Annotated in this window: 110 protein-coding genes and 2 tRNA genes (1 of these 112 only partly in view); 47 read left to right on the forward strand and 65 right to left on the reverse strand. The window is 68.5% G+C overall.

Going from position 1 to position 112,055, the window contains the following annotated elements; all coding sequences use genetic code 11:
* Positions 1-71: 71 nt before the first annotated feature.
* Both ACIRCZ_RS04110 and ACIRCZ_RS04115 read right to left on the reverse strand, forming a co-directional pair.
* Positions 72-305: a hypothetical protein gene (locus ACIRCZ_RS04110; RefSeq protein ID WP_055893862.1), complete on the reverse strand. Its 234-nt coding sequence runs from the start codon at positions 303-305 to the stop codon at positions 72-74.
* 241 nt (positions 306-546) lie between these two features.
* A complete protein-coding gene (locus ACIRCZ_RS04115) occupies positions 547-1,266 on the reverse strand; it encodes an MBL fold metallo-hydrolase (protein ID WP_402849923.1) in 720 nt (239 codons plus the stop codon).
* A gap of 39 nt (positions 1,267-1,305) precedes the next feature.
* On the opposite strand from ACIRCZ_RS04115, the gene ACIRCZ_RS04120 reads away from it, so the two are divergent.
* Complete coding sequence (locus ACIRCZ_RS04120) at positions 1,306-1,869, forward strand: TetR/AcrR family transcriptional regulator (RefSeq protein WP_402849926.1); 564 nt, start codon at positions 1,306-1,308, stop codon at positions 1,867-1,869.
* Positions 1,870-2,051: 182 nt separating this feature from the next.
* Positions 2,052-2,681 (forward strand): HdeD family acid-resistance protein, encoded by a 630-nt coding sequence (locus ACIRCZ_RS04125; protein WP_402849929.1) that lies wholly within the window; start codon positions 2,052-2,054, stop codon positions 2,679-2,681.
* Positions 2,682-2,780: 99 nt separating this feature from the next.
* Here ACIRCZ_RS04125 and ACIRCZ_RS04130 read toward each other — a convergent pair whose 3' ends face one another.
* Both ACIRCZ_RS04130 and ACIRCZ_RS04135 read right to left on the reverse strand, forming a co-directional pair.
* Positions 2,781-4,790, reverse strand: coding sequence for a S9 family peptidase (locus ACIRCZ_RS04130; RefSeq protein WP_402849932.1), 2,010 nt, complete (start codon positions 4,788-4,790; stop codon positions 2,781-2,783).
* Positions 4,787-5,557, reverse strand: a complete 771-nt coding sequence (locus tag ACIRCZ_RS04135) for an SDR family oxidoreductase (RefSeq protein WP_055893872.1) — start codon at positions 5,555-5,557, stop codon at positions 4,787-4,789. The genes ACIRCZ_RS04130 and ACIRCZ_RS04135 overlap by 4 nt, the downstream gene beginning before the upstream one ends.
* A 108-nt stretch (positions 5,558-5,665) precedes the next feature.
* Between ACIRCZ_RS04135 and ACIRCZ_RS04140 the strand changes: the two genes are divergently transcribed.
* The 4 genes from ACIRCZ_RS04140 (at position 5,666) to ACIRCZ_RS04155 (ending at position 8,572) form a co-directional block, all read left to right on the forward strand.
* A complete protein-coding gene (locus ACIRCZ_RS04140; RefSeq protein WP_055893874.1) occupies positions 5,666-6,169 on the forward strand; it encodes an NfeD family protein in 504 nt (167 codons plus the stop codon).
* Positions 6,170-6,201: 32 nt separating this feature from the next.
* Positions 6,202-7,356: an SPFH domain-containing protein gene (locus tag ACIRCZ_RS04145; RefSeq protein ID WP_402851649.1), complete on the forward strand. Its 1,155-nt coding sequence runs from the start codon at positions 6,202-6,204 to the stop codon at positions 7,354-7,356.
* The gene (locus ACIRCZ_RS04150; protein WP_402849936.1) at positions 7,353-8,102 is read left to right on the forward strand and encodes a glycerophosphodiester phosphodiesterase family protein; all 750 of its coding nucleotides are present in this window, start codon (positions 7,353-7,355) and stop codon (positions 8,100-8,102) included. The genes ACIRCZ_RS04145 and ACIRCZ_RS04150 overlap by 4 nt, the downstream gene beginning before the upstream one ends.
* A gap of 98 nt (positions 8,103-8,200) precedes the next feature.
* Positions 8,201-8,572, forward strand: a complete 372-nt coding sequence (locus ACIRCZ_RS04155) for an RNA polymerase-binding protein RbpA (RefSeq protein WP_055894472.1) — start codon at positions 8,201-8,203, stop codon at positions 8,570-8,572.
* A gap of 29 nt (positions 8,573-8,601) precedes the next feature.
* Here ACIRCZ_RS04155 and lnt read toward each other — a convergent pair whose 3' ends face one another.
* The 10 genes from lnt to ACIRCZ_RS04205 form a co-directional block, all read right to left on the reverse strand.
* Positions 8,602-10,128, reverse strand: a complete 1,527-nt coding sequence (lnt, locus tag ACIRCZ_RS04160) for an apolipoprotein N-acyltransferase (protein WP_402849941.1) — start codon at positions 10,126-10,128, stop codon at positions 8,602-8,604.
* A 46-nt stretch (positions 10,129-10,174) separates the two neighbouring features.
* Positions 10,175-12,604, reverse strand: coding sequence for an RNA helicase (locus tag ACIRCZ_RS04165; RefSeq protein ID WP_055893879.1), 2,430 nt, complete (start codon positions 12,602-12,604; stop codon positions 10,175-10,177).
* Between the two features lie 28 nt (positions 12,605-12,632).
* Entirely contained in the window at positions 12,633-13,385 is a 753-nt protein-coding gene (gene tatC / locus ACIRCZ_RS04170) for a twin-arginine translocase subunit TatC (RefSeq protein ID WP_055894475.1), read from the reverse strand.
* A 42-nt stretch (positions 13,386-13,427) separates the two neighbouring features.
* Positions 13,428-13,658: a Sec-independent protein translocase subunit TatA gene (gene tatA, locus ACIRCZ_RS04175; protein WP_055893882.1), complete on the reverse strand. Its 231-nt coding sequence runs from the start codon at positions 13,656-13,658 to the stop codon at positions 13,428-13,430.
* A 3-nt stretch (positions 13,659-13,661) separates the two neighbouring features.
* Entirely contained in the window at positions 13,662-14,012 is a 351-nt protein-coding gene (locus tag ACIRCZ_RS04180; protein ID WP_055893883.1) for a hypothetical protein, read from the reverse strand.
* 13 nt (positions 14,013-14,025) lie between these two features.
* Positions 14,026-15,018, reverse strand: coding sequence for a helix-turn-helix transcriptional regulator (locus ACIRCZ_RS04185; protein ID WP_402849948.1), 993 nt, complete (start codon positions 15,016-15,018; stop codon positions 14,026-14,028).
* The gene (locus ACIRCZ_RS04190; protein WP_402849951.1) at positions 15,011-16,039 is read right to left on the reverse strand and encodes a helix-turn-helix transcriptional regulator; all 1,029 of its coding nucleotides are present in this window, start codon (positions 16,037-16,039) and stop codon (positions 15,011-15,013) included. Before ACIRCZ_RS04190 ends, ACIRCZ_RS04185 begins: the two co-directional genes overlap by 8 nt.
* Positions 16,040-16,056: 17 nt before the next feature.
* Positions 16,057-16,962: an FKBP-type peptidyl-prolyl cis-trans isomerase gene (locus ACIRCZ_RS04195; RefSeq protein ID WP_402849954.1), complete on the reverse strand. Its 906-nt coding sequence runs from the start codon at positions 16,960-16,962 to the stop codon at positions 16,057-16,059.
* A gap of 63 nt (positions 16,963-17,025) precedes the next feature.
* The gene (locus tag ACIRCZ_RS04200; RefSeq protein WP_402849957.1) at positions 17,026-18,093 is read right to left on the reverse strand and encodes a tRNA (adenine-N1)-methyltransferase; all 1,068 of its coding nucleotides are present in this window, start codon (positions 18,091-18,093) and stop codon (positions 17,026-17,028) included.
* Positions 18,090-18,773, reverse strand: a complete 684-nt coding sequence (locus ACIRCZ_RS04205; RefSeq protein ID WP_268765802.1) for an HAD family phosphatase — start codon at positions 18,771-18,773, stop codon at positions 18,090-18,092. Before ACIRCZ_RS04205 ends, ACIRCZ_RS04200 begins: the two co-directional genes overlap by 4 nt.
* Positions 18,774-18,861: 88 nt before the next feature.
* Between ACIRCZ_RS04205 and ACIRCZ_RS04210 the strand changes: the two genes are divergently transcribed.
* Positions 18,862-19,803, forward strand: a complete 942-nt coding sequence (locus ACIRCZ_RS04210; protein WP_055893892.1) for a proteasome assembly chaperone family protein — start codon at positions 18,862-18,864, stop codon at positions 19,801-19,803.
* Between the two features lie 109 nt (positions 19,804-19,912).
* On the opposite strand, the gene ACIRCZ_RS04215 is transcribed toward ACIRCZ_RS04210, so the two are convergent.
* Together ACIRCZ_RS04215 and ACIRCZ_RS04220 are read right to left on the reverse strand one after the other, a co-directional pair.
* Positions 19,913-20,776 (reverse strand): undecaprenyl-diphosphate phosphatase, encoded by an 864-nt coding sequence (locus tag ACIRCZ_RS04215; protein ID WP_055893893.1) that lies wholly within the window; start codon positions 20,774-20,776, stop codon positions 19,913-19,915.
* Positions 20,777-20,830: 54 nt separating this feature from the next.
* A complete protein-coding gene (locus ACIRCZ_RS04220) occupies positions 20,831-22,144 on the reverse strand; it encodes a M20/M25/M40 family metallo-hydrolase (RefSeq protein WP_402849964.1) in 1,314 nt (437 codons plus the stop codon).
* A 144-nt stretch (positions 22,145-22,288) separates the two neighbouring features.
* Here ACIRCZ_RS04220 and ACIRCZ_RS04225 point away from each other — a divergent pair.
* The 4 genes from ACIRCZ_RS04225 (at position 22,289) to ACIRCZ_RS04240 (ending at position 25,700) form a co-directional block, all read left to right on the forward strand.
* Positions 22,289-22,373 (forward strand) — tRNA-Leu (locus tag ACIRCZ_RS04225).
* 81 nt (positions 22,374-22,454) lie between these two features.
* On the forward strand, positions 22,455-23,405 hold the full coding sequence (locus tag ACIRCZ_RS04230; RefSeq protein ID WP_055893897.1) for a cation diffusion facilitator family transporter: 951 nt from the start codon (positions 22,455-22,457) through the stop codon (positions 23,403-23,405).
* 121 nt (positions 23,406-23,526) lie between these two features.
* Complete coding sequence (locus tag ACIRCZ_RS04235) at positions 23,527-24,573, forward strand: helix-turn-helix transcriptional regulator (protein WP_402849967.1); 1,047 nt, start codon at positions 23,527-23,529, stop codon at positions 24,571-24,573.
* A 14-nt stretch (positions 24,574-24,587) separates the two neighbouring features.
* Positions 24,588-25,700, forward strand: a complete 1,113-nt coding sequence (locus ACIRCZ_RS04240; protein ID WP_402849970.1) for a VIT1/CCC1 transporter family protein — start codon at positions 24,588-24,590, stop codon at positions 25,698-25,700.
* A gap of 27 nt (positions 25,701-25,727) precedes the next feature.
* Here ACIRCZ_RS04240 and ACIRCZ_RS04245 read toward each other — a convergent pair whose 3' ends face one another.
* A complete protein-coding gene (locus tag ACIRCZ_RS04245; protein ID WP_402849973.1) occupies positions 25,728-26,243 on the reverse strand; it encodes a DUF1707 domain-containing protein in 516 nt (171 codons plus the stop codon).
* Positions 26,244-26,329: 86 nt separating this feature from the next.
* On the opposite strand from ACIRCZ_RS04245, the gene ACIRCZ_RS04250 reads away from it, so the two are divergent.
* From ACIRCZ_RS04250 to ACIRCZ_RS04275, 6 genes are all read left to right on the forward strand, one after another.
* On the forward strand, positions 26,330-26,620 hold the full coding sequence (locus tag ACIRCZ_RS04250; protein ID WP_055893905.1) for a DUF6504 family protein: 291 nt from the start codon (positions 26,330-26,332) through the stop codon (positions 26,618-26,620).
* Positions 26,621-26,667: 47 nt separating this feature from the next.
* Complete coding sequence (locus ACIRCZ_RS04255) at positions 26,668-27,504, forward strand: DUF3097 domain-containing protein (protein ID WP_402849977.1); 837 nt, start codon at positions 26,668-26,670, stop codon at positions 27,502-27,504.
* A gap of 184 nt (positions 27,505-27,688) precedes the next feature.
* The gene (locus tag ACIRCZ_RS04260; RefSeq protein ID WP_055893908.1) at positions 27,689-27,892 is read left to right on the forward strand and encodes a cold-shock protein; all 204 of its coding nucleotides are present in this window, start codon (positions 27,689-27,691) and stop codon (positions 27,890-27,892) included.
* A 161-nt stretch (positions 27,893-28,053) separates the two neighbouring features.
* Positions 28,054-28,749 (forward strand): hypothetical protein, encoded by a 696-nt coding sequence (locus tag ACIRCZ_RS04265; RefSeq protein ID WP_055893910.1) that lies wholly within the window; start codon positions 28,054-28,056, stop codon positions 28,747-28,749.
* 1 nt (position 28,750) lies between these two features.
* Positions 28,751-30,301, forward strand: a complete 1,551-nt coding sequence (locus tag ACIRCZ_RS04270; protein ID WP_402849982.1) for a DNA polymerase Y family protein — start codon at positions 28,751-28,753, stop codon at positions 30,299-30,301.
* Positions 30,301-33,699, forward strand: a complete 3,399-nt coding sequence (locus ACIRCZ_RS04275; RefSeq protein WP_402849985.1) for an error-prone DNA polymerase — start codon at positions 30,301-30,303, stop codon at positions 33,697-33,699. Before ACIRCZ_RS04270 ends, ACIRCZ_RS04275 begins: the two co-directional genes overlap by 1 nt.
* An 8-nt stretch (positions 33,700-33,707) precedes the next feature.
* Here the strand turns inward: ACIRCZ_RS04275 and ACIRCZ_RS04280 are convergent, their stop codons facing one another.
* A complete protein-coding gene (locus ACIRCZ_RS04280) occupies positions 33,708-34,523 on the reverse strand; it encodes an AMP nucleosidase (protein WP_402849988.1) in 816 nt (271 codons plus the stop codon).
* Between the two features lie 54 nt (positions 34,524-34,577).
* Positions 34,578-35,306: a VIT family protein gene (locus ACIRCZ_RS04285; RefSeq protein ID WP_402849991.1), complete on the reverse strand. Its 729-nt coding sequence runs from the start codon at positions 35,304-35,306 to the stop codon at positions 34,578-34,580.
* Positions 35,307-35,485: 179 nt separating this feature from the next.
* Between ACIRCZ_RS04285 and gdhA the strand changes: the two genes are divergently transcribed.
* On the forward strand, positions 35,486-36,838 hold the full coding sequence (gdhA, locus tag ACIRCZ_RS04290; RefSeq protein WP_402849994.1) for an NADP-specific glutamate dehydrogenase: 1,353 nt from the start codon (positions 35,486-35,488) through the stop codon (positions 36,836-36,838).
* A 247-nt stretch (positions 36,839-37,085) separates the two neighbouring features.
* Here the strand turns inward: gdhA and ACIRCZ_RS04295 are convergent, their stop codons facing one another.
* Positions 37,086-38,903 carry a DEAD/DEAH box helicase gene (locus ACIRCZ_RS04295; RefSeq protein WP_402849997.1) on the reverse strand — a complete coding sequence of 606 codons (1,818 nt, stop codon included), beginning with the start codon at positions 38,901-38,903 and terminating at the stop codon, positions 37,086-37,088.
* Positions 38,904-39,039: 136 nt separating this feature from the next.
* Here ACIRCZ_RS04295 and ACIRCZ_RS04300 point away from each other — a divergent pair, with 136 nt between their 5' ends.
* Entirely contained in the window at positions 39,040-39,828 is a 789-nt protein-coding gene (locus ACIRCZ_RS04300) for an SGNH/GDSL hydrolase family protein (RefSeq protein ID WP_055893925.1), read from the forward strand.
* 39 nt (positions 39,829-39,867) lie between these two features.
* On the opposite strand, the gene ACIRCZ_RS04305 is transcribed toward ACIRCZ_RS04300, so the two are convergent.
* Positions 39,868-41,109, reverse strand: coding sequence for a D-alanyl-D-alanine carboxypeptidase family protein (locus tag ACIRCZ_RS04305; RefSeq protein ID WP_402850000.1), 1,242 nt, complete (start codon positions 41,107-41,109; stop codon positions 39,868-39,870).
* A gap of 87 nt (positions 41,110-41,196) precedes the next feature.
* Entirely contained in the window at positions 41,197-42,000 is an 804-nt protein-coding gene (locus ACIRCZ_RS04310; RefSeq protein WP_055893930.1) for an RNA methyltransferase, read from the reverse strand.
* A gap of 120 nt (positions 42,001-42,120) precedes the next feature.
* Between ACIRCZ_RS04310 and ACIRCZ_RS04315 the strand changes: the two genes are divergently transcribed.
* Entirely contained in the window at positions 42,121-42,966 is an 846-nt protein-coding gene (locus ACIRCZ_RS04315) for a Sir2 family NAD-dependent protein deacetylase (RefSeq protein WP_402850003.1), read from the forward strand.
* A 38-nt stretch (positions 42,967-43,004) separates the two neighbouring features.
* Positions 43,005-43,604 carry a histidine phosphatase family protein gene (locus ACIRCZ_RS04320; RefSeq protein WP_055893934.1) on the forward strand — a complete coding sequence of 200 codons (600 nt, stop codon included), beginning with the start codon at positions 43,005-43,007 and terminating at the stop codon, positions 43,602-43,604.
* Positions 43,605-43,649: 45 nt separating this feature from the next.
* Here the strand turns inward: ACIRCZ_RS04320 and ACIRCZ_RS04325 are convergent, their stop codons facing one another.
* The 3 genes from ACIRCZ_RS04325 to ACIRCZ_RS04335 are packed head-to-tail and all read right to left on the reverse strand — an operon-like array spanning position 43,650 to position 47,755.
* The gene (locus ACIRCZ_RS04325; protein ID WP_402850006.1) at positions 43,650-45,698 is read right to left on the reverse strand and encodes a cell wall-binding repeat-containing protein; all 2,049 of its coding nucleotides are present in this window, start codon (positions 45,696-45,698) and stop codon (positions 43,650-43,652) included.
* Positions 45,699-45,752: 54 nt separating this feature from the next.
* On the reverse strand, positions 45,753-46,844 hold the full coding sequence (locus tag ACIRCZ_RS04330) for a glycosyltransferase family 4 protein (RefSeq protein ID WP_402850009.1): 1,092 nt from the start codon (positions 46,842-46,844) through the stop codon (positions 45,753-45,755).
* Positions 46,841-47,755, reverse strand: a complete 915-nt coding sequence (locus ACIRCZ_RS04335; RefSeq protein WP_055893942.1) for an alpha/beta fold hydrolase — start codon at positions 47,753-47,755, stop codon at positions 46,841-46,843. The genes ACIRCZ_RS04330 and ACIRCZ_RS04335 overlap by 4 nt, the downstream gene beginning before the upstream one ends.
* 133 nt (positions 47,756-47,888) lie before the next feature.
* Between ACIRCZ_RS04335 and treS the strand changes: the two genes are divergently transcribed.
* The 3 genes from treS (at position 47,889) to ACIRCZ_RS04350 (ending at position 50,762) form a co-directional block, all read left to right on the forward strand.
* Positions 47,889-49,598 carry a maltose alpha-D-glucosyltransferase gene (gene treS, locus ACIRCZ_RS04340; protein ID WP_055893944.1) on the forward strand — a complete coding sequence of 570 codons (1,710 nt, stop codon included), beginning with the start codon at positions 47,889-47,891 and terminating at the stop codon, positions 49,596-49,598.
* 90 nt (positions 49,599-49,688) lie between these two features.
* On the forward strand, positions 49,689-50,375 hold the full coding sequence (locus ACIRCZ_RS04345) for a 3'-5' exonuclease (RefSeq protein WP_402850014.1): 687 nt from the start codon (positions 49,689-49,691) through the stop codon (positions 50,373-50,375).
* Positions 50,376-50,441: 66 nt separating this feature from the next.
* Positions 50,442-50,762 carry a DUF4190 domain-containing protein gene (locus ACIRCZ_RS04350; RefSeq protein WP_055893948.1) on the forward strand — a complete coding sequence of 107 codons (321 nt, stop codon included), beginning with the start codon at positions 50,442-50,444 and terminating at the stop codon, positions 50,760-50,762.
* An 80-nt stretch (positions 50,763-50,842) separates the two neighbouring features.
* Here ACIRCZ_RS04350 and ACIRCZ_RS04355 read toward each other — a convergent pair whose 3' ends face one another.
* The 3 genes from ACIRCZ_RS04355 to glgA all read right to left on the reverse strand — a co-directional run bounded on the left by ACIRCZ_RS04355 (position 50,843) and on the right by glgA (position 53,204).
* The gene (locus ACIRCZ_RS04355; RefSeq protein ID WP_055893950.1) at positions 50,843-51,094 is read right to left on the reverse strand and encodes a type B 50S ribosomal protein L31; all 252 of its coding nucleotides are present in this window, start codon (positions 51,092-51,094) and stop codon (positions 50,843-50,845) included.
* Positions 51,095-51,199: 105 nt separating this feature from the next.
* Positions 51,200-51,997, reverse strand: a complete 798-nt coding sequence (locus tag ACIRCZ_RS04360) for an ABC transporter ATP-binding protein (RefSeq protein WP_055893952.1) — start codon at positions 51,995-51,997, stop codon at positions 51,200-51,202.
* Between the two features lie 22 nt (positions 51,998-52,019).
* Positions 52,020-53,204 (reverse strand): glycogen synthase, encoded by a 1,185-nt coding sequence (gene glgA, locus ACIRCZ_RS04365; protein ID WP_402850019.1) that lies wholly within the window; start codon positions 53,202-53,204, stop codon positions 52,020-52,022.
* A gap of 46 nt (positions 53,205-53,250) precedes the next feature.
* On the opposite strand from glgA, the gene glgC reads away from it, so the two are divergent.
* Entirely contained in the window at positions 53,251-54,492 is a 1,242-nt protein-coding gene (gene glgC, locus ACIRCZ_RS04370) for a glucose-1-phosphate adenylyltransferase (protein ID WP_055893958.1), read from the forward strand.
* Positions 54,489-55,178 (forward strand): phosphoserine phosphatase SerB, encoded by a 690-nt coding sequence (gene serB / locus ACIRCZ_RS04375; RefSeq protein WP_402850023.1) that lies wholly within the window; start codon positions 54,489-54,491, stop codon positions 55,176-55,178. Before glgC ends, serB begins: the two co-directional genes overlap by 4 nt.
* 11 nt (positions 55,179-55,189) lie before the next feature.
* Here serB and fabG read toward each other — a convergent pair whose 3' ends face one another.
* The gene (gene fabG, locus ACIRCZ_RS04380) at positions 55,190-55,900 is read right to left on the reverse strand and encodes a 3-oxoacyl-ACP reductase FabG (RefSeq protein WP_402850026.1); all 711 of its coding nucleotides are present in this window, start codon (positions 55,898-55,900) and stop codon (positions 55,190-55,192) included.
* Positions 55,901-55,960: 60 nt separating this feature from the next.
* Between fabG and ACIRCZ_RS04385 the strand changes: the two genes are divergently transcribed.
* Genes ACIRCZ_RS04385 through ACIRCZ_RS04395 form a run of 3 tightly spaced genes read left to right on the forward strand, consistent with a single transcriptional unit; the run spans position 55,961 to position 57,386 of the window.
* Complete coding sequence (locus ACIRCZ_RS04385) at positions 55,961-56,272, forward strand: DUF3099 domain-containing protein (RefSeq protein WP_082581325.1); 312 nt, start codon at positions 55,961-55,963, stop codon at positions 56,270-56,272.
* Positions 56,269-56,490, forward strand: coding sequence for a hypothetical protein (locus ACIRCZ_RS04390; protein WP_055893966.1), 222 nt, complete (start codon positions 56,269-56,271; stop codon positions 56,488-56,490). The genes ACIRCZ_RS04385 and ACIRCZ_RS04390 overlap by 4 nt, the downstream gene beginning before the upstream one ends.
* Complete coding sequence (locus tag ACIRCZ_RS04395; protein ID WP_402850031.1) at positions 56,487-57,386, forward strand: SURF1 family protein; 900 nt, start codon at positions 56,487-56,489, stop codon at positions 57,384-57,386. Before ACIRCZ_RS04390 ends, ACIRCZ_RS04395 begins: the two co-directional genes overlap by 4 nt.
* 43 nt (positions 57,387-57,429) lie before the next feature.
* Here ACIRCZ_RS04395 and ACIRCZ_RS04400 read toward each other — a convergent pair whose 3' ends face one another.
* The 6 genes from ACIRCZ_RS04400 to sufB all read right to left on the reverse strand — a co-directional run bounded on the left by ACIRCZ_RS04400 (position 57,430) and on the right by sufB (position 63,200).
* Positions 57,430-59,028, reverse strand: a complete 1,599-nt coding sequence (locus ACIRCZ_RS04400; protein ID WP_055893972.1) for an ABC-F family ATP-binding cassette domain-containing protein — start codon at positions 59,026-59,028, stop codon at positions 57,430-57,432.
* Positions 59,029-59,133: 105 nt separating this feature from the next.
* The gene (locus ACIRCZ_RS04405) at positions 59,134-59,463 is read right to left on the reverse strand and encodes a metal-sulfur cluster assembly factor (RefSeq protein ID WP_055893974.1); all 330 of its coding nucleotides are present in this window, start codon (positions 59,461-59,463) and stop codon (positions 59,134-59,136) included.
* Positions 59,464-59,472: 9 nt separating this feature from the next.
* Entirely contained in the window at positions 59,473-60,267 is a 795-nt protein-coding gene (gene sufC, locus ACIRCZ_RS04410; RefSeq protein ID WP_055893976.1) for a Fe-S cluster assembly ATPase SufC, read from the reverse strand.
* A 3-nt stretch (positions 60,268-60,270) separates the two neighbouring features.
* Positions 60,271-60,594 carry a non-heme iron oxygenase ferredoxin subunit gene (locus ACIRCZ_RS04415; RefSeq protein ID WP_402850037.1) on the reverse strand — a complete coding sequence of 108 codons (324 nt, stop codon included), beginning with the start codon at positions 60,592-60,594 and terminating at the stop codon, positions 60,271-60,273.
* Entirely contained in the window at positions 60,594-61,781 is a 1,188-nt protein-coding gene (gene sufD, locus ACIRCZ_RS04420) for a Fe-S cluster assembly protein SufD (protein WP_402850040.1), read from the reverse strand. Before sufD ends, ACIRCZ_RS04415 begins: the two co-directional genes overlap by 1 nt.
* Positions 61,782-63,200, reverse strand: a complete 1,419-nt coding sequence (gene sufB / locus ACIRCZ_RS04425) for a Fe-S cluster assembly protein SufB (RefSeq protein ID WP_055893981.1) — start codon at positions 63,198-63,200, stop codon at positions 61,782-61,784.
* A gap of 289 nt (positions 63,201-63,489) precedes the next feature.
* Between sufB and ACIRCZ_RS04430 the strand changes: the two genes are divergently transcribed.
* The 6 genes from ACIRCZ_RS04430 to ACIRCZ_RS04455 all read left to right on the forward strand — a co-directional run bounded on the left by ACIRCZ_RS04430 (position 63,490) and on the right by ACIRCZ_RS04455 (position 67,442).
* Positions 63,490-64,434, forward strand: a complete 945-nt coding sequence (locus ACIRCZ_RS04430) for a heme A synthase (protein WP_402850043.1) — start codon at positions 63,490-63,492, stop codon at positions 64,432-64,434.
* A 331-nt stretch (positions 64,435-64,765) separates the two neighbouring features.
* Complete coding sequence (locus ACIRCZ_RS04435; RefSeq protein ID WP_402850046.1) at positions 64,766-65,050, forward strand: hypothetical protein; 285 nt, start codon at positions 64,766-64,768, stop codon at positions 65,048-65,050.
* A complete protein-coding gene (locus ACIRCZ_RS04440) occupies positions 65,047-65,520 on the forward strand; it encodes a hypothetical protein (RefSeq protein ID WP_402850049.1) in 474 nt (157 codons plus the stop codon). The genes ACIRCZ_RS04435 and ACIRCZ_RS04440 overlap by 4 nt, the downstream gene beginning before the upstream one ends.
* Positions 65,517-66,749 (forward strand): hypothetical protein, encoded by a 1,233-nt coding sequence (locus ACIRCZ_RS04445; protein WP_402850052.1) that lies wholly within the window; start codon positions 65,517-65,519, stop codon positions 66,747-66,749. The genes ACIRCZ_RS04440 and ACIRCZ_RS04445 overlap by 4 nt, the downstream gene beginning before the upstream one ends.
* Positions 66,750-66,762: 13 nt before the next feature.
* A complete protein-coding gene (locus ACIRCZ_RS04450; protein WP_402850055.1) occupies positions 66,763-67,110 on the forward strand; it encodes a hypothetical protein in 348 nt (115 codons plus the stop codon).
* A complete protein-coding gene (locus tag ACIRCZ_RS04455) occupies positions 67,107-67,442 on the forward strand; it encodes a hypothetical protein (protein ID WP_402850058.1) in 336 nt (111 codons plus the stop codon). The genes ACIRCZ_RS04450 and ACIRCZ_RS04455 overlap by 4 nt, the downstream gene beginning before the upstream one ends.
* Before the next feature lie 17 nt (positions 67,443-67,459).
* On the opposite strand, the gene ACIRCZ_RS04460 is transcribed toward ACIRCZ_RS04455, so the two are convergent.
* Together ACIRCZ_RS04460 and ACIRCZ_RS04465 are read right to left on the reverse strand one after the other, a co-directional pair.
* A complete protein-coding gene (locus ACIRCZ_RS04460; RefSeq protein WP_402850061.1) occupies positions 67,460-68,017 on the reverse strand; it encodes a GNAT family N-acetyltransferase in 558 nt (185 codons plus the stop codon).
* A 2-nt stretch (positions 68,018-68,019) separates the two neighbouring features.
* A complete protein-coding gene (locus tag ACIRCZ_RS04465) occupies positions 68,020-68,940 on the reverse strand; it encodes a heme o synthase (protein WP_402850064.1) in 921 nt (306 codons plus the stop codon).
* A gap of 296 nt (positions 68,941-69,236) precedes the next feature.
* Here ACIRCZ_RS04465 and tkt point away from each other — a divergent pair, with 296 nt between their 5' ends.
* From tkt to pgl, 6 genes are read left to right on the forward strand one after another with little or no spacing between them, the layout of a single operon-like run.
* On the forward strand, positions 69,237-71,330 hold the full coding sequence (tkt, locus tag ACIRCZ_RS04470) for a transketolase (protein ID WP_402850067.1): 2,094 nt from the start codon (positions 69,237-69,239) through the stop codon (positions 71,328-71,330).
* Positions 71,331-71,358: 28 nt separating this feature from the next.
* Entirely contained in the window at positions 71,359-72,471 is a 1,113-nt protein-coding gene (gene tal, locus ACIRCZ_RS04475; protein WP_402850070.1) for a transaldolase, read from the forward strand.
* On the forward strand, positions 72,468-74,078 hold the full coding sequence (locus ACIRCZ_RS04480) for a glucose-6-phosphate isomerase (protein WP_402850073.1): 1,611 nt from the start codon (positions 72,468-72,470) through the stop codon (positions 74,076-74,078). Before tal ends, ACIRCZ_RS04480 begins: the two co-directional genes overlap by 4 nt.
* Before the next feature lie 29 nt (positions 74,079-74,107).
* Positions 74,108-75,649: a glucose-6-phosphate dehydrogenase gene (gene zwf / locus ACIRCZ_RS04485; protein ID WP_055894007.1), complete on the forward strand. Its 1,542-nt coding sequence runs from the start codon at positions 74,108-74,110 to the stop codon at positions 75,647-75,649.
* Positions 75,646-76,608 carry a glucose-6-phosphate dehydrogenase assembly protein OpcA gene (locus tag ACIRCZ_RS04490; protein ID WP_055894009.1) on the forward strand — a complete coding sequence of 321 codons (963 nt, stop codon included), beginning with the start codon at positions 75,646-75,648 and terminating at the stop codon, positions 76,606-76,608. The genes zwf and ACIRCZ_RS04490 overlap by 4 nt, the downstream gene beginning before the upstream one ends.
* On the forward strand, positions 76,605-77,375 hold the full coding sequence (gene pgl, locus ACIRCZ_RS04495; protein WP_055894012.1) for a 6-phosphogluconolactonase: 771 nt from the start codon (positions 76,605-76,607) through the stop codon (positions 77,373-77,375). Before ACIRCZ_RS04490 ends, pgl begins: the two co-directional genes overlap by 4 nt.
* 72 nt (positions 77,376-77,447) lie before the next feature.
* Here the strand turns inward: pgl and ACIRCZ_RS04500 are convergent, their stop codons facing one another.
* From ACIRCZ_RS04500 to polA, 22 genes are all read right to left on the reverse strand, one after another.
* A complete protein-coding gene (locus ACIRCZ_RS04500) occupies positions 77,448-77,816 on the reverse strand; it encodes an RNA polymerase-binding protein RbpA (protein WP_055894014.1) in 369 nt (122 codons plus the stop codon).
* A 27-nt stretch (positions 77,817-77,843) separates the two neighbouring features.
* Positions 77,844-78,095, reverse strand: a complete 252-nt coding sequence (gene secG / locus ACIRCZ_RS04505; RefSeq protein ID WP_055894015.1) for a preprotein translocase subunit SecG — start codon at positions 78,093-78,095, stop codon at positions 77,844-77,846.
* 68 nt (positions 78,096-78,163) lie between these two features.
* Positions 78,164-78,967: a triose-phosphate isomerase gene (gene tpiA / locus ACIRCZ_RS04510; RefSeq protein WP_402850080.1), complete on the reverse strand. Its 804-nt coding sequence runs from the start codon at positions 78,965-78,967 to the stop codon at positions 78,164-78,166.
* Positions 78,955-80,172, reverse strand: coding sequence for a phosphoglycerate kinase (locus tag ACIRCZ_RS04515; RefSeq protein WP_402850083.1), 1,218 nt, complete (start codon positions 80,170-80,172; stop codon positions 78,955-78,957). The genes tpiA and ACIRCZ_RS04515 overlap by 13 nt, the downstream gene beginning before the upstream one ends.
* A gap of 15 nt (positions 80,173-80,187) precedes the next feature.
* Entirely contained in the window at positions 80,188-81,198 is a 1,011-nt protein-coding gene (gene gap, locus ACIRCZ_RS04520; RefSeq protein WP_402850086.1) for a type I glyceraldehyde-3-phosphate dehydrogenase, read from the reverse strand.
* 102 nt (positions 81,199-81,300) lie between these two features.
* Positions 81,301-81,927, reverse strand: coding sequence for a superoxide dismutase (locus ACIRCZ_RS04525; RefSeq protein ID WP_055894023.1), 627 nt, complete (start codon positions 81,925-81,927; stop codon positions 81,301-81,303).
* Positions 81,928-82,043: 116 nt separating this feature from the next.
* Positions 82,044-83,024 carry a DNA-binding protein WhiA gene (gene whiA / locus ACIRCZ_RS04530; protein ID WP_055894025.1) on the reverse strand — a complete coding sequence of 327 codons (981 nt, stop codon included), beginning with the start codon at positions 83,022-83,024 and terminating at the stop codon, positions 82,044-82,046.
* 57 nt (positions 83,025-83,081) lie between these two features.
* Positions 83,082-83,957 carry an RNase adapter RapZ gene (rapZ, locus tag ACIRCZ_RS04535; RefSeq protein ID WP_055894028.1) on the reverse strand — a complete coding sequence of 292 codons (876 nt, stop codon included), beginning with the start codon at positions 83,955-83,957 and terminating at the stop codon, positions 83,082-83,084.
* 36 nt (positions 83,958-83,993) lie between these two features.
* Positions 83,994-85,991 (reverse strand): excinuclease ABC subunit UvrC, encoded by a 1,998-nt coding sequence (uvrC, locus tag ACIRCZ_RS04540; RefSeq protein WP_055894030.1) that lies wholly within the window; start codon positions 85,989-85,991, stop codon positions 83,994-83,996.
* 8 nt (positions 85,992-85,999) lie between these two features.
* On the reverse strand, positions 86,000-88,876 hold the full coding sequence (gene uvrA, locus ACIRCZ_RS04545; protein WP_402851653.1) for an excinuclease ABC subunit UvrA: 2,877 nt from the start codon (positions 88,874-88,876) through the stop codon (positions 86,000-86,002).
* Positions 88,877-89,077: 201 nt separating this feature from the next.
* Positions 89,078-89,608 (reverse strand): hypothetical protein, encoded by a 531-nt coding sequence (locus ACIRCZ_RS04550; RefSeq protein WP_157480235.1) that lies wholly within the window; start codon positions 89,606-89,608, stop codon positions 89,078-89,080.
* Entirely contained in the window at positions 89,605-91,029 is a 1,425-nt protein-coding gene (locus tag ACIRCZ_RS04555; RefSeq protein WP_402850093.1) for a DUF58 domain-containing protein, read from the reverse strand. The genes ACIRCZ_RS04550 and ACIRCZ_RS04555 overlap by 4 nt, the downstream gene beginning before the upstream one ends.
* Complete coding sequence (locus ACIRCZ_RS04560; RefSeq protein ID WP_402850096.1) at positions 91,026-92,102, reverse strand: AAA family ATPase; 1,077 nt, start codon at positions 92,100-92,102, stop codon at positions 91,026-91,028. The genes ACIRCZ_RS04555 and ACIRCZ_RS04560 overlap by 4 nt, the downstream gene beginning before the upstream one ends.
* Positions 92,099-92,770, reverse strand: coding sequence for a hypothetical protein (locus ACIRCZ_RS04565; protein ID WP_402850099.1), 672 nt, complete (start codon positions 92,768-92,770; stop codon positions 92,099-92,101). Before ACIRCZ_RS04565 ends, ACIRCZ_RS04560 begins: the two co-directional genes overlap by 4 nt.
* Positions 92,767-93,498: a DUF4129 domain-containing protein gene (locus ACIRCZ_RS04570; RefSeq protein ID WP_402850102.1), complete on the reverse strand. Its 732-nt coding sequence runs from the start codon at positions 93,496-93,498 to the stop codon at positions 92,767-92,769. The genes ACIRCZ_RS04565 and ACIRCZ_RS04570 overlap by 4 nt, the downstream gene beginning before the upstream one ends.
* Before the next feature lie 49 nt (positions 93,499-93,547).
* Positions 93,548-95,614: an excinuclease ABC subunit UvrB gene (gene uvrB, locus ACIRCZ_RS04575; protein ID WP_055894041.1), complete on the reverse strand. Its 2,067-nt coding sequence runs from the start codon at positions 95,612-95,614 to the stop codon at positions 93,548-93,550.
* Between the two features lie 71 nt (positions 95,615-95,685).
* Positions 95,686-96,282, reverse strand: coding sequence for a dephospho-CoA kinase (coaE, locus tag ACIRCZ_RS04580; protein ID WP_402850105.1), 597 nt, complete (start codon positions 96,280-96,282; stop codon positions 95,686-95,688).
* An 82-nt stretch (positions 96,283-96,364) separates the two neighbouring features.
* Positions 96,365-97,819, reverse strand: a complete 1,455-nt coding sequence (gene rpsA, locus ACIRCZ_RS04585; RefSeq protein WP_055894045.1) for a 30S ribosomal protein S1 — start codon at positions 97,817-97,819, stop codon at positions 96,365-96,367.
* Between the two features lie 108 nt (positions 97,820-97,927).
* Positions 97,928-98,911 (reverse strand): epimerase, encoded by a 984-nt coding sequence (locus tag ACIRCZ_RS04590; RefSeq protein ID WP_402850108.1) that lies wholly within the window; start codon positions 98,909-98,911, stop codon positions 97,928-97,930.
* Entirely contained in the window at positions 98,908-99,537 is a 630-nt protein-coding gene (locus ACIRCZ_RS04595) for a DUF4166 domain-containing protein (protein WP_402850111.1), read from the reverse strand. The genes ACIRCZ_RS04590 and ACIRCZ_RS04595 overlap by 4 nt, the downstream gene beginning before the upstream one ends.
* A gap of 7 nt (positions 99,538-99,544) precedes the next feature.
* Positions 99,545-101,215: a DUF885 domain-containing protein gene (locus ACIRCZ_RS04600; RefSeq protein ID WP_402850114.1), complete on the reverse strand. Its 1,671-nt coding sequence runs from the start codon at positions 101,213-101,215 to the stop codon at positions 99,545-99,547.
* A gap of 60 nt (positions 101,216-101,275) precedes the next feature.
* Complete coding sequence (gene polA / locus ACIRCZ_RS04605) at positions 101,276-103,948, reverse strand: DNA polymerase I (protein ID WP_402850116.1); 2,673 nt, start codon at positions 103,946-103,948, stop codon at positions 101,276-101,278.
* Between the two features lie 67 nt (positions 103,949-104,015).
* On the opposite strand from polA, the gene ACIRCZ_RS04610 reads away from it, so the two are divergent.
* Positions 104,016-104,420, forward strand: a complete 405-nt coding sequence (locus ACIRCZ_RS04610) for a hotdog fold thioesterase (protein WP_055894057.1) — start codon at positions 104,016-104,018, stop codon at positions 104,418-104,420.
* A gap of 73 nt (positions 104,421-104,493) precedes the next feature.
* Here ACIRCZ_RS04610 and ACIRCZ_RS04615 read toward each other — a convergent pair whose 3' ends face one another.
* Positions 104,494-105,099, reverse strand: coding sequence for an ANTAR domain-containing response regulator (locus ACIRCZ_RS04615; protein ID WP_055894059.1), 606 nt, complete (start codon positions 105,097-105,099; stop codon positions 104,494-104,496).
* A gap of 38 nt (positions 105,100-105,137) precedes the next feature.
* On the opposite strand from ACIRCZ_RS04615, the gene ACIRCZ_RS04620 reads away from it, so the two are divergent.
* Positions 105,138-105,220, forward strand: a tRNA-Leu gene (locus ACIRCZ_RS04620).
* A 127-nt stretch (positions 105,221-105,347) separates the two neighbouring features.
* The gene (locus tag ACIRCZ_RS04625; RefSeq protein ID WP_082581327.1) at positions 105,348-107,339 is read left to right on the forward strand and encodes a cell wall-binding repeat-containing protein; all 1,992 of its coding nucleotides are present in this window, start codon (positions 105,348-105,350) and stop codon (positions 107,337-107,339) included.
* Positions 107,340-107,354: 15 nt separating this feature from the next.
* Here ACIRCZ_RS04625 and ACIRCZ_RS04630 read toward each other — a convergent pair whose 3' ends face one another.
* Both ACIRCZ_RS04630 and ACIRCZ_RS04635 read right to left on the reverse strand, forming a co-directional pair.
* Positions 107,355-107,756, reverse strand: a complete 402-nt coding sequence (locus tag ACIRCZ_RS04630; RefSeq protein WP_402850121.1) for a DUF6855 family protein — start codon at positions 107,754-107,756, stop codon at positions 107,355-107,357.
* 35 nt (positions 107,757-107,791) lie between these two features.
* A complete protein-coding gene (locus ACIRCZ_RS04635) occupies positions 107,792-108,292 on the reverse strand; it encodes an FBP domain-containing protein (RefSeq protein WP_055894062.1) in 501 nt (166 codons plus the stop codon).
* Positions 108,293-108,360: 68 nt separating this feature from the next.
* On the opposite strand from ACIRCZ_RS04635, the gene ACIRCZ_RS04640 reads away from it, so the two are divergent.
* Entirely contained in the window at positions 108,361-108,687 is a 327-nt protein-coding gene (locus tag ACIRCZ_RS04640) for a co-chaperone YbbN (protein ID WP_055894064.1), read from the forward strand.
* A 26-nt stretch (positions 108,688-108,713) separates the two neighbouring features.
* Here the strand turns inward: ACIRCZ_RS04640 and ACIRCZ_RS04645 are convergent, their stop codons facing one another.
* Positions 108,714-109,493, reverse strand: coding sequence for a hydrolase (locus tag ACIRCZ_RS04645; protein WP_402850126.1), 780 nt, complete (start codon positions 109,491-109,493; stop codon positions 108,714-108,716).
* Positions 109,494-109,605: 112 nt separating this feature from the next.
* On the opposite strand from ACIRCZ_RS04645, the gene ACIRCZ_RS04650 reads away from it, so the two are divergent.
* Both ACIRCZ_RS04650 and ACIRCZ_RS04655 read left to right on the forward strand, forming a co-directional pair.
* Positions 109,606-110,625, forward strand: a complete 1,020-nt coding sequence (locus tag ACIRCZ_RS04650) for an LLM class flavin-dependent oxidoreductase (protein ID WP_402850129.1) — start codon at positions 109,606-109,608, stop codon at positions 110,623-110,625.
* 25 nt (positions 110,626-110,650) lie between these two features.
* Entirely contained in the window at positions 110,651-111,196 is a 546-nt protein-coding gene (locus tag ACIRCZ_RS04655) for a sugar O-acetyltransferase (RefSeq protein WP_402850132.1), read from the forward strand.
* A 7-nt stretch (positions 111,197-111,203) separates the two neighbouring features.
* On the opposite strand, the gene ACIRCZ_RS04660 is transcribed toward ACIRCZ_RS04655, so the two are convergent.
* Both ACIRCZ_RS04660 and ACIRCZ_RS04665 read right to left on the reverse strand, forming a co-directional pair.
* Positions 111,204-111,968: an ABC transporter permease gene (locus ACIRCZ_RS04660; protein WP_402850135.1), complete on the reverse strand. Its 765-nt coding sequence runs from the start codon at positions 111,966-111,968 to the stop codon at positions 111,204-111,206.
* Positions 111,968-112,055, reverse strand: the final stretch of a protein-coding gene (locus ACIRCZ_RS04665) for an ATP-binding cassette domain-containing protein (protein WP_402850138.1). The gene runs 845 nt beyond the window's last position; 88 of the gene's 933 nt are visible here — the last part of the coding sequence; its start codon lies beyond the right edge, outside the window; the stop codon is at positions 111,968-111,970. The genes ACIRCZ_RS04660 and ACIRCZ_RS04665 overlap by 1 nt, the downstream gene beginning before the upstream one ends.

A 112,055-nucleotide genomic window follows, 5' to 3' on the forward strand; every position in this document is an offset into this window, starting at 1 on the left:
TGGGGTTCCTCGCGAGCGAGATCGTCGACCGGCTGCCGTACGAGCTGGATGCGGTGGCGGGCGCGTAGCCTTCAGTCAGCCGTCCCACTCGAGAAGCGCGGGTTCCCTGGACCGTGGAGGCGGCGGGTCGCTGGGTCGACCCAGTTGCCGGAGCCGGTGGCCCGGTGCCAGCGCTTGTGGAACGCGAGATCGGTTCCCTCGGCTTCGACGACGGCGGCACCGCACAGATCGCAGATGCGCAGGATGACGATGTCACCGTTCGCGGTCGTAATCGAGACGGTGTCCGCCGGGAATGCGACGCCCATCGAGTTTCTCCTCGCTCTGCAACCGATCGTCGCGGTCAGGTTCCGAGACTGCCATCAGAGTAAACGATGCGCGCTGTTCAGGGGACCGGTGACGTGACGCTCGCTCCTGCGGCGGGGCGAATCGAGAGGACGCCACACAAAACGTGTTCTGACATAATGTGCATTATCAGCTGTAAGACGCGAGGCTTTCAAGCGCCGGTCCGGCCAGTCGACCGGAGTGCTTTCCGTCGACCTGGTCCGCCTAGCCTCGCTTCTCGGCCTCTCGATACGCCGTGACCAATGCCGGTGCGCCTTTCGTCCACGCTGGTCCGTGGCCGGGGATCACGAAGTCGACGTCGAGGGTGGCGAGCTTCTCGAGCGAGACGGACGATTCCGCCTGGTCGTCGGTGAACGGCGCAGGCTGCGGTCCCGCCTCGCCGGTCAGCACGCTCCGTGTCGTGAGCTCGTCACCCACGAACACCGCCCGCACCGCAGGAACGTGGATCGCGACGCTCCCGGGCGAATGACCGGGCATCGCAATGATCACCGGCGCACCCGGCAGCTCGAGAACCTCGCCGTCCGAGACCGGCACGACCTCCTTGACGGCGGGCATACGCACACCGCCCTTGCGAATCGCGTACGCGAAGAAGCCGAGCACCGGGCCGAGCCTGCGGCGATCCTTCGGCGGCGAAGGAGGCTTCTCCCCCATCGCCCGTGCCGCATCGCCCGCACCGACATAGACCGGGATGCCGAGCTCCTCACGCAGGCGCTCGGCGAAGCCGGTGTGGTCGCTGTCCCCGTGCGTCAGGACGATGCCCTTGATGTCGGACAGCGGACGCCCCATGCCGGCGAGCTCCTTCTTCAGGTCGTTGTAGTGGCCGGGAAGCCCCGTGTCGACGAGGGTCATTCCGTCGTCGGTCACGATGAGATGGACGGCGATGATGTCGTTGCCGATACGGCGAAGACCGGGTGCGAGTTCCATGATGGCTATGCTAGTTAGCTATGGAGAGGAGATGCAAGCATGCCGACCCCCGAGAAGACCTCGCTCGCTGCGATCGTGGCCGCGGGGCGTGAACTCATCGAGCGCAGCGGTCTGGACGGTCTCACCATGCAGGCGGTCGCCCAGCGCGTCGGAGTGCGCGCCCCATCCCTGTACAAGCGGGTTCGCGATCGGCGCGAGCTGCTGGCGCTCGTCGTCGCGGCCACCCTCGACGACCTGACCGATCGCATCGCCGCGACGGGCGACGAGCCGCATCCCACCCGACGGCTCATGGCGCAGGCGGATGCTCTTCGCCTGTTCGCGCACGAGCATCCCGTGGGCTTCGGCCTCGTCTTCGCCGCCCACGGCACGCCGCGGCCGGAGCCGACGGCCGTGGCGCGCAGCGCAGCCCCGCTGCTCGACGCCGTGGCTGCGCTCACCGGGCCGGAAAACGCCCTGGAGGGTGCGCGTCTCGTCACGGCGTGGGCGAACGGGTTCATCACCATGGAGCTCGGCGGGATGTTCGGCCTCGGCGGCGACGTCGAGCGCGCCTGGCGATGGGGGCTCGCCCGGATCGTCGCGTCGCTCACCGCCGTCGACCCGTGATCGGCGCCGGAACGTCGATCGTTCGGGCCGGCCGCACCGCCCGCGTTCCGTCGATCCCCCGTTCGCCGCGGCAGCTGCGGCACAGAAACGCCGTCATACACCCCTGGGCGCCGCCGCCGGAGCGATAGGGTCAGCAGCAGAGCCGCAGCATGACGCGGCACCGAAGGATCAAGGGGATCATCATGTCGACACCAGGCTCCACCTCAGCTCCGTTCCAGGAGTTCGCACTCAACGCTGCGGACCTCACCCGCGGCGCCATCAACGGCGTGCGCGCCGCCCTCGGCATCAGCGGCGCTGTAGCGGTCATCCTCGGCGTCGTTCTGCTGTTCTGGCCGGTGAAGACGCTCGCCGTGGTCGCGTTCTTCCTCGGGATCTACTTCATCGTCGCCGGCGTCATGCGGCTGGCCATCGGCATCTTCAGCAAGGAGATCACCGGCGGCATCCGTGCGATGCACATCGTGTTCGGCGCACTGCTCGTCTTCGCCGGCATCATCGCCCTCAAGAACGTGACCGTCGCCGCCGCGACGCTCGTGATCCTCGCCATCGCGTTCGTCGGCGTCGCGTGGATCATCGAGGGCATCATGTCCATCGCGGAGGCAGGCCGGGCCGCGTCGTCCGGCTGGGCGATCACCTTCGGCGTCATCAGCATCCTGGCCGGCATCGTTGTGCTGTTCCTCCCGGCGTCGTCAGCTCTGTTCCTGCTGATCTTCGCCGCGATCGCGCTGATCGTGCTCGGCATAATCGGCATCGTCCGCGCCTTCACGTTCGGCAAGGACGTGCTCGCGGCCACGTCGGCGCCCGCCGCCGCCTGATCGGTTCACCCACAGCGAAGGGCCCCGCGCGAGCGGGGCCCTTCGTCGTTCCGTTCCGTACCGGACGGCTCCGTACCGGACGGCTCCGTACCGGTCGGCTCAGCCGCGATTCTGCGCGCTCGGCAGGTGCCGCGCCCACCAGTCGAGGATCGCATCGAAGCGCTGGGCGCGGTGGCGAGGACGCCCTCCGCGGCTCAGCTCGTGGTCCTCTCCTGGGAAGATGAGCAGCTCCGCATCCACCCCGTTGCGCTTGAGCGCAGCGTAGTAGCGCTCCGCCTGGCCGAGCGGGCAGCGCAGGTCGTTGGCCGAGTGCAGCACCAGCGTCGGGGTGCGGACGTCGCCGACCACCGCCTGCGGGCTCTGCGACCGCATCAGCTCCGGATCGGTGCCGACGTACTCGTCGCCGAAGAAGCTGCCGATGTCGCTCGTGCCGACGAACCCCTCCGGATCGAGGAAACCGCGCTCCACGATGGCTGCCGCGAAACGGTGCTCGTGCGCAATGGTCCACGCCGTGAGGTAGCCGCCGTACGACCCGCCCATGATGCCGACCCTGGAGGCGTCGAAGCTCGCGTTCTCCGCGAGCGCCCCGTCGAGGAAGTCGAGCACATCGGTCAGGTCCACGGTGCCCATCGCCTGGCGGATCACGCGCCCGTGCTCCTGGCCGTACCCGGCCGAGCCGCGCGGGTTGCACATCACGACCGCGTAGCCGGCGGCCGCGTACACCTGAGCCTCGTCGAACAGGCTGCCGGTGTACGCCGCGAACGGCCCTCCGTGGATGTTCAGCAGCACGGGATGCAGTCCATCCCCCTCCGGCGCGACCACCCAGCCGTGCACGGGATAGCCGTCCCGCGCCGTCACGGTCAGCTCCCGGATCGGGAGCACCCCGGCCGAACGCAGCTCAGCCGAGAAGTCGGTGAGCTTACGCAGTGCTCCGTCCCCGCCTGCGTCCCCAACGATGGCGACCTCGCCAGCCGTCTCCGCGTCCGCCACCGACGCCACGACCACGTCTCCGGCCACGGCGACTCCCCCGACCACGGTCGCCGGATCGGTCAGGCGGCGCAGCTCACCGCTCGACGTCACGGCCGTGAGCACGAGCGCTCCCCTGCTGCGGTCGGTCACCAGTACGGAGTCGTCCTGGTATGCCACGATGGCACTCTCGGTGAGGTCGACCGTCTCCGGGTCGGTGAGGCGCCTCGGCGCATCGCCCTGCTGGTCGATGGCGTAGAGCGCGGTGTTGCGGCCGACGAAGTCCCTGCCGCTCTCCCCCACGTCCTGCGCAGAGAAGTAGAGCACGCCGTTCAGGCCGTACACCAGGTCGACGATGGAGAAGCTGCCGTGCTCCGACGTGACGTCGCGCGGGTCGCCCGATCCGTCAGCAGCGAGCAGGAACACGCTGGAGCGCAGGTCGTCGTCGCGGCTGTCGTGGCGGGCGGAGACGAACGCGATCGTCGCGCCGTCCGGCGAGAACGCGATGGAGCCGTCGTCCCAGTCCCCCGTCGTCACCTGCCGGGGCTCCTCGACCAGCGGGGTGGATGCGGTGGTCCCGTCGGTCTCCGGCGCCGCCTTCGGCGCCGGCTCGCCCCACACGTCCGGCACAGGGACGCTGAACACGTGTGCGCGACGGTCGTTCGTGTATCCGAGGCCGTTTGCCTGATATTTCAGAGTGCGGATGTGGCGAGGCGGCTCGGCGTTCGCCTCCAGCCCGTCCACGGTGCCGTAGCGACCCTGCTCCGGCTCGCGGCTGACGAACGCCAGCGAGCGCGCATCCGGAGCCCAGGCGAACTCGGACACGCCGAGCTTCCTGTCCGTGACCTGCACGGGCTCTCCTCCCGCCGCATCCACCACGTAGAGCTGCGGGGCGGCCTTCGGAGCGGAACGCAGGAACGCGATCAGCCGTCCGTCCGGCGAGAACCGCGGAGCGGTGTCGCGGAAGCCGCGGGTGAACCGCTTGGGAGCTGCGTGCCCGGTGAGCGGCACGGTCCAGAGCTGACCGACCGTCGCGTCGGCCTCCAGCGACGGATGCGTGACCGACACAACGGCGCGCGTTCCGCCCGGATGCACGGTGGGCGTCGAGACGCCCGTCAGCAGCCCGAGGTCGGCGGCCTTCATTCGGCGACCGGCACGAAGTCGGAGACGTCGCCGACCAGGCGCGTGTGATCGGCCGGGATGGGGTCGACCACCGCCTGCGCGATCTCGGCAGCGAACTCGCTCACGTTGTAGAGCTTGCCTGCCGCCTCCTTGCGCGCGTCGATCGCGCCGGGGTTCAGCCGGTTGAGCAGGGTCGCCGTGATGGTGCCCTCGATCATGTCGCCGGAAACGACGACGAACTCGACGCCCTTCTCGGTCAGCGCCGGGATGAGCGCGCGCAGGGCGTCCTCTCCGGCGCGCTTGCTGATGGCGACGGCCTCGTACTCCGGCATCGTCGGCGTGGTGTTGATGAAGTGTGCCTGGTGGCTCGTCACGAACACGACGCGCGACCCGGCGTCGAGCAGCGGAAGCGCGGCGGTCAGCGTGTTGACCTGCGCGTCGCGGTTCAGCTGCATCGCGTAGTCCTCCGCCATGCCGGACTCCATGCCGCCTGAGGCGTTCAGCACCAGGATGTCGAGGCCGCCCCACTCGGAGCGGACGGTGTCGAACATCCCGGCGACGGACGCGGGATCGGTGAGGTCGGCGCCGACCGTGATCGCCGTGCCTCCCGCCTCCCTGATGCTGTCCGCGAGCTTGACGGCGCGGGCCTCCTTGTTGCGGAAGTTGATGACGACACTGGCACCGGCGGCGGCGAGGTACTGGGCAGTGTCTGCACCGATTCCGCGAGACGAACCGGTGATGAGCGCGCGCTTCCCTGCGAGGGAACCAGCTGCGAGAGGGTTGGACACGAAGACTCCTAGAAAGATGGGTTTCTCGTCCCTGAGACTACCAAGTGGGTTCCGCGCCGCCGGTTCGCCACCTGCTACGGTCGGAGTACGACAGTGAAGGGAGTCGCCGTGGACATCGCATCCTTCGCCTGGATCGTCTGGCTCGTCCTCATCCTCGTGTTCATCATCATCGAGATGCTGACGCTCGACTTCGTCTTCCTGATGATCGCCGTCGGAAGCGTCGGCGGTCTCGTCTCCGGCCTGGTCGGCGCGCCGTGGTGGCTGCAGCTCCTCATCGCCGCCGCACTCTCGGTCATCCTCATCTTCTTCATCCGGCCCCCTCTCCTGCACGCGCTCAAACGCGGCGGCGATCCGGCGAAGAGCAATGTGGATGCGCTGATCGGCATGTCCGGCACCGTCGTCGACACCGTCTCGCGCACGACCGGCCAGGTCAAGCTGGCGGTCGGAGAGACCTGGACGGCGCGCCTCGCGACCGGCCTCACGTCAGGACCGCCGCAGCTGGTCCCCGGCGAGCACGTCGTCGTCGTCTCGATCGAGGGGGCGACCGCCGTCGTGGCGCCCGCCCCTGTCTCGGCGGGCGCTGACGACTTCACAGAAAGGAGCGCGTCGTGACAGACGCCAGCCAATTGGTCGTGGGAATCGTGGTGACGGTCATCATCGTCATCATCGTGGTCTTCGTCCTGGTCACACTGTTCCGGGCGATCCGCATCATCCCGCAGGCACGCGCCGGTGTGGTGGAGCGCCTGGGCAAGTACCACAAGACCCTGAACCCAGGACTCAACGTGGTGGTGCCGTTCGTCGACAAGGTGCGGCCGCTCCTCGACATGCGGGAGCAGGTGGTGTCGTTTCCGCCGCAGCCGGTCATCACCGAGGACAATCTGGTCGTGTCGATCGACACGGTCGTCTACTTCCAGGTGACGGATGCGCGGGCCGCCACCTACGAGATCGCCAACTACCTCGGCGCGGTCGAGCAGCTCACCACCACGACGCTCCGTAACGTGGTCGGCGGCCTCAACCTCGAAGAGGCGCTCACCAGCCGAGACAACATCAACGGCCAGCTCCGCATCGTGCTCGACGAAGCCACCGGCAAGTGGGGCATCCGAGTGTCGCGCGTCGAGCTGAAGGCGATCGACCCGCCCCTCTCCATCCAGGACTCGATGGAGAAGCAGATGCGCGCAGAGCGTGACCGCCGAGCGGTCATCCTCACCGCAGAGGGCACGAAGCAGTCCGAGATCCTCAACGCGGAGGGAATGCGGCAGGCCGCCATCCTCAAGGCCGAGGGTGACGCGAAGGCCGCGGTGCTCCGAGCGGAGGGCGAGGCGAAGGCGATCACGACGGTCTTCGGCGCCATCCATCAGGGGAACCCGGACAACATGCTGCTGGCGTACCAGTACCTGCAGACGCTGCCGAAGCTGGCGGAGGGTCCGGCGAACAAGCTGTGGATCATCCCGAGCGAGCTCACGCAGGCGCTGCAGGGCATCGGGAAGGCGTTCGGAGACAAGGGGATCCCCGGCGTGCCCGGCTCCCCTGCGATCCCCGATCCCGCCGTCGCCGAAGCAGCGGAGGCCGCCCAGGCCGAAGCTGCAGCGGCCGCCGAGGACGCACATGCCGAGGTCGCCGCTGCGCTGGAGGCGGCAGCCGCCGCCGCAGCCCAGGCAGCGCCGGGCGCACCGGGCGTCGGCATCCCCGACGCCGGGATCCCCGAGGTGGACATCCCCGAGGTGGACATTCCCGACGTGCGGGACGACAGCGCTCCGACCGCAGAGGAGCCGCCCGGAGAGCAGACTCCACCGGCGTGACGTACCTGAGCGGTCCTCTCCCCCGGATCATCGCCCACCGGGGCCTCGCCATCGAGGCCCCGGAGAACACCCTCCTCGCGTTCCTGCGCGCACTGAACGCCGGAGCGACGCACCTCGAGACGGATGTGCACGCGAGCGCGGACGGCGTCGCCGTGATCAGCCACGACCCGGATCTGACGCGGGTAGCAGGGCGTTCCGTGCGCGTCGATCAGCTGACGATGGCCGAGCTGCGGCGCATCCAGCTGGGCGACGGCCAGACGTTCTGCTCGCTCACGGAGGCGCTCGACGCCTTCCCTCAGGCGCGGTTCAACATCGACATCAAGGACACGGCGTCCGCTGCCCCGGCGGCGGCTGCGATCCTCAAGGCCAGGGCGACCGATCGCGTGCTCATCACGAGCTTCGACGAGAAGCGCAGGAGGGCAGCTGTGGATGCACTCCCCGGCGTCGCCAGCTCCGCCTCTGTCAGCCGGTTCCTCCCCGCCATCGCGGCGGCGAAGGCCGGTTCCGTCTCCGCCGTGCGCCGCGCGCTCCGCGGTCTCGTGGCCGTGCAGGTCCCAGAGCGGCAGAGCGGCGTGCGACTCGTTTCGCGGCGCACCGTGCGCATCCTGCACGCCGCCGGGGTGGAGGTGCACGTCTGGACGGTGAACGATCCGGCGGACATGACACGCCTACTGGATCTCGGAGTCGACGGGCTGGTCACGGACCGCTGCGATGCACTGAAAGCGCTGGTCGACGCACGAATCTGACCTGAGAGGGCCCTGAGAGTACGTCCTCGACGGAAAGAGAACCCCCAGCTTGTGGGTTTATAACTGTGCAGTACGCGCGCACAGAGGAGAACCACACAATGGCAGATCGCAGTTTGCGCGGAATGAGGCTTGGCGCCCAGAGCTTACAGAGCGAAGAAGGCGTCGTGTACTCCCCGCGTTCCCGTTACATTTACCTTTGCCCCGAATGCGGTAAGGAGACCGACATGGTCTTCTCCGCCGAGGCCGATGCACCCCAGACCTGGGAGTGCAAGCACTGCGGCCACGAGGCCACCCTGCTGGTCGGCGACACCCCCGTCGAGGTCGACCGCTCGGACGTGAAGGTGCCCCGCAGCCACTGGGACATGCTGCTCGAACGTCGCACCCGCGACGAACTCGAGGAGCTCCTGGAGGAGCGGCTCACCTACCTGCGCTCTCGCCGCGGCACGGGCGAGCACAAGATCGGCGCCTGACCGCCACGTCACGCCAGGCCGTTCTCACCTCACCGGTGAGGGCGGCCTTTTCTCTGCGCTCCGAAGGCGACGAGGAGGCCGAAGAGGCCGAGCCCGGCGACGAGGAACTCGATGCCCCGGCTGAGCAGCGTCGCGGGCGTGGTGGTCGTGCCGAGCGGCACGTCCGCGACCATGTGGCCCGGCTTGAACGGCGGGATCTCCGCGATCGTGCGCCCGCTCGGGCCGATGATCTGGCTGCTCCCGACCGTGGAGATGTTCACCAGTGAGCGGCCGGACTCGATCGCCCGCAGTCTGGCGATGGCGAGCTGCTGCTCGTTCTCGTCCGTCTGCCCGAAGTCGGCGTTGTTCGTCTGGGCGAGGATGACCTGTGCGCCGCCCTGCATCATGTCGGTGAGCAGCTGGTCGTCGACGATGTCGAAGCAGATCGAGATGCCGGCGCGCACGCCGTTCACGTCGAACACGTTGTCTCTGGTGCCCGGCGTGTAGTCGCGGCCGATCAGGTCGATCAGGTCGGGCGCGAACGGCCGCCAGAACGCCCGGTCCGGCACATACTCGCCGAACGGCACCGGATGCTTCTTGTCGTAGTAGTCGACCGCACCCTGGCCGCTCTTCCAGAGCAGCGAGGTGTTGAAGAACTTGCCGTCGCGGGCGGTGATCGTGCCGACGATGAACGGGGCGTCCATCCGCTTGCTGAGCGCATCCAGGATGGCCGCCGTCTGCGGATCGCGCGTCGGGTCCGGCTGGGCAGCTCCCTCCGGCCAGACGACCATGTCGGCCTTCTCGTCCTCGATCTTCTCCGTCTCGGCGATCTGCGAGTTGAGCACCGCATCCGGTGGCGCGTTGTCGAAGTAGCCGGCAGGGCCGTTGCCCTGCACGGCAGCGATCCTGGTCGTTCCGTGCGTCGTCGCCGGCCAGGCAGGAACGACGAGCACGACGGCGATCGCGCCCACCGCGATGGATGCACGCCACGCGCCGCGCAGGTCCACCTCCACGCACACCTGGATCAGCAGCGCGACCAGCCACACCATCACGAAGCTCAGCCCGGAGATGCCCAGCCACGCCGCCAGCGGCGCGAGCGGGCTCTCCGACTGCGACTCGGCGACCCTTCCCCAGGAGAACCCGCCATACGGCCAGTTGCCGGACACGTACTCGCGCAGCGTCCACAGGCCGCCGACGATCACCGGCAGCAGCCCGAGGCGGCCGAGTCTGGTCGGCCAGGCGCGCGGCACCCAGCGATACGCGAGAGCGATGAGCATCCCGCCCAGGCCGTAGAAGATCGCCTCCAGAGTGGACAGCGCCACCCACGGCAGCGGCCCAAGGTACAGCGCCGTCCAGGCCACGTGGAACAGAAAGAACGACTCTCCAGCCAGCCAGGCGACCAGGAAGGCGGACCCGGCGCGTCGTCCGCGCACCGCGAGCAGCACCATCGCGATGCCGACGAAAGTGAGCGGCCACCAGCTGCGGTCTGGGAATCCCGCATCCAGCACGGGCCCAGCCCCCGCCGCGAGGAGGAGTGCGAGCCAGAGGGGCAGCACGGCGCGCGGGGTGGGGGTCACGAGTGGAGAGCTTAGAGGACGCCGTTCGGCGTTCGCCGCAGAAATGCTAGGCGACGGATGAGTAAGCAACGATGCCGCGCCTGATCGAGTCGAGTGCCTGCCGTGCCGTGCGCCCGACCGGCCCCTGGGCCACGAGAGAGAGCTGGTCGAGCAAGTCGATGGTCTGCTTCGTCCAGCGCACGAAGTCGCCGGCTGCCATGTCCGCCTCCTGCAGCACCGTGTTCAAGCTGGTGCCCTTCGCCCAGGCGTGCATCGCCATCGCGAGACTGGTCGACGGCGGCTCGCTGCCCGCCAGCCGGTTCTCCCTCTCCAGGTCGTCGAGACGGCTCCAGATGTCGATGGTCTTGTCCAGCGCGGGCCGGAACGCACCGCGCGGGAGGGAGCGCTCGTGCGCGAGCCCTTCGTCGCGGCGCGGCTCGAACACCAGCGCGCACGCCATCGCGGCGAGGCTCGGCGCATCCAGCTGGTTCCAGATGTTCCTGCGCAGGCACTCGGCCACGAGCAGGTCGCGTTCGCCGTAGATGCGCTTCAGGGTCCGGCCGTGCACGGTGAGGGCCGTGACGTCGTCCTCGCGGGTCAGGTAGCCGAGCTCCAGGAGCACGTCGGAGACGCGGTCGAACACCTTGGCCACAGCTCCGGTCCTCGACCGGATCTGCGCGCTCAGCGCGTCCGTCTCGCGCTTCAGCTTCCACCAGCGCTCCGCCCAGCGCGCGTGCTTCTCCCTGTCAGGGCAGCGGTGACAGGGGTGCTCCTTCATCCGCTTGCGCAGCGCGGTGAGCCTGCGCTGCCGCTTGTCGCGGTCGGCGCGGGAGGCGTGCTCCATCGACGCGCCCTTGCGCTCCAGGTCGCTCAGCTCCCGCCGGATGCCGGAGTACTCGCGGAAGTCGCCCAGGTGGCAGGTCATCGCCTTCTCGTACCCGGCGAGCGACTCCTCCTGCTGTCGCACCTTGCGCGCCAGGTCGACCACGGCACGGTCGGCCTGGAACTGCGCGAAGGACGACTCCAGGATCTCCCTGGTGCGCTCGCGTCCGAACTGGTCGATGAGATTGACGGCCATGTTGTACGTCGGCCGGAAGCTGGAGTTGAGGGGGTAGCTGCGCCGGGAGGCGAGCGAAGCGACGGCCTGCGGGTCGAGGCCGTCCTGCCACTGGATGACCGAGTGCCCCTCCACATCGATGCCGCGGCGGCCGGCGCGGCCGGTGAGCTGGGTGTACTCCCCCGGCGTGATCGGCACGCGCGCCTCGCCGTTGAACTTCTCCAGCTTCTCCAAGACCACCGTTCGGGCCGGCATGTTGATGCCGAGCGCGAGGGTCTCCGTGGCGAACACGACCTTGACCAGCTTGCGCCGGAACAGCTCCTCCACGACCTCCTTGAATGCGGGAAGCATCCCGGCGTGGTGCGCTGCGACGCCGCGCTCCAGCCCCTCCAGCCACTCCCAGTAGCCGAGAACGGCCAGATCCTCGTCCAGCAGGGTCCTGCAGCGCTCCTCGACGATCGCCCGGATCTCGTCGCGCTCGTGCGCCTCTGTGAGCTTCACGCCGGAGCGGAGGGTCTGGCGCACGGCCTGATCGCATCCGTTGCGGCTGAAGATGAAGAAGATGGCAGGGAGCAGGTTGTGCTCGCCGAGCAGCTTGACCAGGTCGGCCCTGTCCATCCGGTAGGTGTCAGGGCGGCCGCCGCGGGAGTGGTAGCGGCCGACGTCGCGCATCTGCCTGCTGCTCAGCACCCGTCCGCCGTAGCGCGCCATCTGCACCAGCTCGGGGTTCACCCGGTTGGTCGCGGCGAGGCCGGACGAGTCGAACAGGTCGATCAGCTTCGACCGCATCAGGATGTGCTGCTCCAGGGGAACGGGACGCTCCTCAGACACGATCACGTCCGTGTCGCCGCGCACCGCCTGCAGCCAGTCGCCGAACTCCTCCGCGTTCGACACCGTGGCGCTCAGCGAGACCATCCGCACCGCCTGGGGCAGGTGGATGATGACCTCCTCCCACACGGCGCCGCGGAACCGGTCGGCGAGGTAGTGCACCTCGTCCATCACCACGTATGCGAGGTCGGCGAGCAGGTCGGAGTCCGCGTAGAGCATGTTGCGCAGCACCTCGGTCGTCATCACGACGATGCGGGCGTGCGAGTTGATGTTGGTGTCTCCGGTCAGCAGGCCGACGGACTCCGGACCGTACTCCTCGACCAGCTCCTGGAACTTCTGGTTGCTGAGCGCCTTCATCGGCGCGGTGTAGAAGACCTTGGCGTTCGCCTCGCGCATCGCCAGGAACACGGCGAACTCGGCCACGATCGTCTTGCCTGCTCCGGTCGGGGCGGCCACGAGCACGCTTCTGCCAGCCTCCAGGCTCGCACACGCCTCACGCTGGAACGGGTCGAGGTCGAACCTGAGCCGTTCGCGGAATGCTTCGACGAGCGGTTGACGCGTGCGCGTGCGCGACGCCGCATAGCGTTCGGCCGGGGACAGCTGATCGGTCACACGCCCAAGCCTATGCCGCGCGCCCCCGCTATGCGGCCAGTTCCGCCTCCAGGCGCGACGCGACCTTGGCCGCCCGGCGATCGTGCAGCCAGGCCACGCCCCAGGCCGCCAGATACAGCACCACCATGGGCACGGCGAGCAGGAACATCGAGAGCACATCCGCCGCGGGAGTGGCGATGGCCGTGAACAGGGCGATGAGGATGATCGCCCAGCGCCACGACTTGATGATCGAGGATGCGCTCAGCACCCCGACGAAGTTCAGGAGCACCAGGAACACCGGGAGTACGAACGCCACCCCGACCGCCAGCGACAGCTTCAGGATGAAGTCGAAGTAGGTCTTCGCGGAGATGATCGCGGAGTCGTCCGACGGCGCGAAGCTCGTGAGCAACGAGACGATGTGCGGAACGAGCAGCCAGCCGACGTAGGCGCCGATGAGGAACAGCGGCACGGCGGTGAAGAAGAAGCCAAGACCGTACTTGAGCTCTTTGCGGCTCAGAGCGGGGACGAAGAACGACCAGATCTGGTAGAGCCAGACCGGGCTGGAGATGATCACGCCGATCGTGATCGCGATCTGCATCTTCAGGTCGAACGCGCCGGTGATGCTGTCGTAGTTCAGCGTCGCGACGCGGCCCTGCTGGGTGGCGATCTGCGTGATCGGGACACGCATCGCATCCAGCAGGTAGCCGGACAGGAACCAGCCGGCGACGGCGCCGACGAGCAGCGCGATGGCAGAGCGGTAGAGGCGTTTGCGAAGCTCGACGAAATGCTCGGCGAGCGTCATCCGTCCTTCGCGGTTCTTGCCTCGCTTGGTGGAGGCCACCGACTACGGTTTCGTGTGCGTCTCAGGCGAGGCGGTGGTGCCGCCGTCAGCCGGCGTCTGCGACGAAGCGTCCGGCTTGTCGCCGTCCTTCTTCATCTCGTTGACCTCGCCCTTGAAGATGCGCATCGACTGGCCGATGCTCTTGGCGAGGGCAGGAAGCTTCGGCGCGCCGAAGAGCAGCAGGATCACTGCGAGGATGATGAGCAGGTGCCATCCGGTCAGGCCGCCGAGCATGAGTCAATCCCTTTTGATCAAGTATGTGTACCGACGTGGATCGGCATTGACCAGTAGTTTACCGCGTCTCACCCTCGCATCCCTGCGAAGTTGCCTCGCAACCGCCTTGTCCGCCCTCGCCTGCTCGCGTTCGTCGCGTAACACGGAGACATCGGCGAGCACCGCGGGGTGGAAGACGGCCTCGTTCAGGTCGTCGACGCGACGGCTCAGCACCTCGGTCTTCTCGATCAGCGCAGACGCCTCCCTGCCGGCGGCCATGAGCTTGCGGAACAGGTGGACGGCGAAGAACGCGAGCATCCCGAGCAGGCCGAGCACCAGCACGACCCAGATCACCACCCACGACCACCACGGCATGACCCCAGCCTACCTACCGGTTGCCATCCGCCCGGTAGCGATCCGCTCCGGCGGTGGCCCAGGCCGCGACGACCGCGCGGGCCTCGGGAGGGTCGAGGACGGTGAGGACGCCGGACAGGCCGGCGACCAGCCGCTTCAGCCCGTGGAAGTGGGCCACGCGCACGCTCGTGCGCACGACGCCGTCGTGTTCCTGCCTGGGCGCCCCGTCCGGGATGTAGTCCTCGACCAGCGGAACGGCGGACGCGGACACCTCGATGGTCACCAGCAGATCGTCCGGTGTTCCCTCGAACAGCGTCTCCGGCAGGGTGACGTCACCCGGGCGGTAGGTGATCGGCTCGTCCGTCGCGCGGAGGTCGTCGATGCGGTCGAGGCGGAAGGTGCGGATGGCGGTGCGCAGGTGATCCCAGCCGCGCAGATACCAGTCCTGGTCGATCGACTCGATGCGCAGCGGGTCGACGCGGCGCCGTTCCCGCTCACCGCGCGAGTTGAGGTAGTCGAAGTCGAGCTGCGTGCCGCTCGCCACCGCATCCCTGATCGTGGCGAGGGTGGCGTCGGTCGCTGAGCCGGCGACCGCGACCTGGCTCGGCGCGGCGGACGCGCCGCGCGCGAGCTTCGCCATCAGGGAGCCGATCACGTCGCGATCGGCGTTCTCCGGGAGCGCCGACAGGTACTGCAGTCCCGCGATGAGCGCGGCCGCCTCCCTGGCCGAGAAGCGCGGCGAGTCGTCGATGGCGACCTGGTGGGTGAGGACGATCTGATCGTTGTCCTCGAAGTCGTCCCAGGCGATGTCGAACAGGTCGCCCGGCTGGTACTGGTTGGTTTCGCCGGGGATGCCGGAGACGGCGATCAGTCGCACCGCATCCCGCAGCTGGGAAGCGTCGACGCCGAAGTGCTCCGCCGCCTCTGCGACGCTGACCCTGTCCCTGTCCATCAGGTACGGCACGAGCGCCAGGAGGAAGGCGAGCTTATCCTGCGCCTGCATCGGCTGCTTGCGGCGCTCAGCCACGATCGCTCCCCTCGTGGGCGGCCGCCGTGGCCGCCAGGCGGTCGCGGACCGCCTGGCGCAGCACCTCGGGCGCCAGCACGAGCACCTCGGGACCGAAGCTCGCCAGCTGGTCGGCGACGATGTTGATGTCGGAGTAGTTGACCGTGAGCCGGAACGACTCTCCGTCGCCTGCGACAGGCACCGCGTCTCCGTAGCGCTTGCCGAGACGCGTCGCCGCGTCCGTGCCGGCCGTCACCTCGATGGTCGCCACGTTGTCCGCCCAGATCCGTTCGAGGTCGGCGAGGGCTTTCGCCGCGAAGTCGGAGCCGTCCGGCACGAATGTGCGCGCCGTGACCTTGACGGGGCCGACCATCCGCGACAGCAGGAACGTGCGAGAGCCGTGCGCGTCCTGGTCGATGCCCTGCAGGTGCCAGCGGCCCTGGTGCTGCACGATGGCGAGTGGCGCGACCGTCCTGATCCTGGACGCGCTCTCCCCCGGCTTGAGGTAGGGGAACTGAACGATGGCGTTGCGTTCGAGCGCCTGGTTCAGCGGCTCGAACGCGCTCTCTCGCGCGCGCAGCCGCGGCGCGTAACCGACGATCGGGTCATTGGCCTCGACGCCGAGCGAGCGCAGCTTCATCAGGGCCCTGCGGGACTCGCCGGAGAGCGATCCCTCCTTCCAGACCGTGGCGGCCAGACCGAGCAGCGTGATCTCCTCCGGGGAGAACACCACGTCGGCAGGAAGGTCGTATGCCCCTTTGGGAATGCGATAGCGCAGGAGCTGATTGTTGCCGGAATCGCCGGGAGACTCGACCGTCTCCAGCGGCACGCCGAGTTCGCGGATATCGTCTTTGTCGCGCTCGAACTGCCGCTCGAGACTGCTGTTGTCTCCATGACCGACGTAGCGCTGACGATAGCCCTGGACCGTGGACAGGATCTCGTTCTTGGTCAGGCCCGTCTCAGTCGCGAGCAGCGCGAGCACCAGGCTGAACAGGCGCTCTTCGACCGGCACACGGGAAGGCGAGGACGAGGACGGAGGCACCCGTCCATCCTAATCGGCTACAGGACCCCGAGAACGTCGACGACCCACGCTCCGGCGGGAACGCTGGAGTCCGCCGGCGTCTCGATCACGAGCTGCGAACCGACCTTCGCGCCGACCAGCTCCTTGAGCATCGCCTGCGGCAGCACCTGGTTGGCGTTGCTCTGGCCGGTCTTCATCAGCACGAGGTCCGGCGCGCCGGAGTTCCAGGTGCTGTAGACGAGGTTCTTGTTCTCCCAGCCGACCATCGTGTAGTGCAGCACGACAGAGCTGTCGCTCTTGACCGTTGCCCCGTCGCCCGCCTTGAGCGTCTCACTGCGGACCTTCGTCGGGGCCCCACCGGACGGGATGGTGATGCCGGACTGCCCGGTCGGGGCGAGCACGACGGTCGGGAAACCGGAGACGGACGGACGCACAGCGCCGTTCGCCCTCGGCAGGAAGGAGCCGACGACGTCGATGACGGCGACGCCCGAGCTGGTGGTGCCGTCCTGCCCGCTGTCCTTCGGCGCGATGGCGATCGCCACGCGGGAGCCGACGGTGGCGCACTGCAGGCCCTTGTCGATGCCAGGGACGCCGCTCTTCCCGACCGGAATGAGGGTCGGCTGGCTCTTCGCGAAAGAGCTCTGCCCGATCGTCGAACCGGACTCGCCGTCCAGCAGCGTGTACTGGATCTCGACCATCTGGCCCTTCTGGACCTTGTCGCCCTTGCCGGTGACGAGCGTCGTCGCCTGCGAGGTCGTGGTGTCGATCGGCGTCGGGAAGCTGATCTTCGGCTTCGAACCGACCGCCCCCGTCGCCGTGATGAGGTTCGATGCTGTGCCCGACTTCAGCGCGGTGTCGCAGTTCGCGTTCGGGTCTGACGAGCATCCCGTCAGCGTGACGGCCAGCAGTCCTGCTGCTACGACGAGTGCGGTAGCTCTGCGCACGAGTCCTCTTTCGGTGCGATCGGTGGGGTTGTCGGATGACACGGAGGTCTCCGGCTCCCCATGCTAGTTGATGGTGGGGTCGTCCTCGTGCGCCGCGTCGTCCGCCGCTGCGGCCTCGGCGGTCCGCGCCTTCGACAGCTCGGCGCTCGCTGCCGCCGCCCGCACCCGCTTGCGCAGGCTCTTCGGGCTGGACTGCCGCTCGCCGAGCGCGCCTGGCGTCCAGGCCTCGACGTCGTCGTCGCTGTAGTCGCTCTTCGACGGCCGGCGCTTCAGTTCGGGCAGCACGGAACCCGGCGCAAGGCGGCGGGCGGTGATGAGGAATCCGGTGTGACCGATCATCCGGTGGTCTGGACGAACGGCGAGACCCTCGACGTGCCAGCCGCGGACCATCGTCTCGCTCGACTGCGGGTGGGTGTAGTCGCCGGAGGCGCGGATCGCTTCCGCGACCCGCGAGAGCTGCGTCACCGTGGCGATGTAGCAGAGCAGCACGCCGCCGGGCTTGAGCGCGGCCGTGACCTCGTCGAGGCACTCCCACGGCGCGAGCATGTCGAGCACGACGCGGTCGACGCTCTGCTCCTCGACGGCCTCGGGGAGCGCATCCTGCAGGTCGCCGACCGTGACGGTCCAGTTCTCCGGGTCGTGACCGAGGAAGGTCGCGGCGTTCGCTCGCGCAACGTCGGCGAACTCGTCCCTGCGCTCGAACGAGCGCAGCGTGCCTGCCGGACCGATGGCGCGCAGCAGCCAGAGCGAGAGCGCTCCGGAGCCGACGCCGGCCTCGACCACGTTCGCTCCGGGGAAGATGTCGGCGAGCGACAGGATCTGCGCCGCGTCCTTCGGGTAGATGATCGCGGCGCCGCGCGGCATCGACATCACGAAGTCGCTGAGCAGCGGGCGGAGCGCCAGGTGCTCGACGCCCACGTTGTTCGAGACGACGGACCCGTCTGGGAGGCCGATGATCGCGTCGTGCTCCAGGATGCCGCGATGGGTGTGGAACACCTTGCCAGGCTCGAGCGTGATGGTGTTCAGCTTGCCCTTCGGGCCGGTGAGCTGCACGCGGTCGCCTGCGCGGAACGGGCCGCTGTTCTGAGGCTGCGGCGTGTAGGGCTGCTGTCCAGCCTGCTGGTCGCTCACAGGAGCGCTCCCTTCGCTGCGACGGCGGCGATGTCGTCCGCTGTCTTGCCGGAGAGAGACTCCCACAACGTGTGCTCTGCGCTCTCCGGGAGCGCGACGATGTGCGGAACGCCGATGGTGGCCGCTCCGGAGGCGACCGCGGAGGCGAGGCCGACCAGCGAGTCCTCGATGGCGACAGCATCCACAGGGTCGACGCCCAGCAGTTCCGCAGCGCGAAGGTACGGCTCCGGATGCGGCTTGGCCTCCGTCACCTCGTCGCCGCTGACGATCACGTCGAACGCATCGAACGGGATCTTCGCGACGATCTGCTCCGCCATCCTGCGCACCGACATGGTGACCAAGGCGGTCGGGATACCGCGCTCACGCAGGTCGGCGAGCAGCTCGCGCGCCCCTGGCCGCCACGGAACGCCGTCCGTGTCGAGCTTCTGCTGCACCCGGTTCGTGAGCCACTGCACGATCTCGTCCGCGCTGAGGTCGACGCCGTGCGCACGGAGGATCTCTGCGGAGTTCCAGAGCCCGAGGCCGACGAGCTGGAGGCCGTCCTCGTGGGTCCAGACGCCGCCGAAGGAGGAGACGAGCTCCACTTCGGAGGCCATCCAGTACGGTTCGGTGTCGACGAGGGTGCCGTCCATGTCCCAGAAAACGGCGGCCGGCGGGCTCGGAGGAGTCAGTGAGGTCACGGGCCACAAGTCTAACGGTGACCGGCGGGCCTATCCTGGATGGATGGCGTCCGCACGGTCGTCTGGAGAGGACAGAGGTACATCCACTGTGACTGACGGAAACGACTTCCTCGGCGGCCGCATCCTGGTCGTCGCCTTCGAGGGCTGGAACGACGCAGGCGAGGCAGCGAGCGGCGCCGTCAAGACCCTCAAGGACGTTCTCGACGTCGTGCCCGTCTCCGAGGTCGACCCCGAGCTGTACTTCGACTTCCAGTTCAACCGGCCGGTGGTCGCGGACGACGACGGGCACCGCCACCTCATCTGGCCGTCCGCGGTGATGTACGGCCCTGCGAACCCCGGCGCTGCAGCGGAGGATCTGGCGGGCGACCTCGCCGGAGACGCTGTGCGGGTCAGTGGCGACAACGTCGGCAACATCTACCTGCTGCTCGGCACGGAGCCGTCCCGCAGCTGGAAGAGCTTCACGGCCGAGATCCTGGATGCGGCACTCGCCGCCGACATCGGCGTGATCGTCTTCCTCGGCGCGATGCTCGCCGACGTTCCGCACACCAGGCCGATCTCCATCTTCGCGTCGAGCGAGAACGCGGCTGTGCGCGCCGAGCTGTCGATCGAGCGCTCCACCTACGAGGGCCCCGTCGGCATCCTGAGCGCCATCGCGGAGGGCGCGGAGGGCGTCGGTATCCCGACCGTCACGATCTGGGCGTCCGTCCCGCACTACGTGCACAACGCTCCGAGCCCGAAGGCGATGCTCGCGCTCATCGACAAGCTGGAAGAGCTGGTGGATGTGACCATTCCGCGCGGGACACTGGTCGACGAGGCCGCCGCCTGGGAGGCGGGGATCGACGCGCTCGCCGCAGACGACGACGAGATGGCCGCGTACATCGAGCAGCTCGAGCAGGCGCGCGACACCGTCGACTCCCCCGAGGCGAGCGGCGAGGCGATCGCGCAGGAGTTCGAGCGCTACCTCCGCCGCCGCGGAGACGGCAGAGACGGCCAGGCCGGCGGCCGCCCAGATGAGCCCTGGCGCTCCTGACGAGCCCTGGCGGTCCTGACCCTGCCGGCTCCCTCACCCACACCATCGAGTCCGGATTTGTTCAGCTCCACGCCCGGCGTGTCGGCTGAACAAGTTCGGACTCGATTCTTTAGGCGGCGAGCACCCCGGTGGAGAGCAGGACGATGAGGAGCGCTCCGAGGGCGATGCGGTAGATCACGAACGGCAGGAAGCTGCGACGCGAGATGTAGCCCATGAAGAAGGCGATCACGACGAGCCCGACCACGAACGCGACGACGGTCGCCGCCGCGGTCTCCAGCGGGCCGAAGACCTCGACGGTGCAGGTGTTGGCCGCGGCGAGAGCCTGCGTGCACGGCTCCTTGATCGACTTGTACAGCTGGTAGAAGCCGCTGCCGAACACGGCGGGGAGCGCGAGCAGGAACGAGTACCGCGCCGCTGCCCTGCGCTGGTAGCCCATGAACAGTCCGGCCGTGATGGTGCCGCCGGAACGCGAGACGCCGGGGATGAGCGCGAGCGCCTGGGCCAGGCCGAAGATGATGCCGTGGCCCCAGGTGAGCTCCTTGAGCCTCCTGGTCTTGCTGCCGACGTAGTCGGCCACGCCGAGCAGGATGCCGAACACGATCAGCGTCGCCGCGACGATCCAGAGCGAGCGGAAGGTGGTCTCGATCGCGTCCTGGAAGAACAAGCCGAGGACGACGATCGGCACGCTGCCGATGATGACCAGCCAGCCCATCCGCGCATCCGGATCGTTGCGGGGAACCTTGCCGAACAGCGAACGGAACCACTGCCCGACGATCCGGACGATGTCCTTCCAGAAGTACAGCAGCACGGCGGCCTCTGTGCCGAGCTGGATGATCGCGGTGAACCGAGCCCCGGGGTCGCCTCCCGTGCCGAGCAGCTCCCCGACGATGCGGATGTGCGCGCTCGACGAGATCGGGAGGAACTCGGTGAGCCCCTGGACGAGACCCAGGATGAGGGCGTTGATGAATTCCATGCGGTGCTTTCGGAAGTGATGCTGAACGGCTGGCTGCGGCGGAGGCCGCGAAGGTCAGTAGCTGCGGAGGAGGTCGCGCAGGACGGACCTGCCAAACACTAGCGCGTCGAGCGGAACGCGCTCGTCGACGCCGTGGAACATCCCGGGGAAGTCCAGCTCCTTCGGAAGCTGGAGCGGCGCGAAGCCGTAGCCGGTGATGCCGAGCTTGCTGAGCGCCTTGTTGTCCGTGCCGCCGGAGAGCAGATAGGGCAGCACGGGCGCGCCAGGGTCGTGCTCGCCGATGGTGGAGACGATAGCGTCGATCAGCGGGCCGCCGAACGCCACCTCCAGGCCGACGTCGCGGTGCATGATCCTGATCTCGATGTCGTCGCCGACGATCTCCTGCACCTGCGCGAGCACGGCGTCCTCCTCGCCGGGCAGCGTGCGGATGTCGATGAGCGCTTCCGCGGTATCCGGAATGACGTTGTGCTTGTACCCGGCGTCCAGAAGCGTCGGGTTGGTGGTGGTGCGCAGCGTGGCCAGGATGAAGCCGGCCGCCGTCCCCGTGCGCAGCACGACCTCGTCAGGACCGACCTGCTCCGGATCGATGTCCAGGATGCGCGAGACCTCCGCGAGGAGCTGCGTGGTGGTGTCGGTGAGCTGGATCGGCCACTCGCGGCGGCCGATCGCCACGACAGCCTCGGCGAGTCTGGTGATCGCGTTCTCCCGCACCAGCCGGGAGCCGTGTGCAGCGCGGCCGCGGGCTATCAGCTTGATCCAGACGAGCGACTTCTCGCCCGTCTGCATCAGGTATGCGCGCTGGCCGTCGAGGTCGATCGAGTATCCGCCGACCTCGCTGATCGCCTCAGTGGCGCCGGCGAACAGCTCTGGATGGTTGTCGACCAGGAAGTGCGAGCCGCGGCGGCCGCCGTCCTCCTCGTCGGCGAAGAACGCGACGACGAGGTCACGCTCCGGCTGCTCCCCCGCCGCCAGCAGGTCGCCGACCGCGGTGAGGATCATCGCATCCATGTTCTTCATGTCGACGGCGCCGCGACCCCAGAGCAGGCCGTCCTTGATGACGCCGCCGAACGGGTCGACGGTCCAGTTGCGCGGGTCGGCTGGGACGACGTCCAGGTGGCCGTGCACGACGAGTGCCGGCTTGGCGGCGTTCCGGCCGGGAACACGAGCGACGACGCTGGTGCGGCCGGGGTCGGAGTCGAACATCCGCGGTTCGAGGCCCATCGCCCGCAGGCGCGCCTCGACATACTCCGCCGCGTCGGCCTCTCCGTTCGACTTCCCCTCACCGAAGTTGGTGGTGTCGAAGCGGATCAGATCGCGGGCGATGACCGCCGTTTCGTCCAGCTGCTCGTCGCTCAAGGCATCCGTCATGCGCTCAACGCTACCGGCGAGACGGGACGGTGCCAACGCAGCGAACGCGCCACGCCCGGGATGCTCGGCCGAGTCAAAGCCGCAGGTGTTTTCGTGCTAATGTCTTTCTTCGGCGGCCGGTTCGGTCGCTGGAATGAAACACCTGTCCGGGTGGCGGAAATGGCAGACGCGCTAGCTTGAGGTGCTAGTGCCCGTATAGGGCGTGGGGGTTCAAGTCCCCCCTCGGACACAGAATGAAACCCCGGTCGAAAGACCGGGGTTTCGTCGTTTGCGGCTCCGCGATTCCTCGGGGCGGTTTACTGTTGCGGCTATGCCTGACACCCCGAAATCGTCGAGCCTCCTCACCGTCGTCATCGCGTTCGGCGCGAATGTGGTCGTCGCCGTGGCGAAGACCATCGCTGCGGTGCTCACCGGGTCGGCGTCGATGGTGGCAGAAGCCGCGCACTCCTGGGCGGATGCGGGCAACGAGATCTTCCTGCTGCAGGCCGAACGCTCCTCTGTGCGCCCGCGCGACGCCGCGCATCCCGGCGGGTACGGGCGCGAAGCGTACGTGTGGTCGCTGTTCGCGGCGGTGGGGCTGTTCACCGCTGGCGCGGTGGTGTCGATCACGCACGGCGTGTCCGAACTGGGAAACGAGGAGAAGGGCGCCGACTACGGGATCGCCTACCTCGTGCTCGCCGTCTCGTTCGTCTTCGAGGGTTTCTCGTTCATCCAGTCGTACCGGCAGGCCAGGCGCGGTGCGGACGAGCGAGGCACCGGAACGCTGGCGCACGTGTTCAATACGTCGAACCCGACGCTGCGCGCGGTCTTCTTCGAGGACTCCGCTGCCCTGATCGGCCTGGTGATCGCCTTCCTCGGCCTGCTGCTGCACGAGCTGACCGGCAACGCGGTGTACGACGCGATCGGCTCGATCCTGGTCGGCGTGCTGCTGGCGGTGGTAGCGCTGGTGCTGATCGACAGGAACAGGCGATTCCTCCTCGGCGAGCAGGCGCCGGAGCGCGTGACGCAGGCGGTGCTGTCCGCTCTGCTCGCGCATCCGGAGGTCGAGACGGTCACGTACCTGCACCTGGAGTTCGTCGGCCCGGAGCGGATCTACGTGGTGGCGGCGGTCGATCTGGTCGGCAACGACCGCGAGTCCGACGTCGCCGCCGACCTCGTGGCGATCGGCGGCGCCCTCGAGGCCGACCCGCACGTCGCGGAGGCCATCCTCACCCTCTCCCGCCCCGGCGCCGCTCCCCTTCTCCTCTCCCCCGCCCCCTGATCATCGAGCCGGGATTAATGCACGCGACACGCCGGGATCGGGCGTGCACACGTCCCGGCTCGACGATCAGGGGGCCGGGATTGGGGACGGGAAGTGGCCGGAATCGGAGGAGGATGGGGGCATGAGCACGACGGGATCGCGGACGCTGCAACTGCTTGCGCTCCTGCAGACACACCGCTACTGGCCGGGGCCGGAACTCGCAGAGCGGCTGGAGGTGTCCGTGCGCACGCTGCGCCGCGACGTGGACCGGCTGCGCGAGCTCGGCTACCCGGTGGATGCGAGCCGCGGGGTCGACGGCGGGTACCAGCTCGCCGCAGGCGCCTCGCTCCCGCCGCTCGTCGTCGACGACGAGGAGGCAGTCGCCCTCGCCGTCGGCCTCCGCACGGCCGCGCAGTCCGGCATCGCAGGAATCGAGGACGCCTCGGTGCGCGCCCTCGCCAAGGTCGTCCAGGTCATGCCGTCGAGGCTGCGCCGCCGCGTGGATGCGCTCCGCTCCGCCACCGTCGCCGGCGCCATCCGCCAGGGCCCGACGGTCGATGCCGAAGTGCTCACCGTGATCGCGCAGGCCTGCCGCGACGAGGAACGTATCGGCTTCGTGTACACCGCGCGGGACGGCGAGCGCACCGAGCGCAGCGTCGAACCGCACCGGCTGGTGTCGGTCGAGCGCCGCTGGTACCTGGTCGCATACGACCTCGGCCGGTTCGACTGGCGCAGCTTCCGGCTCGACCGGCTCGCAGAACCGCATCCGACCGGCCAGCGGTTCCGCCCGCGCGAGCTCCCGGCGGAGGACGCTGCTGCCTTCGTCACCGCGTCGCTGGGCGCCTCGGCGGAGACGCTCGCCATCGAAGCGATCGTGCACGCGCCCGTCGAGCTGGTCGAAAGCAGGATCGGCCGGTGGGCGACGACCGAGGCGGTGGATGCGGCGACCACGCGCATCCGGATGGCGGCGGACAGCGCGGAGTGGGCGCTGTTCGGGCTGGCAGCGGTGGATGCACGGTTCGAGATCCTCGCTCCGGCGGAGGTCGCGGAGCTGGCCAGGGTGTGGGGCGAGCGGTTCGCCGGCGCGAGCGGCGCAGCCGCCACCTCCGGCGCAGCCGCCACCTCCGGCGCAGCCGGCACCTCCGGCACAGCCAGCACCACCGGCGCCTCCGGACAGCCCGTCACATAGACTGTCGAATCGTTATGACGACTGCCCCTTCCCCCGCCTCCCCGCCGCGCGAGCCGAGCCAGGCCGACATCCGGCGCTGGCGCCGCTACCTCGCGGACGAGCGCGCTGAGGCCGCCGTCTACCGCGACCTCGCCGGCCGCCGCACGGGCGAGGAGCGCGAGATCCTGCTCGCCCTCGCCGACGCGGAAGGCCGGCACGAGCAGCACTGGCTCACCCTCCTCGGCGACGACGTCGGCCGCCCGCTGCGCGGTGACATCCGCACCCGCGTGCTCGGCTTCCTCGCCAGGCGCTTCGGCTCCGTGTTCGTCCTCGCGCTCGCGCAGCGCGCAGAGGCGCGCTCCCCCTACAGCGACGATGCGGATGCGACGCCCCAGATGGCAGCGGACGAGCAGATCCACGAGGAGGTCGTTCGCGCACTCGCGGCGCGAGGCAGGCAGCGGCTGTCCGGCACCTTCCGCGCAGCGGTGTTCGGGGCGAACGACGGACTCGTCAGCAACCTCGCGCTCGTGCTCGGCATCAGCGCGAGCGGCGTCGCGAACCACGTCGTGCTGCTGACCGGCATCTCCGGCCTGCTCGCAGGGGCGCTGTCGATGGGCGCAGGCGAGTACGTGTCCGTGCGCTCGCAGCGCGAATTGCTGCAGGCATCCAGCCCCAACCCGGAGACCAGTTCAGCGCTCCCGAACCTCGATGTCGACGCCAACGAGCTCACCCTGGTCTACCGGGCGCGCGGGATGGCCCCCGACGAGGCGAAGGCGCACGCAGACACGGTGCTGGCTCGCCTCCACGCGCACGCGGTGGAGACGGCCCCCATCCCGGTGGTCGGCGAGGTCGTCGACGAGCACGAAGCGGTCGGCAAGGGCTGGAACGCCGCGGTGTCGAGCTTCTGCTTCTTCGCCTCCGGCGCGCTCATCCCGATCCTGCCGTACCTGTTCGGGCTGCAGGGGACGACGGCCGTGATCGTCGCCTCCGTGCTGGTCGGCATCGTCCTGCTCGGGACGGGCGCGATCGTCGGGCTGCTGTCCGGCGCTTCGCCGCTCAAGCGGGCGCTGCGGCAGCTCGCGATCGGCTACGGCGCAGCGGCAGCGACCTACCTGCTCGGTCTGCTGTTCGGCGCCACCATCGGCTAGCGCCGGTCAGGGCCGGGCCGGCTTGCGTCAGCGGCGATCCCGGTCGCGACCGCCGTCCGCGCCGTAGACGATGGCGCCGGTGATCGGGACGAGCAGGAACCAGAGCCAGCTGTACGCATAGCCCCACACCGTACTGGTCACGAAGAAGAGGATGAGGGCGACGAACGGCGCCACCGACACGATGGCGAGCCCCCAGCGGCGGTTGGCCGGCCGGGAGTACGGCTCGGAGGGCGTCGCGTACGGGTCGCGCGCCGGCTGGGCAGCGGCGGCCGGCGCCGCATACGCCGCCCCTGCTCCCCCGCCCGCCCCTGCGCCCGCGCCCGCTCCAGGGCCGTCGAGGTCTACACCACCCGGCAGGTCTGCGAACAGCGGGGCGAGGTCGCCGCGGGTCACAGCCGCCCGCGCAGACTGCACGCGCGACTGCACCTCTGCCTCGCTCAGTCGCCCCTGCGCAGCGTGCGCCTGGATCGCGGAGATGGCGCGTTCGCGCTCGTCGTTGCTGAGCCGAAGGGATGCGCCGGAAGGGTCGGTCAGGTCGGTCATGCAGCCAGTATGGCGCAGGTGCGTTCGTCGGTCGATGGTCTTACACTCGTTAATCGAACATACGTTCGAGCAGGGAGGTGAGAGAGATGACCGACATCGGCGAGGCCGTCGCGGTCTGGACGACGGACGATGGCATCCCGACCAGGCTGGTGTGGCGGGCGACCAGGTACCGCGTCACCGACACGCCGACGGTCTGGGCTGAGGTGTGCGCCTGGTGGCGTCCGTTCGGCGAGCACCGCTACGGCGTCGGCAGCCTGCCCAGGGAGATCGGCGGCTGGCGCTTCCAGGCCACGGACGAGACGGGATGCGCGCACGTGTTCGACGTGCGCCACGACGACGCCAGCCGCAGCTGGCACCTGGTGAGGATCTTCGACTGATGGCGTGCCTCCCCTCCCACCGCCCCCTCACCGCTTAGTCTCGCCGGGTGAACGACGACCGCTATGGAACCGATGTGCTGGCGAGCGACTGGAAGAACGCAGGACGCAAGACCGTCCCCCAGGTCGAAGCCGTGCGCGACCTTGTGGTCGAGGATGCGGCGAGCGGCTTCTGCGGCGCCGTCACCCGTCTCGAGGGCCAGTTCGTCGAGCTGGAGGACTATTTCGGCAAGAAACGCGTCTTCCCGATCACCGGATCGTTTCTGATCGACGGAGAGCCCGTCGCGCTGGTGCACGCCAAGAAAGACGGAGGCGGACGGGCGAGGACGGCGTCCGGTTCGTTCGCGGTCGACGATCAGAAAGCCAGGATCGCTCGCGCCAGCCGCATCTTCGTCGAGGGACGGCACGACGCCGAGCTGGTCGAGAAGGTCTGGGGCGACGACCTGCGGGTCGAAGGCGTCGTGGTCGAATACCTGGAGGGCGTCGACGATCTGGATGCGATCGTCCGCGAGTTCGCGCCGGATCGCTCCCGCCGCATCGGCGTTCTGGTCGACCACCTCGTGCCTGGCTCCAAGGAGAGCAGGATCGCCGACGCGGTCAAGCGCGGACCGTACGGAGCGCACGTCCTGGTGGTCGGGCACCCGTACATCGACGTCTGGCAGGCCGTGAAACCGGCGAGGGTCGGGCTCGAGGCGTGGCCGAGCATCCCGCGCTCGATCGAGTGGAAGAAGGGGATCTGCGCCGCGCTCGGACTCCCCCACGAGACGCAGGCAGACACCGCACGCGCCTGGAAGCGCATCCTCGGAACGGTGCGATCGTTCGCCGATCTTGAGCCGGAGCTGCTCGGCAGAGTCGAGCAGCTGATCGACTTCGTCACCGAACCGTGAGGTTGATTCGGCGTCACTGGTGTGTTTTTCGCGGGTTGGCGGCTAGGCTAACCCCAGTCGTGTGTTTTGCATGTGTTGGATAGGTGCGTCCCAAACCCGGAGCGTTGCCAGCTTTACAGGAGCAGGAGAACACGCGACGAGGCCCCGACAGTCGGGGTCGAGGAATATCGCTCCTGGAGGAGATATGGCTACTGGTACGGTCAAATGGTTCAACGCGGAAAAGGGCTTCGGCTTCATCGCGCCCGACGACGGCGGCGCTGACGTGTTCGCTCACTACTCTGCAATCGCTTCGAGCGGCTACCGCTCGCTCGAGGAGAACCAGAAGGTCGAGTTCGAGGTGACGCAGGGCCCCAAGGGCCTGCAGGCGGAGAACATCCGCCCGCTCTGACCTGAGCTTCCAACGGGGTCGCGCTTCGGCGCGGCCCCGTTTTTTCGTTTTCCGGACGGCTGCACGACACCCTGCCGCCGCTGCGGCTGACACGCCGATGACACGCCGATGTGCGCGAAAATGCATTTGCCATCGTCGAACATATGTTCGAAAATGTTGGTATGCAATCCTCAGCAGCCGCCATCGCCGAACCGGTCGTCGACCGGGCGCAGGTGCACGAGCTGCAGTCGCGCATCCGGCAGATGCAGGCCACCACGCTGGAGAGCAGGCGGCTGGAGACGCATCCGGCACTCGCCCCTCTGCTGCCTGGCGGTGCGCTGAAGGCGGGAGCTGCGTACGCGGTCCGCGGGTCGACGACGCTCGTCATGGCCATGCTGGCCGGCCCCAGCGCCGCAGGAGCCTGGTGCGGGGTGGTCGGGATGCCCGACTTCGGCGCAGAGGCGGCAGGCCGGTTCGGAGTCGACCTCGACCGGCTGGTGCTCGTCCCGCACCCAGGCGACCAGTGGCTGACCGTCACGGCAGCGGTGGTGGATGTGCTGAGCGTAGTCGTCGTCTCCCCCACCAGCCGCGCCCGCGACGGTGACATCGCCAGGCTCTCCGCCCGGCTGCGGCAGCGCGAGGCCACCCTGATCGTGGTGGGCGACTGGCCGCAGGTCGAGGCGACGCTCACGGTCTCCCGCAGCGGCTGGGACGGGCTCGGCGGAGGAACGGGCTACCTGTCGTCGCGCAGGGTGACCGTCGAATCCGCTCCGCGCGGCGGCACCGGCCAGCGCCGCCGCGCTGAGCTCTGGCTGCCCGGACTCGACGAGAGCTTCCGAGCAGCAGCGGGCACCACCCGCCTGGAGGCGGTGAGCTGACATGCCGGCCGTCACCCGCGCGATCGTGGTGTGGTGCCCGGACTGGCCGGTGACCGCCGCTCTGCACGCCGGCGACCTGCCTGCGGACACCCCGCTGGCGCTCGTCGACCGCAACCTCGTGTTCGCCTGCTCCTCCTCCGCCCGCGCCGATGGCGTGAAGCGGGGACTGCGCATCCGGGAGGCCCAGTCCAGGTGCACCCAGCTGCAGGTGCTGCCGTACGACCCCGTGCTGGATGCGCGTGCCTTCGACCCTGTGCTCGCGGCGATCGAGGAGATCACCCCCGGCGTCCAGCCGGTACGTCCAGGCACCTGCGTGCTGCGCGCCCGCGGTCCAGCCCGCTACTACGGCGGAGAGGAGCAGGCGGCCGCCGAGCTGCTGCGCTGCCTGGAGGGGCTGGGCATCCCGGATGCGCGGGTCGGCATCGCCGACGGGCCGTTCGCCGCAGAGCAGGCCGCCCGCACGACCGGGGCGGAGCGGATCAGAGTGATCCCGGCCGGCGACTCCCCCGCCTTCCTCTCGCCGTTGCCGATCGCGCAGCTCGGGCAGGACGAGCTGACGCCGCTGTTCAGGAGGCTCGGCATCCACACCCTCGGCCACCTGGCCGCCCTCGGGGCGACGGATGTGCGGGAGCGGTTCGGGGAGCGCGGCGCCTGGTGCCACACCATCGCGAGCGGCCTCGACAGCACGGCGGTGGTGCCGCGCACGCCGCCGAAGCAGTTGGAGAGGGCGATCGAGTTCGAGCCGCCGCTGGACAGGGTGGATCAGGTGACGTTCGCGTTCCGCGGCACGGCGGAGACGTTCATCGGCGGGCTGACCAAGGCAGGGCTGGTGTGCACAGCGCTGCGGATCGAGGTGACGGACGAGTCCGGCCGGGTGAGCGAGCGGACCTGGTTACACCCTCGCCTGTTCTCCGCGGCGGACGTGGTGGACAGGGTGCGCTGGCAGTTGCAGGGCTCAGGCAGCATCGAGAGCGGGCTGGGCTCGCCGATCGCGCGCGTGCTGGTGGAGCCGGAGGCGGTGGACGACATCGGGCACCACGAGGAGGGGCTGTGGGGCGGCGGGGCCGACGAGCGCATCCATCACGGGCTGTCGCGGGTGCAGAGCATCCTGGGGCACGACGCCGTGCTCACGGCCACCATCGGCGGAGGACGGGGACTGGCCGAACGGCAGGTGCTCGTGCCGTGGGGCGACAGGGCGGTGGGGGTGGCGCGCGCAGACCAGCCGTGGCCTGGCAGCCTGCCTGCGCCCGCACCGTCGACGGTGTTCGAGTCTCCGCGCGCTGTGGCCGTGCTGGGCGGCGACGGCGAGCCTGTCGGGGTGACGGGACGCGGGGTGGTGACGGCGCCGATCGCCCTGTACTCGTCGACCGGTGCCGCACGGGATGCGCGCCCCATCGACTCCTGGGCAGGCCCGTGGCCGGTGCGGGAGCGCTGGTGGGATGCGGCGGCCGCGCGCACCGCGCACCGGTTCCAGGTGGTCGACGCCGACGGCAACGCCTGGCTGCTGGTGCTGGCGGACGGCGCCTGGCTGGCGGAAGCGAGATACGACTGATGGGCTGGAACAACCCGCCCATCCCGTGGTCGGAGTTCGAGCGGCGGCTCTCCGGCAGGCGCACCAGCGAGCAGGCCGACGAGCGGCCGTCGTCGCGCAAGCGCCCCGCGTACGTCCCCGCCCCGATCCAGGAGGCGGCGGAGGAGCAGGACGGCGGCCACGTCCCGTACGCGGAGCTGCACGCGCACACCAATTTCAGCTTCCTCGACGGCGCCAGCTCGCCGGAGGAACTACTGGAGGAGGCCACCAGGCTGCGCCTGCACGGCCTCGCCGTCACCGACCACGACGGCCTGTACGGCGTCGTGCACCTGGCCGAGGCCGCCGAGGCGTACGAGCGCGTCAAGACCGTGTTCGGCGCAGAGCTGTCGCTGGAGCTGAGTCGTCCGCAGAACGGCGAGGCCGACCCGGAGGGCAGTCATCTCGTCGTGCTCGCCAGGCGGCAGGATGGCTACCACCGGCTCGCCGCCGCCATCACGGACGGCCAGCTCGCCGGTGAGGAGAAGGGACGGCCGGTCTACGACATCGAGGGGCTGGCGGCACGCGCATCCGGAGAGTGGATGGTGCTCACCGGCTGCCGCAAGGGCGACGTGCGGCTCGCCCTCGCCTCCGACGGCGAGCGGGCGGCGGAGCGGGAGGTCGCTCGGCTCGGCGAGCTGTTCGGCCGCGACAACGTCCTGGTCGAGCTGATCGACCACGGCAACCCCCGCGACACCACGGACAACGACGCGCTCGCCCGCATCGCCGCCAGGCTCGGGATGCCCGTGGTCGCCACCAACAACGTGCACTACGCATCGCCCGCCCAGTACCCGCTCGCGTCAGCGCTCTCCGCGGTGCGCGCCCGCAGAAGCCTCGACGAGATGGACGGCTGGCTGCCGGCCTCCGATGCCGCCCACCTGCGCAGCGGCAGGGAGATGGCGGCCAGGTTCGCCCGGTATCCCGGCGCGGTGGAGCGCACCGTCGAGGTCGCGGACGACCTCGAGTTCCGGCTGCGCAGCGCCCGCCCCAAACTGCCGAAGCAGGAGGTGCCGGACGGGCACACGCCGATGAGCTGGCTGCGCGAGCTCACCTGGTGCGGCGCGGAGGAGCGCTATCCCGATCTCGCGAGCAACCAGGCCAAACGGGAGCGCATCGCCCGCGAGCTGGACGTGATCGAGGCGAAGGACTTCCCCGGCTACTTCCTCATCGTCTACGACATCGTGCGGTACGCCCGCAGCCAGGGCATCCTCTGCCAGGGCAGGGGGTCCGCCGCGAACTCCGCCGTCTGCTACCTGCTCGGGATCACCGCGGTCGACTCGATCAAGTACGCCCTGCCGTTCGAGCGGTTCCTGTCGAGCATGCGGGAGGAGGAGCCGGACATCGACGTCGACTTCGACTCCGACCGGCGCGAGGAGGTCATCCAGTACGTCTACCGGAAGTACGGCAGGCACAACGCCGCCCAGGTGGCGAACGTCATCACCTACCGGCCGAAGAACGCCGTGCGCGACATGGCGAAGGCGCTCGGGTACTCCACCGGCCAGCAGGACGGCTGGTCGAAGCAGATCGACTCCTGGGGCTCCATCCAGCCGACGGCCGACCACGACATCCCGGATGCGGTGGTCGACCTGGCGACGCAGGTGCTGAAGTTCCCGAGGCACCTGGGCATCCACTCCGGCGGCATGGTGCTCACCGACCGCCCCGTCGGCGAGGTCTGCCCGATCGAGCACGCCCGCATGGAGAACCGCACCGTGCTGCAGTGGGACAAGGACGACTGCGCTTGGATGGGCCTGGTCAAGTTCGACCTGCTGGGGCTCGGGATGCTGAGCGCCATCGACTACGCCATGAAGACCATCGCGGAGTCGCTCGGTGAGCAGTGGACGCTCGACAGCATCCCGAAGGAGGAGCAGGGCGTGTACGACATGCTCTGCGTCGCCGACTCGATCGGCGTGTTCCAGGTGGAGAGCCGCGCGCAGATCGGCACACTGCCCCGCCTGCAGCCGCGCACGTTCTACGACCTGGTGATCGAGATCGCGCTCATCCGGCCAGGCCCCATCCAGGGCGGCGCCGTGCACCCGTACATCCGCAGAAAGCTCGGCCAGGAGGAGGTGACCTACCTGCATCCTGCGCTGGAGCCCGTGCTGGAACGCACGATGGGGGTGCCGCTGTTCCAGGAGCAGTTGATGCAGATGGCCGTGGCGGTCGGCGACTGCACGGCGGAGGACGCCGACCTGCTGCGCAGGGCGATGGGCTCCAAGCGCGGGCAGGAGAAGATCGGCTCGCTGCGCGACAAGCTGTACGCGGGGATGGCCGGCAACGGCATCGTCGGCGACGACGCGGACGCCATCTACGCCAAGATCGAGGCGTTCGCGAACTTCGGCTTCGCGGAGAGCCACGCGATCAGTTTCGCGCTGCTCGTCTACGTGAGCTCGTGGCTCAAGCTGCACTATCCAGGTGCGTTCCTCGCCGCCCTGCTGCGGGCGCAGCCGATGGGCTTCTACTCACCGCGCACGCTCACCGCCGACGCCCGCAGGCACGGCGTGGTGGTGGAGCGGCCGGACATCGAGCGCTCGCAGGTGTTCCCCGTGCTCGAGCCGATGGATGCGGCAGCGGCAGGGCCGACCGGAACCGACCCGTGCCTCGCGCACGACCAGCCGGAGATCGCACCGTTCGATCGCAGCGTCCCGCTCGACCACACGCTGCACCGCAGAGACGCCGGCCACGTGGTGCGGCTGGGACTCGCCGGGGTGACGACCATCGGCGAGAAGCTGGCGGAGCGCATCGTCGCCGAACGCGCATCCGGTGGCCGATACCTGAGCCTCGGCGACCTGTCCAGGAGGGTTGGGCTGAACGTGGCGCAACTGGAAGCGCTCGCCGCGGCCGGTGCGTTCGAGAGCTTCGGGCTGAGCCGCCGCCAGGCGATCTGGGAGGCCGGTAACGCCGCACAGGAGAAGCCGGAGTACCTGGCGGGAACGTCGATCAGCGTGCAGCCCCCTCTGCTGCCGATGCTGAGCCCGGCGGAACAGCTCGCGAGCGACCTGTGGGCCACCGGTATCTCCACCGACGACCACCCGATCGGCTACCTCCGCCCGCAGTTGCGCGCCCGCGGGGTGTACGCGGCCGACGCCCTGGCGACGGCGGAGTCCGGCCGCCGCATCGAGGTCGGCGGCGTCGTCACGCACAGGCAGCGCCCCGCGACGGCGGCGGGCGTCACGTTCCTCAACCTGGAGGACGAGACCGGCCTCATCAACGTGATCTGCCCTGTCGGCGTCTGGAACCGCTACCGCCGCGTTGCCCGCGAAGCTCCCGCCATGGTGATCCGCGGGATGCTCGAACGCAGCGAGGAGGGCGTGGTCAACGTGATCGCCGACCGCCTCGAACCGCTGGACGCCGGGATGCGCACGATGTCGCGCGACTTCCGGTGACGGGTGGCCTACTCGTCCTCGAACCGCAGGTGCCGCACGCTGCGGCCGTTGCGCCGCACCAGCCGCAGCGCCTCCACGCCGATGCGGATGTGCCGCTCCACGAACTGGCCCGTCACGCTGCGATCGCTGTCCGCCGTCTTCACGCCCTCGGGGATCATCGGCTGGTCGGACACCAGCAGCAGCGCACCGCACGGGATGCGGTTGGCGAAGCCTGCGGCGAAGATCGTCGCCGTCTCCATGTCCACCGCCATCACGCGCGTCTCCCGCAGCCTGGCCTTGAACGTCTCATCGTGCTCCCAGACGCGGCGGTTGGTCGTGTACACCGTGCCCGTCCAGTAGTCGTGGCCGAAGTCGCGGATCGTCGTGGACACACCGCGCTGCAACTGGAACGCCGGGAGGGCTGGTACCTCGGGCGGCAGGTAGTCGTTCGACGTGCCCTCGCCGCGGATCGCCGCGATCGGGAGCACGAGGTCGCCGAGCTGGTTCTTGCGCTTCACGCCGCCGCACTTGCCGAGGAAGAGGGCTGCCTTCGGCGTCACCGCGCTGAGCAGGTCCATCACCGTCGCGGCGTTGGGGCTGCCCATCCCGAAGTTGATGATCGTGATCCCGTCCGCCGTCGCGTTCGGCATCGGCCGGTCCGCGCCGCGCACCTCAGTGCCGTACCACTCGGCGAACCGCTGCACGTAGTCGCCGAAGTTGGTGAGCAGGATGTGCTCGCCGAAATCCTCCAGGGCCGTACCCGTGTAGCGGGGCAGCCAGTTGGCGACGATGTCGCGCTTGTCCCTCAGCCCTGTCACGCCGGTCAACACGGTCTCGCTGCTCATCGCCGCCGCCCCTTCATCGCCCTGGTCATCGGTGCGCCTCTTCCGTCATGCCCATCAGACCACGCCCGATGTGCCGAGCAGCGCGCCGATCGCGAACGTCACGATCAGGGCCAGCGCTCCCCCGACCACCACGCGCACCGTCGCCTTCCCGCGCGGGCTGCCACCGATGTACGCAGCGACGTATCCCGTGATCGCCAACGCCACCAGCACCACCACGAACGTGATGGGGATGCGGATGGCTGCGGGCAGCAGCAGGATCGTCAGCAGCGGCAGCAGCCCGCCGATCGTGAACGCCACCGCCGACGCGAGGGCCGCGTGCCACGGACTGACCACGTCGTCCTGGTCGATCCCGAGCTCGGCGGACAGATGGGCAGCGAGCACGTCGTGCTCGGTGAGTTCGAGAGCGACCTGCCTGGCCGTCTCCGGCTTCAGGCCCTTCGCCTCGTACAATCCGGCCAGCTCGGCGAGTTCCTGCTCCGGAATCTCGGCGAGCTCCCTGCGTTCCTTGGCGATGAGCGCGTGCTCGCTGTCTCGCTGGCTGCTGACAGAGACGTACTCGCCGAGCGCCATCGAGATCGCCCCGCCGACGAGCGCTGCGATCCCCGCCGTGAGGATCGGCGCGATGTCGCCCGTCGCCCCAGCGACACCGACCACCACCGCGGCCACGGATACGATCCCGTCATTGGCGCCGAGCACTCCGGCCCTCAGCCAGTTGAGGCGCTGGGCGAGCCCTTCCCTGTGCGGCTCGCCCGCGTGCTGTCCGTCGACCTGTTGCTCGCTCATGGGCTCAGCCTAGGAAGTCGAGGGCCGCCCTGCCAGCATGCGCAGGCTCACCTCACCCGCGCATCCACCGGGTGGGCATCCGCACATCCAGGCGCGCATCCAGCCGTCGTCACACGGCGAAGAGCCTCAGGTGTCTGAGAGTAGACTCAGAAATCTTGTGCACCATCGAAAGGCCGCGAGTGACTACTGACCTCACCACCCTCCTCGACGACGTCCTCAAGCGGAACGCCGGAGAGCCAGAATTCCACCAGGCAGCGAGGGAGGTCTTCGACTCCCTCGGCCCCGTGATCGCCAGGAACCCGCGCTACGCCGAGGCCGCCGTCCTCGAGCGGCTGTGCGAGCCGGAACGCCAGATCATCTTCCGGGTGCCGTGGACGGACGACAGCGGCCGTGTGCAGATCAACCGCGGCTTCCGCGTCGAATTCAACTCGGCGCTCGGGCCGTTCAAGGGCGGCCTGCGGTTCCACCCGACCGTCACGCTCGGCACGGTGAAGTTCCTCGGCTTCGAGCAGATCTTCAAGAACGCACTCACCGGACTCCCGATCGGCGGAGGCAAAGGCGGAAGCGATTTCGACCCCAAGGGCAAGTCGGACGCCGAGGTGATGCGGTTCTGCCAGTCCTTCATGACCGAGCTGTACCGCCACCTGGGCGAGTACACGGATGTCCCCGCCGGTGACATCGGCGTCGGCGGCCGGGAGATCGGCTACCTGTTCGGCCAGTACAAGCGGATCACCAACCGCTACGAGTCCGGCGTCCTCACCGGCAAGGGCATCGGCTGGGGCGGCTCGCTCGTGCGCACGGAGGCCACCGGGTTCGGCGCCGTCGTGTTCGCCGACCGGATGCTGTCCACCCGCGGTCGCTCGTTCGACGGCACGCGCGTGCTCGTCTCCGGCTCGGGGAACGTCGCCATCTACGCCATCCAGAAGGTGCAGCAGCTCGGCGGCACCGTCGTCGCGTGCTCAGACTCGACCGGCGTCGTCTACGACCGCGACGGACTCGACCTCGACCTCCTGCGCGAGATCAAGGAGCAGCGCCGTGGACGCCTCAGCGACTACGCGGATGCGCGCGGCAGCGCATCCGAGTACCGCGCAGGCGGCGACATCTGGGCGCTGGCGGCGGAGACGACGATCGACGTCGCGATCCCGTGCGCCACGCAGAACGAGCTCGGCGGCGACGCGGCGAAGATCCTCGCCGACAACGGCGTCGCTGCCGTGGTCGAGGGCGCGAACATGCCGTGCACGCCGGAGGCGGTGCGCGTGCTGACGGCCGCCGGCGTGCTGTTCGCGCCCGGCAAGGCGGCGAACGCGGGCGGCGTGGCGACCTCTGCCCTCGAGATGCAGCAGAACGCCTCCAGGGATGCGTGGAGCTTCGAGTACGCGGAAGGCCGCCTCGCCGAGATCATGGTCGGCATCCACGACCGCTGCGCGGAGACCGCCGACGAGTACGGCGCCCCCGGCGACTATGTGCTCGGCGCCAACATCGCCGGCTTCACCCGCGTCGCCGACGCGATGATCGCGATGGGCGTCATCTAGCCGCGTGCTTCGCCGCACGGGCGGTCGCGCGCTGCGCGGCCGCCCGTCCGCGTTTCAGGATGCGCCGCGCACGGTCCGGCGCCGTTCGCTCGTGCGAAGCGTGCGGTCACCGCGCCCGCGACCGCACGTTCCGCACGACTCGTGCGGCACCGGATCGCGCGCGGCGCCGTCAGCTCGTGCGAAGCGTGCGGTCACCGCGCCCGTGACCGCACGTTCCGCACGACTCGTGCAGCCGCAAGCGCCCGTGTCAGCCGCGGCCGAGGCGGCGGCGCAGGTAGTCGATTCGGGACTGGAGCTGCGTCACCGACGCCTGCGCGACCGCGGGGCCGCCGCACGCGCGGCGCAGCTCGGCGTGGATGAGGCCGTGCGGCTCCCCCGTGTTCTTCGAGTACAGCCCGACCAGGCTGTTCAGCAGGCTGCGCTGCTCCTTGAGGTTGCGGTACAGCGGCGCGGGCGGATGCCCATCCGCCGCCGGCGGACGGGAGCTGGTGCGACGCGCCTGCCGCTGCTGCCGCTGCGTCAGCAGCTCGTGCACCTGCTCCGGTTCCAGGATGCCGGGCAGCCCGATGAAGTCGTGCTCCTCGTCGCTGCCGGGCACCGCGAAGCTGCCGAACTCCTGGCCGTCGTATAGGACCCTGTCGAAGTTCGCCTCTGAGCCGAGCGCCTCGAACGAGAACTCGTCCATCAACCCCTCTGATGCGCGCTCCTGCCGGTTCGCTTCCGCCATCATGGCGTCTTCCGGGTTGAAGAAGTCGCCTTCGGCGTTCTCTTCCGTCGGCCGGTCGAGGGCGTGGTCGCGCTCCAGTTCGAGCGCGTTGGCGAGAGCCATCAGCGTCGGTACGTTCGGCAGGAACACCGACGCCGTCTCCCCGCGTCGCCTCGCACGCACGAAACGTCCGATCGCCTGCGCGAAGAACAGCGGCGTGGATGCGCTGGTCGCGTACACCCCGACCGCCAGCCGGGGAACGTCCACCCCCTCCGACACCATGCGCACCGCGACCATCCAGCGGGAGGTGCCCGCTGCGAACTCGGCGATCCTGTCGCTCGCCTCCTTCTCGTCGGAGAGCACCACTGTGACCGGCTCGCCGGAGATCTGCTGCAGCAGGTCGGCGTACGCGCGGGCGGCGTAGTGGTCGGTCGCGATGACCAGGCCGCCCGCATCCGGGATGGCGTTGCGCACCTCGGTGAGGCGGCGGTCAGCGGCGTTCAGGACCGCGGGGATCCATTCGCCGCGCGGATCGAGCGCCGTGCGCCAGGCCTGCGACGTGATGTCTTTGGTGTTGCCCTCGCCGAGCCGCGCCTCCATCTCGTCGCCTGTTTTGGTGCGCCAGCGCATGTGCCCGGCGTAGACCAGGAAGATCACCGGTCGCACGACGCCGTCTGCGAGGGCGCGGCCGTAGCCGTAGTTGTAGTCGGTGAGCGACGTGCGGATGCCCGCCTTGTCCGGCAGGTACGTCACGAACGGGATGGGAGCGGTATCGGAGCGGAACGGCGTCCCGGTGAGCGAGAGGCGCCGGGTGGCACGCTCGAACGCCTCGCGGATGCCGTCGCCCCAGCTCAGAGCGTCGCCGCCGTGGTGCACCTCGTCGAGGATCACGAGCGTGCGGTAGTTCTCCGTGATGTCTTTGTGCAGGCTCGGGCGCATCGCGACCTGCGCGTATGTGACAGCCACGCCCTTGAAGTGGCGGGCGTATCGGCCGTCCGAGTTCTTGAACTCCGGGTCGAGGTGCAGTCCGACGCGTTCTGCCGCTTCGGCCCACTGCCGCTTCAGGTGCTCGGTCGGGGCGACGACGGTGATGCGCTCGACAACTCGCCGTGCGAGCAGCTCGGTGGCGAGTCGCAGCGCGAACGTCGTCTTTCCCGCGCCGGGCGTCGCGGCGGCGAGGAAGTCGCGCGGCTCATGCTCGAAGTATGCGTCGAGCGCCTCGGCCTGCCAGGCACGCAGTTTGCCTGCTGTACCCCAGGCCGCTCTCTCCGGGAAGGAGGGCGACAGGTGTTCAGCGGCGAACGTTCCGGCGTGCGCACCAGGGCGAAGCGAGGTATCGGGTTCTGTCGGCTGTTCCACTTGGATCAAATCTACCGGCTCCCGCCGACACTCGCCCACGCGTCCCCCACCCCCGGGCGTGCCGCATCACCGGTGGCGGCGCGTTCGAGAGCGACGCTCGGCGGGAGGGCAGAATGGCTGGGTGCAGAATGAAGGTATGGCAGTCGCTCAGCATCCGTGGTCCCGCTATGTCGCACTCGGCGACTCGTTCACGGAAGGCATCGGCGATCCAGAGCCCGGCAGCCCCGGCGGTCACCGCGGCTGGGCCGATCGGGTCGCCGAGGTGCTCAGCCAGCAGACCGACGACTTCGCGTACGCCAACCTCGCTGTGCGCGGCAAGCTGATCAAGCAGATCCTGGATGAGCAGGTCGAGCCGGCTGTCGCGCTGCGGCCCGACCTCGTCACCATCTCCGCGGGCGGCAACGACGTCATCCGCCCCGGCACCGACCCGGACGCCATCGCCGCCCTGTTCGACGACGCGGTCTCACGGCTGAGCGTCGACGGGGCGACCATCGTCGTCTTCACCGGCGTCGACGTCGGCTTCTCCCCCGTGTTCCGCGGTATCCGCGGCAAGGTGGCGATCTACAACGAGAACGTGCGCGCCGTCGCCGCCAAGTACGACTGCATCGTGGCCGACCAGTGGGCGCTCACCGAGATCCAGGACCAGCGGATGTGGGCGCCGGACCGCCTGCACCTGGCGCCGCTCGGCCACCACACGGTCGCGCGCATGGTGCTCGCCGCCCTCAACGTCGAGAACGACCTGCAGCCGCTGCAGCCCGAGCCGCTGCCGGAGCGCACCTGGCGCCAGGCGCGCGCGGAGGACCTGTCCTGGGCGCGCGAGTACCTCGTCCCGTGGGTGCTCCGGCGCGTCCGCCACCAGTCCTCCGGCGACCACGTCCTCCCCAAGCGCCCGGACGCGGGCCCCTTCCGCCTCCCCGAGCTCTGACCCGCCTCCCCAAGCAATTGAGGCTGGGCGAGGCGTCGGTCAGGCGCCGAGGCCGCCGGGGTGGGCGAGGCGCCAGCCGAAGCCGGGGTCCGGCACGTCGCGGGCCAGCGCGAGCTCGGCGGTCTGGGTCTTGCCGTTCAGGGTGAAGGTGACCTGACCGACCACGTCCCCCTTGCGTCCCGACTGGATGGTGCGCGTCTGCAGGTCGACCTGGATGGGCGTGTCCGACCACACGACGAAGCTCTTCGTCGAGGTGGAGACGAGGGCGGATCGCGCTCCCCAGGGGGTCGAGTACGTGCCGTACGACTGGCCGACGCTGGACGCATCCACCTGGTGGAAGCCGCCCTTCATGCTCACCAGCAGCGCCTTGACGGCTGCCCACAGGTCGTCGTGAGTCGGCGCGCCGAGCACGGCGCCGACCACGCGCACCTTGTTGCTGCCGACGCCGATCTCCGCGGAGAACAGCAGGCAGTTGCCCGCCTCGTCCGTGTTGCCCGTCTTGATGCCGTCGATGCCCTCGAATCCGAGCAGTGTGTTCGTGTTGTCCTGCGCCCCTGCGCCCGGAAGAGTCGCCGACTTCTGCGAGACGATCGCGGACAGCACGGGGTCGGCGAGCACGAGCTTGCCGATGCCGATCAGATCCTTGGTGGTGCTGACGCTGCCAGGGTCGAGTCCGTCCGGGCTGGTGAGGTGCGTCCCGGTGAACTTCTTGCTGTCGAGCCAGGTATTCGCGGCCTTCACGAACGCGTCGGAGGAGCCGTACGCCCAGTTGGCGAGCGAAATGGCGTAGTTGTTCGCGGACGGGAGCAGCATCGCGGTGAGCGCCTGCTTCTCGGTCATCGACGTTCCTGCGACGACGGGCGCCCACGATCCGCCCTCGCTGATGACCTCGTTCCAGATGTCGACGTCCTTCTGGGTGAAGTCGATCGTCGGCCCGTCCGATCCTCCGGTGATGGGCTTCTTGTCGAGCACGACCAGCGCGGTGATCGTCTTCGTCACGCTGGCGATCGGCAGGCTCTTGTCGCTGCCGTGGTATTCGGTCGCACCGTCCACATCCGGAGCGGAGATGGCGCTCGCACCCCAGCCAGGCCAGGCGAGCTGCGCAGCGGGCTGCACGATGCTCTTCTCGTGCTGCACGACCGCCGCTGTGGCCGGCACGGGACCGAACAGCGACCCGGACAGGTACATCAGGCTCGCGAGGACGACCCCGACGAGGCTGAAGACGACGATCCGGCGACGGCGGTACACCTGGGGGGACACTCGGCGGGACTGGTCTTGCACCCGAGAATTCTATGCGGGGCTACCGAGGCGTCCCCTGAGAACGCGCCATAAGCGCGGAGAGCGCCGAGCGAGCCGAGCGCGCAACGGTCACCGCATCAGTGCCCAGAGCGCCACCGCACTCGCCGACGCGACGTTCAGCGAGTCCACTCCGTGCAGCATCGGGATGGTCACCACCGTGTCGGCGGCCGCCAGCGCCCTGCGGCTCAGTCCGTCGCCCTCCGACCCGAGCACCAGCGCCACCCGTTCCGGAGCGGCTGCGGCGTACGCGCCGAGCTCCATCGCGTCGTCCGCCAGCGCCAGCGCGGCGATCTCGAACCCGGCGTCGTGCAGGATCGGCGCCGCCTCGTCCCACTCAGGGATGCGCGTCCACGGCACCTGCAGCACCGTGCCCATGCTCACCCGCACGCTCCTGCGGTACAGCGGGTCTGCGCAACGCGGGCTCACCAGGACCGCGTCTGCGCCGAGCCCGGCGACCGAGCGGAAGATCGCCCCGACGTTGGTGTGGTCGACGATGTCCTCCAGCACCACCACGCGCCGCGCATCCCGCAGCAGCGACGCGGGCTGCGGCAGCTCTGGCCTGTGCATCGCCGCGAGGGCTCCACGGTGCAGGTGGTAGCCGGTGAGCTCCTCCAGCACGCCGCTCTCCCCCACGAACACGGGCACGTCGGGGTAGTCGGCGAGCAGCGGCTCCAGGTCGGCCAGCCACTGCTCCTGCAGCAGCACGGAACGCGGCCGGTGTCCGGCAGCCAGCGCGCGCGTGATGACCTTCGACGACTCCGCGATGTACAGCCCGCCCTCCGGCTCGCTGACGCGCCGCAAGGCGACGTCGGTGAGCCGCGAATAGTCTGCGAGCCCGTCTGCTGTCAGGTCGGTGATGCGATGGATGCGCACGGCGGAAGCCTCTCGTCATGCACCGGAGGATCGCGGTGCAGCTTACAGATTGCCAGTCGTCGGAAACATTCCGGAAAACTCGCGTGTTTAGACTGCAAGAAGCATCGACAGGAGGCGCACGTGGCAACAGTGACGACGGAGCTCTCTGCCGAGCTGGCACGCGACCTCGACAGGACGGTCGAGCTGCTGGCAGGACGCCGGTTCGCCCTGCTCACCGGCGCAGGCGTCTCGACCGACTCCGGCATCCCCGACTACCGAGGCGAGGGCGCGCCGAAGCGCACGCCGATGACGTTCCAGCAGTTCCTCGCCGACGACACGTACCGCAAGCGCTACTGGGCAGGCAGCCATCTCGGTTACCGCCGGTTCGCCGCCGCCGCCCCGAACGACGGGCATCGCGCCATCGCAGCGCTCGAACTCGGAGGCGCTGCCAACGGCGTCGTCACGCAGAACGTCGACGGCCTGCACAAGCAGGCAGGTTCCCGCAAGGTCGTCGATCTGCACGGCGCGATGGACAGGGTGCTCTGCCTGGTCTGCGGCCAGATCTTCGCCCGCGAGGCCATCGCGGCCCGCATCGAGCAGGCCAACCCGTGGCTGGATGCGGATGGCGCGGTCGAGATCGCCCCGGACGGCGACGCGATCGTCACCGATGTGGATGCGTTCCAGGTTCCGGACTGCACCGTCTGCGGCGGCCACCTCAAGCCGGACGTGGTGTTCTTCGGCGAGTTCATCCCCGCGGAGAAGTACCGCGAGGCGAGCGCACTGGTCCGCAGCTCGGACGCGCTGCTGATCGCAGGGTCGTCCCTGGCGGTCAACTCGGGCATCCGGTTGCTGGAGGAGGCCAGGCGCCGCAAGCTCCCCATCGTGATCGTGAACAGGGGCGAGACGAAGGGCGACGGCCGCGCGACCATTAAGCTGAACGCAGGGACGACGGAGACACTCGTCGAACTCGCCGCCAGACTCACCTAGCTCCAGGCGGCCTCCGCGTCCGCGATGAAAGGACGCGTGTGACCAGAATCTCCCTCGTTCGCCACGGTCAGACCGACTGGAACCTCGCCAAACGCATCCAGGGGTCGAGCGACATCCCGCTGAACAGCACAGGCCGCGAACAGGCCGATGCCACGGGCCGCGCGCTCGCCGGAGGACGCTACGACGCCATCTACGCCAGCCCGCTGAGCCGAGCGACCGAGACGGCGAGCATCATCGCGTCGCACACCGGTCTGGATGCGCCCCTCCCCCTCCCCGAGGTCGCCGAGCGCCGCTACGGAGACGCGGAGGGCCTCACCGGAGCCGAGATCCTGGCCCGCTGGCCGGAGGGAACGCCGGTGCCAGGCCGCGAGTCGCGCGACGAGGTCGTGGAGCGCGCGCTGCCCGCCCTGCTTGCGCTGGGCGAGCAGCACCCGGGAGAGTCCGTCATCGTCGTCAGTCACGGCGGCGTGATCGGATCGCTGGTGCGCCACGTCACAGGCCACGCGCTTCCCGGCCCGGGTGAGGTCATCCCGAACGGCTCCGTGCACGAGTTCGTCTACGAAGACGGAACTCTCACCCTCGACCGCTTCAACCTGCACCCGGAAGACCGGGACCTGTTCACCGCGTCCGTGCTCTGACCCCTCTGTTCTCTGACTCCCCGTGTTCTCAGTCAGACGCGCGGACTACAGCCCATCGCACGGCGTGAGGAATTCGACCCCGGCGTTCAACACGGTCGGACCGCCGACCAGGGTGACGGTCCGGACACCGAGTCGTCCCATATCGGCCAGCACGCCGCTCGGCACGCAGCTCCCCGGCGCGAGGTACAGCGGCGACGAGGTCTTTCCCGCCCAACTGCTCGCCGCGAGCGCATCGGCATAGCCGAATCCGGTGGCGATGACAGCGGTGGATGCGGTGGGATACGTGCTCACATTGACCGCTTCCGCGGTGGCGTACCGATCCTGTCCGGCGAGGCGGTCGACGGTGTAGCCGCTCTGGGTCAGAGACAACTCCACGCCTGACGACATGACAGCCGACCCTCCGACCAACTCGACCTTCTTCGTGCCGAGGGATTTCAGCAGCGCCGCCGTGGCGGAGTCGACAGAGCTCGCCGCCCCATCGACGAGGAGCACCGGCGCGCCCTTCGATCCGGCTGCCCCACCCGCCGACAGCGCGTCCGGGAAGTTCGCGCCGGAGGCGAGGTAGACCGTGTTCGCCGTGGAGAACGCGCCCTTCGCCACCGAGCGCGACGTGGCGAACCTGTCGTCTCCCGCTGCCCGGTTCACCGTCGCCGACGGCGCGGCCGTTCGCAGCTGGCTGAGAACGTGATCCGACACGGAGGCCGGGCCTCCGGCGACCACGATCGTCGTCGGCTTGAGGCGGGAGACCTCAGCGGCGACATCCGCTGTGAGGCCGGTCGGCGGCGTGAGCAGGAGCGGTCCGCCTCGCTTCGTGGCGGCGGGACCGGCGGCGAGGGCATCCGGGTAGTTCAGCCCGGACGCCACGTAGACCACCGGGGCCGTGCCGGGGAACGCCTTCTTCGAGACGGCAACAGAGGTCGCGAAGCGGTCGCTGCCCGCCACCCGGTCGGTGGTGAGCTTCCGGAGGACGGAGATCAGGGTGTCCCCGGAGCGTGCACCCGAGACATAGGCCGTGCCCGTGGCCGGGTTCACCGCGACGTCGGCCGGGGTCGTGACGGGCAGACCGGCGACGACCTCCTTCGAGGCGGTGTCGATCGCGAACACCTCGTTGATCGTCCCGCCCTCGAACGGCTGGGAGACGGCGGCGTAGAGCGTGCCTGCGGTCGGATCGACCTCGAGCGATTCCGCCTGCGCGGGAAGCTCGATGGTCGACGATACGGCGGATGCGCCGCGCGGCACGAGAGCCAGCTCGTACGTGGTCGCCGACGGCGCCGTGCGGCGAGAGACGTACACGGTGCCCGTCGCAGGGTCGACCGTCGCCACGTCCGCGACTCCGGTCAGCGGAACCGTCTTCGTCAGCGCGTTCGTCGCCGTGCTGAACGCGTACAGCGTGGAGGCGGTCGGCGACATCGTCACGGCGTACACGATGCCCGCTGCCGCATCGACAGTGACAGCGGACGGGCCCTGCGTCGTCGACGGCAGCGGCACGGCCGTCGGTGTCACGCCTGTGCCGCCGACGGCGGAGGCGATCTGCGCCGCCGTCAGCACCAGGATGGACGGCGTCGGCGTCCCGCCGACGGATCGTGTACCGACGAGGTAAACCGAGCCCGTCGCTGTGTCGACGGCCATCCCACTGTTGCCGCTGCTGCCCACGAGGTTCACGCTGCCGAGCGGGATGGTCGCCACCTGGGTCTTCGACGTCGTCGAGAACACGGCCAGTGAAGCCGTGCCGGCGGTGGTGTCCGCAATCGTGACGTACACGAGGCCGCGCCCTGCGTCGATGTCGACGCCGTTCGGGATGTGCGGAAGCGGAAGCGTCTTGCTCACCGAGCCAGCGGCGAGGTCGAGCACCGTCAGGCTGCTGGCGGTGCTGCTCGACACCAGGGCGAACATCGTGTTCGTCGCCGGGTCGATGGCCATCGTCGGGACGGTCGCCCACGGATCGGTGCCCGGCGCAGCTGGCAGCGTGTTGACGATCCGATACATCGACTGGGCGGCGTTGGCCGGCATCGCCCCGAGCATTGTCCCTGCGATCGCGGTCGCCGCCGCGATTCCGACGGACGCGGCCGTCCTGATCCACCGTTTACCCAGCATCAAATTCTCCCCCCATTCGAAAAGTGCACCTGTGCACGCCTCGCGATTATGACATCAATCCAGCTTCCGTTTCGCCCTCGCCGCGGCAGCGGTCAGCACCGTGAGAAGATGTTCAGCCGACGCATCCCAGGTGAACCGGGCCGCCTCGCGCTTCGACGCCTCCGAGCGCGCCGCCCACACGCCGTCCTCCTCCAGGTGCCGGATGCGCGCGGCCGCCTCCTCTGCGGAGTTCGGCGCGAAGAACAGGGCGGCCTCTCCCCCGATCTCGCGGAAGATCGGGATGTCGCTGACCACCGCGGGCGTGCCGAGCGTCATCGACTCCACCAGGGGGATGCCGAAGCCTTCGTCGTGCGACGCCGTCACCAGTGCCGTGGCCGCGGCGATCGTCTCCGCGTACTCCTCGTCGCTCGCCCCGTTGTGGAACACGATCCGCGCATCCGGCGCAACGGCCGTCAGGCGCTCCCGCTCTGCGTCGGACACCCTGCTCATCAGGTGCAGTTCGTAGTCGGGAAGCAAGGCAGCGGCGCGCACCAGCGTCTCGACGTTCTTGTACGGCATGAACGAGCCCATGTAGACGAGCGACTTCGACTCCGGGCTCGTCCTGGCCATCCGTACCGGATCGAGCTCCGGCATGTCTGCCGCGTTCGGCACGACGTGCACCGGACGGCGGGTGAGCCTGTGCTCGGCGATGAGCTGCTTGGTGGTCTGCGACACGGTCACCACCGCATCCGACCGGTTGAGCAGCATCCGCTGCGGCCACCAGGCCAGGTGGTAGAGCCGCCACAGCAACCGGATGGGGGCAGGCAGGTCGCGCGGTGGGGTGCGGTTGCGGTAGTAGATGAGGTCGTGCACGGTGAGCACGAGCCGGTACCGGCGGCCCCAGCCGCCCATGGTCTGCATCGGCGTGAACACCACGTCCGGCTTGAGCCTGTTGACCTGCCTGGCCACCCACGGCTCGCCGGCGCTGGTCGGCGAGCCGATCAGCTCCCACGGCAGGTGCGGCAGCATCTCGAGCTGACGGTGGTCGCTGATGAGCATGGTGACGGCGTGACGTTTCGCCAGCGCGGCGACGAGGCCCGCCGTGTACCGGCTGATCCCGTCGTGGCGGCCGATCCTGGTGTAGCGGCAGTCGAAGACGATCCTCATGCCAGGAAGTCCTCGATCGCCCGCGCCGCTTCGGTCGGCGTCTCGTAGTGGATCAGGTGGCCGACGTCCGGGATCACGACGAGGCGCGCATCAGGGAACAGGGTCTGCAGGCGGTACTGCGCCGACAGCGGCGTGATGTCGTCCTTCTGAGCAGCAACCAGCAAGGTGCGCTCCTGGATGCGCGCCGCGTACTCGCTGACGTCGTGCGACACGGAGGCGCGGAAGGCGTCGAGCACCACCTCGCGGTCGCTGAACGCGCTGAAGTAGCGGTCGTGCTGGTCGTGGATCCAGCGCCGGAGCGCCTTGTCCTTGGTCTTCGCCATCGTCACGCTCATCACGCGCACGATCGCACGGTTGCGCAGCAGACCGAAGCCGAGCGTTCGCGGAAGCGCTGCAGCCAGCCAGTAGTAGAAGATCGCAAGCCGCGTCATGATGCCGCGCGGTCCCTCCAGCGCCGGCTGCCCGATCGGGTTCACCAGCACCACGTCGTTCGGGTGCAGCGCATCCGGAGCCGTCGCATCGGCCAGAGCCGCCGAGACCACGATCGACCCGAAGGAGTGACCGAGCAGCACGAACCTGCCGTCGATGCCGAGCTCGCGCACGAACGCCCTGAGCCAGCGCGCGTAGCCGTCGATGTCGTGCTTCGCCTCCGTCAATGGAGTGGATGCGCCGAAGCCGGGAAGATCGGGCGAGATCATCCTCACCCCGCCGAGCTGTGCGACGACAGGCTCGAGGCCGTGATGGTCGCCGCGGAACCCGTGCACGAGCACGAGCGTCGTCTGCGCGGCGGGGTCGCCGTAGTCCCAGTAGCGGGTGGTGCCACCGAGGACGGGCACGTCTGCTGTGCGCACCGGGAGACGGCCGAGCGCGTCGGCGTACGGTGAAGCTGCGTATGGCGAGGAAGCGGTCATCGCAGACCAGTCTAGGCAGCGCGGATCACCGCATCCGGCAATGTGCTGCCAGGACTGGACAGAGCACCAGCGCGTGCACCTAGACTCGACTGGTTGTAATCGCTTGCATCGGCTTCGCGCCGGAAGGAGAACCGTGAGTTTCACTGCGCCCATCACGCTGCCCGGGCTCACCCTGGATCCGCAGTGGTATCGCCGGTCCGTCTTCTACGAAGTGATGGTGCGATCGTTCGTCGACAGCAACGGCGACGGCTCCGGCGACCTCGCCGGGCTCACCTCCAAGCTCGACTACCTGCAGTGGCTCGGGATCGACGCGCTCTGGCTCCCTCCGTTCTTCCAGTCCCCGTTGCGCGACGGCGGATACGACGTGTCCGACTTCCGCGCGATCCTGCCGGAGTTCGGCACGATCGACGAGTTCCGCGACCTCGTGACCAAGGCGCACGAGCGCAACATGCGCATCATCATCGACCTGCCGATGAACCACACGTCCGACCAGCACGAGTGGTTCCAGCAGTCCCGCTCCGACCCGGAGGGGCCGTACGGCGACTTCTACGTCTGGAACGACACCGACGAAAAGTGGCCGGACATCCGCATCATCTTCGTCGACACGGAGGACTCCAACTGGGCCTTCGACGAGGCGCGCCGCCAGTACTACTTCCACCGCTTCTTCTCGCACCAGCCCGACCTCAACTTCGAGAACCCGGCCGTGCACGATGCGATGTTCGAGATCGTGCGGTTCTGGCTCGACCTCGGCGTCGACGGCTTCCGGCTGGATGCGATCCCATACCTCTACGAGTCCGACGAGGGCAACGGAGAGGGCGAGCCGAAGACGCACGAGTTCATCAAGAAGCTCCGCGAGATGGTCGACCGCGAATACCCCGGACGCATGATGGTCGCCGAGGCGAACCAGTGGCCGCGCGAGGTCGCCGCGTTCTTCGGCACGGAGGACGAGCCGGAGTGCCACATGGCCTTCGACTTCCCCGTCATGCCGCGCATCTTCTACGCGCTGCGCTCGCAGCAGTCCGCCGAGCTCGTGCGGGTGCTGTCCGAGACCCTGGACGTTCCGGACGGCTCCGCCTGGGGCGTGTTCCTGCGCAACCACGACGAGCTCACGCTCGAGATGGTGAGCGAGGAGTATCGCCAGGCGATGTACGGCTGGTACGCATACGACCCACGGATGCGCGCCAACATCGGCATCCGCCGCCGCCTCGCGCCGCTGCTCGACAACTCGCGTGCGGAGCTCGAACTCGCGCACGCACTCCTGTTCTCCCTACCGGGAAGCCCGTTCCTCTACTACGGCGACGAGATCGGGATGGGCGACAACATCTGGCTCCCCGACCGCGACAGCTCGCGTACGCCCATGCAGTGGACGCCTGACCGCAACGCCGGGTTCTCCACCGCCGACCCCGGCAAGCTGTTCCTGCCCGTGGTCCAGTCGCTGGTCTACCACTACAACCAGGTCAACGTGGAGGCGCAGCTCGCCCAGTCGCGCTCGCTGCTGCACTGGATCCGCAACGTCATCCACGTGCGCAAGGCGCATCCGGTGTTCGGCCTCGGCACGATCCGCGTGCTGCAGACCAACCACGAGTCGGTGCTCGCGTTCGTTCGCTCCTACGAGGGCAGCGGCACGCACTTCGGAGACCAGCCGGAAGACGTCCTGTGCGTGTTCTCGTTCGCGCACAACCCGGTCTCCGTCTCGCTGGAGGCGCCTGAGTTCGCCGGCGCGACCCTCTACGACCTGTTCGGCGGTGCGGAGTTCCCGACCGTCGCCGAGGACGGCCGCTTCACGCTGACCCTGGGGACGCAGAACTTCTACTGGCTGCACATCGAGCCTCGGCACAACTGACGCGCTCGCCCGGCTGGGAGCCGGCAGGGCGCATCCGTGGTTCGCCGTGTCGGTCCCCGGGCTGACAGTGGTCGCTCATACGCTGATTCCATGAGTGAGTGGCATCAGGAACTGGGCGTCTTCGATCTGGAGACCACCGGCATCGACGTGGAGTCGGCGCGCATCGTCACGGCGCATGTCGGCCTTCTCGACCACACCGGCACGATCGTGCAGCGACAGGACTGGCTCGTCGACCCCGGCGTCGAGATTCCCGCCGGCGCCACAGCGGTGCACGGCATCACCACCGAACACGCGCGCAGCAACGGGATGCACGCCTCAGCAGCCACCGCGCAGATCGTAGAGGCGCTCCGCGACCTGTTCAGCCGCGGCATCCCGGTCGTGGCGTACAACGCGCCGTACGACTTCACACTGCTCGACCGCGAAGCGCGTCGCCACAGCGTCGCCCCGCTCGTCTCCCCCGGCCCCGTAGTCGACCCTCTCGTCATCGACAAGGCCGTGGACAAGTACCGCAGAGGCAAGCGCACGCTCGAGGTCACGGCGACCTACTACGGCGTCGACCTCACGGACGCGCACGATGCGGGCGCGGACGCCATCGCGGCCGGCCGGGTGGCGCAGGCGCTCGCCAGGGTGCACACCGAAGCCCTCGCCTTCGAGGCGGCGGAGCTGCACAGGATGCAGGTGGACTGGTGCCGAGAGCAGGCCGCCGACTTCCAGGAGTACATGCGCCGCGTGCGCGACCCGCACTTCACGACGTCCGGCGACTGGCCGCTGCGCTGAAATCCATGCATAAGTGTGTATTTCTGTCGGTTGGCTTAGAATCTGCTGACCGGTAACATAACGGGTATGAGCGATTCAGACCTCAACCCACAGCCCCTTCCGCCCCAGCAGCAGCCGCAGTACCAGCAGCCGTACCAGGGCGCCCCTGCAGCTCGCGGCTACAACACCATGGCCATTGTGGCCTTCATCCTGGCGTTCTTCGTGAACATCGTCGGCATCATCCTGGGCTTCGTCGCCCTCTCCCAGATCAAGAAGACCGGCGAGCAGGGCCGCGGCCTCGCCATCGCCGCCGTCATCATCGGCTTCGCCGAGATCGTGATCGGCATCATCTTCACGATCGCGATCGTCGCGATCATCGCCGCGAACCCGTCCACGTACACGTACTGATCCGCGTTGGCGCCGCCCGGATGCGGCGCCAACGACGAAGGCCCCGACCAGAACGGTCGGGGCCTTTGACGTTGGCAGTCTTACTTGCCGAAGTTCTTGTAGCGCGAGTTGAACTTCTCGACGCGACCGGCCGAGTCCATGATGCGCTGCTTGCCCGTGTAGAACGGGTGCGACTCCGAGGAGATCTCAACGTCGATCACCGGGTAGACGGTGCCGTCTTCCCACTCGATCGTCTTCTCGCTCGTCACGGTCGAGCGCGTGAGGAACGTCGCACCCGAGGCCAGGTCGCGGAAAACCACCGGAGCGTAGTCGGGGTGGATGTCAGTCTTCATCAGGACTTCCTTGTTGCGTAGTGATTTGTCGGTCGTGCCCGTGCGTGGAAGCACAGGGCGGAAAGTATGTCGGCTGGTGGGCCAGCTATCGAGTTTAGCAGATGTTCAGTCCGCGGTGCCGCGACGCGCCCGGACGGCGTAGCGGCCGTCCTGCTCGGTGAGGTCGACATCCACACCGAACGTCTCGCTGAGGCGCTCCGCGGTGATGACCTCGTCGAGGGTGCCCTGGGCGGCGACAGCGCCGTTCGCGAGCAGCAGGGCCCTGTTGAAGCCGAGGGGGATCTCCTCGACGTGATGCGTGACCATGACGATGGCGGGCGAGTCGGCGTCGCTGGCGTATCCGCCGAGCAGCTGCAACAGCTCCTCGCGGCCGCCGAGGTCGAGGCTCGCCGCCGGCTCGTCGAGCAGCAGGATCTCCGGGTCCGTCATCACCGAGCGGGCGATCTGGACGCGCTTCTGCTCGCCGTCGCTCAGGCTGCCGAAGGAGCGCTCGGCCAGGTGGTCGAGGTTCCACTCGCCGAGCACGCGGCGGGCGCGACGCTCGTCGATCTCCTCATACTCCTCGTTCCACCGGCCCGTGACCGCGTACGCCGCCGTCATCACGACGTCGAGCACTGTCTCGTTGCGCGGGATGCGCCTGGCGAGGGCGCTCGACGCAAAGCCAAGCCGCGGGCGCAGCTCGGACAGGTCGCTGTGGCCGATGGGCTCGCCGAGCACTTCCGCCTCACCGGAGGTGGGGTGCAGCGCAGCGGCGGCGATCTGCAGGAGCGTGGTCTTGCCTGCGCCGTTCGGTCCGAGGACCACCCAGCGTTCGTCTGGCTCCACCGTCCAGTTCACCGAGTCGAGAACCGTATTCCCGTCGCGGACAACGGACACATCGTGAAGCTGGAGAACGCTGGACATACCCTCTAGCCTAGCGGCGGCGTCAGGCTGTGACGGACCGGTACAGCTCCCGTGTCTGCTCCGCGATCGACTCCCAGCTGAACGCCGTCTCCGCCCGCAACCGGCCGGCGCTGCCCATCAGCGCAGCACGCTCCCCGTCGCCGACCACCTCGGTCAGCGCGGCGGCCAGGTCGGCGACGAACGCATCCGGATCGGTCGGCGTTCCTGTGCCGTCCGTCGCCTGGGCGATGGGCACGAGCCTGCCGGTGACGCCGTCCACGATCACCTCGGGGATGCCTCCTGTCGCCGTGCCGACGACGGGCAGCCCGCAGGCCATCGCCTCCAGGTTCACGATCCCGAGCGGCTCGTAGATGGACGGGCAGACGAAGACAGTGGATGCGGTCAGCGCCACCCGCAGCTCCTCCTGCGACAGCAGCCTGTCGATCCACACCACGCCGTCGCGCTCCTCCTGGAGCTGCTCGACGCCACGCGTCACCTCCGCCATGATCTCCGGCGTGTCCGGAGCCCCCGCGCAGAGGATGACCTGGACCTCTTGCGGCAGGAGCCTGGCAGCGCGCAGCAGGTACGGCAGACCCTTCTGCCTGGTGATCCTGCCGACGAAGATCACGGCAGGTCGGTCGGGGTCGATGCCGAGCGCCCGCGCGCGCTCCTGGTCGTCGAGTGGGCGCCAGCGCTCCAGGTCGATGCCGTTGTAGATCACGGTCACCTTCTCTGGGTCGAGGGCGGGGTACGCGGCGAGGATGTCGCGACGCATCCCCTCGCTCACCGCGATGACGCGTTCCGCGCCCTCGAACGCCGTCTTCTCCGCCCAGCTCGACACGCGGTATCCGCCGCCGAGCTGCTCGGCCTTCCACGGGCGCAGCGGCTCCAGGCTGTGCGCGGTGACGACGTGCGGGATGCCGTGCAGCAGTTTCGCGATGTGGCCGGCGCCGTTCGCGTACCAGGTGTGCGAGTGCACCAGGTCGGCTCCCCCGCAGTCCTGCGCCATCTGCAGGTCGACCCCGAGTGTGCTGATCGCGGCATTCGCTCCAGCGAGTTCATGCGGCACGCGGTATGCGTGCACGTCCGCCTCGTCGCGCGGCTCGCCGAAACAGCGCACCTGCACCTCGGTGTCCGCGCGCAGCGCGCGCACCAGCTCGGTCACGTGGACACCGGCTCCGCCATAGATGTCCGGCGGGTATTCCCGGGTCAGAAGATCAACGCGCATGTCGTGAACGCTAGTACAGGTCGCATGTTGCCTCTACTGTGGTGGCATGGCAGGCAAGAAGATCTTCGGCATAGTTCTCGCGGGTGGCGAAGGGAAGCGGTTGATGCCGTTGACGGCCGACCGCGCGAAGCCGGCCGTTCCGTTCGGCGGACAGTACCGCCTCATCGACTTCGCGCTCTCGAACCTCATCAATTCGCAGTTGCGCCAGATCGTCGTGCTGACGCAGTACAAGTCGCACAGCCTCGACCGTCACGTCTCGCAGACCTGGCGCCTCGACGGCATGCTCAACTCGTACATCGCGTCCGTGCCTGCGCAACAGCGCCTGGGCAAGCGCTGGTTCAGTGGATCGGCCGACGCCATCCTGCAAAGCCTCAACCTGCTGCGCGACGAGAAGCCCGACATCGTGGTCGTCGTCGGAGCAGACCACGTATACCGGATGGACTTCGGCCAGATGATCGAGGCCCACATCGCCTCCGGCGCACCGGCGACCGTGGCTGCGATCCGGCAGCCGATCGGTCTCGCCGACCAGTTCGGCGTGATCGAGGTCGACCCGGAACGGGCAGACCGCATCAGCGCGTTCAGAGAAAAGCCGAGTGACCCGATCGGGCTGCCTGACTCGCCGGACGAGGTGCTCGCATCCATGGGCAACTACGTCTTCGACGCCGACGCCCTGATCGACGCCGTCGTGCGCGACGGCGACCGCCCTGACTCCAACCACGACATGGGCGGCGACATCATTCCGGACTTCGTGTCGCGCGACGAGGCCGCTGTTTACGACTTCAACCGCAACGACGTGCCGGGCTCGACCGACCGCGATCGGTACTACTGGCGGGATGTGGGAACGATCGACTCGTTCTTCGAAGCCCACCAGGACCTCATCTCCGCCCTTCCGGTGTTCAACCTGTACAACCGCGAGTGGCCGATCTTCAGCCAGGTGCTGAACTCTCCCCCGGCGAAGATCGTCCGCGACGGCCGCGGAGCGCTCGGCACGACCATCGACTCGATCGTGTCGCTCGGCTCCGTGATCTCCGGCGCACACCTCGAGCGCAGCGTCCTCGGACCGTGGGCGAAGGTGGACTCCGGCGCCAAGGTCGTCGACTCCGTCGTGTTCGAGCGCGCGGTGATCGGCGCCAACGCGTTCGTCGGCCGCGCGATCCTGGACAAGGACGTGGTGGTGGCGGAGGGCGCATCCATCGGCGTCGACCCCGAGCGCGACCGCGCACGAGGCTTCACCGTCACCGACTCCGGTCTCACCGTGGTCGGCAAGGGAGTGCACGTCGTTCCATGACCGGCAGTGATCACCCAACAGCATCCCCTTCCACCGCACCACGCAGCGCCCCGCGCTTCCTTGTCGTCCTCGACGCCGACTCGACCCTCATCCACGACGAGGTGATCGAGCTTCTGGCAGAGGAGGCAGGCGCGCGCCAGGAGGTGGCGGAGGTCACCGAGCGTGCGATGCGCGGAGAGCTCGACTTCGAGCAGAGCCTGCGCGCACGGGTCAAGACCCTCGCCGGACTCCCCTCGTCCGTGTTCTCACGCGTCGGAGAGCGCATCACGGTCACCGATGGCGTGCCAGAACTGATCGCGGGCGTACACGCCGCGGGCGGCGTCGTCGGCGTCGTCTCCGGCGGCTTCCACGAAACCCTCGACCCGCTCGGCGAACGCCTCGGCCTCGACCACTGGCGCGCCAACCGGCTCGAGGTCGTCGACGGCGTCCTCACCGGAGCCGTGACAGGCGGGGTCGTGGATGCGGAGGCCAAGGCCGCCGCACTGCGCGCCTGGGCGGATCAGGCGGACATCCCGCTGGCTCGGACGGTCGCGATCGGCGACGGCGCGAACGACCTGCGGATGATGGCGGTCGCCGGCCTGGCGATCGCGTTCAACGCTAAGCCGAAGGTGCGCGCCGAGGCCGACGTGGTGATCGACCGCCAGGACCTCTCCCAGGTGCTTCCCCTGCTGGGGCTGCGCGGCTGACCGCGGCGGGCTCAGTGCCCCATGCCGAGGCCGCCGTCGACGGGGATGACGGCGCCGGAGATGTAGCCGGCGTCATCGCCGGCGACCCACGCCACGACCTTCGCGACCTCGTTCGCCGTTGCGAAGCGCGCTGCGGGGATGTTGCGCTTGTACTCGGCCTGCTGGGTCTCCGGCAGGGCGGCCGTCATGTCGGTCTCGATGAAGCCGGGCGACACCACGTTCGCAGTGATCCCTCGCCCTCCGAGCTCGCGGGTGATCGAGCGGGCCATGCCGACCAGCCCGGCCTTGGAGGCTGCGTAGTTGACCTGGCCGGCGCTGCCGTAGAGGCCGACAACGCTGGAGATGAACACGATGCGGCCGAACCTGGCCTTGAGCATCCCCTTGGATGCGCGCTTCACGACACGGAACGAGCCGCCGAGGTTCGTGTCGACCACCGTGTCGAAGTCCTCGTCCGTCATGCGCATCAGGAGGGTGTCGCGGGTGATCCCCGCGTTGGCGACGACCACCTCGACAGGGCCGAGCTTCTCCTCGATCTCCGTGAACGCCGCGTCCACCGCCGCGGCGTCTGTGACGTCGGCGCGCACGGTGAGCGCACCGTCAGGGCCTTCGCCCGAGCGCGCCGTGACGGCGACCCTGTGGCCCTGGGCCAGGAACTCCTCCGCGATGGCGTAGCCGATTCCGCGGTTTCCTCCTGTGACGAGCACGGTGCGCTGGGTAGTCATGCATTTTCCTCTCAATAGAAACGATCACCAGTTTATGGACGTAGTCTTGGACCAACGCACATGAAGCAGCCACACCAGTCGATCACGAATCTTCCGCTCTCACCCGACGAAGAGCGACGACACCGGATGATCAAGTATTCGGTCGCCATGGGAATCCGTGTGCTCTGCATCTTCGCGATCCTGTTCGTGCCGGGCTGGTGGGCGATCATCCCCCTCATCGGCGCCATCTTCCTCCCGTACTTCGCCGTCGTCGTCGCTAACGTCTCCACCGACCCTCGTCGAGCGGAAGTTCAGCGTCCGGGGAATATCCTTCCCATGACCCCTCCGCCACCGGCGGGACCCCGCGACGACACGAAGGACACGGACGAGTGATCGGCTTCGGTGAACCGGAACCACTGACCTGCTCGCGAGCGAACTGTCGCGAGCAGGCGTCCTGGCGCATCGAGTGGCGCAACCCGAAGATCCACACGGAGGACCGCGTGAAAGTCTGGCTCGCCTGCGACGAGCACGTCGACTTCCTGAGAGAGTTCTTGGGCGCCCGCGACTTCCCACTGAGCGTGCATCCCGTGTCCGAGAGGACGACGGCGTGAGCGGCGGCGGCGCCGGCAGGGACACCGCCACAGACGCGGGCAGAAACGACGGCAGCTGGCGATTCGCGTTCTCCCGGCGCTGGCTCGGCTACCTGGCGTTCGCCGTCGCCTTCGCGATCGCCTGCGGCTGCCTGTCCGCATGGCAGCTCGCCCGCAGTAAAGAGGCCGCGGCCGCGAACGCGCTCATCTCGGACAACTTCTACTCGAAGCCCGTCCCGCTCACCGACGAACTCTCCGACCTCACCGCGTACCAGCCCGGCCAGGAATGGACGCGCGTTCAGGTCACCGGCACCTACGAGAAGGACCAGGAACTCCTGGTGCGCAACCGGCCGTTCAACGGCAGCCCAGGCTTCGAAGTGCTCACCCCGCTGCGCACGGCGGACGGCGCGCTGTTCATCGTCGACCGCGGGTGGGTGCCGACGGGCAACACCACGGATGCGCCCGACCACGTTCCCGCCGCCCCGTCCGGCACGGTCACCGTCGTCGCCCGTCTCAAGGCCAGCGAGCCGTCCATCCCGGGCCGCACCGCGGTCGGCCGTCAGGTCGGCACCATCCAGCTCTCCGTGGTGAAGTCGAAGCTCGACACGGACGACGTGTACACCGGCGCGTACGGCCTGCTCGACTCGCAGAAGCCGTCTCCGGCCTCCACGCCGACGCCCACCGTGACCGACCCTCCCACCCAGGATGAGGGCCTCCACTGGTCGTACATGATCCAGTGGATCATCTTCGCCCTGATCGGGTTCTTCGGCCTCGGCTACGCGCTGCTCACGGAGTACCGCAAGCGCAACGAGCACACCCCCGAAGAGCAGGCCAAGGCCGCGGAGCGGCAGCGGAAGCGCGCGCTGAAGCGCACGGACTCCGACGTGGAGGACGAGCTGATCGACGCCGCGCGCTGAGCGCGGGAGAACCCGCACTCAGCACGCAGAGCGCACGCGGCCGCTAGGCCAGCGAGATCAGTTCCAGGTAGTCCTTGTTCCAGTGGTCCTCGACGCCGTCGGGCAGGATGAGGACGCGCTCCGGGTTCAGAGCCTCGACTGCGCCCTCGTCGTGGCTGACCAGGACGACGGCACCCTCGTAGTGCGCCAGCGCATCCAGGATCTCCTCACGGCTCGCGGGGTCCAGGTTGTTGGTCGGCTCGTCGAGCAGCAGCACGTTGGCGCCGGAGACCACGATCATCGCCAGGGCGAGACGCGTCTTCTCGCCGCCGGAGAGGACCCCGGCAGGCTTGTGCGAGTCGTCGCCGGTGAACAGGAACGAGCCGAGCACGCGGCGAGCCTCGGTCTCTGCCAGGTTCGGTGACGCCGACATCATGTTCTGCAGCACGGAGCGCTCGACGTCGATCGTCTCGTGCTCCTGCGCGTAGTAGCCGATGCGGAGGCCGTGGCCGGGCTCCACCTGGCCGGTGTCCGGCTTGTCGACCCCGGCGAGCATCCGGAGCAGCGTGGTCTTGCCCGCACCGTTGAGGCCGAGCACGACCACCTTGGAGCCGCGGTCGATCGCGAGGTCGACGGCGGTGAAGATCTCCAGCGAGCCGTAGCTCTTGGACAGGTCGCTCGCCTGCAGCGGCGTGCGGCCGCAGGGCGCTGGGGTCGGGAAACGCAGCTTGGCGACGCGGTCGACGGCGCGCACGTCCTCGAGGCCGGCCAGCAGCTTCTCCGCGCGGGCCACCATCTGGTGGGCCGCGGCCGCCTTGCTCGCCTTCGCACCGAACTTGGCCGCCTGCAACTGCAGCACGCCCGCCTTCTTCTCGGCGTTGGCGCGCTCCTTCTTGCGGCGCTCCTCGTCGGCGGCGCGCTGGCGCTGGTAGTGCTTCCAGCCCATGTTGTAGATGTCGATGACCTGGCGGTTCGCATCCAGATAGAAGACGCGGTTGACGGTCTCCCCGACCAGCTCCACGTCGTGCGAGATCACGATGAAGCCGCCGGTGTAATTCTTGAGGAACTCCCGCAGCCAGATCACCGAGTCGGCGTCGAGGTGGTTGGTGGGCTCGTCGAGGATCATCGTGCGCGCGTCGGAGAACAGGATGCGCGCGAGCTCGATGCGGCGGCGCTGACCACCGGAGAGCGTCTTCAGCGGCTGGTCGAGGATGCGATCGGGCAGGTTGAGGTTGCTCGCGATGGATGCGGCCTCCGCCTCGGCCGCGTAGCCGCCCAGCATGTGGAAGCGCTCCTCCAACGTGCCGTACTTCTTCATGGCGGCGGCGGAGACCTTCTCGTCCGTGCTCGCCATGTCGACGGTCGCCTGCTGCATGCCGAGGACGATCGAGCCGAGGCCACGAGCATCCAGAATGCGGGTGCGAGCCAGGTCTTCCAGGTTGCCGGAGCGCGGGTCCTGCGGCAGATAGCCGAGCTCCTCCGTGCGGTCCACCTTGCCGCCGTTGGGCAGCAGGTCGCCGGCCAGCACCTTGGTGAGGGTGGTCTTCCCTGCTCCGTTTCGGCCGACGAGACCGATCTTGTCGCCGGGCGCGACACGGAAGCTCACGTTCTCCATGAGCAACCGGGCTCCGACTCGGAGCTCGAGGTCTTGCACGGCAAGCACAGTCAATCCATTCGTTCGTAAAGTGTCGTGTTCACGCCAGTGGTCCCGGACCGCGCACGAGCCGGGGCTCGCGGCGGTCCGGGACCACTCGCACAGTGTGTGTCGCTAGATGGCGAAGCCGAGAGCGCGCATCATGTCGCGCCCGTCGTCGGTGATCCGCTCCGGACCCCACGGCGGCATCCACACCCAGTTGATGCGGAACGCCTCGACGATGCCGTCCAGGCTCTCAGCCGTCTGCTCTTCGAGCACATCGGTGAGTGGGCAGCCGGCGCTCGTCAGCGTCATCGAGATGATGAGGGCGTTGTTCTCGTCGTCCCAGGCCAGGTCGTAGATGAGGCCGAGGTCGACGACGTTGATCCCGAGTTCGGGGTCCATGACGTTCTTCAGCGCCTCTTCGACCTGGTCGAAGAGCGCGGGGCTCAGCGTGGCGGGCATACCGGAAGCCTACGCCTCTGTCAGCTCAGCGGCGTCGGCCTTGGCCGGCTCCGGAGCGTCCACGAAGCGGTCGTAGCCCTCTTCCTCGAGCCGGTCAGCCAGCTCTGGGCCGCCCTGCTCCGCCACGCGGCCGGCGACGAAGACGTGCACGAAGTCCGGCTTGATGTAGCGCAGGATGCGCGTGTAGTGCGTGATGAGCAGGATGCCGAGTCCGGTGTTCTCCTTGGCACGGTTGACGCCCTCGGAGACGACCTTCAGCGCATCGACGTCGAGGCCGGAGTCGGTCTCGTCGAGCACCGCGAATTTCGGCTTGAGGAGCTCGAGCTGGAGGATCTCGTTGCGCTTCTTCTCTCCACCGGAGAAGCCCTCGTTGACGTTGCGCTCTGCGAAGGACGAGTCCATGCGGAGCTTGCCCATCGACTCGCGGACATCCTTGACCCAGGAACGGATCGAGGGCGCCTCGCCGTCGATGGCGGTCTTCGCGGTGCGCAGGAAGTTGGTGTTGGTCACCCCGGGGATCTCCACCGGGTACTGCATGGCGAGGAACAGGCCGGCGCGGGCGCGCTCGTCCACGGTCATCGCGAGGACGTCCTCGCCGTCGAGCGTGATGGTGCCACCGGTGACGGTGTACTTCGGGTGCCCGGCGATCGTGTACGCGAGGGTGGACTTGCCAGAGCCGTTCGGGCCCATGATCGCGTGGATCTCGCCCTCGCGGATGGTCAGGTCGACGCCGTTCAGGATGGGCTTGACGCCCTGCTCCGTCTCGACGGTGACGTGCAGGTCGCGGATCTCAAGGACTGACATGGACTAAATCTCTTTCGTTGCGTTCGGGTCGATGTAGACGTCACCGTCGATGAGCTCGACCTGGTAGACGGGGACCGGCTCGTACGCCGGTAGGTTCATGGGCTTTCCGGTGAGGAGGGAGAATTGCGAGCCGTGCGCCCAGCACTCGAGCGTCTCGCCCTCGACGAAACCCTCGGATAGCGAGATCTCGCCGTGCGTGCAGGTGTCGCCGATGGCGTGGATCGCTCCTGCCGAGTCTTTGACGACGGCGATGGGGGTGCCTTCGACGACGACGCGGGTGGCCTGGTCGACCACCAGCTCGTCGGCGGAGCAGACGCGCGTGCCCATCAGCTCCCCACCGTGACGACGGACTCGAGCTCGGCCTCGATGGCCGCGTGCAGGCGCTCCTGCAGTGCAGGCGAGCCGATCTGCTGCACGATCTCCGCGAGGAAGCCGCGGACGACCAGGCGGCGCGCCTCGTCCTCCGTGATCCCGCGGGACTGCAGGTAGAAGAGCTGCTCGTCGTCGAATCGGCCTGTCGCGCTCGCGTGGCCTGCCCCGACGATGTCGCCTGTCTCGATCTCCAGGTTGGGCACGGAGTCGGCGCGGGCGCCGTCCGTGAGCACCAGGTTGCGGTTCTGCTCGTAGGTGTCCGTGCCGACGGCCTTCGGGCCGATCAGCACGTCGCCGATCCACACCGTGCGCGCTCCGACGCCCTGTAGTGCGCCCTTGTATGTGACGCGGCTGCGGGTGGCCGGGGCGTCGTGGAAGACGTACACCTGCTGCTCGAGGTGCTGGCCTGCGTCGGCGAAGTACGCGCCGTAGAGCTCGGCGTCCGCGCGCTCGCCCGCGAGGTGCGCGGACGGGTTGAGCCGGACGACCCCGCCGCCGAGCGTGACTGCGACGTGCTTGAGAAGCGCGTCCTTGCCGATGCTGGCGAAGTGGGTCGCGACGTGGAGTGCGTCGTCGTCCCACTCCTGCACGGTCACGACCGTGAGGTGCGCGCCGTCGCCGAGGACGAACTCGACGTTCTCGGTGAGGTGCGCCGCCCCGCTGTTCTGCAGGATGAGCGTCGCACGGCTGTTCGGCGCGGCCACGACGACGGTGTGCGCCGCACGGGGACCGCTGCCGAGCGCGGAGCGGGTGAGGGTGAGCTCCTTGTCGTCGTCCCCGGTGACGGAGATGACGAGCGCCTGCTGGAAGGCGGTCCAGGCGTTCGCGGACGCCCGGTCCTCCGGCGTGCCCGCACTGCCGATGCGCGCGTCGTCACGGTCGACCCATTCGGTGCTGACACCGGATGCGACGGTCGCGTCGAAGACGTACGGCGCGCCGTCCAGCTCGCCGGAGATGAGCTCGGCGAGGCGGGCGACCGGCGTGTACTTCCAGACGGCCTCGCGGCCGGTGACATCCGGGAACTCGGAGACGACGGTGGACTTGAAACGGTCGGAGCGGGTCTGAACGGGCACAGCGCTGCGCATGTGCTTCGGCGCTGCCGTTCCCGCGGTTTCGATGGTCTTCGGGGTGGCGGTGGTCATTTAGCCGACAGAGCCTTCCATGCCCATCTCGATGAGCTTGTTGAGTTCGAGTGCGTATTCCATCGGGAGCTCCCTGGCGATCGGTTCGATGAAGCCGCGCACGATCATCGCCATGGCTTCGTCCTCAGGGAGACCGCGGGACATCAGGTAGAACAGCTGCTCCTCGCTCACGCGCGACACGGTCGCCTCGTGCCCGAGCTGCACGTCGTCGACACGGATGTCGATCGCCGGGTATGTGTCGGAGCGGGAGATCGAGTCGACCAGGAGAGCGTCGCAGCGCACCGTGTTGGCCGCGTGATGCGCGTTCGCATCCACGCGCACTTCACCGCGGTAGCCTGCGCGGCCACCGCCGCGCGCGATCGACTTGGAGACGATCGACGACTGCGTGTACGGCGCCATGTGGATCATCTTCGCGCCGGCGTCCTGGTGCTGGCCCGGGCCGGCGAACGCGACGGACAGGGTCTCGCCCTTGGCGTGCTCCCCCATCAGGTAGATCGACGGGTACTTCATCGTGACCTTGGAGCCGATGTTGCCGTCGATCCACTCCATGGTCGCGCCCTCGGCCGCCGTCGCGCGCTTGGTGACGAGGTTGTACACGTTGTTCGACCAGTTCTGGATGGTCGTGTAGCGCACGCGGGCGTTCTTCTTGACGATGATCTCGACCACGGCGGAGTGTAGAGAGTCGGACTTGTAGATCGGAGCCGTGCAGCCCTCGATGTAGTGCACGTAGCTGTCCTCGTCCGCGATGATCAGCGTGCGCTCGAACTGCCCCATGTTCTCCGTGTTGATGCGGAAGTATGCCTGCAGCGGGATCTCGACGTGCACGCCCTTCGGGACGTAGACGAACGAGCCGCCGGACCACACGGCGGTGTTCAGCGCGGCGAACTTGTTGTCGCCTGCCGGGATCACCGTTCCGAAGTACTCCTGGAAGATCTCGGGGTACTGCTTGAGCGCGGTGTCGGTGTCGAGGAAGATGACGCCCTGCTGCTCCAGGTCCTCGCGGATCTGGTGGTAGACGACCTCCGACTCGTACTGAGCAGCCACGCCGGCGACGAGGCGCTGACGCTCCGCCTCGGGGATGCCGAGCTTCTCGTACGTGTTGCGGATGTCCTCCGGCAGGTCTTCCCAGGTCTGGGCCTGCTTCTCCGTGGACCGCACGAAGTACTTGATGTTGTCGAAGTCGATCTCGGAGAGATCGGCACCCCAGGTGGGCATCGGCTTGCGCTCGAAGAGCTGCAGCGCCTTGAGGCGACGCTCGCGCATCCAGTCCGGCTCGTTCTTGAGCGCGGAGATATCGGTCACCACCTCAGGCGAGATCCCTCGACGCGCGGACTGCCCCGCCGTGTCGGAGTCCGCCCAGCCGAACTCGTATTGCCCAAGGCTCTCGAGTTCGGGGCGGTCGATCAGGATGTCTGACATATCTACCTCGTTTCCTTCCACTCGTAACCGGCTATCATTCCGGCTCATTCCCTCGGACAGGTCGAATACACGACCTGCACAAGCGTCGTGATTGTGCGGGTGGCTGGTGTGCGTACCTAAACTGTTCGGAGACTCGGGCTTCGTCGCCCCGGCTGCAAGAAGCTGCAGGCACGCGCATCGGGCGCGTTTCTCGAACCCACCAATTCTACAGGTGCGGACCGGTAATAGTAGAGACGCGCCTGCGCGTTGCCCGAGTATCCGACCAAGAAGCAAGGAAAACAGACCCAGAATGAAGCGCATCATCGCCTGGCTGCCCGACCGCGTGGACATTCGCCTGAAGGTCATCGCGTGGATCTACCTCGTCGGGCAGATCGTTCTGGTCGGCACAGGCGGCCTCGTCCGCCTCACGTCGAGCGGTCTCGGCTGCCCCACCTGGCCCAAGTGCACGGCCGATTCGCTGGTGAACACGCCGGAGATGGGCATCCACGGCGTCATCGAGTTCGGCAACCGGCTGCTGGGCGTTCTGCTCGGGATCGTGGCGATCGTGGCGTTCGTCGCCATTCTTCGCCTCCGCAAGGAGCGCAAGGACCTCTTCTGGCTCACCCTGCTCGCCGGACTCGGCATCCCCGCCCAGGCGGTCATCGGCGGCCTGAGCGTGCTCACCGAGCTGAACCCGTACGTCGTCGGCCTGCACTTCGTGGTCTCGATCGTGCTCGTCGCGCTGTGCACCACGTTCCTGTTCCGCCTGTACACGACCCCTGGGCCCCGGATGCGCGCCGTGCCGGCGTGGTTCGCCGTCGTCGCGCACATCACCAGCTTCGTCGTCGCCGTGACGATCATCGTGGGCATCCTGACCACGGGCTCGGGACCGCACGCCGGAGACGCGAACGCGCCCAGGAACGATCTCAACCCGGAGATCCTGCAGCACGTGCACGCCATCCCCGCCTATGTGACGTTCGCTCTGACGCTCGTGCTGGTCGTGGCGTCCCTCCGCATCCGCGGCACGCGCGTGCACCGCTACACGATGTACCTGCTCGCGGTCGAGGTCCTGCAGATCGCGGTCGGCCTGATCCAGGCGAACACAGGGCTACCCGGCGTCCTGGTCGGCATCCACATGATGCTCGCTGCCATGCTCGCCGCAGCCATGACCGCCGTCGTGCTGTCACTGAAGGCGCCGGTCGCCGCCGGCCAGGCGGACGCGGCGTCAATGGAGCGCGGGGCTGCCGTCGCCTGACGGCTGAGTCACGACGCCGAGCGCCGCATGCGCGGCTCGGCGATTTCTCCCCTGCGCTGCGCCCGGCCCCTCGGTCGCGCCCGCTCGGGGCTGGATCGGGAGCGTTCGCTCTGGTATGGTCACGTCTAATATGTCGCTGCATCATTCCAGCGGTCGAGTCGCGAGCACTTCGTCGCGGACTCACGTGCACCGATCGACGTCGCGCAAGCGCGGAGACAGGCGAAGAACACGACGAGCGGTGGGCGCGGCGCTGCTAGGCGTCACTCTGATCGTTGGCCTGACTGCGTGCTCGTTGGTACGAGATCGCCTCATGACACCGGACCCTCCTGTGTTGGAACAGCAGCGAGCGTCCGCGCTCTACTTCCGCGACGAGTACCAACCGAACGTCGAAAAGGTCAAGTTCACCCAAGATGGGAGCCGCGGGGGGCTCGGCGCGCCATGGCGAGCGAATGCGATCGCAACAGTCGCGGGCGACGACTACTTCGTGATCATCGGGCCGGACACAGGTCCAGCGTTCGTAGGCGGCACCGGCAGGCCTCCCGAACCGCTGCCACCTGCCCCGAACCTCCCGCTGACGGTGGTCTACAGCGACGGAACGTCGGAGGTGGTCGAGTGACGACCGGCAACAACCCCGCGGTTATCGCGGCTCGCTCGCACGGTTGGAACCTCAACGTCCAGAGCCCTCTGCCTGTACGTGTGTTTCGAATGGTGAGCGCCGCTCTGCTCGCCGTCGGGCTGATCGTCGGCCTGTCGGCCTGTTCACTGATTGGAGATCGCCTCATGACGCCAGACCCTCCCGTGCGCGAAATGCAGCGAGACGCCGCGCTCTACTTTCGCAGCGAGTACCAACCCAACGTCGAAACCGTCCGGTTCACCCGTGACGGCAGCAGGCCGGGCGTTGGCGTCCCGTGGTGTGTGAACGCCGTGGCCACGGTAGACGGTGTGGACTATCAGGTCATCATCGGTCCAGCCACCGGCCCGGGTTTTGTCGGAGATAACGGCATGCCCCCGCCCGCGCCCACGCCCTCCGGTCATCTTCCTCTGACAGTTGTCTATAGTGACGGGACGTCGGAGGTCATCGAGTGACGACTGCCGAAGAATACATGGGCATCTCGGAACATGCCTACCGAGTGGACCGTCTCATAGAAGATCCTCCATATGCGGCGGGCAGGGCATTCACCGTGAGTGCAGGCGACCACACCCAGGCCTTCCAGGTGATCGACACCGAGGATCACCCTGCGAACGGCTTCCAGGCGATGGCTGTCGTGCCCGTCGTGGATGGCGTGCCGGACCTGTCGCAGATCGTCGTGTCGTACGCGGGCACCAATCCGGAGCACCGAGCTGACCTGTTGGAGGATGTCGAGACGGTCGTCGGGGGCACGCAGGGCCCGCTGAGTCAGGTGGCGGATGCTCGGCGATTCGCAGACCGGGTGAACAAGGCGCATCCCGACTCGTCTATCGAGGCTGCGGGGCATTCGCTCGGTGGGTTCCTCGCGTTGCTGGTGGCCGCGGAGAACAACTGGAGCGCGACGACCTTCAACGGGCCAGACCCGTGGGAGTGGTTGTCCTCCGAGGCGAAGACGCGACTGGAGGCCGATCAGAAGTCGGGCAGGTTGCGGCTGCACAACTACGTGAACGAGTGGGACCCCATCGGCAATCTGTACGTCAACCGGACCGGCGCTGCCGACTTCGTGACCGATGAGCGTGGCCGCTCGGCGTTGGATTATCACAACATCGGAAAGGGCGGCGCGTTCTCGTTCGAGCCGGATGGGTCGGTCACAGCCGCCGGGACGAAAGGCCATCGCCTTGACGACATTCTCGCCAACGTCGTCGATTCTCTCCTTCCCGGGGCGTCCGCAGCCCTGTCCCCCGCCCTGCTGGCGGTCGCCGGCATCGCCAGGAACCCGGCATCGATGAAGTCGCTGGCCTCGAACGCGTCCGGGGCGATGGTGGCGGTCAACTCGGTCGCCGCGCTGAGCCTCGCGGCGAGCATCGGCAATACCGCGACCGCGCTTACCGAGATCAAGCAGGCCAATGGCCGCATCATCCCCCGGATGGAGGAGGGCCTGCTGGAGGCTAAGAACTCAGCCGCCGTTCTGCCCACGATCACCGCCTACGACATCGAGCACTGCATCGAGATGCACCGCTTGCATGTACACCAGAACGTCGATGAGGACGCCGTGTGGGCCGTCAGTGCCCGGGTCGAACGCCACATCGAACGGGTGGGCCAGCTCAGTGAGGGTATCGCCCAGTCCGTGCGTCACACCCTGGAGCAGGATGCGCAGTGGGCTGTCACTTTCGGACTCGGCAGATAGGAGAAGTCTCATCATGGATCCCGCAGAATTCGTGCAGGAACTCTTCGACGGAATCGACCGTGAGATGCGGACCGGCGTCCACGACGTCCAGGACTGGATCGAAGCCCAGATCCACGGTGCAGCGGTTCAGCTTCTGAACGCCCTGATGCCGCCGATCGTCCACGCGAACAACGCCGCCGTGAAGATCAGCGAGTCCACCGTCGTTGCTTCAGCGAGCACGGGCATCGGAGTCACCATCGGCAGCGCTGATCTCGGCAATTCGGTCCTCGCCGGCGCCGTGGCAGACACCGTGGAGCGCGGGCTCGGCGAACTGAGGTCTGAGAGCGACTACGCCCAGGGGGTGAACAGCATCGCATGGTGACCTACGGATCGCTCTCGGAGCTGGAGGACGCCCACGACCAGGAGCGCAGTGCCGCACGAATGCGAATAGATTCGGCCGAACAGTACATCGGCCACTACCGCTCCCGAATCAACCAGGTCGCAGAGGAGCTCTACGGTCTGGGCGCTCACAAGGGCGTGGTCGACGACCCTGGCTTCCGCGCGGAACTCCGTCGCGTCACGGATACCGCCAGCGAGAATGTCGCGTACACGGGCCGCAGGATCGGCGAGCTGGAAGACGAGTACGACGCGATGCTCAGGGGGCAGGACGAGCAGCGCGAGCGCTTTCTCGCAGAACGACACGACGCGGACTGACGACCCTCGAGACCGGGTCAGCCAGCGGACCGTGCTGGCGCAGGGGCCGCTGGGCCGGTCAGGACGCCGACGACCGCACCCCGCGACTCACCACGAAAGTCGACAGTGTGCGCGCTCGCCTGGTCGAAGACGAAACCGACGTCCATCGCGAGCCGTTTGCTCCGCTCGTTGCCGACCAGGTACTCCCAGCGCAACCGGGAGAACCCCATCCCGTCCGGGTCGAGCGCGTGCGCGACCACGCGGGAGAGCGCCTCGCGCATGTAGCCGTGTCCCCGCGCATCCGGAACCTGCCAGCAGCCGACGGATGCGGACCCGGCCGCCTCGTCCTTGCGCACCTCGATCACACCGAGCAGCCCGCCGTCGCCGATGCGGTACGCCCAGACCGTGAACCGCCCGCTCGCCGCGCCGTGGGGCACGTAGCTGCGGACGAAGAACTCCGCGTTCTTGTGCGTGTACGGAGAGGCCAACGGGATCCACTGCTGGATCACCTGGTCTTGGCACGCCGCATACACGGCGTCGATGTCCGACTCGCGCGGCGCATCCAGAACCAGACGTTCTGTGCGCAGCACGGTCATGGTCAGAACGGCAGCAGCGGGTCGATCGCGACAGCGAGGAAGATCAGCGTCAGGTAGGCGATGGAACCGTGGAACACGCGCATCGGCGACACCGCGGCGTGGCGGATCGCCAGGTTGTAGAGGCGGTGCGACTCGTACAGGAACCAGCCGCCGACGACCACGGAGATCGTGGTGTAGACGAGCCCCATGTGGGCGACGGGGATGAGCAGCAGCGAGCAGGCGACCATCGCCCACGCGTACAGGATGACCTGCAGGCCGACGACGGCGCGACCGCGGACGACCGCGAGCATCGGAACCCCTGCCTCCTTGTAGTCGTCGCGGTACTTCATCGACAGCGGCCAGTAGTGCGGGGGCGTCCAGAGGAAGATGACGCCGAACAGGATGAACGCCGGCCAGGCGAGCGAACCGGTGACGGCCGCCCAGCCGATCAGCACGGGCATGCATCCGGCGATGCCGCCCCAGACGATGTTCTGCGGGGTGCGGCGCTTCAGGATCAGCGTGTAGAAGACCACGTAGAGCAGGATCGCGACGAGGGAGAGCCCTGCCGCGAGCCAGTTGGTGAAGAAGCCGAGCACGAGCACGGATGCGACGCCGAGGGCGTACGCGAAGACCAGCGCCTCGCGGTCGGTCAGCTCGCCGGTGACCAGCGGGCGGTTCTTGGTGCGCTTCATCACGCGGTCGATGTCGCGATCGATGTAGCAGTTGAACGCGCCTGCCGAGCCGGCGGACATGTATCCGCCGATCACGGTGGCGAGCACCAGCCACAGGTTCGGGATGGCGTTGGCCGCGAGGATCATCGTCGGCACGGTCGTAACGAGAAGCAACTCGACGACACGCGGCTTCGTCAGAGAGAAGTAGGCCTTGACCTTGCGGCTGAAGCCGATTCGGCCCGATTCGACACGGCTCTCTACAGCGACGTCCATTGCTCCTCTAACGATCAGACCGATTCCCCAAGCGATTCTACGATACCGCCGCCCGGCCCTCCCCCGCCTACTCCGCTCACGGCTTATCCACAACCGGCCGAGGGAACACCCCACGTTTCGTGTGTGTTACCTATACTTGGAGATGCTCGCCAGCCGGAACCCGCAGATCCCCGTGTCCTTTTGTAGGAGTCGAACGGATGCGAATCCGGCGCCGATGACGTCCACGGCGCGCACTACCTCAACCGGTGCGGGACCATGACGGCCCTCACCATTTTCTACGAAGGGTCAGTTTTCACGTGGCAGCTCTGCAATGGGATCCCATTGACAACAAGGCAGTAGACACCGCTCGCGTCCTCGCGGCGGACGCAGTCGAGAAGGTGGGCAACGGGCATCCCGGAACCGCCATGAGTCTCGCACCAGCCGCCTACCTCCTCTTCCAGAAGGTGATGCGCCGCGATCCGCACGACCAGCACTGGCTCGGCAGGGACCGCTTCATCCTCTCGGCGGGCCACAGCTCGCTGACGCAGTACATCCAGCTCTACTTCGGCGGATACGGCCTGGAGCTCGACGACCTGGAGAAGCTCCGCACGTGGGGCTCGCTCACGCCCGGTCACCCGGAGTACGGCCACACGGATGGCGTCGAGATCACCACTGGCCCGCTCGGCCAGGGCATCTCCTCGTCGGTTGGCTTCGCATACGCCAGCCGCTTCGAGCGCGGTCTGTTCGACCCGGACGCCGAGCCGGGCACCAGCCCGTTCGACCACTTCGTCTACGTGATCGCCGGCGACGGCGACCTGCAGGAGGGTGTGAGCAGCGAGGCGTCCTCGCTCGCCGGCCACCAGCAGCTCGGCAACCTCATCGCGATCTACGACAGCAACCAGATCTCCATCGAGGACGACACCAACATCGCGTTCACCGAGGACGTGAAGGCACGCTATGAGGCGTACCACTGGCACGTCCAGGTCGTCGACTGGAAGAAGACGGGCGTCTACGAGGAGGACGTGCAGGAGCTGCACGCCGCCATCGAGGCCGCCAAGGGCGTCACGGACAAGCCGTCGCTGATCATCCTGAAGACGATCATCGGCTGGCCGGCCCCGAAGAAGCAGAACACGGGCAAGATCCACGGCTCCGCTCTCGGCGCAGACGAGCTGCGCGCCGTCAAGGAGGTCCTCGGCTTCGACCCCGACAAGAACTTCGACGTCGCCCCCGAGGTCATCGAGCACACCCGCAAGGCCGTCGAGCGCGGCGCAGAGCAGCGCGCTGAATGGCAGAAGGGCTTCGACGCCTGGGCAGCGGCCAACCCGGAGCGCAAGCAGCTCCTCGACCGCCTCCTCACCGGCGAGCTGCCGGAGGGCATCGAAGAGGCACTCCCCGTCTTCGAGGCAGGCAAGGACGTCTCCACCCGCGCGGCGAGCGGCAAGGTGCTCAACGCCCTCGGCGCCGTCATCCCCGAGCTGTGGGGCGGCTCGGCCGACCTGGCAGAGTCGAACAACACCACCATCGAGGGCGCAGCGTCGTTCGTGCCGTCCGAGCACTCGACGCACGAGTGGACGGGCAACCCCTACGGCCGCGTGCTGCACTTCGGCATCCGCGAGCACGCCATGGCCGCGATCCTGAACGGCATCGTCCTGCACGGACCGACGCGTCCGTTCGGCGGCACGTTCCTGATCTTCAGCGACTACATGCGCCCCGCCGTTCGCCTGGCCGCGCTGATGAAGGCGCCGTCGATCTTCGTCTGGACGCACGACTCCGTCGCGCTCGGCGAGGACGGCCCGACGCACCAGCCGATCGAGCAGCTCTCGACCCTCCGCGCCATCCCGCAGCTCGACGTCGTCCGCCCCGGCGACGCGAACGAGGTCGCGTACGCCTGGAAGACCATCCTGGAGCGTCGCAACGGCCCGGCCGGTATCGCACTCACCCGCCAGAACATCCCGGTGTTCGAGCGTGGGGACGGCGAGGCGACGGGTGACACCTTCGCGTCTGCTGCGAACGTCTCGAAGGGCGCGTACGTGCTCGCAGAGGCGCCGAACGGCACGCCGGACATCCTGCTGATCGCCACGGGCTCCGAGCTCCAGATCGCTGTCGAGGCCCGCGAGGTCCTCAAGGGCGAAGGCATCAACGCCCGCGTCGTCTCCGCACCGAGCCTCGAATGGTTCGAAGAGCAGAGCGACGAGTACAAGGAAGCCGTGCTCCCCTCCGCCGTCAAGGCCCGCGTCTCGATCGAGGCCGGTCTGGCGCTGAGCTGGAGGAAGTACGTCGGCGACCACGGCCGCAGCGTGTCGATCGAGCACTTCGGTGCGTCGGCCGACTACAAGACCCTGTTCCGCGAGTTCGGCATGACCACCGAGCACGCCGTCGCCGCAGCCAAGGAATCGCTCGCGTCGCTCTGAGCGCGAGACAAGAGGAGATAGAAGAAAAATGACAGACTCCACCCCCACCGCACAGCTCTCCGCAGCCGGCGTCAGCATCTGGCTCGACGACCTGTCGCGTGAGCGCATCGCCACCGGCGGTCTGCAGAAGCTCATCGCGGAGAAGAACGTGGTCGGCGTGACCACGAACCCGACGATCTTCGCCACGGCGCTCTCCAACGGAGAGGCGTACGACGCGCAGGTGCGCGCCCTCGCCGCAGCAGGAACGAACGTCACCGACGCGGTCTTCGAGATCACCACGGACGACGTGGCAGCGGCGAGCGACATCTTCCACGAGCTCTATGAGCAGACGGAGGGCACTGACGGCCGCGTCTCGATCGAGGTCGAGCCGGGCCTCGCGCACGACGCAGCAGGCACCATCGAGCAGGCCAAGAAGCTCGCGGCCAAGGTCGACAAGCCCAACGTGCTCATCAAGATCCCCGCGACGGTCGAGGGCCTCGAGGCGATCACCGAGGTGATCGGCGCCGGCATCAGCGTCAACGTCACCCTGATCTTCAGCCTGGAGCGCTACCGCGGCGTCATCGAGGCGTACCTCGCCGGACTGGAGAAGGCCAAGGCCGCCGGAATCGACCTGTCCGGCATCCAGTCGGTCGCCTCGTTCTTCGTGTCGCGCGTCGACACCGAGATCGACAAGCGTCTGACCGCCATCGGCACCGACGAGGCGCTCGCGCTCAAGAGCAAGGCAGGCGTTGCGAACGCGCGCCTCGCATACCAGGTGTACGAGGAGGCGTTCGCCACCGACCGTGCCAAGGAGCTCGTCGCCGCCGGCGCCAACGAGCAGCGCCCGCTCTGGGCGTCCACCGGCGTCAAGGACCCGAGCCTGCCTGACACGCTCTACGTGACCGAGCTCGTCGCGCCGAACACCGTCAACACGATGCCGGAGAAGACGCTCGACGCGACCTTCGACCACGGCGTCATCACCGGCGACACCGTCACGGGCAACTACGCGGACGCGCAGTCGGTCCTCGACAAGCTCGCCGCGCTCGGCATCTCGTACGACGGCGTCACCGAACTCCTCGAGAAGGAGGGCGTCGAGAAGTTCATCGTGTCCTGGAACGAACTGCTGGACACCGTGACCGCAGCGCTGGAGGCGGCGAAGTGACGTTCCGCATCCACGTCACCGGCTCCACCGCCGAGGCCGTCAAGGCCGTCGTTCCGCAGCTGGTCGCCGACCGCGTCGCCTCCGGGATCACCGCCCAGGACCCCGCCCTCTGGGGTCCTGCGGCCGAGGCTGAGGCGTCCAAGCGCCTCGGCTGGACCGAGGCCGTCGCGATCTCCCGTCCGCTCGTCGACGAGATCACGGCTCTGCGCGAGGAACTGCACGCCAAGGGCGTCGACCACATCGTGCTCGGCGGCATGGGCGGATCGTCGCTCGCTCCGGAGGTCATCACCAAGACGGCGGAGGCCGAGCTGACCGTGCTCGACTCCACCGACCCTGGCCAGGTGCTCTCCGCCCTGCGCGACCGTCTCGCGGAGACCGCGGTCGTCATCTCGAGCAAGTCGGGTTCGACGCTCGAGACCGACAGCCAGCGCCGCATCTACGAGAAGTGGTTCCGCGACGCCGGCATCGACCCAGCAGAGCGCATCGTGGTCGTCACCGACCCCGGTTCGCCGCTCGACGCGTCGGCCCGCGAGGCGGGATACCGCGTGTTCAACGCCGACCCCAACGTGGGCGGACGCTACTCGGCGCTGACCGCGTTCGGCCTCGTGCCGTCCGGGCTCGCCGGGGTGAACATCGGCGAGCTGCTCGACGAGGCGGAGGCGACGCTGATCGAGCTCGCCGTCGACAACGACGAGAACCCCGGACTCGTGCTCGGCGCCGCCATCGCGGGCACCAGCCCGCTCAAGGACAAGCTCGGCATCATCGCGGACGGAACGCACATCGTCGGCTTCGCCGACTGGGCGGAGCAGCTGATCGCCGAGTCGACCGGCAAGGAAGGCACCGGCCTCCTCCCCGTCGTCCTGGACCCGCTCTCCCCCGAGGTGGGCGAGAACCTCCCCGACCTGCAGATCGTGCGTCTCGTCGACAACGCGGAGGCTCACCACCTGTTCCCCGCCAACCGCCACGACGGCGAGATCCTCGTCTCCGGCAGCCTCGGCGCACAGCTCATCGTGTGGGAGTACGCCACGGCCGTCGCCGGCCGCCTGCTCGGGATCAACCCGTTCGACCAGCCGGACGTGGAGGCCGCGAAGGTCGCCGCTCGCTCGCTGCTCGACAACCGTCCGGAGCCCGCGACTCCCGCGTTCGTCGCGAACGGCGTCGAGGTGCGCACCACGGGAGACTTCCTGGGCGGCGCGGCAACGCTCGACGCCGCGGTGGATGCCCTCCTCGCCCAGCTCGGACCGGACGGCTACGTCTCCATCCAGGCGTACGTCGACCGTCTCGCATACCCGCAGCTCGCCGGGATGCGCGACCTCCTCGCCGCCAAGTCCAAGCGCCCAGTGACGTTCGGCTGGGGACCCCGCTTCCTGCACTCGACAGGTCAGTTCCACAAGGGCGGCCCCGCCGTCGGCGTGTTCCTCCAGATCACTGCGGCAGCGCCGGAGGACCTGGAGATCCCCGACCGTCCGTTCACCTTCGGCCAGCTCATCCAGGCGCAGGCGGCAGGCGACGCGAGCGTGCTCGGTGAGCACGGCCGTCCCGTCCTCACCCTGAACCTGACGAACCCCGAGGCGAGCATCGTCTCGCTGTTCGAGGCCGTCAACTAACAGCGAAACCTTCCTGACCTAGGAGCTCAATGTCCCCGGTGGAAATCACCCCGGAGTTCAATCCCCTGCGGTTGCCCTCCGATCGCCGACTGAATCGCATCGCCGGCCCGAGCAGCCTCATCATCTTCGGCGTGACAGGCGATCTGTCACGCAAGAAGCTGATGCCCGCTGTCTACGACCTCGCCAACCGAGGCCTGCTTCCTCCCGGCTTCTCCCTCGTCGGGTTCGCCCGGCGTGACTGGGAAGACCAGGACTTCGAGAAGGTCGTCTACGACGCGGTGAAGCAGTACGCTCGCACGCCGTTCGAAGACGATGTCTGGAAGCAGCTGGCCCAGGGCATCCGGTTCGTGCCAGGCGAGTTCGATGACGACGCGGCCTTCGAGCGTCTCAAAGAGACGGTCGAAGAACTCGACAAGGAACGCGGAACGATGGGCAACCACGCGTTCTACCTGTCGATCCCGCCCAAGGCGTTCCCGCTCGTCACCGAGCAGCTTCGCCGGTCGGGGCTCGCCGACCAGTCCGAGACGGGCTGGCGCCGCGTCGTCATCGAGAAGCCGTTCGGCAGCGACCTGAAGACAGCGCGCGAGCTGAACAAGGTCGTCGAGTCGGTGTTCCCCGCCGACTCCGTCTTCCGCATCGACCACTACCTCGGCAAGGAGACGGTGCAGAACATCCTTGCTCTGCGCTTCGCCAACGAGTTGTACGAGCCGATCTGGAACGCGAACTACGTCGACCACGTGCAGATCACGATGGCGGAGGACATCGGCGTCGGGGGCCGTGCAGGCTACTACGACGGGATCGGTGCCGCTCGCGACGTCATCCAGAACCACCTGCTGCAGCTGCTGGCGCTGACCGCGATGGAGGAGCCCATCTCCTTCGACGCGGCCGACCTCCGCGCTGAGAAGGAGAAGGTGCTCAAGGCGGTCCGGCTGCCGAAGGACCTGAACACCTCCACCGCACGCGGTCAGTACTCCAGCGGGTGGCAGGGCGGCGAGAAGGTCGTCGGCTTCCTCCAGGAGGACGGGATGAACCCCGAGTCCACCACGGAGACGTACGCGGCCATCAAGCTCGACATCGGCACCCGCCGCTGGGCCGGCGTGCCGTTCTACCTGCGCGCAGGCAAGCGTCTCGGTCGCCGCGTGACGGAGATCGCCGTGGTCTTCAAGCGTGCCCCGCAGCAGCTGTTCGCGGAGAGCCAGACCTCTGCCCTCGGCCAGAACGCACTCGTCATCCGCGTGCAGCCGGACGAGGGTGTCACCATCCGCTTCGGCTCCAAGGTGCCCGGCGCCGGGATGCAGGTGCGCGACGTGTCGATGGACTTCGGCTACGGCCACGCCTTCACCGAGGCGAGCCCCGAGGCGTACGAGCGGCTCATCCTGGATGTGCTGCTCGGCGACCCGCCGCTCTTCCCCCGTCATGAGGAGGTCGAGCTCTCCTGGAAGATCCTCGACCCGATCGAAGAATTCTGGGCGACCCAGGGCCAGCCGGAGCAGTACCGTCCCGGCACCTGGGGCCCGAGCTCCGCGGACGAGCTTCTCGCCCGCGACGGCCGCGTTTGGAGGCGTCCATGATCGTCGATCTGCCCGACACCACGACGAGCAACATCTCGAAGGCGCTCGTCAAGATCCGCGAGGAGGGTGGCGCCGTCGCCCTCGGCCGCGTCCTCACCCTGGTGATCGCGACCCACCTCGGCCAGGAGGAGGAGGCCATCGAGGCCGCCAACGACGCCTCTCGCGAGCACCCGATGCGCGTGATCGTCGTCTCCACCGAAGAGGAGCGCACCTCCAACGGCGATGGCCGGCTGGATGCGCAGATCCGCGTCGGCGGCGACGCCGGGGCCAGTGAGGTCATCGTGCTCCGCGCATACGGAGAGACCGCGAGCGACGAGGAGGGCCTGGTCACCGGGCTCCTGCTCCCCGACGCGCCCGTCGTCGTCTGGTGGCCGGGGATCGCTCCGTCCGTCGTCTCGAAGTCGCCGCTCGGCCGCATCGCTACCCGCCGCATCACGGACGCATCCGCGCAGCCGGACCCGCAGGAAGCACTTCGTCACCTGGCGAAGACGTACGCCCCCGGCGACACGGACTTCGCCTGGACCAGGCTCACCCTGTGGCGCGCGCAGCTCGCCGCCGTGCTCGACCAGCCGCCGTACGAGCCGATCACCGCCGTCGAGGTCGCAGGGGCGGCGGACTCCCCGTCGACCATGCTGCTCGCGTCCTGGCTTGCCCTGCAGCTGCAGGTGCCCGTGCAGTACGACCTGACCTCGCGTGCGACCGGTTCCAGCGGCATCCACGGTGTCCGCATGGAGCGCGCATCCGGCGTCATCGAACTCGAGCGCGAGATCCCGAACGTGGCAAGGCTGTCGCAGCCGAACCAGCCGACGCACGACCTCTCGCTTCCGCGGCGCAGCCTCCGCGACTGCCTCGCCGAGGAATTGCGTAGGCTGGACCCTGATGATCTGTACGGTGAGGTGATCACCAAAGGCCTCGACCAGCTCGAGACCGCCGACAAGGGAGCGGGCGCGAAAGCATGACCAACGAACGACGGGTGCTCGTCCACCCCGACAAGCAGGCGCTCACCGGATCGGTCGCAGCTCGATTCCTCACCAAGACCGTCGACATCCTCGATGAACTCGACGAGGCGAACATCGCGCTGACCGGAGGCTCCGTCGGCATCGCCGTGCTGGAGGCGATCAACGAGTCCCCCGCCCGTGACAGCGTCGACTGGTCGAAGGTCCACTTCTGGTGGGGCGACGAGCGATTCGTCGAGAAGGCCAGCGAGGACAGGAACGAGACCCAGGCCCGCGAGGCGCTGCTCGACCACATCGCTGTGCCGCCGGAGAACATCCACGCGTTCCCCGCGTCGGATGAGATCCCCGACATCGACGAGGCCGCCGCGGTGTACGCCGCCGAGCTGGAGGCGTTCGCGCCCGAGGGCGCCCGCGCTCCCCGGTTCGACATCACCTTCCTCGGTGTCGGGCCGGACGGCCACATCGCGTCGCTGTTCCCGGACCGTGCCGGTATCCGGGAGACCGAGGCCACGGTGATCGCCGAGCGCGACTCCCCCAAGCCGCCGCCGGCCCGCCTCAGTCTGACGCGTCCGGTGCTCAACGCATCCGACCGCATCTGGCTGGTGCTCGCCGGAAGCGACAAGGCCAGCGCCCTCGGTCTCGCCCTCGCGGGCGCCAGCTACACCGAGGTCCCGGTCGCCGGGGCCAAGGGCCGCAAGCGCACGGTGTTCTTCGTCGACAAGGATGCGGCCGTCGACGTGCCGGAGAACCTGATCGCGCCCAGCTACTGAGCTGACGCCGCGCGCGCCAACGACGAAGCCCCCACCAGTCTGAGACTGGCGGGGGCTTTGTGCTGTACTGCGCTAGTTGGTGGGGCTCAGCTTGCCGCGACGAGCACGGAGCTGGTTGAGCGCGTCCTCGAGGAGCTGCTCGGCTTCCTCCTCCGTGCGACGTTCCTTCACATAGGCCAGGTGCGTCTTGTACGGCTCGAGCTTGGTGACCGACGGCGGGTTCTCCTTGTCGCGGCCGGCGGGCAGGCCCGACGACGGCGAGTCGATCACATCGGGGATCTCTTCCTCGGGGAGGTTGGCCGCGAAGTGGCGGACCGTCTCATTCCCGAGGGCGTCCCAGTAAGAGATGGTGATGCGCTCAGCGTGGAATCCACGATCCTGCTCCCCCATCGGGCCCGCGCCGACGCGCGAACCCCGAATTGCACTTCCTCCGGATGCCATGCTGCTCCTCGTGGTGAACTAGGGCGCCTACGCGCCGGAATCGAACTTGGTGATGAGTCCGAGCACGACGATGCAGATGATCCAGACGAGCCCGAGAACCACGGTGATGCGGTTCAGGTTGCGCTCGGCGACACCGGATGCGCCGAGGTTGGAGGTGACGCCTCCGCCGAACATGTCGGAGAGACCACCACCGCGCCCCTTGTGCAGGAGGATGAGCAGCGTCAGCAGGAGGCTGGTGATACCCAGCAGGACCTGCAGGACGACCTGGAGAATTTGCACGACGTACCTTTCGCAAAGCACCCGGACTCAGCGCCCGGGAAGACCAACGACCAGTATAACCGGTGGGGTCAGAGTCCGACGTGCTTCTGGTATCGCACGATGCTCGCGAACTCGGCGACATCGAGGCTCGCGCCTCCGACGAGGGCTCCGTCGACGTTCGGCTCGCGCATGAAACTCGCGACGTTGCCGGACTTCACCGAGCCGCCGTAGAGGATGCGTGTCTTCGCAGCGACGTCCTCGCCGAGCACCTCGACCAGCACGGCGCGCAATGCGGCACAGACCTGCTCGGCCTGCTCGGGCGTCGCGGCCTGGCCGGAGCCGATCGCCCAGACGGGCTCGTACGCCACCACCAGGTCGGCGGCAGAGGAGACGTTCGCCAGAGCGGCGCGCAGCTGGGCGACGGGCACGGCGCTCGCGCCGTGGACCTCGAGGTCCTCCGCCGTCTCGCCGACGCAGATGATCGGCGACAGGTTGTGCGACAGCGCCGCAGCGACCTTGCCGGCGACCTGCTCGTCCGTCTCTCCGTGCAGCGTGCGCCGCTCCGAGTGACCGATGATCACGTAGCGGCACTCGAGCTGCGCGAGGAAGGTCGCGGAGATCTCACCCGTGTACGCGCCGGACTCATGCTCCGAGACGTCCTGCCCGCCGAAGGCGAGCGGGAGCTTGTCGGCCGACACCAAGGTCTGCACGCTGCGCAGGTCGGTGAACGGCGGGAACACCGCGACCTCGACACTGGCGAAGTCGTGGTTCGCGTCCTTGAGGCTCCACGCGAGCTTCTGGACGAACGCGATCGCCTGCAGGTGATCGAGGTTCATCTTCCAGTTGCCTGCGATGAGCGGCGTGCGCCGCACTGATGAGCTCACTGCTGCCATCCGAGGACCTCCAGTCCCGGCAGGTGCTTGCCTTCGAGGAACTCGAGGCTCGCACCGCCACCCGTAGAAATGTGACCGAACTGGTCGTCTGAGAAACCGAGAGCGCGCACGGCGGCGGCGGAGTCGCCCCCGCCGACGACCCCGAGGCCGTCGATCTCGGTGAGCGCCTGCGCGACGGCCTTGGTGCCTGCGGCGAACGGTGCGAGTTCGAACACGCCCATCGGGCCGTTCCAGAACACGGTGCGTGCACCGCGGATGTACTCGCCGAACAGCGTGCCCGTCTCCGGGCCGATGTCGAGCCCGAGTCCTGCGGAGCCCCAGTCGGTGTTCTCGATGCCGTCTATGGGACGCACGACGTGCTCCGCATCGGCACCGAACTTCGACGCCACCACGACGTCGCGCGGGAGGACGATCTCGACGCCCAGCTCCTTCGCCTTCGCGAGGTAGCCCTTGACGGTGTCGATCTGGTCGGCCTCCAGCAGGCTGGAGCCGACGGGGTGGCCGAGTGCCGCGAGGAAGGTGAAGAGCATCCCACCGCCGATGAGCAGCGAGTCGACCCGCGGAAGCAGGTGGCCGATGACGCCGAGCTTGTCGGACACCTTCGAGCCGCCGAGGACGACGACGTACGGCCGCTCCGGATTCTCCGTGAGGCGGTCGAGCACATCCAGTTCGGTGGCGATCAGCTGTCCGGCAGCGCTTGGGATGGCCTTCGCCAGCTCGTAGACGCTCGCCTGCTTGCGGTGCACGACGCCGAAGCCGTCGGAGACGAAGGCGTCGCCGAACGCGGCGAGCTTCGCGGCGAATGCCTCGCGCTCGGCCTCGTCCTTGCTGGTCTCGCCAGGGTTGAAGCGGAGGTTCTCCAGCAGCGCGACGTCGCCGTCCTGCAGGCCGGCGACCGCGTCCTGGGCGCCGGAGCCGACGGTGTCCTTGGCGAAGGTCACCGGCTTGCCCAGCAGCTCCGAGAGCCGCTGGGCAACCGGCGCCAGGCTGTACTTCGCGTCCGGGGCGCCCTCCGGGCGTCCCAGGTGGGAGATGACGACCACCTTCGCGCCCTGATTGATCAGGGCGTTCAGGGTGGGAATCGACGCTCGCACGCGGCCATCGTCCGTGATCTGGCCGTCCTTCAGAGGGACGTTCAGATCACAGCGGACGATGACCACCTTGCCGGCGAGCGAACCGAGTGAATCGAGTGTGCGGAGCGTCACGTCGGTTCCCTGTCGTTAGAGGCGCTCGGCCACGTACTCGGTCAGGTCGACGAGACGGTTGGAGTAACCCCACTCGTTGTCGTACCAGGACGCGACCTTGACCTGCGTGCCGCCGATGACCTTGGTCAGGCCGGCGTCGAAGATCGACGAGTGCGGGTCGCTGACGATGTCGGTGGAGACGATCGGGTCCTCGGTGTACTTGAGGATGCCCTTGAGCGGGCCTTCGGCAGCAGCCTTGTACGCCGCGTTGACCTGCTCGACCGTGACCGGGTTGGCGACCTCGACCGTGAGGTCGGTGATCGAGCCGGTGATGACCGGGACGCGGAGCGCGTAGCCGTCCAGCTTGCCGACGAGCTCGGGGATGACCAGGCCGAGAGCCTTGGCGGCTCCGGTGGAGGTCGGGATGATGTTGGCGGCGGCTGCACGGGCGCGACGGAGGTCGCTGTGCGGGCCGTCCTGCAGGTTCTGGTCCGCCGTGTATGCGTGGACCGTGGTCATGAGACCGCGCTCGATGCCGAAGTTGTCGAGCAGGACCTTCGCGAGCGGTGCGAGGCAGTTGGTGGTGCAGGAGGCGTTCGACAGGATGTCGCTCACGGCGCTGTCGTAGGTCTCCTCGTTGACGCCGAGGACGATCGTGGCCACGTCGTCGCCGGTGGCGGGAGCGGAGACGATGACCTTCTTGGCGCCGCCGGCGATGTGCTTGCGCGCATCCTCCGACTTGGTGAAGCGGCCGGTGGACTCGATGACGATGTCGACGCCCAGCTCGCCCCACGGGAGGTTGGCGGGGTCGCGCTCTTCGAGGACCTTGATGGCCTTGCCGTTGACGATGATGTTGTCGCCGTCGAGCTCGACCGTCGCATCCAGACGACCGGTGATCGAGTCGTACTTGAGCAGGTGCGCGAGCGCCTTGTTGTCGGTCAGGTCGTTGACGGCGACGATCTCGAGGTCGCTGCCCTTGGACAGAGCGGCACGGAAGAAGTTACGACCAATGCGACCGAACCCGTTGATTCCGATCTTTACGGACACAGATGTCTCCAGTTACTTGATGGGCGCCCGACGGCGCGGTGTTGTGGGTATGGGGCGGACGGCGGTGTCCCGGGCGGCGAACCATCCGGGACACCGTTCCCGCTATGACAGTAGCAGCAGGCCGGAGGTCTTCTCGCGCGCCCTGGTGAAGCGCTCCTGAACGTCGCCCCAGTTGGTGATGTTCCAGAATGCCTTGACGTAATCCGCCTTCACATTCACGTAGTCCAGGTAGAACGCGTGCTCCCACATGTCGAGGAGAAGGAGCGGAACCGTGGCCGCCGCGAGGTTGCCCTGGTGGTCGTAGAGCTGCTCGATGATGAGCTTCTGCCCGAGCGAGTCCCAGGCCAGGATCGACCAGCCGGAGCCCTGGATGCCGAGAGCGGATGCGGTGAAGTGCGCACGGAACTTGTCGAACGATCCGAAGAACTCGTCGATCGCGGCCGCGAGCTCGCCGGTGGGCTTGTCGCCGCCGTCCGGCGACAGGTTGTTCCAGAACACCGTGTGGTTGACGTGACCCGCGAGGTTGAACGCGAGGTCTTTCTGGAGCTTGTTGACGTTGCCGAGGTCATCGGCGTCGCGCGCCTCTGCCAGCTTGGCGATGGCGGTGTTCGCACCGTCGACATACGCCTTGTGGTGCTTGTCGTGGTGCAGCTCCATGATCCGACCACTGATGTTCGGCTCAAGCGCCGAGTAATCGTATGGAAGGTCTGCGAGCGTGTAGTCAGCCATTACTCATCTCCTCATGTGGTTCCCTGCGCGATCGGTTCGCGCCGGGCTTCGAGCGACGTTTCCAGTCTACTGAGCGCAACGGTCTTGGCCACCGGTTGCTTCCCCAGGGTGAGGGGCTATACCTCGTCGAGGTCCGACGGCAGGTTCGCCTCGGTGCCGGGGATGCCGAGGTCGACGGCCTTCTTGTCCGCCATGGCGAGCAGCCGGCGGATGCGGCCGGCGACAGCGTCCTTCGTCATCGGCGGGTCGGCGTGGTGACCGAGCTCGTCGAGGCTCGAGTCGCGGAAGTTCAGGCGAAGCTCACCGGCGTAGCGCAGGTGGTCAGGAACGTCGTCGCCCAGGATCTCCATGGCGCGCTCGACGCGGGCGCAGGCGGCGACGGCGGCCTGCGCGGAGCGGCGCAGGTTGGCGTCGTCGAAGTTCACGAGACGGTTCGCCGTGGCGCGCACCTCGCGCCGCTGGCGCAGCTGCTCCCAGTTCTCGACGGTCTTGGCAGCTCCCATGTGGACGAGCATCGCGCTGATGGCATCGCCGTCGCGGATCACGACGCGGTGCACGCCGCGGACCTCGCGCGCCTTCGCGGCCACGCCGAGGCGGCCTGCGGCGCCGACGAGGGCCATCGCCGACTCGTTGCCGGGGCAGGTGATCTCCAGGGCGGCGGAACGGCCGGGGTCGGTGAGCGAGCCGTGGGCGAGGAACGCACCGCGCCAGACGGCGGCGAGCTCGTCGCGGGAACCGGTGGTGAGGCGGTTCGGGAGGCCGCGGATCGGCCGGCGACGCGCATCCAGCAGGCCGGTCTGACGGGCGAGGGTCTCCCCGCCGTCGAGCACGCGGACCAGGTACTGGCTGGTGCGGCGGAGGCCGGAGGCCGAGATCACGGAGACCTCGCTGCGAACGCCGTAGAGCTCTGCCAGGTCTTTCCTGACCCTGCGGGCCAGCTCTGGCGTGTCCAGCTCGCTCTCGACGGCGATGCGGCCGCTGATCAGGTGCAGCCCACCGGAGAACCGCAGGATGGTCGCGAGTTCGGCTGCCCGGACGGTGGTCTTACTGACCTCGACCTTCGTGAGTTCGTCTTTGACGTCGGCGGTGAGAGCCAATCGTGTTCCTTTTCTGTCGAACGGCCTGTCGTGGGGCCGTGGAGGGTGTGGCCGGCTTCATTCACGGCCGAGGTCGCGGTGTTTTGTGTTCACCGCGAGCCCTGGGATCTCTTTCAACCGGGCGGCGAGCTCTTCCGCAATCGCCACGGACCGGTGTTTTCCCCCCGTGCAGCCTACCGCGATCGTGGCGTGCCTTTTGTTCTCGCGCTGGTAGCCGTCCAGGATCGGGCGCAGTGCGGACACGTATGCGTCGATGAACTCCTGCGCTCCCCGCTGCTCCAGGACGAAGTCGCGCACCACGGCGTCGAGGCCGGTGAACGGGCGCAGCTCCGGGTTCCAGAACGGATTGGGCAGGAAGCGGGCGTCCGTCACCAGGTCGGCGTCCGCGGGGAGGCCGTATTTGAAGCCGAAGCTCATCAGCGTGACCTGGACGCCTGCGGTGTTCTCCGCCGCGAACGTCTCCGTGATGTTGGTGGCGAGCTGGTGGATGTTCAGATCCGAGGTGTCGACGATGATGTCGCTCGCCTCGCGGATCTCCCGCAGCCGGGTGCGCTCCGCGGTGATGCCGTCGAGGATCGTGCCGTCGCCCTGCAGCGGGTGCGGCCTGCGCACCTGCTCGAACCGGCGCACCAGGACGGCGTCCGTCGCCTCCAGGAACAGCACGCGCACCTTGGTGCCCTCCCGCAGGCTCTGGATGAGGTCGCGCAGGTCGACGAAGAAGTTCCGGCCGCGCACATCCACCACGGCGGCGATGCGCGGAAGCCCGGACTCTGCGCGATTCGCGAGCTCGATCAGGGGGCGCAGCATCTGGGGAGGAAGGTTGTCGACCACGTACCAGTCGAGGTCTTCGAGTGCGTTTGCGACTGTGGACCTCCCTGCTCCCGACATCCCGGTCACGATCAGCACTTCCTGCTGCTCGGTGTCGGTGCTCATCAGCCTTGTCCTCCGCTCGAAAGGTGTCCCCCAAGACTAGCGACTGGCGAGTCGTTCATGGATGGCCGCGGCCAGGGTCGGACCCACTCCGCGCACATGCGCGATCTCGTCCGGCGTCGCCTTCCTGAGCTGCGCGACCGACCCGAAGTGCTTCAGCAGCTCCTTCACCCTCGACGGTCCGAGTCCGGGTATCTCGCCGAGCACCGAACCGATGTCGCGCTTGCGCTTCGCGCGCTGGTAGGTGATGGCGAACCTGTGTGCCTCGTCGCGGATGCGCTGGATGAGGAAGAGGGCGTCGCTGTTGCGTGGGAGGATGACGGGGAAGTCGGAGTCCGGCAGCCAGATCTCCTCGAGACGCTTGGCGATGCCGACCAGCTGGATGCCCTGAACACCGGACTCCTCGAGCGCCCGCCTGGCCGCCGCGACCTGCGGCTGCCCGCCGTCGACGATGAGCAGGTTGGGCGGGTACGCGAACTTCTTGCGCCGTTTCTCCGCCGCCTCGGCGAGCTCTGCGTCGATGTCGATCGACGGGTCGTCTCCGTCGTTGGCGGAGTCGGCGGCATCCACCGGCGGCTCCGCCTGCTGCTCGTCGGCGTCGGCGAACTCCGCTTCCGGGTTCTTGAGGTAGGCCAGCCTGCGCGTGATGACCTGGTAGATCGACTCGGTGTCGTCCGTGGACTCCGGGATGCTGAACCGCCGGTACTGGTCTTTACGCGGCAGGCCGTCCTCGAACACGACCATCGACGCGACGATGTTCGTGCCGCTGAGGTGCGAGACGTCGTAGCACTCCATCCGGAGCGGGGCGTCGGCCATGCCGAGCGCATCCTGGATGTCGTTGAGCGCCTTGGACCGCGCGACGAAGTCCGAGCTGCGCCTGGTCTTGTAGAGCACGAGCGCGTTCTTCGCGTTCATCTCGACCGTCTGGGCGAGCGCCGCCTTGTCGCCACGCTGCGCGACACGCAGCTCGACGCGGCCGGAGAGCCGTCCGCGCGACGCAGCAGGGTCGCCGATCTCCTGCCTGCGCGCCGTCAGCCACTGCTCGAGTTCGACGGCGTCGTCGGGGAGTTCCGGCACCAGGATCTCGCGCGGCGGCGCATCCGCGCCCTCGTAGGCGTTCTGCACGACCGTCTCGACGAGGTCGCCGAGTTCGACGTCGAGTTCCTTGTCGACCACCCAGCTCCGCACACCGCGGATGCGGCCCCCGCGCACGATGAACTGCTGCACGGCGGCCGCCAGCTCGTCGTGCGCGATGCCGAACACGTCGGCATCCACGTTGTCGGGAAGCACGACGGCGCTCTTGCCCATCGCGGCCTCCAGCGCCTGGATGGCGTCGCGATGCCTGGCCGCCGCCTCGTAATCCTGGATGCTCGCCGCCGCCTTCATGCGCTCGGTGAGCTGCCGGATGGCCTTGGTGTCGTTGCCCGCCATGAAGGAGACGAAGTCCTCGGCGAGCCCTCGGTGATCCTCGGGGCTGATCCTGCCGACGCAGGGCGCGGCGCATTTGCCGATGTCGCCGAGCAGGCAGGGTCGTCCCGTCAGCTCCGCTCGGCGGTAGACGCCGTCGGAGCAACTCCGCATCGGGAACGCCTTGAGCATCAGGTCCACCGTGTCCCTGATCGCCCACACCTTCGTGTACGGGCCGAAGTACCGCGCATCCTTCACCCCGCGGTTGCGCGTCACCATCACCCTCGGGATGCGGTCCCCCAACGTCACGGCCAGGTACGGGTACGACTTGTCGTCCCGGAACTGGACGTTGAACGGCGGGTTGAACTCCTTGATCCAGGTGTACTCGAGCTGCAGGGCCTCGAACTCGGACGCGACGACCGTCCACTCCACGGAGGCGGCGGTGGTCACCATGCGCCTGGTGCGCTCGTGCAGGCTGCGGAGCGGCTGGAAGTAGTTGCTCAGCCTCGCGCGGAGGTTCTTCGCCTTGCCGACGTAGAGCACGCGCCGGTTGGCGTCGCGGAACCGGTACACGCCCGGCTGGGTCGGGATCTCCCCGGCCTTGGGCCGGTAGCTGACGGTGTCTGCCACCGCGTGCCCTACGCGGCGCCCCGGGCGCTCTCGCCCTGCAGGATCTCCTTGAGGAAGTACCCGGTGTGGCTTCCCGGGGTCTCCGCGACGCGCTCCGGCGTACCGGTCGCGATGACCTCGCCACCGCCCGCTCCGCCCTCCGGGCCCATGTCGATGATCCAGTCGGCCGACTTGATCACGTCGAGGTTGTGCTCGATGACGATGACGGTGTTTCCCTTGTCGAGGAGCCCGTTGAGCACCAGCAGCAGCTTGCGCACGTCTTCGAAGTGCAGCCCGGTGGTCGGCTCGTCGAGCACGTAGACGCTGCGGCCGTTGGAGCGGCGCTGCAGTTCGGTGGCGAGCTTGACGCGCTGCGCCTCGCCCCCGGACAGCGTCGTGGCGCTCTGGCCGAGCCGCACGTAGCCGAGACCGACGTCCACCAGCGTCTGCAGGAAGCGGTGGATCGCCGAGATCGGCCGGAAGAACTCCGCCGCCTCGCTGATCGGCATGTCGAGCACTTCCGCGATGTTCTTGCCCTTGTAGTGCACGGCCAGGGTGTCGCGGTTGTAGCGCGCTCCCCCGCAGACCTCGCACGCGACGTAGACGTCAGGCAGGAAGTTCATCTCGATCTTGATCGTGCCGTCGCCTGAGCACGCCTCGCAGCGCCCGCCCTTGACGTTGAAGCTGAACCGGCCGGGCAGATAACCGCGCGACTTCGCTTCCATCGTCTCGGAGAACAGCGTGCGGATGCGGTCGAAGACGCCGGTGTACGTCGCCGGGTTGGACCGAGGCGTGCGGCCGATCGGCGCCTGGTCGACGTGGACGACCTTGTCGAGGTTCTCCAGACCGGTGACCGCCTTGTGCTTGCCTGGCAGCTTGCGAGCACCGTTGAGCTTGTTGGCGAGCACCCGGTAGAGGATGTCGTTGACGAGCGACGACTTGCCGGAGCCGCTCACGCCGGTGACGGCCACGAACGTGCCAAGCGGGAAGTCGACCGTGACCTTCTTCAGGTTGTTGGCCTCAGCGCCGACCACGGAGATCATGCGCTTCTTGTCGATCTTGCGGCGCTTCGCCGGGATCTCGATCTCCTTGCGGCCGGAGAGGTAGTCGCCGGTGAGCGATTCCCTGTTCTGCAGCAGCTCGTCGTACGAGCCGGAGTGCACGACGTGTCCGCCGTTGACGCCGGCGCCCGGTCCGATGTCGACCACCCAGTCCGCTGTGCGGATGGTGTCTTCGTCGTGTTCGACCACGATGAGCGTGTTTCCGAGGTCGCGCAGGGCGACGAGGGTGTCGATCAGGCGACGGTTGTCGCGCTGGTGCAGCCCGATGCTCGGCTCGTCGAGCACGTACAGCACGCCCGTGAGGCCGGAGCCGATCTGCGTGGCCAGCCGGATGCGCTGGGCCTCTCCACCGGAGAGGGTTGCGGCAGCGCGCGACAGGTCGAGGTAGTTGAGCCCGACCTGGATGAGGAAGTCGAGACGGAGCTTGATCTCGCGCAGCACCTGAGCGGCGATCTTCTCCTCGCGCTCGGTGAGGTGGAGCTTGTCCATGAAGAGCCTGGCGTCGCTGAGGCTGAGCTCCGACGCATCCGCGATGCTCGCACCGTGCACGAGGACGGCGAGGACCTCCGGCTTGAGGCGCTTGCCCCCGCACACGGAGCACGGGACCTCGCGCAGGTACTCCGCCCAGCGGGCGCGCTGCGTGTCCGTCTCGGCCTGCAGGTACTGGCGCTCGATGTACGGGACGACTCCCTCGAAGCCCGAGGTGTAGCTCATCTCACGGCCGTACCGGTTCTTCCACTTGACCTTGACCTCGAAGTTGTCGCCGCGCATGACCGCGTTGCGCACCTCTTCCGAGAGCTTCTTCCACGGAGTCTTCAGCGAGAACTTCAGGTCGCGGGCGAGGCCGTCGAGCAGCTTCTCGTAGTACTGGAACAGCCCCTTGCCCTGGGTGGTCCACGGGATGATGACGCCCTCGGCGAGGCTGACGTCCTCGTCGCCCAGCAGCAGGTCCTCGTCCACGGCCATGCGGGTGCCGAGGCCGGAGCACTCAGGGCAGGCGCCGAACGGTGCGTTGAACGAGAACGTACGCGGCTCGATCTCGGTGAGCTGGATGGGGTGGTTGTTGGGGCAGGACAGCTTCTCGCTGAACGTGCGCCAGGCATCAGGGCCTTCTTCGTCGACGAAGTTGACCTGGACGAGACCGTCCGTGAGGCGCAGGGCCGTCTCCAGCGAGTCGGTCAGTCTGCTCAGGATGTCCGGACCGGCGACCAGACGGTCGACGACCACGGAGATGTCGTGCTTGTACTGCTTCTTGAGCGTCGGCGGATCGCTGAGCTGTACCGGCTCTCCGTCGACGAGCGCTCGGGAGTATCCGCTGGCCGCGAGCTCTTTGAAGAGATCGACGAACTCGCCCTTCTTCTGCGACACGACCGGGCTCAGCACCTGGTAGCGCCTGCCGGTCTCGAGCTCCATGAGCTGGTCGGCGATCTGCTGAACGGTCTGGCGCTGGATGGGTTCTCCGCAGACAGGGCAGTGCGGCACGCCGATGCGCGCCCAGAGCAGACGCATGTAGTCGTAGATCTCGGTGATCGTGCCGACCGTGGACCGCGGGTTGCGGTTGGTGGACTTCTGGTCGATGGAGACGGCTGGGCTCAGACCCTCGATGAAGTCGACGTCCGGCCGGTCCACCTGCCCGAGGAACTGGCGCGCATACGCAGACAGCGATTCGACGTAGCGGCGCTGTCCCTCGGCGAAGATCGTGTCGAAGGCGAGCGACGACTTGCCGGAGCCGGACAGCCCGGTGAAGACGACGAGCGAATCCCTCGGAATCTCGAGGTCGACGTTGTGCAGGTTGTGCACACGCGCTCCACGCACGCTGAGGTGTGAACCGGTCACCTTGCCCATAACCACCCGATCAATTTCAGTCACTCGATCAATTCTCCGCTACTCTTCGCCGCTCGCCGGCCGTGTTCGCCCAGCGCAGATCGAAGATATGTTCGATTGTACCGGCTCATCGACAGACCTGTCACCGCACGCCGCCGAGTCTATGCCGGACCACCGACATTGCACGGCGGGGGCTCCTGGTTCAGCGGTGCAGGCGGCCGATCACGGGTGCGGGCGGCGGAGCAGCACGGGCGCGGCGACGAGGACGAGGGCAGCGACGGCCACCCCGGCGAGCACGGCCGGCCAGATCACCGCGGACCCGTGCGCTGCGCCGGTGAGCGCGAGCAGCCCGGCCGTGGCCGCCTGCACAGGCACTTGGATGAGAACGAACCGGCGCAGCGACGGCAGCAGGACGGCGGGCTGCAGGCGGGCGAACGGCGGCACCACGAGCATCCACGTCGCCGCGATGTGCAGGGCGTGCGCGCCGGCGATCAGCGCGTACACGCGCCACTCCTCGAGCGACTGGGGATGCAGCAGCACGGTGAACGCGAGCGCTCCGATCAGGAACCAGGCAGTCAGCCAGCGGGGAACCGCGACGGCCGCCGCGGTCAGCGCGAGCGACACGGCCACCCAGAAGCCGGAGTCCGCGACTGTGACGCACAGGGCGACGGCGATGACGCCGAACAGGGCGCGCACGCTCCAGCCCGGCACCGTGAGGCCGAGCTCCGGCTGCGGGGTGGCCGTGTCGCTCATCTGGCCCTCCTCGGTCTGCTCAGCTCGCGCAGGCGCGCATCCCGCGCTCCCGTCGGCAGGCCGGATGCGTCGGCATCCTGCCAGACCAGCACATCGATGCCCGCCGCTGCCAGCCGCCGGAAGCGCAGGGTGCGTTCCAGCTCGACGACCCGCAGCGCAAGCTGCTCCCTCGCAGGCAGGTCGCGCGTGAGCCTGGCGGGGAGCACGTCGACCGCGATCACCCGGTGCCCGGCCGCCCGCCAGACGAGCGCGAGACGCAGCGGCTGCTCGTCGAGGAACGTCGACATCACGTAGACCAGCGCGCCTGGCGCGAGGACCGGGGCGCGGACGCGCTCAGTGGCGGCGCCCCTCGGCGCGGTGAGCTCGACGGCGCGGCGCACCCTGTGCAGGTGGCGCGCGCCGGCGCGGGGCGGGACGGCACGGGCCGGGTCGGCGAGGTCGTCGAAGCCGACCATGTCCCCTGCCGCGACGTACGCCCCGGCGAGCGACCCCACGGCTTCCCTCGCCAGATCCTGCGACGACACCCCGGGCAGGGGATGCAGCGCGGCCCAGTCCGCAACCCTCGCGGTGAGATCGTCCCTGCTGTCGATGACGAACTGCACGGACGCATCCGAGGTCGCCATCGTCCGGCGGACGAAGAGTTCGCCAGTGTTCTGCGCGCGCCTGGCCGTCGCCTTCCAGTCGATGCGGCGCAGCCTGTCCCCCGGCTGGAACCGGTCGACGTCGCGGAACTCGCCGCCGTCGCCAGGCCGAGCGGATGGATGGGGACCGGTCAGGCCGATCAGGTGGGCGGGCAGCGGAAGGCTCCTGATCTGGACGATGCGCGGGCGAACCACTCTGTCGAGCGACGGACCGTCCGCGGTGTCGCCGACGAACGCTGCATCGGCGCCGATCGCTCTGGCGCCGAGCTGCAGCAGCCGCTGGGGACCGGAATGGCCGACGACGATGTGCGTGGCGATGTCGGCGGCGGTGCGCTCGGTGACGACGGCGTCGAGCGGCGCACGGTTCGGGAGGGCGATGCGCACGCCGAACGCGTCGACCGTCGCGGGGGTGGTGACGGAGCCCGCAGCGAGGACACTGGCACCCTGGGCTGGGGCGGTGGCACCCTGGGCTGGGGCAGTGGATGCGGCGGCATCGGCGTGCACGGAGAAGGACAGCTGAATGCGTTCGCCTGGGCGTCGATCCCATCCGAACGCGGCTGCGATCAGCAGCGGAACGCCGACCATCGCCAGTTCGACCCGCCCGGCGACGAAGCCGGCGCCGAGGCAGAGCAGCGCGACGAGCAGGGCCGCGACGACGGCCGGGCTGAGATTCCAGCGGGTGGACGTGGTGCGGGTGGGGGCTGCCGTCTGCACGGCGCCGCCCGACTGCTGGTCTGCGGCCGCCGGGGCGCCTCGTCCGCTCGCCGAGGGGTCGCTCACCCCTGGCGCCCCGCATCCGGCGCTACGGAGGAGACCGCATCCCGCTCGACGTCGGCCGCGTCGCGCGCGGCGCCGATCGACGGAGGGCCTGGGACCGAGTTGACCACCTCGGCCACGACCTGGGAGGCCTGAACTCCGCTCGTCCACGCTTGAACGGTGAGCGAGAGGCGGTGGGCGAGGACGGGGATCGCGACGGCCTTCACGTCGTCGGGGATGACGAAGTCGCGTCCGGCCATCACGGCCCGGGCGCGGGCGACGAGCAGGAGTCCCTGGGAGCCGCGCGGCGACGCTCCCACCTCCACGGAGCGGTGGCGGCGGGTGGCGGCTGCGATGGCGACGCAGTATGCGGCGATGTCCTGGTCGACGTCGACCAGCTCGACGCCGTCCTGCATGGCGCGGAGCGTCGCGCCGTCGATGACCGGCTCGACGGTCGCGATCTCCCTGCGCCTGCTCACGCGGGCGAGGAGGACGCGGCTCTCGCCGTCGGCATCCGGGTAGCCGACGCTCAGGCGGGTCATGAAACGGTCGAGCTGCGCCTCCGGCAGCGCGTACGTTCCCTCGAACTCGATGGGGTTGGAGGTGGCGACGACGTGGAACGGCTGCGGGAGAGGGAAGCTCTGGCCCTCGACCGTCACCTGACCCTCCGCCATCGCCTCGAGCAGGGCCGATTGGGTCTTCGGTGACGTTCGGTTGATCTCGTCGGCGAGGAACAGCCCGGTGAAGATGGGGCCAGGGCGGAACACGAACTCCGCCGTCGACGGGGCGAACACGAAGGAGCCGGTGATGTCCGCCGGAAGCAGGTCGGGGGTGCACTGCAGACGACGGAAGTCGAGTCCGATGGCCGCGGCGATGCTGCGGGCGGCGAGCGTCTTGCCGAGTCCTGGGACGTCCTCGAACAGGACGTGCCCTCCCGCGAGGATGGTGGCGAGAGCCAGCTCGAGGGCCGACCGCATCCCAACGACCACGCTGCCGACCCTGTCGAGCACCTCGGAGCTCAGGCGCGCGATCTCGGCGACGGGGAGTGCTGCGCCCTGCTGCGCGGTGGCCGGGGAGGTTGGGCTGTCGGTGGTCATGGGTGCGGCTCCTGGGGCGGGGTGGGAACGGTGGATGCGGCGGGGGCGGTGGGTAGCGGCCCTGGGGATGGGTCGGGGCCGGCTGCCGCGGTCGCGTCGAGGGGCCCGACCGGGGCGTCTGCGAGGTGGGCGAGGCGGTCGATGATCGCCTCGTAGGTTGCGGCCTTCGGGGACTCGGCGCTGCCGCGACGCAGGAGACGTACCGTGTCCTTTCCGAGGATGCGTGCGATCTCGGCGGCGTCTGCCGGCGCATCCAGGTCGAGGCCGTGGAGGTCGAGTGTCTGGGCGGTCACGGACCGTAGGCGGCGGACCGCCTCCGGCGCGACGCCTCCGCCTTTGGTGTGGAGCGCCCAGCCGAGCTGCGATACGTCGCGTCTGGCGCCGTCGCGCGGGAGCACGGGGTCGGGCGCCCAGCCGACGAACGCCTGGTCGCCGAGCAGCGTCATGCAGACGACCACGGCCAGGAGGACAGCCGCGAGGCCGGCCGCGTGCTCGACGTCGAGGCCGAAGAACCAGGCGAGGAAACCGACCACGACGGCGAGCAGGACGCATCCGGCGATCCGCCAGCGGAGACCGACGGCGAACAAGAGCCTGCGGCTCGGGGCTGTCTCCTGGAGGAGTGCGGCGTCCGGTGCGGGGTGCGAGACGCCCGGCGTCTGCCCGCTCACCGTCCCGCTCCCCCGCTGTCGGCCGCCGCGGAGCGCGGTTCCGCGGTCCAGGACTCGCGGAGCGCGTCCACCGCCTCGCGCGCGCGATGGACGTCGGCGGCGGTGACAGGCGCATCGCTGAAACGCGCGCGGAGGTAGAGCGCGAGCAGGCTGTCGGCCGCGGCTCGGTCGGTGGCCGCGCGGACGACGACGCGCGCCGTGAACTCGCCGGGGGTCTCGGCGGGGAGTCTGCGCATCCCGGAGTCGGTCGCCGCCTCCTCCAGGCCGAGCCAGGCGCGCTCGATGGCGTCGCGGGGTTCGCGACGCTCGCTCAGCCTGTCGTGGGCGAGGTCGAGGCCGCGGCGGACCTGCACCGGCTCCGGATTCGGTTCCTGCTCGGGGACGGCGTCGCCGAGCGCATCAGGCAGGATGGGGAGCACATCGCGTTCCGGGAGCTGGAGGCGGCGGCGCACCGCGCGCCAGATCAGCGCGGCGACGACGACCAGCACCAGGACGGCGGCCGCGACGACGAACCAGGAGATGTCGAACCGGCCCGCCTGGTGCAGCTCGTGCGGCGCAGGGCTGGCGGAGTCCGTCTGCCCTGTGAGGTTCTGCGGCAGCGGCTGCTGCGTGGCGGCGGGCGGGACCCAGCGCATCCCGGAGAAGACCGGAGCGCCCTGCACCGCCAGCGCGATCACGGCGACGAGGGCGAGCGCCGAGCAGGCGAACAGCATGCGATGACGCTTCATCGCCCCGCCGTCGTCGTCGCGCTCACCCTGCCACCGTATACCGCACGGCTCAGCCCAGGTGACCGGCCTTCTCCATCTGGCGAAGATCGCGCTTCAGGTCGCCGAGTTCGTCGCGGAGGCGGGCGGCGAGCTCGAACTTGAGTTCGCCGGCGGCAGCGAGCATCTGATCGTTGAGGTCGGCGATGAGCGCTTCGAGCTCGTTCGCGCCCTGCGCCGCGATGCCGCCCTTGCGGAGGTTGGGCGTCGGGCTCTTCTTCTTGGCTTCGCGCCCGGCGAGCATCGCCGCCGTGTCAGCGCCCTCGCGGGCGAGCACGTCGGTGATGTCCGCGATGCGTTTGCGCAGCGGCTGGGGGTCGATGCCGTTGACCCTGTTGTACTCGACCTGCTTCTCGCGGCGCCTGGTGGTCTCCTCGATGGCGTTCTTCATCGAGTCGGTGAGGACGTCCGCGTACATGTGCACCTCGCCGGACACGTTGCGGGCCGCGCGCCCGATGGTCTGGATGAGCGACGTCGAGGAGCGCAGGAAGCCCTCCTTGTCCGCGTCCAGGATCGCGACGAGCGACACCTCGGGAAGGTCGAGCCCCTCGCGCAGCAGGTTGATGCCGACCAGCACGTCGTAGACGCCGGCGCGCAGCTCGGTCAGGAGTTCGACACGACGGAGCGTGTCGACGTCGGAGTGCAGGTAGCGGACCTTGACGCCGGCCTCCGCGAGGAAGTCGGTGAGCTCCTCCGCCATTTTCTTGGTGAGCGTGGTGACGAGCACGCGCTCGTCGCGCTCGACGCGCAGGCGGATCTCCTCGAGCAGGTCGTCGATCTGGCCCTTGGTCGGCTTGACGACGATCTCGGGGTCGACCAGGCCGGTCGGACGGATGATCTGCTCGACCACCCCGTCTGCGATGCCCATCTCGTACCGGCCGGGCGTGGCGGACAGGTACACGGTCTGACCGACGCGGTCCTTGAACTCGTTCCACTTGAGCGGGCGGTTGTCGAGCGCGCTCGGCAGGCGGAACCCGTGCTCGACCAGCGTGCGCTTGCGGGACGAGTCTCCCTCGTACATCGCGCCGATCTGCGGCACGGTGACGTGCGACTCGTCGATCACCACGAGGAAGTCGTCCGGGAAGTAGTCGAGCAGGCAGTTCGGGGCTTCGCCAGGCTGACGGCCGTCGATGTGGCGCGAGTAGTTCTCGATGCCGGAGCAGAAGCCGATCTGCTCCATCATCTCGATGTCGAACTGCGTGCGCATCCGGAGTCGCTGCGCTTCGAGGAGCTTGCCCTCGCGCTCCAGCTCGACCAGGCGGTCGTGCAGCTCGGTCTGGATGGTCCCGATGGCGCGCTGCATGGTGGCAGGGCTGGCGGCGTAGTGGGTGGCTGGGAAGATCGAGACCGCATCCACTTTGGAGATGATGTCGCCGGTGAGCGGGTGCAGCGTGTAGATCGCCTCGATCTCGTCGCCGAAGAGCTCGATGCGGACGGCGTGCTCCTCGTAGACCGGGATGATCTCGATGGTGTCGCCGCGCACGCGGAACTTGCCGCGGGAGAAGTCGACGTCGTTGCGCTCGTACTGCATTCCGACGAAGCGCCGGATGAGCTTGTCGCGTCCGACGTTCTCGCCCACCTGCAGCGCGACCATCGCCTCCAGGTACTCCTCCGCCGCACCGAGGCCGTAGATGCACGAGACGGTCGACACCACGACGACGTCGCGACGGCTGAGCAGCGAGTTGGTGGTGGAGTGCCGGAGCCGCTCGACCTCGGAGTTGATCGAGGAGTCCTTCTCGATGAAGGTGTCCGTCTGCGGGACGTACGCCTCGGGCTGGTAGTAGTCGTAGTAGGAGACGAAGTACTCGACGGCGTTGTTGGGCATGAGCTCGCGGAACTCGTTGGCGAGCTGCGCCGCGAGCGTCTTGTTGTGCGCGAGCACGAGCGTCGGGCGCTGCACCTGCTCGATCAGCCACGCGGTGGTGGCGGACTTTCCGGTTCCTGTCGCGCCGAGGAGGACGACGTCGGTCTCACCGGCGTTGATACGGCCGGCGAGCTCGGCGATGGCCTGGGGCTGGTCACCGCTCGGCTGGTACTCGCTGACGACCTCGAACGGACGGACGGCGCGCGTGGGTTGCATGTGACCAGTCTAGGAAGGACCACCGACATTCCTGCCGGTGTGCGCTCTGAGCGGAACGCCTGGCACCACGCTCAGGCGCGCAGCCTGTCCCACAGCGCGTCGGTCTGCGCGATCGTCTGCTCCAGGGTGCCGTCGGTGTCGATCACGACGTCGGCGACCGCCAGCCGCTCCTCGTCCGTCGCCTGCGAGCCGACTCTGCGCCGCGCCTCCTCCTCGTCCGTCCCGCGCAGTTCCATCAGTCTCCGGATGCGCGTGGCGGCAGACGCGTGCGCGACCACCACCAGGTCGAACGGGTACTCGTTGGCCGACTCGACCAGCAGAGGGACGTCGTACACCACGACGGCGTCGGGGTCCGCCTCCCCCGCTGCCCGGAAGCGCTCGGTGGACGTGGCCAGCACGGCGGGGTGGGTGATCGCGTTGAGCTTCAGCCGCGCATCCTCGTCGGCGAAGACGATGGCGCCGAGCGCCGGCCGGTTGAGCGAGCCGTCTGCGGCGATCACGCCTGGACCGAACGTCTCGGCGATCTGCGTGAGCGCGGGCGTGCCTGGTTCGACGACCTCGCGGGCGATGCGGTCGGCGTCGACGACGACGGCTCCGTGCTCGGCGAGACGGCGGGCGATGGTCGATTTTCCTGAGGCGATGCCGCCGGTGAGTCCGATCAGGTGCACCCGTCCATGCTAGCGGCGTGCATCCACCGGTTAACGCCGGAACGGCCGACCCCGAAGGGACCGGCCGTTCCAGATGAACCGCTTAGGAGTTCGAGCTGAGCTTCTCGCGCAGAGCGGCGAGCGACTCGTCGTCGGCCAGCGTTCCGCCCGTGGTGGACTCGGAGGTGAAGGTCGAACCGCCGGTGGACGTCGTGCCCTCGGCAGCGGCCTCTTCGAGACCCTTCGCGACCTGCTTCTTGTGAGCCTCCCAGCGAGCCTGGGCAGCAGCGTAGTCCTGCTCCCACTTCTCGCGCTGGGCCTCGAAGCCTTCCTTCCACTCGTTCGTCTCGGGGTCGAAGCCCTCAGGGTACTTGTAGTTGCCCTGGTCGTCGTACTCCGTGAGCATGCCGTAGAGCGCCGGGTCGAACTCGGTGCCCTCGGGGTCGACGCCCTCGTTCGCCTGCTTCAGCGAGAGGGAGATGCGACGACGCTCGAGGTCGATGTCGATGACCTTGACGAAGACCTCGTCGCCGACCGAAACGACCTGCTCGGCGAGCTCGACGTGCTTGCCGGACAGCTCCGAGATGTGCACGAGGCCTTCGATGCCGTCTGCGACGCGCACGAACGCACCGAACGGAACCAGCTTGGTGACCTTGCCCGGTGCGACCTGACCGATCGCGTGGGTGCGGGCGAAGACCTGCCACGGGTCCTCCTGGGTGGCCTTGAGCGACAGCGAGACGCGCTCGCGGTCCAGGTCCACCTCGAGGATCTCGACGGTGACTTCCTGACCGACCTCGACGACCTCGGAGGCGTGCTCGATGTGCTTCCAGGAGAGCTCGGAGACGTGGACGAGACCGTCGACGCCGCCGAGGTCGACGAACGCACCGAAGTTGACGATCGACGAAACGACACCCTTGCGGACCTGACCCTTGTGCAGGTTGTTCAGGAACGTGGTGCGGCTCTCGGACTGGGTCTGCTCGAGCAGGGCACGGCGCGACAGGACCACGTTGTTGCGGTTCTTGTCGAGCTCGAGGATCTTCGCCTCGATCTCCTGGCCGAGGTACGGCGTGAGGTCGCGCACGCGGCGGAGCTCGATGAGCGACGCCGGGAGGAAGCCACGGAGGCCGATGTCGACGATGAGGCCACCCTTGACGACCTCGATCACGGTGCCGGTGACGACGCCGTCGGCTTCCTTGATCTTCTCGACATCGCCCCACGCGCGCTCGTACTGCGCACGCTTCTTGGACAGGATGAGACGGCCTTCCTTGTCCTCCTTCTGGAGAACGAGGGCCTCGACCGTGTCGCCGACCTCGACGACCTCGGTGGGGTCGACGTCGTGCTTGATGGAGAGTTCGCGGGAGGGGATGACACCCTCGGTCTTGTACCCGACGTCGAGGAGGACCTCGTCGCGGTCGATCTTGACGACGGTACCTTCGATGAGGTCTCCGTCGTTGAAGAACTTCAGCGTCTTTTCGACCGCGGCAAGAAAGTCTTCAGCAGATCCGATGTCGTTGATGGCGACCTGCTTGGGTGCCTTGTCGGTCGTTGCGGTTGTCATGTAGTGAGTGCTCCGTTATGGACATAATTCAGGCCGGTCGCAGTGGTGCTTCTGTTTGGTTCCGCGAACGGCAGGCGGATAGAGGTGTCACAAAGGTGACAGTCCAGCTTAGCTGTGTTGGGACGCGGTGGGCAACCCGCGTTCTGCGACGATATCGGTGAGCGCCTTCTCGAGGTCGGGCTCGGCGAACTCGTAGCCGGCTTCGACCAGCCTCTCCGGCACGACCCAGCGGCTTTTCAGCACCAGTTCTGTCTCCGTGCGGATCGCGATCGAGCCGGCTTCGAGCATCCACCGGTACGCGGGAAGGCCGAACGGGACGCGCAGCACGCGACGCAGCGTGGCCATGAACGTGCGGTTGTCCGTCGGATTCGGGGACGAGACGTTGACGACGCCGTCGAGTTCCGGATGCGCGCGCACGAACTCGATGACGCCGAGCACGTCCGCGATGTGCACCCAGCTGAACCGCTGGCGTCCTGCCCGCGCACGGAACTCGTGGAACGTCCCCGCGTTCCTGCGCGCGGCGGTGGCGAACCAGCGGCCGTCGCGCTGCGGGCCGCCGAGCCCGAACTGCGCGAGCCTGATCAGCGGGAGCAGCGCGCTGCCGTCACCGAGCACGATGGCCATGCGCAGGGCGACCCTGCGGGTGTGCGGCAGCTCCAGCTCGAAGAAGGCACGCTCCCACGAGGTGGCGACGTTCACGGAGAAGCCCGTGCCCAGCTCTCCGCCGCGCTCGGTCATCGGCCGGTCCTCCGCGTGGCGGTAGATGGTGGCGGTCGATGAGTTGATCCAGAGCGGCGGCGGGTTCTCGCTCGCGGCGATGGCCGCGCCGATCGCCCGCGTTGTGTCGAGTCTGGAGCGGAAGATCTCCGCACGGTTCGCGTCGGAGTAGCGGCAGTTGACGCTCTTGCCGGCGAGGTTGATCACGACGTCGGCGCCGTCGACCAGCGTGCGGATGCCGTCCGCATCCCCCCAGACCGCGTCTGCGCCACGGCGCCCGATGGTCTGCACGACGTCGCCGGATGCGCGGAACGCGTCTGTCAGGTACTGCCCGATGAAACCGGATGCCCCGGCGATGACGATGCGGCTGCTCACGCGGTCCGCTCCCCCTGTTCGATCCCGTAGCGGAACGTTCCCGCGTACTCGTAGAGCCTACCGACGACCGGCAGGTCGAGAGTGATCGAGACGCGCTGCGCATCCACGTCGTCGTCGTACCGCTCGGAAAGCACGACGCGCGGCGCGATCGGTCCTGGCAACGGGATGCGCGCCCTCCCCACCAGGAACGCCACGGCCGTCGACGTGAGCACCAGCCCGCCGTCGACCACGGCCGCGTCGAATCGTGCGGTCACCCGGGCTGGACGGCCGAGGGTGTCCACGATCGTGCGCCCGTCGACGGCGATCTCGTCGACCATCGCCCGGCGCCGTGAGACGAACCGGAACACCCGGACAGCCCTGACCGACGGGGCACCGGCCGCCGTCGTATCCGGCAGGTTGGAGACCGTGAACGGCACGCCGTGCTCCCAGACCGGGAACACGACGTGCGCGCGCGCCAGCAGCCACAGCGCGGGCCAGAGCCAGCGCCGGGGCGTGCCGACAGCGTCGAACACGCCCCGGCCGAAGCCGTGGCCGCCCTCCGGGATGGCGTCGAAGTACGCCTTCAGCCGCGGGTGCAACCCCTCGAAGGCGTCACCGAGCGCCACCCGGTACGGCGACGTCGTCACGCGATGCTCAGTCGAGCAGCGCCGACTTCAGGGTGTCGAGCCCGACACCGCCGATGTCGAGCGCCTTCTTGTGGAACGCCTTGATGTCGAACGACGCGCCCTCGCGGCGGGCGTACTCGTCGCGCAACTGCTCCCAGATGCGCTGGCCGATCTTGTACGACGGCGCCTGCCCCGGCCAGCCGAGGTAGCGGTTGACCTCGAACCGGACGAAGCCGTCGTTCATGTTGACGTTCTCGCCGAGGAACTGGAAGGCGTACTCGCCGGTCCACGGGCCGGAGCCGTCCGGCAATTGCTTCTCGAGGTGCACGCCGATGTCGAGGACGACGCGCGCTGCGCGCATCCGCTGGCCGTCGAGCATCCCGAGCCTGTCGGCCGGGTCGTCGAGGTAGCCGAGCTGCTCCATCAGGCGCTCCGCATAGAGCGCCCAGCCCTCCGCGTGACCGGAGGTGCCCGCGATGCGGCGCCAGGAGTTGAGCTGCGCCTTGTTGTATGTGGCCTGCGCGATCTGCAGGTGGTGTCCGGGGACGCCCTCGTGATACACCGTGGTCAGCTCGCGCCAGGTGTCGAACTCGGTGACGCCTTCCGGCACGCTCCACCACATCCGCCCCGCGCGGGCGAAGTCGTCGCTCGGGCCGGTGTAGTAGATGCCGCCCTCCTGGGTGGGGGCGATCATGCACTCGAGACGGCGGATCTCGGTGGGGATGTCGAAGTGCGACTTGCCGAGCTCTTCGATGGCCCGGTCGCTGGTCTCCTGCATCCAGCGTTGCAGGGCGTCTGTGCCGTGCAGCTTGCGGCTGGCGTCGCCGTCGAGGAACTCGATGGCCTCGGCCACCGACGCGCCCGGCTTGATCTCGCGCGCGATCGACTCCTGCTCGGCCACCATACGAGCGAGTTCCTCGATGCCCCACTCGTACGTCTCGTCGAGGTTGACGGTGGCGCCGAGGAAGCTGCGGGAGGCGAGCGCGTAGAGCTCGCGGCCGACCGCATCCTTCTCCGGCGCGTGCTGAGCGAGCTCGTCCTTCAGGAATCCGGCGAGCTTGGCGTACGCAGCGGCCGACTCCTGCGCGCCGGCCGCGAGGTCGGACGAGAGCGAAGCGGGAAGCTCTGCGTCGCCCGCCTTGGCCCCCGCGGTGAACTCGTAGAAGAAGCCGGTGTCCGCGACCTGCTTGTTCGCCTGCGCGAGCACCTCGCGCACCTGCCTGATGGCGGGGACGTTGCCACTCGCGATGCCGCTGCGCAGCGTCTCGATGTAGCCGTCCATCGCTGCCGGGAGGTTGTGCAGGCGCTTGGCGACATTGGCCCAGTCCTCCTCCGTGTCGGTCGGGACCAGGTCGAAGATGTCGCGCAGCTCCTGGGCGGGAGAGGCGATCACGTTGAGGTCGCGCTGGTTGAAACCGGCCTCGTGCTTCTCGACGGTGAGCTGCAGGTCGCGCGTGAGGTCCATCTTGGTGACGCGGTCGATGTCGTCGACCGGCTCCGCCGCCTGGATCTTGGCCAGGGTCTCTCTGACCTTGCCGACGGCCTCCTCTGCCCCTGCTGGGGAGTAGTCGGCGTACTCGCCCTCCCGGCCTGGACGGCCGAGCCAGACGTGGAACTCCGGGTACAGCTCGAGTTGGGTGTCCACCCACTCCTCGGCGATCGTGTCGACCGGAGTGGGCGTGCGGTTTTCTTCTGTCATACCTCGACCCTATTGCGGCGGCTCGCCTCCGCACCATGCCCGAACCGGGGCGAGCGGTGGCTAGTGGGCCGCTGCGTCCCAGTTGGGGCCACGCCCGACCTGCACATCGAGCGGGACGCGGAGGTCGACGGCGTGCGTCATCCTGTCGCGGACGATGGCCTCGAGCGCGTCCCACTCGCCGGACGCGACCTCGAAGATCAGTTCGTCGTGCACCTGGAGGAGCATCCGGGAGGTGAGCTTCTGGTCGATGATGTCGCCGGCGATCCCGAGCATGGCGATCTTCATGATGTCGGCCGCCGAACCCTGGATGGGCGCGTTCAGCGCTGCGCGCTCCGCGTTGTCGCGGAGGACGCGGTTGGTGCTGGTGAGGTCGGCGAACGGGCGGCGGCGACCGAAGATGGTCTCGGTGTATCCGTCGACGCGCGCCTGCTCGACCACGTTGCGCAGGTAGTCGCGGACGTTGCCGAAGCGCTCGAAGTAGTCGCTCATGAGCTGGCGGGCCTCCGCCGTCTCGATGCGGAGCTGCTTCGACAGCCCGAACGCGCTGAGCCCGTACGCGAGGCCGTACGACATCGCCTTGACCTTCGAGCGCATCGAGGAGGTGACCTCCTCCGGCGTCACGCCGAAGATGCGGGCGCCGACGAAGCGGTGCAGGTCCTCCCCCGCGTTGAACGCCTCGATCAGCCCTGGATCCTCCGACAGGTGCGCCATGATGCGCATCTCGATCTGCGAGTAGTCGGCGGTGAGCAGGGTCTCGAACTCCTCGCCGCTGCGGATCGCCGAGCGGATCTCGCGCCCCTCCTCCGTGCGCACCGGGATGTTCTGCAGGTTCGGGTCGTTGGACGAGATGCGGCCCGTGCTGGTGCCGGTCTGGTCGTATGTCGTGTGGATGCGCCCGTCCGGCTCCACGGCGCGCTCCAGCGTCTCGACGATCTGCTTGAGCTTCGTCGCATCCCTGTGCTGCAGCAGCAGGCCGAGGAACGGGTGCGGGTTCTTCTCCTGCAGGTCGGCGAGCGACGCGGCGTCGGTGGAGAAGCCGGTCTTGGTGGACCGGGTCTTCGGCATCTGCAGCTCCTCGAACAGCACCTGCTGCAGCTGCTTGGGCGAGCCGAGGTTGACCTCGTGCCCGATCTCGGCGTACGCCCTGGCGGCGTAATCGTTGGCCTTGTCAGTGAGCTCGCCGCGCAGGCGCGCGAGCACCTCGCTGTCGATGCTGACGCCGTTCAGTTCCATCTCGGCGAGCACGGCCACCAACGGCAGCTCGATGTCGTCGAGCACGGCGCGGGTGCCATCGTCGAGGGCGATCATCTGCGCCTCGGCCACACGGCGCATGTACCAGGCCTCCGTGGCAGGGCTGACCGCATCCGTGAGTGCCACGAGCTGGTTGGGGTCTGACACCGGCAGCGTCTCCCCTAGCACCTCGTAGACCTGTTCGGCGAGCGACTGCGCCGCGGCGCCAGGACGCACGAGCCAGGAGGCGATGCTGGTGTCGAAGGCCAGACCGTCGACGATCAGGCCGGCACGGCTCATCGCCTTGAACTGGGGCTTGGCACGGAAGAAGTATTTGGGCGCGCTGCCGGCGAACCACTCCTCGAGCGCCTGGTAGTCCTTGCGTCCTGCCGCCCACGGCACGTAGACCGTGTCGTCGTCCGCCGCGAGCCCGAACCCGGTGATGCCGCCAGGACCGAGCTCCACCTGCACGCCGACCGCCGTGTCGTCCGCCGACGCCTTGGCCAGCCAGTTCGCCAGCTCCTCGTCGACCATCGTCCGCACGGGAGGGATCTCGATCGCGCCGGTCTCGACGGCGGCACTGAAACCGGACGAGCCGTCGAGCTGCCCCTCCTCCGCCGCGGTCTTGAGCAGCCGGTCGAGCAGCGTCTTGAACTGCAGCTTGGCGAAGATGTCGCGCACGGCGTTCTCGTTGAGCGGGCGACGCTCCAGGTCGGCCGGGCCGACGGGGAGCTCGACATCGGTGAGGAGCTTGTTGAGGCGGCGGTTGCGCAGCGCGTTCTCCTGCTGGTCGCGCAGGTTCTGGCCGACGACGCCCTTGATCTCATCGGCGTGGGCGAGGAGGTTCTCGACCGTGCCGAACTGCTGCACCCACTTGACGGCGGTCTTCTCGCCGACCTTGTCGATGCCGATCAGGTTGTCGCTGGTCTCGCCGACGAGGGCGGCGATCTCCGGATACTGGTGCGGCTCGATGCCGTAGCGCTCGCGGACGGCCGCCGGATCGTAGATCTTGAGCTCCGAGACTCCGCGCACGTTCGGATAGAGCAGCGTGACGTCGTCGTTGACGAGCTGGATGGTGTCGCGGTCGCCGGAGACGATGAGCACGCGGTAGCCCTCCGCCGCACCCTTGGCGGACAGCGTGGCCAGGATGTCGTCCGCCTCGAAGTCCTCCTTGGCGATGGTGGTGATGTTCATCGCGTGCAGTGCCTCTTCGAGCAGCGGGATCTGTCCGACGAACTCCGACGGGGTCTCCCCGCGGGTGCCCTTGTACTCCGGGTACTCTCGCGTGCGGAACGAGTACCTCGAGATGTCGAACGCGACGGCGATGTGCGTCGGACGCTGCTGGGACAGCAGGTTGATGAGCATCGCGATGAAGCCGTGGATGGCGTTCGTGTGCTGGCCGTCGCGGTTGACGAAGCTGTCCACCGGCAGCGCGTAGAAGGCCCGGAATGCCAGCGAATGGCCGTCGATGATCAGGAGGGTAGGCTTTTCGGAGTCTGACACCAGGACAGCCTACAAGGCACCTGTGACACCCAGACTCCCCGACCGACGAAGGTGAGAAAGGCCGCCGATGACCGAGGACGCGCTCGCATACGTGAACCAGAGAGGACTCGGCAAACTGGCCGAGAAGATGGGGATCGAGATGCTCGAATTCACCATCGAACGGGCCGTGGCCAGGATGCCCGTCGAGGGCAACCAGCAGCCGGCCGACCTCCTCCACGGCGGTGCGTACGTAGTGCTCGGCGAGTCGCTCGGGTCGATGTCCGCCAACCTGCACGCCGGCGCCGACCGGCTCGCTGTCGGAATCGAGATCAACGCGACGCACACCCGCTCTGCGACGAGCGGCTATGTCACCGGCGTGTGCACCCCCATCCACCTGGGGCGCACGCTGACGACGCACGAGATCGCCGTCACAGACGATCAGGGGCGCCGCTGCTCGACCATCAGGATCACGAACCTGATCAAGGATCGCTGAGGCGCGGCCACGGGATGCACGAAGCGCGGCCGGGATTCCTCCCGGCCGCGCTTCTGCTCTGTCTGGGGTGCTGCTACTTCTTGGGCGCGAGCTGTTCGATGATCGCCTGGGCGACATCGTGCATCGTGAGACGGCGATCCATCGACGCCTTCTGGATCCAGCGGAACGCCTCAGGCTCGGTGAGGCCCATCTTCTCGTTGAGCAGGCCCTTGGCCCTGTCGACGAGCTTGCGGGTCTCGAAGCGCTCGACCATGTCGGACACCTCGGCTTCGAGGGCGATGATCTGGGCGTAGCGGGCGAGGGCGATCTCGATGGCGGGGAGGAGGTCGTTCGGCGTGAACGGCTTGACGACGTACGCGAGTGCTCCCGCCTCCGTCGCCCGCTCGACGAGCTCCTTCTGGCTGAACGCGGTGAGGAGCACGACAGGGGCGATGTGCCCCTTGGAGAGGCGCTCTGCCGCAGAGATGCCGTCGAGCTGGGGCATCTTGACGTCCATGATCACCAGGTCGGGGCGCAGCTCGGTGGCGAGCGCGACGGCGGTCTCGCCGTCTCCGGCCTCGCCGACGACCTCGAATCCGTTGTCACGGAGGATCTCGACGATGTCGAGCCGGATGAGGGATTCGTCTTCGGCGACGACGACGCGCCGTGGTGCGGTGGGAGTTGCTTCCTGGTCAGTCACGGACAAAAGCCTACGGTATTGTTCAGGTGTTGTTGTGCGCCGGTGTGGCGGAATGGCAGACGCGGAGCACTCAAAATGCTTTGTCCGAGAGGGCGTGTGGGTTCGAGTCCCACCACCGGCACAACCAGAATCCCCGCCGATTCCTGTCCCCCAATGTGGGCCAGTCAGCGCGTGTGGGGTGTGCCCCGGCCGATACTGAATTAGTCTGCCTTGGACCGCACCGACAGGCGGTCAGGGGAGAAACAACCATGCGTTCCAGGCTCAAGGTCGGCCTCGCCACGACCTTCACACTCGTGACGGCGGTCGGTCTCGTCGTGGCTGGAGCACAGCTCCCCGCCACGGCGGCGCCAGAGCCGACGTCGACTCCGACACCCACCTCCACATCGACTGAGGCACCGGATGCGTCGCCGAGCGCGACTCCGACCGCCGACCCGTCCGCGACGCCGACACCGTCGACGACCCCTGCGCCGACCCCCGCACCGGATGCGAGCGCCCCCGCAGCGCCCGCCCCCACCGCAGCGGCACCGGACGCATCCGTCGGCGCCGACCCGACGCTCGCCGAGATGAACCAGACCGGCAACCACACGATGGGCTCGACCTTCTCGCTCAGCGGAGCCGCGGCGGACGCAGCCATCGGCAACAACGCGGCGAGCCAGTCAGCGGCCCGCACGTTCAGCTCAGCGGCCACCACCTTCCCGCCCGGCGTCCGCGGTCTCGACGTCAGCGGATGGCAGACCAACATCAACTGGAACCAGGTCTGGGCGGACGGCGGTCGCTTCGCGTACATCAAGGCCACGGAGTCGCTCGACTACAAGAGCAGCCAGTTCTCCAGCCAGTACAGCGGCGCATACAACGTCGGCATCATCCGCGGCGCGTACCACTTCGCAACGCCGAACACCTCCTCTGGAGCCGCGCAGGCCCGCTACTTCGTCCAGAACGGCGGCGGCTGGTCCGCCGACGGCCGCACGCTTCCACCTCTGCTCGACATCGAGTTCAACCCGTACGGCGGCAGCAACACCTGCTGGGGCCTCAGCGCACCGCAGATGGTCGCCTGGGTCGCCGACTTCGTGAACACGGTCACCTCGATGACCGGCATCGCCCCTGCGATCTACACCAACACCAACTGGTGGAACCTCTGCACCGGCGGAAGTGCAGCGTTCGGCGCGTACCCGCTCTTCGTCGCCAACTACTCCAACATCAGCACCCCTCCGCTTCCGCCTGGGTGGGGCGCATACACGATCTGGCAGTTCGCGAACGGCGTCGGCCCGTTCCCCGGCGACCAGGACGTCTTCAACGGGTCGATGAACGACCTGCAGGCGTTCGCCCTCGGAAACCGGCTCGCCGGATCGGACGCGTTCGGCACCAGTGCCGCGCTCTCCTCCACCTTCTCCCCCGGCGTGCCCGTCGCGTACGTCGCGTCCGGCTACAACTATGCGGATGCGCTTGCCGGCGGCCCAGCGGCCGGTAAGCAGAAGGGACCGGTGCTGCTCGTCCAGCCGTACGGTGTTCCCGACGTGATCGCGACAGAGCTGAAACGCCTGAGACCGGCCCGCATCGTGGTGCTCGGCGGTCCGTCGGCGGTCTCGGACGCCACGGTGGCAACGCTCAGCGCTTACACCTCTGGCGGCGTCACCCGGCTGGCCGGCTCCGATCGGTTCGAGACAAGCGTCGCAGTCTCGAAGAGCGCGTTCGGAGCGAACCCGTCCGTCGCGTACATCGCGACAGGGATGAACTTCCCGGACGCCCTGACAGGAGCATCCGTCGCCGCCGGAACCGCGCACAGCGGACCTTTGCTGCTGGTGACGAGCGTGAGCATCCCGCCCAGCGTCTCCGCCGAACTGCAGCGACTGCGCCCTGGCCGGATCGTCGTGCTCGGCGGAACGGACGCGATCAACGCCTCCGTCATGTCGCGGCTCTCGTCGTACACGTCCGGCTCCGTCACCCGCCTCTCCGGCGACGACCGATACATCACCAGCGCCAAGGTGTCGCAGGCGAACTTCTCGCCAGGGGTCGCAGCAGCGTACGTCGCTGTCGGCACCAACTTCCCGGATGCGCTCTCCGGCGCGCCGGTGGCCGGGATCGCGAACGCTCCGGTGCTGCTCACCCAGTCCACGGCCATCCCGCAGTCGATCACCGCTGAGCTGAGTCGTCTCAAGCCGAAGAAGATCGTCATCCTGGGCGGCACGGCCGCCGTGAGCGCTGCCGTGGCAGCGCAGCTGAACGGCTACGTGGTCAAGTAGCCTGGCCGGCCGGACTCACAGCGCGCGCACGCGATTGTTGCGGGCGTCGTGCGTGAGTTCGGCCAGGCCGAGGGCTTCCAGGAGCGGCGGGAGGTACATTCCGAACCGTCCGCGGTAGCCCGTGCGGAGTCCGTACCAGCCGCCGACGGGGTTGGCCTCCGAGCGTCCCCACGCTTCGACCGATCCCTCGGCGGCGTCCTTCTGCTCGTCCGCGGCGCCGAGCGGCACCCAGTCGCCCTGCTCGCGCAGCCACGCGGCGAGGTCGTCGATCGCGCTCAGGTGATACCGCAGGGTGGTGGAGCCGACCTGGCAGACCAGCGCGGGTGGGTCGGCGTCCTCGTCGCGCCACATGCTGTACTCGCTCGACCCCGGCGCCGTCTTCAGCACCCACGGGTCTGCCTTCGTTCCGTCGCTCATCTGCTCAGTATGGCGCTGGATGCGGTCGTATGGCGCTAGATGCGGGCGCCGACCACGGTGGCGGCGAAGCGGCGTGCACGCTCGGCGAGCCCGGCGATCCTGTCGGCGACCACGGATTCCGCGTCGAACCCGACGTACGCGGGAGGCGGCGTCCTGCGCACGTTCTCGCTGCATTCGAAACTTCCGCAGAGCATCGTGCCGACCGTGTCGCCGTTGCGGCCGGCCTGACCGGCCCTGCGTGCCACGTAGAGGTACACGTCGCGGGTCACGTGCACGTCCTGGCACCAGCCGCACATCGACGGCGCGTGCGACCGCATCGACGCGTCAGACGCCCGCAGCACGATGCCGACCGGCCCGTTCTCCGTCGGGACGACCACGTAGCCGCGCTGCGGGATGCGCGGGTCGCGCCAGCCGAGGTACTCGCGTCTCGACCAGTCCACTTCGTGCATCCCCGGCGGCAGCGGCAACTCCGCCGCCTCGCTCCTCGAACAGTTGACGAACGACTCCCGGATCTGCTCCTGGGTCAGTGTCTCCATGCGCACCTCCGAATTCCATGCTCGCACAGCTTGACCCTGACCCAGAGGTCACGGTCTAGCCTCGCCGCATGACAACACTCAACGCCGTCACAGACGCCACATTCCCTGACGCGGTGCTCGCCGCATCCGGAACCACCATCGTCGAGTTCTGGGCGGAGTGGTGCGGCCCCTGCCGCGCTCTCGGCCCGATCCTCGAACAGCTCGCCACCGAGCACGCCGACCGCATCAGCATCGTGAAGATCAACGCGGACGAGAACCCGCAGTCCTCCGCCACCTACCGGGCGATGGCGCTGCCGGTGATGAAGGTGTTCCAGAACGGCGAGGTGGTGAAGACGATCGTCGGCGCGAAGCCGAAGCCGGCGCTGGAGTTCGAGCTGGCGCCCTATCTCAGGTGAGGTCGTGCGTCAGGTGAGGTCATGCCTCAGGTGAGGTCGTCGTACGCCCCGCTCACCCAGCCGATGTAGCGCTCTGCCGAGCGCAGCACCGCGTCCCGCGCATCCACGGGCACCACGTTGCCGAGGTTGCCGTACAGCCGGTCGAACGGGAGCTCGCAGACACGGTCGGCCGTCCGCCGCACGACGGCGGCCGACAGCGGCAGGTCGTTCGGGTAGCTGCGCATGAATGTCACCCAGCGCTGCGACGGCCCGGGAAACACGGTGTCTCCGGAGAGCACCACCCCGCGATCCCAGTGCACGATCGCGCTCCCTGGGAAGTGCCCGCCGATCGTCCGCAGCGTCACACCCGGCAGCACCTCCTCGTCTCCCGTCCAGTCCCGGATGCACGGCTCGTCCCGCTGCACCCAGCCCCTGTCTGCCGCGTTGACCAGCACGGGCGGGTCGCCGAGCATCCGGGACCAGGAGGTCTGCGCGCCGAACATGTGCGGGTGGCTGGTGGCGATGACCGCGACGCCGCCGAGGTCCTGCACCGCGGCGGCGGCGGCCTCATCGACGTAGCCGGTGGGGTCCCAGAGCAGATTGCCCTCCGGAGTGCGCAGCAGGATGCTCTGCTGGCCGATGCCCACCTTCGGCTGGGAGCGCAGCGCGAAGAGGTCGGGCTCCAGCTCGGCGATAGTGACGCGTTCGCCTGCCCGCTGCAACGCCTGCAACGACGTCCACTCCTGCCCGGAAGGCGGGACGTACTGCCGTTCGTCCTCGCAGATCGGGCACGACGCGGGATGCGCATCCCCCGCAGGAAACTCCACAGCGCACGCAGCGCACAACCAATCGACCACCCTGCGACGATACGCCGGCGCCCACACGGCGGAATAGACCCGGTGGCGGAATAGCCGGAGCGGCGGCATCATTGAGACCACTGTGAAACGCATCGGATTCCTCTCCTTCGGCCACTGGCAGCCCATCCCGGGCTCCGTCTCCCGCACGGCCGCCGACGCCCTGCTGCAGACCATCGACCTCGCCGTGGCCGCGGAGGAGGTCGGCGCTGACGGCGCGTTCGTGCGCGTGCACCACTTCGCCAGGCAGCTCGCCTCGCCGTTTCCGCTGCTCGCGGCGATCGGCGCGCGGACGAAGCGCATCGAGATCGGCACCGGCGTGATCGACATGCGCTACGAGAATCCGCTCTACATGGCGGAGGACGCGGCGGCCGCCGACCTGATCAGCGGAGGCAGGCTGCAGCTCGGGGTGAGCAGAGGATCACCGGAGACGGCGGTGCGCGGCTACGAGTCGTTCGGCTACGTGCCGGCAGACGACGAGTCGGACGCGGACATGGCGCGACGCCACACCGAGGTGTTCCGCGCGGCGATCTCCGGGGCGGGTGTCGCGATGTCGAACCCGCAGATGACGGGCGTTTCGCAGCCGCTCCCGATCGAGCCGCGCTCCCCCGGCCTCGACGAGCGCATCTGGTGGGGAGCGGGCAGCAGGGCGACGGCGGTCTGGACGGCGGAGCAGGGCATGAACCTGATGAGCTCCACCCTGCTCACCGAGGACACCGGCGTGCCGTTCGACCAGCTCCAGGCCGAGCAGATCCGGATGTTCCGCGACACCTGGCGGGATGCCGGCCACGAGCGCGAGCCGCGCGTCTCGGTGAGCCGCAGCATCATCCCGATCATCGACGACGAGACCCGCCGCTACTTCGGCGCCCGCGCCGTGGCGGAGTCGCAGGACCAGGTCGGCCACCTCGACGGCGGCCTCGCCCGCTTCGGCAGGAGCTTCGTCGGCGAACCGGACGTGATCGCCGCAGAGCTTGCGGCGGACGAGGCGGTGCAGGCGGCGGATACGGTGCTGGTGACGGTGCCGAACCAGCTCGGGGTGGACTTCAATGCGCGCATCCTGGAATCGCTGGTGAAGGACGTCGCACCGGCAGCGGGCTGGCGATGACCTGCTGCGCTGGGCGGTTCCCGGCGTGACGGACAGGATGCACCTCATCCCGCGACGCACTCCGGAGTCGCGCGCCGTCGTCGAGCGCGTGCAGACGGTGCTCGACCTGACCTCACGGCTGAACGTGCTGCCGTACTCCGACGCCGAGGGACGCACGGCGCTGCTGAGCGCGATCCTCGGCAGGCCGCTGCCGTCCGACGTGACGATCTACCCGCCGTTCTACTGCGACCACGGCCTGGCGATCAGCTTCGGAGCGAACGTGTTCGTCAACCAGAACTGCTCGTTCTACGACATCGGCGGCATCACCATCGGCGACCGCACGATGATCGGCCCCGGCGTGACACTGAGCACGGCCGGACATCCCGTCGCCCCCGATGCGCGGCACGACGGCATCACGACCGCGCCCATCGTGGTCGAGGAGGACGTCTGGATCGGCGCGAACGTCACGGTCGCGCCGGGGGTCACCATCGGGCGCGGCTCGGTGATCGGGGCGGGAGCGGTGATCGCGAAGGACGTGGCGGCGAACACCGTGGTGACGAGCGGGAGCCAGGTCGTGCGGAAGGTGCTCTAGCCGAGGCTCAGAGCTCCTGCCTCCTGAACACCGCGGCCGCTGCCGCCACCGCCGCCGCGGCCACCGCGAGCGACACCAGCACCGGCCACAGCACCTGGTCGGTCGCCGTCCCCGCCGCCAGGGTGGATGCGCGGCCGAGCAGGCCGCCCGGCGACCAGTCGGCCACCGGCCGCCACACCGCAGCGACCGAGATCACGACGAACAGTCCGAGCCCCAGCCCTGCCGCGCCGGCGGCCGACGGGATGAGCACGGAGAACAGGGTCATCAGCCCCAGGTAGAACACCGCGAGGACGAGCCAGACCAGAGCGGACGACCAGAGCGGGCCACCAGGGGCGTCGCCGAACACGAGCGCCGTCACGCCCCAGGTCACCAGCGTTCCCGCCGCCAGCAGCAGCGTCAGGTACAGGATGTTCACGACCGCCTTCACCACGACGAATGCGACCCGCGACACCGGTTTCGTCAGCACCAGCACCGCCGTTCCGCTGCGCCGCTCGCCGGAGACGATGCCGCCGTAGATGATGATCAGCGCGAAGATGCCGATCTGGCCGAGGTTCTTGATCCACTGCGCGTACGCGTCGCCGGCCGTCGGCGTCGGCAGACGGAGGGAGGAGAACTGGTCGCCCGCTACCGCCGACAGCAGCTCTGGCGTGTACTTCGCGATGAGCGGCCCCGTCACGGCGAACAGCAACAGGATCGCCGGCAGCACGAACACCCGCCAGGTACGCAGGATCTCGAACGTCTCTTTGCGCGCGAACACCAGGGCGGAGCGCATCAGATCGCCTCCCCGACCAGCTCGACGAAGACGTCCTCGAGGGTGAGCTCGCCCGCCTCCAGCCGGATCAGCCCCGCGTTGCGGGAG

The organism is Leifsonia sp. NPDC102414 (genome assembly GCF_044765685.1).
Classification (GTDB): domain Bacteria; phylum Actinomycetota; class Actinomycetes; order Actinomycetales; family Microbacteriaceae; genus Leifsonia.

What these genes read in the sequence shown, in the direction of transcription:
- ACIRCZ_RS04110 (WP_055893862.1), bottom strand. Translation starts at nt 305, where the DNA reads ATGGGCGTCGCATTCCCGGCGGACACCGTCTCGATTACGACCGCGAAC.
- ACIRCZ_RS04640 (WP_055894064.1), top strand. Translation starts at nt 108,361, where the DNA reads ATGACAACACTCAACGCCGTCACAGACGCCACATTCCCTGACGCGGTG.
- rpsA (WP_055894045.1), bottom strand. Translation starts at nt 97,819, where the DNA reads ATGACAACCGCAACGACCGACAAGGCACCCAAGCAGGTCGCCATCAAC.
- fabG (WP_402850026.1), bottom strand. Translation starts at nt 55,900, where the DNA reads ATGACTACCCAGCGCACCGTGCTCGTCACAGGAGGAAACCGCGGAATC.
- ACIRCZ_RS04180 (WP_055893883.1), bottom strand. Translation starts at nt 14,012, where the DNA reads ATGCCGTGGTGGTCGTGGGTGGTGATCTGGGTCGTGCTGGTGCTCGGC.
- ACIRCZ_RS04125 (WP_402849929.1), top strand. Translation starts at nt 2,052, where the DNA reads ATGTCGACACCAGGCTCCACCTCAGCTCCGTTCCAGGAGTTCGCACTC.
- ACIRCZ_RS04325 (WP_402850006.1), bottom strand. Translation starts at nt 45,698, where the DNA reads ATGCTGGGTAAACGGTGGATCAGGACGGCCGCGTCCGTCGGAATCGCG.
- ACIRCZ_RS04630 (WP_402850121.1), bottom strand. Translation starts at nt 107,756, where the DNA reads ATGAGCGACGGAACGAAGGCAGACCCGTGGGTGCTGAAGACGGCGCCG.
- ACIRCZ_RS04275 (WP_402849985.1), top strand. Translation starts at nt 30,301, where the DNA reads ATGGGCTGGAACAACCCGCCCATCCCGTGGTCGGAGTTCGAGCGGCGG.
- uvrB (WP_055894041.1), bottom strand. Translation starts at nt 95,614, where the DNA reads ATGCAACCCACGCGCGCCGTCCGTCCGTTCGAGGTCGTCAGCGAGTAC.
- ACIRCZ_RS04360 (WP_055893952.1), bottom strand. Translation starts at nt 51,997, where the DNA reads ATGTCCAGCGTTCTCCAGCTTCACGATGTGTCCGTTGTCCGCGACGGG.
- tatA (WP_055893882.1), bottom strand. Translation starts at nt 13,658, where the DNA reads ATGCTCGGCGGCCTGACCGGATGGCACCTGCTCATCATCCTCGCAGTG.
- ACIRCZ_RS04450 (WP_402850055.1), top strand. Translation starts at nt 66,763, where the DNA reads ATGGATCCCGCAGAATTCGTGCAGGAACTCTTCGACGGAATCGACCGT.
- ACIRCZ_RS04500 (WP_055894014.1), bottom strand. Translation starts at nt 77,816, where the DNA reads ATGGCATCCGGAGGAAGTGCAATTCGGGGTTCGCGCGTCGGCGCGGGC.
- tal (WP_402850070.1), top strand. Translation starts at nt 71,359, where the DNA reads ATGACAGACTCCACCCCCACCGCACAGCTCTCCGCAGCCGGCGTCAGC.
- ACIRCZ_RS04525 (WP_055894023.1), bottom strand. Translation starts at nt 81,927, where the DNA reads ATGGCTGACTACACGCTCGCAGACCTTCCATACGATTACTCGGCGCTT.
- sufD (WP_402850040.1), bottom strand. Translation starts at nt 61,781, where the DNA reads ATGACCACCGCCACCCCGAAGACCATCGAAACCGCGGGAACGGCAGCG.
- ACIRCZ_RS04635 (WP_055894062.1), bottom strand. Translation starts at nt 108,292, where the DNA reads ATGGAGACACTGACCCAGGAGCAGATCCGGGAGTCGTTCGTCAACTGT.
- ACIRCZ_RS04240 (WP_402849970.1), top strand. Translation starts at nt 24,588, where the DNA reads ATGACGACTGCCCCTTCCCCCGCCTCCCCGCCGCGCGAGCCGAGCCAG.
- uvrA (WP_402851653.1), bottom strand. Translation starts at nt 88,876, where the DNA reads ATGGGCAAGGTGACCGGTTCACACCTCAGCGTGCGTGGAGCGCGTGTG.
- sufB (WP_055893981.1), bottom strand. Translation starts at nt 63,200, where the DNA reads ATGTCAGACATCCTGATCGACCGCCCCGAACTCGAGAGCCTTGGGCAA.
- ACIRCZ_RS04245 (WP_402849973.1), bottom strand. Translation starts at nt 26,243, where the DNA reads ATGACCGACCTGACCGACCCTTCCGGCGCATCCCTTCGGCTCAGCAAC.
- ACIRCZ_RS04260 (WP_055893908.1), top strand. Translation starts at nt 27,689, where the DNA reads ATGGCTACTGGTACGGTCAAATGGTTCAACGCGGAAAAGGGCTTCGGC.
- ACIRCZ_RS04115 (WP_402849923.1), bottom strand. Translation starts at nt 1,266, where the DNA reads ATGGAACTCGCACCCGGTCTTCGCCGTATCGGCAACGACATCATCGCC.
- ACIRCZ_RS04490 (WP_055894009.1), top strand. Translation starts at nt 75,646, where the DNA reads ATGATCGTCGATCTGCCCGACACCACGACGAGCAACATCTCGAAGGCG.
- ACIRCZ_RS04235 (WP_402849967.1), top strand. Translation starts at nt 23,527, where the DNA reads ATGAGCACGACGGGATCGCGGACGCTGCAACTGCTTGCGCTCCTGCAG.
- sufC (WP_055893976.1), bottom strand. Translation starts at nt 60,267, where the DNA reads ATGTCAGTCCTTGAGATCCGCGACCTGCACGTCACCGTCGAGACGGAG.
- ACIRCZ_RS04250 (WP_055893905.1), top strand. Translation starts at nt 26,330, where the DNA reads ATGACCGACATCGGCGAGGCCGTCGCGGTCTGGACGACGGACGATGGC.
- ACIRCZ_RS04385 (WP_082581325.1), top strand. Translation starts at nt 55,961, where the DNA reads ATGAAGCAGCCACACCAGTCGATCACGAATCTTCCGCTCTCACCCGAC.
- ACIRCZ_RS04345 (WP_402850014.1), top strand. Translation starts at nt 49,689, where the DNA reads ATGAGTGAGTGGCATCAGGAACTGGGCGTCTTCGATCTGGAGACCACC.
- ACIRCZ_RS04130 (WP_402849932.1), bottom strand. Translation starts at nt 4,790, where the DNA reads ATGAAGGCCGCCGACCTCGGGCTGCTGACGGGCGTCTCGACGCCCACC.
- ACIRCZ_RS04220 (WP_402849964.1), bottom strand. Translation starts at nt 22,144, where the DNA reads ATGACGGATGCCTTGAGCGACGAGCAGCTGGACGAAACGGCGGTCATC.
- glgC (WP_055893958.1), top strand. Translation starts at nt 53,251, where the DNA reads ATGGCAGGCAAGAAGATCTTCGGCATAGTTCTCGCGGGTGGCGAAGGG.
- ACIRCZ_RS04355 (WP_055893950.1), bottom strand. Translation starts at nt 51,094, where the DNA reads ATGAAGACTGACATCCACCCCGACTACGCTCCGGTGGTTTTCCGCGAC.
- ACIRCZ_RS04550 (WP_157480235.1), bottom strand. Translation starts at nt 89,608, where the DNA reads ATGAGCGACACGGCCACCCCGCAGCCGGAGCTCGGCCTCACGGTGCCG.
- ACIRCZ_RS04465 (WP_402850064.1), bottom strand. Translation starts at nt 68,940, where the DNA reads ATGGACGTCGCTGTAGAGAGCCGTGTCGAATCGGGCCGAATCGGCTTC.
- ACIRCZ_RS04430 (WP_402850043.1), top strand. Translation starts at nt 63,490, where the DNA reads ATGAAGCGCATCATCGCCTGGCTGCCCGACCGCGTGGACATTCGCCTG.
- ACIRCZ_RS04415 (WP_402850037.1), bottom strand. Translation starts at nt 60,594, where the DNA reads ATGGGCACGCGCGTCTGCTCCGCCGACGAGCTGGTGGTCGACCAGGCC.
- serB (WP_402850023.1), top strand. Translation starts at nt 54,489, where the DNA reads ATGACCGGCAGTGATCACCCAACAGCATCCCCTTCCACCGCACCACGC.
- ACIRCZ_RS04155 (WP_055894472.1), top strand. Translation starts at nt 8,201, where the DNA reads ATGGCAGATCGCAGTTTGCGCGGAATGAGGCTTGGCGCCCAGAGCTTA.
- glgA (WP_402850019.1), bottom strand. Translation starts at nt 53,204, where the DNA reads ATGCGCGTTGATCTTCTGACCCGGGAATACCCGCCGGACATCTATGGC.
- tpiA (WP_402850080.1), bottom strand. Translation starts at nt 78,967, where the DNA reads ATGGCAGCAGTGAGCTCATCAGTGCGGCGCACGCCGCTCATCGCAGGC.
- ACIRCZ_RS04120 (WP_402849926.1), top strand. Translation starts at nt 1,306, where the DNA reads ATGCCGACCCCCGAGAAGACCTCGCTCGCTGCGATCGTGGCCGCGGGG.
- ACIRCZ_RS04265 (WP_055893910.1), top strand. Translation starts at nt 28,054, where the DNA reads ATGCAATCCTCAGCAGCCGCCATCGCCGAACCGGTCGTCGACCGGGCG.
- ACIRCZ_RS04600 (WP_402850114.1), bottom strand. Translation starts at nt 101,215, where the DNA reads ATGACAGAAGAAAACCGCACGCCCACTCCGGTCGACACGATCGCCGAG.
- ACIRCZ_RS04300 (WP_055893925.1), top strand. Translation starts at nt 39,040, where the DNA reads ATGGCAGTCGCTCAGCATCCGTGGTCCCGCTATGTCGCACTCGGCGAC.
- ACIRCZ_RS04215 (WP_055893893.1), bottom strand. Translation starts at nt 20,776, where the DNA reads ATGGAATTCATCAACGCCCTCATCCTGGGTCTCGTCCAGGGGCTCACC.
- ACIRCZ_RS04330 (WP_402850009.1), bottom strand. Translation starts at nt 46,844, where the DNA reads ATGAGGATCGTCTTCGACTGCCGCTACACCAGGATCGGCCGCCACGAC.
- pgl (WP_055894012.1), top strand. Translation starts at nt 76,605, where the DNA reads ATGACCAACGAACGACGGGTGCTCGTCCACCCCGACAAGCAGGCGCTC.
- ACIRCZ_RS04570 (WP_402850102.1), bottom strand. Translation starts at nt 93,498, where the DNA reads ATGAAGCGTCATCGCATGCTGTTCGCCTGCTCGGCGCTCGCCCTCGTC.
- ACIRCZ_RS04405 (WP_055893974.1), bottom strand. Translation starts at nt 59,463, where the DNA reads ATGCCCGCCACGCTGAGCCCCGCGCTCTTCGACCAGGTCGAAGAGGCG.
- ACIRCZ_RS04285 (WP_402849991.1), bottom strand. Translation starts at nt 35,306, where the DNA reads ATGAGCGAGCAACAGGTCGACGGACAGCACGCGGGCGAGCCGCACAGG.
- tatC (WP_055894475.1), bottom strand. Translation starts at nt 13,385, where the DNA reads ATGACGCTCGCCGAGCATTTCGTCGAGCTTCGCAAACGCCTCTACCGC.
- ACIRCZ_RS04610 (WP_055894057.1), top strand. Translation starts at nt 104,016, where the DNA reads ATGACCGAGGACGCGCTCGCATACGTGAACCAGAGAGGACTCGGCAAA.
- ACIRCZ_RS04335 (WP_055893942.1), bottom strand. Translation starts at nt 47,755, where the DNA reads ATGACCGCTTCCTCGCCATACGCAGCTTCACCGTACGCCGACGCGCTC.
- ACIRCZ_RS04270 (WP_402849982.1), top strand. Translation starts at nt 28,751, where the DNA reads ATGCCGGCCGTCACCCGCGCGATCGTGGTGTGGTGCCCGGACTGGCCG.
- ACIRCZ_RS04560 (WP_402850096.1), bottom strand. Translation starts at nt 92,102, where the DNA reads ATGACCACCGACAGCCCAACCTCCCCGGCCACCGCGCAGCAGGGCGCA.
- ACIRCZ_RS04460 (WP_402850061.1), bottom strand. Translation starts at nt 68,017, where the DNA reads ATGACCGTGCTGCGCACAGAACGTCTGGTTCTGGATGCGCCGCGCGAG.
- ACIRCZ_RS04280 (WP_402849988.1), bottom strand. Translation starts at nt 34,523, where the DNA reads ATGAGCAGCGAGACCGTGTTGACCGGCGTGACAGGGCTGAGGGACAAG.
- ACIRCZ_RS04660 (WP_402850135.1), bottom strand. Translation starts at nt 111,968, where the DNA reads ATGCGCTCCGCCCTGGTGTTCGCGCGCAAAGAGACGTTCGAGATCCTG.
- rapZ (WP_055894028.1), bottom strand. Translation starts at nt 83,957, where the DNA reads ATGAGCACCGACACCGAGCAGCAGGAAGTGCTGATCGTGACCGGGATG.
- ACIRCZ_RS04625 (WP_082581327.1), top strand. Translation starts at nt 105,348, where the DNA reads ATGCGTTCCAGGCTCAAGGTCGGCCTCGCCACGACCTTCACACTCGTG.
- ACIRCZ_RS04350 (WP_055893948.1), top strand. Translation starts at nt 50,442, where the DNA reads ATGAGCGATTCAGACCTCAACCCACAGCCCCTTCCGCCCCAGCAGCAG.
- ACIRCZ_RS04230 (WP_055893897.1), top strand. Translation starts at nt 22,455, where the DNA reads ATGCCTGACACCCCGAAATCGTCGAGCCTCCTCACCGTCGTCATCGCG.
- zwf (WP_055894007.1), top strand. Translation starts at nt 74,108, where the DNA reads ATGTCCCCGGTGGAAATCACCCCGGAGTTCAATCCCCTGCGGTTGCCC.